119 protein-coding genes and 1 pseudogene (2 of these 120 only partly in view) are annotated in these 110,702 nt (G+C 67.5%); 59 read left to right on the top strand and 61 right to left on the bottom strand.

What is annotated here, in order from left to right; all coding sequences use genetic code 11:
- Positions 1–114 carry the beginning of a c-type cytochrome gene (locus OG817_RS08915; protein WP_406053226.1) on the bottom strand. Its footprint begins 720 nt before the window's first position, so only the first 114 of its 834 coding nucleotides appear in the window; the start codon lies at positions 112–114; its stop codon lies beyond the left edge, outside the window.
- A gap of 103 nt (positions 115–217) precedes the next feature.
- Positions 218–727: a hypothetical protein gene (locus OG817_RS08910; protein ID WP_396393082.1), complete on the bottom strand. Its 510-nt coding sequence runs from the start codon at positions 725–727 to the stop codon at positions 218–220.
- Positions 728–837: 110 nt separating this feature from the next.
- Here OG817_RS08910 and OG817_RS08905 point away from each other — a divergent pair, with 110 nt between their 5' ends.
- Positions 838–1,521 carry a GAP family protein gene (locus OG817_RS08905; RefSeq protein WP_406053225.1) on the top strand — a complete coding sequence of 228 codons (684 nt, stop codon included), beginning with the start codon at positions 838–840 and terminating at the stop codon, positions 1,519–1,521.
- On the opposite strand, the gene OG817_RS08900 is transcribed toward OG817_RS08905, so the two are convergent.
- A complete protein-coding gene (locus OG817_RS08900) occupies positions 1,510–1,956 on the bottom strand; it encodes an ester cyclase (protein WP_406053224.1) in 447 nt (148 codons plus the stop codon). The two genes, OG817_RS08905 and OG817_RS08900, sit on opposite strands and share 12 nt — an antisense overlap.
- Positions 1,957–2,052: 96 nt before the next feature.
- Between OG817_RS08900 and OG817_RS08895 the strand changes: the two genes are divergently transcribed.
- Both OG817_RS08895 and OG817_RS08890 read left to right on the top strand, forming a co-directional pair.
- Positions 2,053–2,268: a hypothetical protein gene (locus OG817_RS08895; RefSeq protein ID WP_406053223.1), complete on the top strand. Its 216-nt coding sequence runs from the start codon at positions 2,053–2,055 to the stop codon at positions 2,266–2,268.
- A 66-nt stretch (positions 2,269–2,334) separates the two neighbouring features.
- Positions 2,335–3,240, top strand: coding sequence for a zinc-binding dehydrogenase (locus tag OG817_RS08890; protein WP_406053222.1), 906 nt, complete (start codon positions 2,335–2,337; stop codon positions 3,238–3,240).
- A 264-nt stretch (positions 3,241–3,504) separates the two neighbouring features.
- On the opposite strand, the gene OG817_RS08885 is transcribed toward OG817_RS08890, so the two are convergent.
- The gene (locus OG817_RS08885) at positions 3,505–3,969 is read right to left on the bottom strand and encodes a hypothetical protein (protein WP_406053221.1); all 465 of its coding nucleotides are present in this window, start codon (positions 3,967–3,969) and stop codon (positions 3,505–3,507) included.
- Positions 3,970–4,150: 181 nt separating this feature from the next.
- Here OG817_RS08885 and OG817_RS08880 point away from each other — a divergent pair, with 181 nt between their 5' ends.
- The 10 genes from OG817_RS08880 to OG817_RS08835 all read left to right on the top strand — a co-directional run bounded on the left by OG817_RS08880 (position 4,151) and on the right by OG817_RS08835 (position 15,200).
- Entirely contained in the window at positions 4,151–5,395 is a 1,245-nt protein-coding gene (locus tag OG817_RS08880) for an MFS transporter (protein ID WP_406053220.1), read from the top strand.
- Between the two features lie 179 nt (positions 5,396–5,574).
- Positions 5,575–6,915 carry a diguanylate cyclase gene (locus OG817_RS08875; protein ID WP_406053219.1) on the top strand — a complete coding sequence of 447 codons (1,341 nt, stop codon included), beginning with the start codon at positions 5,575–5,577 and terminating at the stop codon, positions 6,913–6,915.
- A 72-nt stretch (positions 6,916–6,987) separates the two neighbouring features.
- Entirely contained in the window at positions 6,988–7,137 is a 150-nt protein-coding gene (locus tag OG817_RS08870) for a hypothetical protein (protein WP_406053218.1), read from the top strand.
- A 78-nt stretch (positions 7,138–7,215) separates the two neighbouring features.
- Positions 7,216–8,442, top strand: coding sequence for an ROK family transcriptional regulator (locus tag OG817_RS08865; protein ID WP_406053217.1), 1,227 nt, complete (start codon positions 7,216–7,218; stop codon positions 8,440–8,442).
- Positions 8,439–9,737 carry an extracellular solute-binding protein gene (locus OG817_RS08860; protein WP_406053216.1) on the top strand — a complete coding sequence of 433 codons (1,299 nt, stop codon included), beginning with the start codon at positions 8,439–8,441 and terminating at the stop codon, positions 9,735–9,737. The genes OG817_RS08865 and OG817_RS08860 overlap by 4 nt, the downstream gene beginning before the upstream one ends.
- 12 nt (positions 9,738–9,749) lie before the next feature.
- Positions 9,750–10,724 carry a carbohydrate ABC transporter permease gene (locus OG817_RS08855; protein WP_406053215.1) on the top strand — a complete coding sequence of 325 codons (975 nt, stop codon included), beginning with the start codon at positions 9,750–9,752 and terminating at the stop codon, positions 10,722–10,724.
- Positions 10,721–11,560 carry a carbohydrate ABC transporter permease gene (locus tag OG817_RS08850; RefSeq protein WP_406053214.1) on the top strand — a complete coding sequence of 280 codons (840 nt, stop codon included), beginning with the start codon at positions 10,721–10,723 and terminating at the stop codon, positions 11,558–11,560. The genes OG817_RS08855 and OG817_RS08850 overlap by 4 nt, the downstream gene beginning before the upstream one ends.
- Before the next feature lie 19 nt (positions 11,561–11,579).
- Positions 11,580–13,049: a glycoside hydrolase family 3 protein gene (locus tag OG817_RS08845; protein WP_406053213.1), complete on the top strand. Its 1,470-nt coding sequence runs from the start codon at positions 11,580–11,582 to the stop codon at positions 13,047–13,049.
- The gene (gene nagA, locus OG817_RS08840) at positions 13,046–14,254 is read left to right on the top strand and encodes an N-acetylglucosamine-6-phosphate deacetylase (protein WP_406053212.1); all 1,209 of its coding nucleotides are present in this window, start codon (positions 13,046–13,048) and stop codon (positions 14,252–14,254) included. Before OG817_RS08845 ends, nagA begins: the two co-directional genes overlap by 4 nt.
- 97 nt (positions 14,255–14,351) lie before the next feature.
- Positions 14,352–15,200: a DeoR/GlpR family DNA-binding transcription regulator gene (locus tag OG817_RS08835; protein WP_406053211.1), complete on the top strand. Its 849-nt coding sequence runs from the start codon at positions 14,352–14,354 to the stop codon at positions 15,198–15,200.
- 6 nt (positions 15,201–15,206) lie between these two features.
- Here the strand turns inward: OG817_RS08835 and OG817_RS08830 are convergent, their stop codons facing one another.
- From OG817_RS08830 to OG817_RS08810, 5 genes are read right to left on the bottom strand one after another with little or no spacing between them, the layout of a single operon-like run.
- The gene (locus tag OG817_RS08830; RefSeq protein ID WP_360448247.1) at positions 15,207–16,067 is read right to left on the bottom strand and encodes a carbohydrate ABC transporter permease; all 861 of its coding nucleotides are present in this window, start codon (positions 16,065–16,067) and stop codon (positions 15,207–15,209) included.
- Entirely contained in the window at positions 16,060–17,034 is a 975-nt protein-coding gene (locus OG817_RS08825; RefSeq protein ID WP_360448248.1) for a sugar ABC transporter permease, read from the bottom strand. Before OG817_RS08825 ends, OG817_RS08830 begins: the two co-directional genes overlap by 8 nt.
- Complete coding sequence (locus tag OG817_RS08820) at positions 17,031–18,302, bottom strand: ABC transporter substrate-binding protein (RefSeq protein WP_406053210.1); 1,272 nt, start codon at positions 18,300–18,302, stop codon at positions 17,031–17,033. The genes OG817_RS08825 and OG817_RS08820 overlap by 4 nt, the downstream gene beginning before the upstream one ends.
- On the bottom strand, positions 18,299–19,474 hold the full coding sequence (locus OG817_RS08815; protein ID WP_406053209.1) for an NAD(P)/FAD-dependent oxidoreductase: 1,176 nt from the start codon (positions 19,472–19,474) through the stop codon (positions 18,299–18,301). Before OG817_RS08815 ends, OG817_RS08820 begins: the two co-directional genes overlap by 4 nt.
- Positions 19,461–20,546 (bottom strand): amidohydrolase family protein, encoded by a 1,086-nt coding sequence (locus tag OG817_RS08810; protein WP_406053208.1) that lies wholly within the window; start codon positions 20,544–20,546, stop codon positions 19,461–19,463. Before OG817_RS08810 ends, OG817_RS08815 begins: the two co-directional genes overlap by 14 nt.
- 194 nt (positions 20,547–20,740) lie before the next feature.
- Here OG817_RS08810 and OG817_RS08805 point away from each other — a divergent pair, with 194 nt between their 5' ends.
- On the top strand, positions 20,741–23,038 hold the full coding sequence (locus tag OG817_RS08805) for a CehA/McbA family metallohydrolase (RefSeq protein ID WP_406053207.1): 2,298 nt from the start codon (positions 20,741–20,743) through the stop codon (positions 23,036–23,038).
- Positions 23,038–23,466: a hypothetical protein gene (locus tag OG817_RS08800; protein ID WP_396393061.1), complete on the top strand. Its 429-nt coding sequence runs from the start codon at positions 23,038–23,040 to the stop codon at positions 23,464–23,466. The genes OG817_RS08805 and OG817_RS08800 overlap by 1 nt, the downstream gene beginning before the upstream one ends.
- On the opposite strand, the gene OG817_RS08795 is transcribed toward OG817_RS08800, so the two are convergent.
- A complete protein-coding gene (locus tag OG817_RS08795) occupies positions 23,447–23,602 on the bottom strand; it encodes a hypothetical protein (RefSeq protein WP_406053206.1) in 156 nt (51 codons plus the stop codon). The two genes, OG817_RS08800 and OG817_RS08795, sit on opposite strands and share 20 nt — an antisense overlap.
- A gap of 44 nt (positions 23,603–23,646) precedes the next feature.
- Between OG817_RS08795 and OG817_RS08790 the strand changes: the two genes are divergently transcribed.
- Positions 23,647–24,624: a GlxA family transcriptional regulator gene (locus OG817_RS08790; RefSeq protein WP_406053205.1), complete on the top strand. Its 978-nt coding sequence runs from the start codon at positions 23,647–23,649 to the stop codon at positions 24,622–24,624.
- Here OG817_RS08790 and OG817_RS08785 read toward each other — a convergent pair.
- The gene (locus OG817_RS08785) at positions 24,597–25,559 is read right to left on the bottom strand and encodes an AraC family transcriptional regulator N-terminal domain-containing protein (RefSeq protein ID WP_406053204.1); all 963 of its coding nucleotides are present in this window, start codon (positions 25,557–25,559) and stop codon (positions 24,597–24,599) included. The two genes, OG817_RS08790 and OG817_RS08785, sit on opposite strands and share 28 nt — an antisense overlap.
- Before the next feature lie 128 nt (positions 25,560–25,687).
- On the opposite strand from OG817_RS08785, the gene OG817_RS08780 reads away from it, so the two are divergent.
- Genes OG817_RS08780 through OG817_RS08765 form a run of 4 tightly spaced genes read left to right on the top strand, consistent with a single transcriptional unit; the run spans position 25,688 to position 29,552 of the window.
- Complete coding sequence (locus OG817_RS08780; RefSeq protein WP_406053203.1) at positions 25,688–26,692, top strand: zinc-binding dehydrogenase; 1,005 nt, start codon at positions 25,688–25,690, stop codon at positions 26,690–26,692.
- 31 nt (positions 26,693–26,723) lie between these two features.
- Positions 26,724–27,719: a sigma-70 family RNA polymerase sigma factor gene (locus OG817_RS08775; RefSeq protein WP_406053202.1), complete on the top strand. Its 996-nt coding sequence runs from the start codon at positions 26,724–26,726 to the stop codon at positions 27,717–27,719.
- A gap of 59 nt (positions 27,720–27,778) precedes the next feature.
- Positions 27,779–28,144, top strand: a complete 366-nt coding sequence (locus OG817_RS08770) for a hypothetical protein (RefSeq protein WP_396393055.1) — start codon at positions 27,779–27,781, stop codon at positions 28,142–28,144.
- Entirely contained in the window at positions 28,137–29,552 is a 1,416-nt protein-coding gene (locus OG817_RS08765) for a hypothetical protein (protein WP_406053201.1), read from the top strand. The genes OG817_RS08770 and OG817_RS08765 overlap by 8 nt, the downstream gene beginning before the upstream one ends.
- Positions 29,553–29,592: 40 nt before the next feature.
- Here the strand turns inward: OG817_RS08765 and OG817_RS08760 are convergent, their stop codons facing one another.
- Positions 29,593–31,068: an MFS transporter gene (locus OG817_RS08760; RefSeq protein WP_406053200.1), complete on the bottom strand. Its 1,476-nt coding sequence runs from the start codon at positions 31,066–31,068 to the stop codon at positions 29,593–29,595.
- Between the two features lie 84 nt (positions 31,069–31,152).
- Between OG817_RS08760 and OG817_RS08755 the strand changes: the two genes are divergently transcribed.
- The 3 genes from OG817_RS08755 to OG817_RS08745 are packed head-to-tail and all read left to right on the top strand — an operon-like array spanning position 31,153 to position 32,733.
- Positions 31,153–31,788 (top strand): TetR/AcrR family transcriptional regulator, encoded by a 636-nt coding sequence (locus OG817_RS08755; protein WP_406053199.1) that lies wholly within the window; start codon positions 31,153–31,155, stop codon positions 31,786–31,788.
- 29 nt (positions 31,789–31,817) lie between these two features.
- Positions 31,818–32,114: a DUF167 domain-containing protein gene (locus OG817_RS08750; RefSeq protein ID WP_406053198.1), complete on the top strand. Its 297-nt coding sequence runs from the start codon at positions 31,818–31,820 to the stop codon at positions 32,112–32,114.
- On the top strand, positions 32,107–32,733 hold the full coding sequence (locus tag OG817_RS08745; RefSeq protein WP_406053197.1) for a hypothetical protein: 627 nt from the start codon (positions 32,107–32,109) through the stop codon (positions 32,731–32,733). Before OG817_RS08750 ends, OG817_RS08745 begins: the two co-directional genes overlap by 8 nt.
- 9 nt (positions 32,734–32,742) lie before the next feature.
- Here OG817_RS08745 and OG817_RS08740 read toward each other — a convergent pair whose 3' ends face one another.
- From OG817_RS08740 to OG817_RS08715, 6 genes are all read right to left on the bottom strand, one after another.
- The gene (locus OG817_RS08740; protein ID WP_406053196.1) at positions 32,743–33,957 is read right to left on the bottom strand and encodes a nitrate/nitrite transporter; all 1,215 of its coding nucleotides are present in this window, start codon (positions 33,955–33,957) and stop codon (positions 32,743–32,745) included.
- A complete protein-coding gene (narI, locus tag OG817_RS08735) occupies positions 33,954–34,709 on the bottom strand; it encodes a respiratory nitrate reductase subunit gamma (RefSeq protein WP_406053195.1) in 756 nt (251 codons plus the stop codon). Before narI ends, OG817_RS08740 begins: the two co-directional genes overlap by 4 nt.
- Positions 34,706–35,326, bottom strand: a complete 621-nt coding sequence (gene narJ, locus OG817_RS08730; RefSeq protein ID WP_406053194.1) for a nitrate reductase molybdenum cofactor assembly chaperone — start codon at positions 35,324–35,326, stop codon at positions 34,706–34,708. The genes narI and narJ overlap by 4 nt, the downstream gene beginning before the upstream one ends.
- Positions 35,323–36,990, bottom strand: coding sequence for a nitrate reductase subunit beta (gene narH / locus OG817_RS08725; protein ID WP_406053193.1), 1,668 nt, complete (start codon positions 36,988–36,990; stop codon positions 35,323–35,325). Before narH ends, narJ begins: the two co-directional genes overlap by 4 nt.
- Complete coding sequence (locus OG817_RS08720; protein ID WP_406053192.1) at positions 36,990–40,694, bottom strand: nitrate reductase subunit alpha; 3,705 nt, start codon at positions 40,692–40,694, stop codon at positions 36,990–36,992. The genes narH and OG817_RS08720 overlap by 1 nt, the downstream gene beginning before the upstream one ends.
- 204 nt (positions 40,695–40,898) lie before the next feature.
- Positions 40,899–41,450, bottom strand: a complete 552-nt coding sequence (locus OG817_RS08715; protein ID WP_406053191.1) for a carboxymuconolactone decarboxylase family protein — start codon at positions 41,448–41,450, stop codon at positions 40,899–40,901.
- Positions 41,451–41,572: 122 nt separating this feature from the next.
- Here OG817_RS08715 and OG817_RS08710 point away from each other — a divergent pair, with 122 nt between their 5' ends.
- Both OG817_RS08710 and OG817_RS08705 read left to right on the top strand, forming a co-directional pair.
- Positions 41,573–42,388 (top strand): helix-turn-helix domain-containing protein, encoded by an 816-nt coding sequence (locus OG817_RS08710; protein ID WP_406053190.1) that lies wholly within the window; start codon positions 41,573–41,575, stop codon positions 42,386–42,388.
- A gap of 173 nt (positions 42,389–42,561) precedes the next feature.
- The gene (locus OG817_RS08705; protein WP_406053189.1) at positions 42,562–43,542 is read left to right on the top strand and encodes a serine hydrolase domain-containing protein; all 981 of its coding nucleotides are present in this window, start codon (positions 42,562–42,564) and stop codon (positions 43,540–43,542) included.
- 6 nt (positions 43,543–43,548) lie between these two features.
- On the opposite strand, the gene OG817_RS08700 is transcribed toward OG817_RS08705, so the two are convergent.
- The 4 genes from OG817_RS08700 to OG817_RS08685 form a co-directional block, all read right to left on the bottom strand.
- Entirely contained in the window at positions 43,549–44,763 is a 1,215-nt protein-coding gene (locus OG817_RS08700; RefSeq protein WP_406053188.1) for an RNA polymerase sigma factor, read from the bottom strand.
- The gene (locus tag OG817_RS08695) at positions 44,763–45,179 is read right to left on the bottom strand and encodes a YciI family protein (RefSeq protein ID WP_396393040.1); all 417 of its coding nucleotides are present in this window, start codon (positions 45,177–45,179) and stop codon (positions 44,763–44,765) included. The genes OG817_RS08700 and OG817_RS08695 overlap by 1 nt, the downstream gene beginning before the upstream one ends.
- Before the next feature lie 174 nt (positions 45,180–45,353).
- Positions 45,354–46,271 (bottom strand): NADP-dependent oxidoreductase, encoded by a 918-nt coding sequence (locus OG817_RS08690; protein WP_406053187.1) that lies wholly within the window; start codon positions 46,269–46,271, stop codon positions 45,354–45,356.
- A gap of 56 nt (positions 46,272–46,327) precedes the next feature.
- Positions 46,328–46,642 (bottom strand): DUF427 domain-containing protein, encoded by a 315-nt coding sequence (locus tag OG817_RS08685; RefSeq protein WP_406053186.1) that lies wholly within the window; start codon positions 46,640–46,642, stop codon positions 46,328–46,330.
- A gap of 207 nt (positions 46,643–46,849) precedes the next feature.
- Between OG817_RS08685 and OG817_RS08680 the strand changes: the two genes are divergently transcribed.
- Together OG817_RS08680 and OG817_RS08675 are read left to right on the top strand one after the other, a co-directional pair.
- Complete coding sequence (locus OG817_RS08680) at positions 46,850–47,134, top strand: Rid family hydrolase (protein ID WP_406053185.1); 285 nt, start codon at positions 46,850–46,852, stop codon at positions 47,132–47,134.
- Positions 47,135–47,157: 23 nt separating this feature from the next.
- Positions 47,158–47,775, top strand: coding sequence for a TetR/AcrR family transcriptional regulator (locus OG817_RS08675; RefSeq protein ID WP_406053184.1), 618 nt, complete (start codon positions 47,158–47,160; stop codon positions 47,773–47,775).
- A gap of 12 nt (positions 47,776–47,787) precedes the next feature.
- Here OG817_RS08675 and OG817_RS08670 read toward each other — a convergent pair whose 3' ends face one another.
- Positions 47,788–48,711, bottom strand: a complete 924-nt coding sequence (locus OG817_RS08670) for a GNAT family N-acetyltransferase (protein ID WP_406053183.1) — start codon at positions 48,709–48,711, stop codon at positions 47,788–47,790.
- 218 nt (positions 48,712–48,929) lie between these two features.
- On the opposite strand from OG817_RS08670, the gene OG817_RS08665 reads away from it, so the two are divergent.
- Positions 48,930–49,718, top strand: coding sequence for a GNAT family N-acetyltransferase (locus tag OG817_RS08665; protein ID WP_406053182.1), 789 nt, complete (start codon positions 48,930–48,932; stop codon positions 49,716–49,718).
- Here the strand turns inward: OG817_RS08665 and OG817_RS08660 are convergent.
- Positions 49,715–50,656 carry a DUF1905 domain-containing protein gene (locus OG817_RS08660; protein WP_406053181.1) on the bottom strand — a complete coding sequence of 314 codons (942 nt, stop codon included), beginning with the start codon at positions 50,654–50,656 and terminating at the stop codon, positions 49,715–49,717. The two genes, OG817_RS08665 and OG817_RS08660, sit on opposite strands and share 4 nt — an antisense overlap.
- Before the next feature lie 112 nt (positions 50,657–50,768).
- Here OG817_RS08660 and OG817_RS08655 point away from each other — a divergent pair, with 112 nt between their 5' ends.
- Positions 50,769–51,026, top strand: a complete 258-nt coding sequence (locus OG817_RS08655; RefSeq protein ID WP_406057407.1) for an ATP-binding protein — start codon at positions 50,769–50,771, stop codon at positions 51,024–51,026.
- Positions 51,027–51,070: 44 nt separating this feature from the next.
- Here OG817_RS08655 and OG817_RS08650 read toward each other — a convergent pair whose 3' ends face one another.
- Positions 51,071–51,652 (bottom strand): hypothetical protein, encoded by a 582-nt coding sequence (locus OG817_RS08650; protein ID WP_406053180.1) that lies wholly within the window; start codon positions 51,650–51,652, stop codon positions 51,071–51,073.
- Positions 51,653–51,819: 167 nt separating this feature from the next.
- Between OG817_RS08650 and OG817_RS08645 the strand changes: the two genes are divergently transcribed.
- A complete protein-coding gene (locus OG817_RS08645; protein ID WP_406053179.1) occupies positions 51,820–52,392 on the top strand; it encodes a TetR/AcrR family transcriptional regulator in 573 nt (190 codons plus the stop codon).
- Between the two features lie 132 nt (positions 52,393–52,524).
- On the opposite strand, the gene OG817_RS08640 is transcribed toward OG817_RS08645, so the two are convergent.
- Positions 52,525–52,827 carry a lipopolysaccharide assembly LapA domain-containing protein gene (locus OG817_RS08640; RefSeq protein WP_406053178.1) on the bottom strand — a complete coding sequence of 101 codons (303 nt, stop codon included), beginning with the start codon at positions 52,825–52,827 and terminating at the stop codon, positions 52,525–52,527.
- 392 nt (positions 52,828–53,219) lie between these two features.
- Here OG817_RS08640 and OG817_RS08635 point away from each other — a divergent pair, with 392 nt between their 5' ends.
- Positions 53,220–53,486, top strand: coding sequence for a DUF4118 domain-containing protein (locus tag OG817_RS08635; protein ID WP_406053177.1), 267 nt, complete (start codon positions 53,220–53,222; stop codon positions 53,484–53,486).
- Positions 53,487–53,634: 148 nt separating this feature from the next.
- Here the strand turns inward: OG817_RS08635 and OG817_RS08630 are convergent, their stop codons facing one another.
- Positions 53,635–53,841, bottom strand: coding sequence for a hypothetical protein (locus tag OG817_RS08630; RefSeq protein WP_406053176.1), 207 nt, complete (start codon positions 53,839–53,841; stop codon positions 53,635–53,637).
- 176 nt (positions 53,842–54,017) lie between these two features.
- Between OG817_RS08630 and OG817_RS08625 the strand changes: the two genes are divergently transcribed.
- The 4 genes from OG817_RS08625 (at position 54,018) to OG817_RS08610 (ending at position 55,852) form a co-directional block, all read left to right on the top strand.
- Complete coding sequence (locus OG817_RS08625; RefSeq protein WP_406053175.1) at positions 54,018–54,815, top strand: serine hydrolase domain-containing protein; 798 nt, start codon at positions 54,018–54,020, stop codon at positions 54,813–54,815.
- The gene (locus tag OG817_RS08620) at positions 54,755–55,222 is read left to right on the top strand and encodes a hypothetical protein (protein ID WP_406053174.1); all 468 of its coding nucleotides are present in this window, start codon (positions 54,755–54,757) and stop codon (positions 55,220–55,222) included. The genes OG817_RS08625 and OG817_RS08620 overlap by 61 nt, the downstream gene beginning before the upstream one ends.
- A gap of 127 nt (positions 55,223–55,349) precedes the next feature.
- A complete protein-coding gene (locus OG817_RS08615; protein WP_406053173.1) occupies positions 55,350–55,484 on the top strand; it encodes a hypothetical protein in 135 nt (44 codons plus the stop codon).
- 5 nt (positions 55,485–55,489) lie between these two features.
- Complete coding sequence (locus OG817_RS08610; RefSeq protein ID WP_406053172.1) at positions 55,490–55,852, top strand: hypothetical protein; 363 nt, start codon at positions 55,490–55,492, stop codon at positions 55,850–55,852.
- Between the two features lie 35 nt (positions 55,853–55,887).
- Here the strand turns inward: OG817_RS08610 and OG817_RS08605 are convergent, their stop codons facing one another.
- From OG817_RS08605 to OG817_RS08585, 5 genes are all read right to left on the bottom strand, one after another.
- On the bottom strand, positions 55,888–56,733 hold the full coding sequence (locus tag OG817_RS08605) for a universal stress protein (protein WP_406053171.1): 846 nt from the start codon (positions 56,731–56,733) through the stop codon (positions 55,888–55,890).
- Positions 56,734–56,780: 47 nt separating this feature from the next.
- Complete coding sequence (locus tag OG817_RS08600) at positions 56,781–57,392, bottom strand: hypothetical protein (RefSeq protein ID WP_396393023.1); 612 nt, start codon at positions 57,390–57,392, stop codon at positions 56,781–56,783.
- A gap of 312 nt (positions 57,393–57,704) precedes the next feature.
- Positions 57,705–58,337 (bottom strand): DUF3618 domain-containing protein, encoded by a 633-nt coding sequence (locus OG817_RS08595; protein WP_406053170.1) that lies wholly within the window; start codon positions 58,335–58,337, stop codon positions 57,705–57,707.
- A complete protein-coding gene (locus OG817_RS08590) occupies positions 58,313–58,738 on the bottom strand; it encodes a phage holin family protein (RefSeq protein WP_360448350.1) in 426 nt (141 codons plus the stop codon). The genes OG817_RS08595 and OG817_RS08590 overlap by 25 nt, the downstream gene beginning before the upstream one ends.
- A 1-nt stretch (position 58,739) precedes the next feature.
- On the bottom strand, positions 58,740–59,327 hold the full coding sequence (locus tag OG817_RS08585; RefSeq protein ID WP_406053169.1) for a hypothetical protein: 588 nt from the start codon (positions 59,325–59,327) through the stop codon (positions 58,740–58,742).
- A gap of 269 nt (positions 59,328–59,596) precedes the next feature.
- On the opposite strand from OG817_RS08585, the gene OG817_RS08580 reads away from it, so the two are divergent.
- Positions 59,597–61,066 carry an SDR family oxidoreductase gene (locus OG817_RS08580; RefSeq protein WP_406053168.1) on the top strand — a complete coding sequence of 490 codons (1,470 nt, stop codon included), beginning with the start codon at positions 59,597–59,599 and terminating at the stop codon, positions 61,064–61,066.
- A 14-nt stretch (positions 61,067–61,080) separates the two neighbouring features.
- Here OG817_RS08580 and OG817_RS08575 read toward each other — a convergent pair whose 3' ends face one another.
- The 8 genes and pseudogenes from OG817_RS08575 to OG817_RS08540 all read right to left on the bottom strand — a co-directional run bounded on the left by OG817_RS08575 (position 61,081) and on the right by OG817_RS08540 (position 68,143).
- The gene (locus OG817_RS08575; RefSeq protein ID WP_406053167.1) at positions 61,081–62,160 is read right to left on the bottom strand and encodes a questin oxidase family protein; all 1,080 of its coding nucleotides are present in this window, start codon (positions 62,158–62,160) and stop codon (positions 61,081–61,083) included.
- A gap of 113 nt (positions 62,161–62,273) precedes the next feature.
- Positions 62,274–62,651: a VOC family protein gene (locus OG817_RS08570; protein WP_406053166.1), complete on the bottom strand. Its 378-nt coding sequence runs from the start codon at positions 62,649–62,651 to the stop codon at positions 62,274–62,276.
- Positions 62,648–63,661: a questin oxidase family protein gene (locus OG817_RS08565; RefSeq protein ID WP_406053165.1), complete on the bottom strand. Its 1,014-nt coding sequence runs from the start codon at positions 63,659–63,661 to the stop codon at positions 62,648–62,650. The genes OG817_RS08570 and OG817_RS08565 overlap by 4 nt, the downstream gene beginning before the upstream one ends.
- Before the next feature lie 507 nt (positions 63,662–64,168).
- Complete coding sequence (locus OG817_RS08560; RefSeq protein WP_406057675.1) at positions 64,169–64,705, bottom strand: hypothetical protein; 537 nt, start codon at positions 64,703–64,705, stop codon at positions 64,169–64,171.
- 136 nt (positions 64,706–64,841) lie between these two features.
- Positions 64,842–65,144: pseudogene (locus OG817_RS08555) on the bottom strand (CopD family protein); the annotation flags it as partial.
- A 127-nt stretch (positions 65,145–65,271) separates the two neighbouring features.
- Complete coding sequence (locus tag OG817_RS08550; RefSeq protein ID WP_406053164.1) at positions 65,272–65,979, bottom strand: copper resistance protein CopC; 708 nt, start codon at positions 65,977–65,979, stop codon at positions 65,272–65,274.
- A 5-nt stretch (positions 65,980–65,984) separates the two neighbouring features.
- A complete protein-coding gene (locus OG817_RS08545; protein ID WP_406057405.1) occupies positions 65,985–66,686 on the bottom strand; it encodes an anti-sigma factor family protein in 702 nt (233 codons plus the stop codon).
- Positions 66,687–67,039: 353 nt separating this feature from the next.
- On the bottom strand, positions 67,040–68,143 hold the full coding sequence (locus OG817_RS08540; protein ID WP_406053163.1) for an epoxide hydrolase family protein: 1,104 nt from the start codon (positions 68,141–68,143) through the stop codon (positions 67,040–67,042).
- 113 nt (positions 68,144–68,256) lie between these two features.
- Here OG817_RS08540 and OG817_RS08535 point away from each other — a divergent pair, with 113 nt between their 5' ends.
- The 6 genes from OG817_RS08535 to OG817_RS08510 all read left to right on the top strand — a co-directional run bounded on the left by OG817_RS08535 (position 68,257) and on the right by OG817_RS08510 (position 75,947).
- Positions 68,257–68,739, top strand: a complete 483-nt coding sequence (locus OG817_RS08535) for a MarR family winged helix-turn-helix transcriptional regulator (RefSeq protein WP_406053162.1) — start codon at positions 68,257–68,259, stop codon at positions 68,737–68,739.
- A 102-nt stretch (positions 68,740–68,841) separates the two neighbouring features.
- Positions 68,842–69,600: a maleylpyruvate isomerase family mycothiol-dependent enzyme gene (locus tag OG817_RS08530; RefSeq protein ID WP_406053161.1), complete on the top strand. Its 759-nt coding sequence runs from the start codon at positions 68,842–68,844 to the stop codon at positions 69,598–69,600.
- 156 nt (positions 69,601–69,756) lie between these two features.
- Positions 69,757–71,106 carry a glycoside hydrolase family 27 protein gene (locus OG817_RS08525; protein WP_406053160.1) on the top strand — a complete coding sequence of 450 codons (1,350 nt, stop codon included), beginning with the start codon at positions 69,757–69,759 and terminating at the stop codon, positions 71,104–71,106.
- A gap of 1,100 nt (positions 71,107–72,206) precedes the next feature.
- Entirely contained in the window at positions 72,207–73,967 is a 1,761-nt protein-coding gene (locus OG817_RS08520) for a hypothetical protein (protein ID WP_406053159.1), read from the top strand.
- 448 nt (positions 73,968–74,415) lie between these two features.
- Positions 74,416–75,012 carry a hypothetical protein gene (locus tag OG817_RS08515; protein WP_406053158.1) on the top strand — a complete coding sequence of 199 codons (597 nt, stop codon included), beginning with the start codon at positions 74,416–74,418 and terminating at the stop codon, positions 75,010–75,012.
- Entirely contained in the window at positions 75,009–75,947 is a 939-nt protein-coding gene (locus tag OG817_RS08510; RefSeq protein WP_406053157.1) for an NAD-dependent epimerase/dehydratase family protein, read from the top strand. Before OG817_RS08515 ends, OG817_RS08510 begins: the two co-directional genes overlap by 4 nt.
- Positions 75,948–75,970: 23 nt before the next feature.
- Here OG817_RS08510 and OG817_RS08505 read toward each other — a convergent pair whose 3' ends face one another.
- From OG817_RS08505 to OG817_RS08495, 3 genes are all read right to left on the bottom strand, one after another.
- Entirely contained in the window at positions 75,971–76,369 is a 399-nt protein-coding gene (locus tag OG817_RS08505; RefSeq protein WP_406053156.1) for a DUF4440 domain-containing protein, read from the bottom strand.
- Between the two features lie 86 nt (positions 76,370–76,455).
- On the bottom strand, positions 76,456–77,265 hold the full coding sequence (locus OG817_RS08500) for a DUF4386 domain-containing protein (RefSeq protein ID WP_406053155.1): 810 nt from the start codon (positions 77,263–77,265) through the stop codon (positions 76,456–76,458).
- A 157-nt stretch (positions 77,266–77,422) separates the two neighbouring features.
- Complete coding sequence (locus OG817_RS08495) at positions 77,423–80,206, bottom strand: AAA family ATPase (RefSeq protein ID WP_406053154.1); 2,784 nt, start codon at positions 80,204–80,206, stop codon at positions 77,423–77,425.
- A 132-nt stretch (positions 80,207–80,338) separates the two neighbouring features.
- On the opposite strand from OG817_RS08495, the gene OG817_RS08490 reads away from it, so the two are divergent.
- Together OG817_RS08490 and OG817_RS08485 are read left to right on the top strand one after the other, a co-directional pair.
- Positions 80,339–81,034 carry an alpha/beta fold hydrolase gene (locus tag OG817_RS08490; RefSeq protein WP_406053153.1) on the top strand — a complete coding sequence of 232 codons (696 nt, stop codon included), beginning with the start codon at positions 80,339–80,341 and terminating at the stop codon, positions 81,032–81,034.
- A gap of 83 nt (positions 81,035–81,117) precedes the next feature.
- Positions 81,118–81,420: a hypothetical protein gene (locus tag OG817_RS08485; RefSeq protein WP_406053152.1), complete on the top strand. Its 303-nt coding sequence runs from the start codon at positions 81,118–81,120 to the stop codon at positions 81,418–81,420.
- A gap of 7 nt (positions 81,421–81,427) precedes the next feature.
- Here the strand turns inward: OG817_RS08485 and OG817_RS08480 are convergent, their stop codons facing one another.
- Both OG817_RS08480 and OG817_RS08475 read right to left on the bottom strand, forming a co-directional pair.
- On the bottom strand, positions 81,428–81,895 hold the full coding sequence (locus tag OG817_RS08480; protein ID WP_406053151.1) for a hypothetical protein: 468 nt from the start codon (positions 81,893–81,895) through the stop codon (positions 81,428–81,430).
- A 15-nt stretch (positions 81,896–81,910) separates the two neighbouring features.
- Positions 81,911–82,186 carry a hypothetical protein gene (locus tag OG817_RS08475; RefSeq protein WP_406053150.1) on the bottom strand — a complete coding sequence of 92 codons (276 nt, stop codon included), beginning with the start codon at positions 82,184–82,186 and terminating at the stop codon, positions 81,911–81,913.
- A gap of 159 nt (positions 82,187–82,345) precedes the next feature.
- Between OG817_RS08475 and OG817_RS08470 the strand changes: the two genes are divergently transcribed.
- From OG817_RS08470 to OG817_RS08450, 5 genes are all read left to right on the top strand, one after another.
- Entirely contained in the window at positions 82,346–82,852 is a 507-nt protein-coding gene (locus OG817_RS08470) for a helix-turn-helix domain-containing protein (RefSeq protein ID WP_406053149.1), read from the top strand.
- A 328-nt stretch (positions 82,853–83,180) separates the two neighbouring features.
- Positions 83,181–83,369 carry a hypothetical protein gene (locus tag OG817_RS08465; RefSeq protein ID WP_360448407.1) on the top strand — a complete coding sequence of 63 codons (189 nt, stop codon included), beginning with the start codon at positions 83,181–83,183 and terminating at the stop codon, positions 83,367–83,369.
- A gap of 26 nt (positions 83,370–83,395) precedes the next feature.
- On the top strand, positions 83,396–84,259 hold the full coding sequence (locus OG817_RS08460; RefSeq protein ID WP_406053148.1) for an aldo/keto reductase: 864 nt from the start codon (positions 83,396–83,398) through the stop codon (positions 84,257–84,259).
- Between the two features lie 17 nt (positions 84,260–84,276).
- Positions 84,277–84,612 (top strand): alpha/beta hydrolase, encoded by a 336-nt coding sequence (locus OG817_RS08455; RefSeq protein ID WP_406053147.1) that lies wholly within the window; start codon positions 84,277–84,279, stop codon positions 84,610–84,612.
- Positions 84,605–85,024, top strand: coding sequence for a nitroreductase family deazaflavin-dependent oxidoreductase (locus tag OG817_RS08450; protein WP_406053146.1), 420 nt, complete (start codon positions 84,605–84,607; stop codon positions 85,022–85,024). The genes OG817_RS08455 and OG817_RS08450 overlap by 8 nt, the downstream gene beginning before the upstream one ends.
- Positions 85,025–85,110: 86 nt before the next feature.
- Here OG817_RS08450 and OG817_RS08445 read toward each other — a convergent pair whose 3' ends face one another.
- On the bottom strand, positions 85,111–85,989 hold the full coding sequence (locus OG817_RS08445) for a helix-turn-helix transcriptional regulator (protein ID WP_406053145.1): 879 nt from the start codon (positions 85,987–85,989) through the stop codon (positions 85,111–85,113).
- 145 nt (positions 85,990–86,134) lie between these two features.
- On the opposite strand from OG817_RS08445, the gene OG817_RS08440 reads away from it, so the two are divergent.
- Positions 86,135–87,151, top strand: coding sequence for an aldo/keto reductase (locus tag OG817_RS08440; RefSeq protein ID WP_406053144.1), 1,017 nt, complete (start codon positions 86,135–86,137; stop codon positions 87,149–87,151).
- Between the two features lie 91 nt (positions 87,152–87,242).
- On the opposite strand, the gene OG817_RS08435 is transcribed toward OG817_RS08440, so the two are convergent.
- On the bottom strand, positions 87,243–88,016 hold the full coding sequence (locus OG817_RS08435) for an HD domain-containing protein (RefSeq protein WP_406053143.1): 774 nt from the start codon (positions 88,014–88,016) through the stop codon (positions 87,243–87,245).
- Between the two features lie 92 nt (positions 88,017–88,108).
- On the opposite strand from OG817_RS08435, the gene OG817_RS08430 reads away from it, so the two are divergent.
- Positions 88,109–89,296 (top strand): flavin-containing monooxygenase, encoded by a 1,188-nt coding sequence (locus OG817_RS08430; protein WP_406053142.1) that lies wholly within the window; start codon positions 88,109–88,111, stop codon positions 89,294–89,296.
- Between the two features lie 121 nt (positions 89,297–89,417).
- Positions 89,418–91,019 carry a multicopper oxidase domain-containing protein gene (locus OG817_RS08425; RefSeq protein WP_406053141.1) on the top strand — a complete coding sequence of 534 codons (1,602 nt, stop codon included), beginning with the start codon at positions 89,418–89,420 and terminating at the stop codon, positions 91,017–91,019.
- Positions 91,020–91,088: 69 nt separating this feature from the next.
- On the opposite strand, the gene OG817_RS08420 is transcribed toward OG817_RS08425, so the two are convergent.
- The 5 genes from OG817_RS08420 to OG817_RS08400 all read right to left on the bottom strand — a co-directional run bounded on the left by OG817_RS08420 (position 91,089) and on the right by OG817_RS08400 (position 94,527).
- Complete coding sequence (locus tag OG817_RS08420) at positions 91,089–91,370, bottom strand: alpha/beta fold hydrolase (RefSeq protein WP_406057403.1); 282 nt, start codon at positions 91,368–91,370, stop codon at positions 91,089–91,091.
- Positions 91,371–91,539: 169 nt separating this feature from the next.
- Positions 91,540–91,737, bottom strand: coding sequence for a three-helix bundle dimerization domain-containing protein (locus tag OG817_RS08415; RefSeq protein ID WP_406053140.1), 198 nt, complete (start codon positions 91,735–91,737; stop codon positions 91,540–91,542).
- Positions 91,738–91,818: 81 nt separating this feature from the next.
- The gene (locus OG817_RS08410; RefSeq protein ID WP_406053139.1) at positions 91,819–92,073 is read right to left on the bottom strand and encodes a glycoside hydrolase family 15 protein; all 255 of its coding nucleotides are present in this window, start codon (positions 92,071–92,073) and stop codon (positions 91,819–91,821) included.
- A gap of 47 nt (positions 92,074–92,120) precedes the next feature.
- On the bottom strand, positions 92,121–92,819 hold the full coding sequence (locus OG817_RS08405) for a hypothetical protein (RefSeq protein WP_406053138.1): 699 nt from the start codon (positions 92,817–92,819) through the stop codon (positions 92,121–92,123).
- A gap of 253 nt (positions 92,820–93,072) precedes the next feature.
- Positions 93,073–94,527, bottom strand: a complete 1,455-nt coding sequence (locus OG817_RS08400; protein ID WP_406053137.1) for an MGH1-like glycoside hydrolase domain-containing protein — start codon at positions 94,525–94,527, stop codon at positions 93,073–93,075.
- A 103-nt stretch (positions 94,528–94,630) separates the two neighbouring features.
- Between OG817_RS08400 and OG817_RS08395 the strand changes: the two genes are divergently transcribed.
- Positions 94,631–95,056 carry a DUF6458 family protein gene (locus OG817_RS08395; protein ID WP_406053136.1) on the top strand — a complete coding sequence of 142 codons (426 nt, stop codon included), beginning with the start codon at positions 94,631–94,633 and terminating at the stop codon, positions 95,054–95,056.
- On the opposite strand, the gene OG817_RS08390 is transcribed toward OG817_RS08395, so the two are convergent.
- The 3 genes from OG817_RS08390 to OG817_RS08380 all read right to left on the bottom strand — a co-directional run bounded on the left by OG817_RS08390 (position 95,030) and on the right by OG817_RS08380 (position 96,612).
- The gene (locus OG817_RS08390; protein ID WP_406053135.1) at positions 95,030–95,290 is read right to left on the bottom strand and encodes a hypothetical protein; all 261 of its coding nucleotides are present in this window, start codon (positions 95,288–95,290) and stop codon (positions 95,030–95,032) included. The genes OG817_RS08395 and OG817_RS08390 overlap by 27 nt on opposite strands.
- Positions 95,287–95,850, bottom strand: a complete 564-nt coding sequence (locus OG817_RS08385) for a hypothetical protein (RefSeq protein ID WP_406053134.1) — start codon at positions 95,848–95,850, stop codon at positions 95,287–95,289. Before OG817_RS08385 ends, OG817_RS08390 begins: the two co-directional genes overlap by 4 nt.
- Positions 95,851–95,976: 126 nt before the next feature.
- Entirely contained in the window at positions 95,977–96,612 is a 636-nt protein-coding gene (locus tag OG817_RS08380; RefSeq protein WP_406053133.1) for a DJ-1/PfpI family protein, read from the bottom strand.
- A 62-nt stretch (positions 96,613–96,674) separates the two neighbouring features.
- Between OG817_RS08380 and OG817_RS08375 the strand changes: the two genes are divergently transcribed.
- The gene (locus tag OG817_RS08375; protein ID WP_406053132.1) at positions 96,675–98,012 is read left to right on the top strand and encodes a PLP-dependent aminotransferase family protein; all 1,338 of its coding nucleotides are present in this window, start codon (positions 96,675–96,677) and stop codon (positions 98,010–98,012) included.
- Between the two features lie 45 nt (positions 98,013–98,057).
- On the opposite strand, the gene OG817_RS08370 is transcribed toward OG817_RS08375, so the two are convergent.
- The 3 genes from OG817_RS08370 to OG817_RS08360 all read right to left on the bottom strand — a co-directional run bounded on the left by OG817_RS08370 (position 98,058) and on the right by OG817_RS08360 (position 100,561).
- A complete protein-coding gene (locus tag OG817_RS08370; protein ID WP_406053131.1) occupies positions 98,058–98,951 on the bottom strand; it encodes an alpha/beta hydrolase in 894 nt (297 codons plus the stop codon).
- A gap of 459 nt (positions 98,952–99,410) precedes the next feature.
- Complete coding sequence (locus tag OG817_RS08365; protein ID WP_406053130.1) at positions 99,411–99,818, bottom strand: hypothetical protein; 408 nt, start codon at positions 99,816–99,818, stop codon at positions 99,411–99,413.
- A 101-nt stretch (positions 99,819–99,919) separates the two neighbouring features.
- Entirely contained in the window at positions 99,920–100,561 is a 642-nt protein-coding gene (locus OG817_RS08360; RefSeq protein ID WP_406053129.1) for an NUDIX hydrolase, read from the bottom strand.
- Between the two features lie 12 nt (positions 100,562–100,573).
- Between OG817_RS08360 and nadA the strand changes: the two genes are divergently transcribed.
- From nadA to OG817_RS08340, 4 genes are read left to right on the top strand one after another with little or no spacing between them, the layout of a single operon-like run.
- Complete coding sequence (gene nadA / locus OG817_RS08355; protein WP_406053128.1) at positions 100,574–101,674, top strand: quinolinate synthase NadA; 1,101 nt, start codon at positions 100,574–100,576, stop codon at positions 101,672–101,674.
- Entirely contained in the window at positions 101,671–103,182 is a 1,512-nt protein-coding gene (gene nadB / locus OG817_RS08350; protein ID WP_406053127.1) for an L-aspartate oxidase, read from the top strand. Before nadA ends, nadB begins: the two co-directional genes overlap by 4 nt.
- A 45-nt stretch (positions 103,183–103,227) precedes the next feature.
- Entirely contained in the window at positions 103,228–103,920 is a 693-nt protein-coding gene (locus OG817_RS08345) for an NADP-dependent oxidoreductase (RefSeq protein WP_406053126.1), read from the top strand.
- Between the two features lie 25 nt (positions 103,921–103,945).
- Positions 103,946–105,430, top strand: coding sequence for a glycosyl hydrolase 53 family protein (locus tag OG817_RS08340; protein WP_406053125.1), 1,485 nt, complete (start codon positions 103,946–103,948; stop codon positions 105,428–105,430).
- 78 nt (positions 105,431–105,508) lie between these two features.
- On the opposite strand, the gene OG817_RS08335 is transcribed toward OG817_RS08340, so the two are convergent.
- Positions 105,509–105,982 (bottom strand): pyridoxamine 5'-phosphate oxidase family protein, encoded by a 474-nt coding sequence (locus OG817_RS08335; protein ID WP_406053124.1) that lies wholly within the window; start codon positions 105,980–105,982, stop codon positions 105,509–105,511.
- Positions 105,983–106,049: 67 nt separating this feature from the next.
- Entirely contained in the window at positions 106,050–108,824 is a 2,775-nt protein-coding gene (locus tag OG817_RS08330; RefSeq protein ID WP_406053123.1) for an AAA family ATPase, read from the bottom strand.
- Between the two features lie 254 nt (positions 108,825–109,078).
- Between OG817_RS08330 and OG817_RS08325 the strand changes: the two genes are divergently transcribed.
- On the top strand, positions 109,079–109,759 hold the full coding sequence (locus OG817_RS08325) for a sigma factor-like helix-turn-helix DNA-binding protein (RefSeq protein WP_406053122.1): 681 nt from the start codon (positions 109,079–109,081) through the stop codon (positions 109,757–109,759).
- Between the two features lie 18 nt (positions 109,760–109,777).
- On the opposite strand, the gene OG817_RS08320 is transcribed toward OG817_RS08325, so the two are convergent.
- On the bottom strand, positions 109,778–110,702 hold the 3' portion of the coding sequence (locus OG817_RS08320; RefSeq protein WP_406053121.1) for a hypothetical protein. 11 nt of this gene lie beyond the right edge of the window; only the last 925 of its 936 coding nucleotides appear in the window; the start codon falls outside the window, past its right edge; it ends in the stop codon at positions 109,778–109,780.

Below are 110,702 nucleotides of genomic sequence, written 5' to 3'. Positions count from 1 at the left end.
CACCAGTACGGCGTACGCCAGGCCGACCGTCACCAGCGCGGCACCGATGAGCAGTGCCCTGGCAAGTCGGCCTCGGCGCAACGGCCGTGCGCCCGCGCTGTCCGCACTGCGCATCTCCGCTCCTCCCGGCTGCCGCCCGACCAGCAGACACGATGCCGCGTCTGCCGGGATCACCCGATTCGGGCGATTTCTCGTCGTAAGTCTCTGCCTTGAACCCTCAGCGTGCGTCTCGCTTGGCCTGGCGGCGAGCGCCGGCGGCACGGGTGGACGCGTCCTTCTTCAACCCTCCGGTGGTCTTGGTCGCCCGCCGGGACGCCACCGACCCGGACTGAGCGGCGGGGACAGGCTGGGCGGCAGCGCGTGCCGCCGGAGCGGCGGACTTGGCCGAGCGCGCCGCTTCGAGCCGTTCGCTGCGTAACTCCATCGACGATCGCCTCGCGGCCGCGGCGACCGCCCGGCTCACCTGCGCCAGCACTGTCTCGAACAGCTCCGCCTTGTCGCGGTCCCGCTGGTTCTTCGGGTAGGACAGGCCGCGTCCGCCCGCCTTCGCCACACTCGCGCTCGCACCACGGCGATAGTTCTTCACGTACTTCGTTCGAGCCCGCCGGATCCGCTGGTGCAGCTCGAGGAGCTCGTCCTCGTCCAGGCTCTTCAACGCGTCCCGCTCCGTCTCGGCCACAAGCAGCCGCTCGGCCTCGGTCAACGAGTTCAGCAGGCCTTGATTCATCGCCGCCTCCCTAGGGCACGACTTTGATAGTGGCGCGTCGTCGAGCGGTTGGTCAACGTTCGCGGTGGCGATCGGGCATGATGTGCGTGGGCCCAGCACTGTTGGGGGTGGTGACTTTGTGGCAGGTCTTCGGCGCGGTACTGCCGCAGGCGATGGGGATCGCCCTGAGCCCGGTGCCGATGATCTGCATCGTGCTGGTCCTGATGTCGAGTGGACCGATCCGGGCCGGCCTGAGCTTCTTCGCGGGCTGGGCTGTGGCTCTCGCGATCGCGACCGGGCTCTTGGTGATGCTGACGGACGCCGTCGCCGAGGACGGCAGCGAGGGCGCGCGCGACGGCGTGGACCTCGTCAAACTGGCGATCGGTGTGCTGTTCGCGGTCCTGGCGGTCCGCTACTGGCGCAAGCGTCCGCGGCCCGGTGAGCCACCGCCCCGCCCCGCCATCGTCGACAAGATCACGACCCTCTCCGGGCCGGCTCTCGCGCTGACCGGCGCCGGCGCGGCCCTCGCGAACGTCAAGAACCTCCCCCTGGTCATCGGCGCCGGCACCCAGATCGGCGGCTCCCCTCTCACCCTCGGCGAGCAACTCACCGCCGCCGCCCTCTTCGTCCTCGCCGCGTCCCTGACCGTCCTCCTCCCCCTCCTGGCAGTCGTGATCGCCGGCCCACGGAGATCCGCCCCGGCCCTGGCATCCCTGGAGCAATGGCTCCTGGCCAACCTGAACACGATCCTCGTCATCCTGCTGGCCGTCCTGTCCACGGTCCTGATCGGCCAGGGCCTCGACCTATTCCGCTGACGCTCCGAACCGAGGTACGGCTCCCAGTTGCTGCAGGAGATCCAGCAGCGTCGCCACGCCCCAGTGTTCGGTGATCTTGCCGTCGACGACGCGCATCACGTCGACGGTGTAGAAGCTGACCTTCCTGCCGGTCGGCGCGATGCCGAGGAACTCGCCCCGATGGGTGCCGTGGTACGTCTTGTACGTGGTGACAAGGTTGTCGGCGGCAACCTGCCAGTGAATCTCGGGAGAGAAGTCCGGGAACGCTTCCCGGATCCCCAGGTAGAGCCCCTTCACACCGGCCTTGTCGGCCCCGGCGCCCGGCTGTGGCGTGTGGTCGACGAAGTCGTCGGACCACAGTTTGTCGAAGAGGTCCCAGTCCCCTCCGCCCTGCACTTCGAGACTGTTCCGGCGTACGACGGCGATCGCCGCGTCGTCTTCCTGCCGGACATCCACCGGAGGCCACCACCCGGGCTCGCGACCTCGCCCGGGTGTTGGAGCCTGGTCTGGGGCGTCATACCGCTCGCGGCACAGGTCTGGCTGCTGCAAGCCGTGCCGGACGGCCAGGAGGCGGCCGCTTCGATCGCGGTCGCGACGATGCAGGTGTCGATCGCGGGCGGGTCAGCGCTCGGCGGCCTGCTGGTCGACTCGACCAGCCTGCGGACCGTGTTCGTCACCGCGGGCGCGGTACTGATCGCCGCCGCCGTGATCGCCGCGACCGAAGGCGTCCGGCAGAACAAGAACCCTGTTTCGACGAAAGGATTGTGATGAGTGCGGTCGTGCGGATGTACAAGCCTGGAGGACCTGAGGGTTCTGCAGTACGAGTCGGAGGAAGTGGCCGAGCCTGGCACCGGCCAGGTCCGGATCAGGCAGCAGGCCATCGGAGTGAACTTCGTCGACACCTACTTCCGGAGCGGTGCCTTTCCCCTGCCAACGTTGCCGGCGGTCCTCGGCGGCGAAGGTGCGGGAGTGGTCGACGCGGTCGGAGCCGGCGTGGACTCGATCTCGGTCGGGGACCGGGTCGGCTACTACTTCTCTCCGGGTGCGTACGCCGAGACGCGGTTGCTCTCGGCAACGGATGCGATCCCGCTCCCGCACGACCTCGGTTCCGAGGAGGCCGCATCCCTGCTCGCCAACGGACTGACCGCCTGGGGACGGTTGCATCGAGTCCATGCCGTCAAGCCCGGTGAGATCGTCGTGGTCACCGGCGCGACCGGTGGCGTCGGCTCACTCCTCGCACCGTGGGCTCAGCACCTTGGCGCCATCGTCATCACGCCCGTTGCCAGCGATGAGCGGGTCGGAGCCGCGCAGGCTCTCGGCGTGAAGCATGTTGTGGTGGCGGGCACCGGGCAACTCGCCAAGGAGGTCTCCGCAGCAGGTGCGGGCGCCGACGTTGTCTATGACCTCGTGGGTCGCGCGACCTTCTACGATGCGGTAGCGGCACTGCGAGTCGGCGGAACGCTCGACCTCATCGGCACCGCCTCCGGGGTGCCCGACATCGATGCCTCCGCGCTCGAGAGGCGGCGAATCCGAGTGACCAGATCAAGCACCGGCGACCATCTCCCGGACCGGGCCACTCTCCTCCAAGCCAGCGAAGACTTGTTCCGTGCCTGGCGCGAGGGCATCTTCGGCACCCGCCTCACCCGCACGTACCCACTGTCCAAGGTTGTCCAGGCGCACCAGGCGTTGGAAGCCGGCATCTCAGAGGCCGCAATCGTCCTCGTGCCGGACAAGGCCTAGGCGGAGTCCGGCTCCGACGATTCCATGGCCCTGGGATTGTCGCGTGGCGGTGGGTCCGTGGGCCTCTCGCGATGCCATCGGAGCGTCAGTCGCTGGATGAATGGATGACGTTTTGACCGTCGGTGCCGTGCAGTGTCAGCAGTCATTTCTGACCACCTTCCCCGTTAATTTCCAGGCACCATACCTCCGCTCGCAGCCCAGAAGCATCGCCTCGGAGCATCTAGTGACGTTGAGTGAAAGCTGTCACGGTATGGAACTGCCGCCTCAACCGCTGTCCGCCTCGAGGTCCGTGGCGAGGCGAAGGAGGTTCTCGGCGACTGCCGCGCAACGCTCCTCAGCGTGGGATCGGGCCGATCCGGCGTACCGAAGCCGTGCGGAAACCGTGAGCGGATCGGATCGGACTTCGACCAGGCATCCCCCTGGTCTCGGCTGGACTCTGACGGACAGCCGGATCCAGCCGCCCAGGCCGCTCCGCAGCCGCAGAACGAATTCGTGCGGCGGCTCCCACGCCTCGACGACCGCGATGGTCAGATGCCGATCGTAGGAATGTCTGCCATGCGGTTCGCGATCGGTGGCCTTCCGCACGACCGCGCCGACGTACGGCCATTTCGGGTCGATGTGTCCCACCGGCGGTACGGCGACGATCCACGCACCGAACAGACTCGCATCGCTCACGACGGCCATGACGGACTCGGCGCCGACCGCGCCGAACCGCCAAGCCATTACCACGTAAGCACTCTCTGTTCGCGAGACACACGGCGCTGAGTCGAAGTACGCGCCGAAGGCAACGAGTCGGCCGTCAGCACTCTAGCGGACCCAGTGACCACCTCGAGCTGCTTTGAAACCAGAGCGGCCCCCCGACTCGCCGCACCGGGTCTGTAGGCCTCGGGGGCGGGGTAACTTCGTCCTTATGACCCGCTCCGCCGAGTCCGCTCGTCCCGATCCGGCGGACAGACCCGCGACGTACGGCGAAGTGTTCGCCGTAGCGGAGTTCCGGTGGATGTGGGGCGCCCAGCTCGGGTCCGTGATCGGCGACCAGTTGGCTCGGGTCGCGCTCGCGGTGCTCGTGTTCGACCGGACGGGGTCGGCCGGTCTGTCGGCCGTCACGTACGCACTGACGTTCCTGCCGGACATCGCCGCCGGCCCCCTGCTGTCGTGGCTTGCGGACCGGTTCCCGCGGCGCCGGGTGATGGTGTGGTGCGACCTCGCCCGAGCCGCGCTGGTCGCGTTGATGGCGATTCCTGGAGCGCCGATCTGGCTGCTGTGCGTGCTGCTGGTGGCCGTTCAGTTGCTAGCGGCACCATTCCAGTCCGCTCGGGCGGCCCTGTTGCCGGACATCCTGAGCGGCGACACCTATGTGCTGGCGAGTTCGGTGTCGAATGTGACCGCACAGGCCGCACAGCTGGCCGGTTTCGTGACTGGTGGCACCTTGGTGGCTGCCTTCGGGACGAGCCAGGCTCTGGCCGTCGACGCGGCCACGTTCCTCCTGTCCGCGGTGCTGGTCCGGCTCGGTGTCCGGGACCGCCCATTGCCTACGGCCTCCAGTTCGGCGGACCGGGTCAGCTGGTGGGGTTCGTTGTCGGCTGGTGCTCGCTTGGTCTGGGGCGATCGACGATTGCGCTACCTGATCGCGCTCGCCTGTGTGGCGGGCTTCTACGTGAGTGTCGAAGGCCTTGCCGCGCCGTACGCCGCAGTCGTCGGCGGAGGGCCACTCGCGGTCGGCGTGCTGCTCGCCGCGAACCCAGCCGGCCAGATGGTCGGCATGCTGCTGCTCACCCGACTCGCCCCCGCACGTCGATTGGCCCTGATGGGACCCCTGGCTGTCGGGTCGTGTGTCCCACTGATCGTCTGTCTGATCCACCCCGGTCTCTGGGTGACGGTCGCCCTGTGGGTGGTCTCGGGACTGTGTTCGTCGTACCAACTCGCCGCGAACGCGTCGTTCGTCTTGAACGTGCCGGACGCGCAGCGGGGCCAGGCCTTCGGCTTGGCCCGCACTGCGCTCATCGTGTCGCAGGGGCTCGGCGTCCTGGCCGCCGGCGCCGCGGCAGACCGGTGGCACCCCGCGTCGGTGGTAGCGATCGCGGGTGCCCTCGGGACTGCCGTGGCGCTCGGCGCGGCCATCGGCTACCGGCGTACGACGACTTCGCCGCACTAGTTAGGGTTGTGGGGGCAGGACAGCGTGGCTGCTCAGTGCCAGTCGTTGTTGCGCATGGCGACACACCTCCTCCCGGCATCCGGATCGTCCGCCGGCCGGTCAGCCTGAGGCGGTGACGTTGGGTGATTTCGCGGCTACCCTGGTCCGTGGACGAGTGAGGCTTGTTGGGGGACCGATTCATGTCGAGTATCCGGCATTGGCGATTGCGGCGGCGGCATCGCCGCCGAACCGATACCGCACGCCTGGGCGCCTGGCGCCTGAGCCGCTGGGGGCTGTGGTCGGCACCGACCGTAGTCGTCGGCTATGTCCTGGCCGTCGACCTGAGCGCGTTCGTCCTGCTGATCGCTACTGTCGGTGCCATCGACATCCGGGTCCAGGACTGGATCTGGCTCGGCATGCTCGCGGTCGGCTCCGCCGTCCACGTCGAAGCGGCGCGCGGCATCGAGCGTCTCCGTGAGGTCGCCGCCGAGGGCGTCCCGTACGTGAACCTCAAAGGCATGTGGACGTTCGCCGGGGTCCTGGTCCTGCCACCGCCGCTGGCCTTCGCGTTGATCGCGCTGACGTACACCCACTCGTGGTTCCGGCTCCGCCGCGTCACCCCGTACCGCTGGTTCTTCTCCGCCGCCACCATCGTTCTGGCCGGCGCGGCCGCCGCGGTCTCCCTGGTCGCGCTCTCCCCCGACACCTACCCGGGCTATCCGCCCGGGCCGCTCGGCCTCGTCGCTGTCACCGTCGCCGGGCTCGCGTACTGGTTCGTGAACTACGCACTCGTCGTCGGCGCCGTCCTGCTGTCGAATCCGGACTCCGCGGCCCAGAAGGCGCTCGGCCGGCTGAGCGATCAGCTGATCGTCGCCGGATCACTTGGCCTGGGTGTTGCCACCGCCAGCCTGCTCAGGCATGAGCCCTGGACGGTCGTCGTCCTGCTCCTGACCATCCTGGGTCTGCACCGGGCGCTGCTCGTCGGCCAGTTCCAGACCGCGGCGCGCACCGACCCGCAGACCGGCCTGGCCAACAGCGTGTTCTGGCACGAGATGGCCGGGAAGGAACTCGCGCGAGCGGCGCGGACCCAGACGTCGCTCGGCATCGTGTTCCTCGACCTGGACCACTTCAAGACCGTCAACGACACGCACGGACATCCGGCCGGTGACCAGGTCCTGAAGGCGATCGCGGACGAACTCCGCCGTGAAGTGCGGACCGACGATCTGGTCGGCAGGTTCGGCGGCGAAGAGTTCGCCGTACTGCTGCCCACCACCGACCCGAAGGACACCACCGCGACCGGAGAACGCATCCGGCACCGCATCGAGGCGCTGACCGTCACCATCACCACGCCCCGCGGCCAGACCACTCTGGACGGCCTCACCTGCTCCGTCGGCACCGCGACGTACCCCACCTGCGGGACGACCCTCGAGGAACTCATCCTCGCCGCCGACACCGCCACCTACGTCGCCAAGCAAGCCGGCCGAAACCGCGTCGTCACGGCCCCCGCCACCGAACCAGCCGAAGACACTCCCGACAAGTAGCGACAGGCCCGTCAGGACAGGTGCGACGCGACGAGGTCGCGGACCCAGTCGGGACCGGTCGCCTCCCTGGCTTTGAGCATCCCCGCTGTCATCGCCGGGTTCGCCTCCGCCGAATTCGGCGTGCGCTCGACCGCGATCGTCTACAGCATCGGCCTGATCGCACTGTGCGCTCTGACCCTCCTGATCCAGCGACTTCGCCGCCACCGGACGGCGACCGACTGATTCGCAGAATGCCTGGACAGGGACCACATCCCGGGATTACTGTCTCAGCTCAACTAATTCTATTCATCGTGAGAATAAATGACGAAGCTGGTGCGAGGCAGTGCCGGGACCCGGACGGCGAACCGCGGGGCGATCATCGCCGCGCTGCTGTCGGGTGCCGGGATCGACCGACGGCAACTGGTCGAGCAGACCGGACTGAGCTGGGCGACCGTGGCCCGGATCGTGGACGACCTGCTCGCCGACGGGCTGGCCCTGGAGCAGCACAAGATCGTCCGGGAAGGGCCGGGCCGGCAGGCTGCCGCGCTCGGGTTCAACCCGCGGTCCGGGCTGGTCTGCGGCATCGATCTCGGTGGCACGTACTGCCGGATGGTGATCGCCGACGGGATCGGTTCGGCGATCATCCGCTGCCGGGACGAGACACCGCGGGACCTGGGCGCCGCCGAGCTGGCGTCCTGGATCGCGGCCCGGGTGCTCGGTCTGGTCGAGCGGTACGGCGACGGCGTACCGCTGACGTCGGTCGCGATCGGCCTGCCCGGTGTGGTTGCCTCGAGCAAGGAACGTGTGGTCGGCGCGTTCAACCTGCCGCAGATCCTCGGCACCACCTTCGTCGAGACCGTCAGCGCCGAGCTCGGCGTACCGACGATCATCGACAACGACTCCAACCTGGCCCTGCTGGGTGAGCTGCACTACGGCGACCTGCCCAGGGACGAGACCGTCGTCCTGTTCAGCCTGGGCACCGGTCTCGGCTCGGCGGTCGCCATCAACCGGCAGGTGCTGGCCGGACCCGAGGGTCTGCTCGGCGAGTTCGGCCGGCTGCGGTTGCCCGGCCGCAAGGAACGCCTGCGGGACCTGCTGTCCGGTGCGGGACTGCTCGCGTTCGCGCAGGCGGCCGGGCATCAGCTCGGCTCGGCCAACGATGTGTTCGCCGACCCGGACCGTTTCGGCGGCCTCGTCGACGAGATCCACGAGGCGCTGCTGCACCTGGTGTCCATCGTCGCTCTGGCCTACGAGCCGAGCACGGTGGTCTTCACCGGCGGCTTCTCCGGTGCGTTCAGCGACTCCGTGCTGGAGACGGTGAGCGCCGAGACGTACGAGACCGTCGGTGTGCACAGCGATCTGCACCGATCCGTGCTCGGCGAGTCCGGCGGCCTGCTGGGTGCGATGGCCGCAGCACTGAGCGGTTACTACACCGCGATCGGGGTGGCGAGCCATCAGGTCGCCTCGATCACCACGTCCGCCCCCGGTGTCGTGGCCCAGCTGGACGGCTGCGCTGTCGACCAATCAGCGAAAGAGGAACCGACATGAAGCGTTGGAAGACGTTGGGTGTCATCGCGTCGATCTCAGCCGCGTTCGTCAGCCTGGCCGCCTGCGGCGGGTCCGACCCGAACAAGGCAGCCCCGACGAACAAGCTCACGGTCTGGATGATGACCGGCGGCCCGGGTGACAACAAGATCATCGACGACGTGACCAAGCAGTTCCACCAGAAGCACCCCGACGTAGAGGTCAAGGTCGAGGTGCAGCAGTGGGACAACATCGTCACCAAGCTGACCACCGCTCTGGCCTCGGACAATCCGCCGGACATCGTCGAGATGGGCAACACGCAGACCCCGATGCTGACCGCCTCCGGCGCTCTGGCCGAGCTGACCGCGGACAAGGCCGGCTTCGAATCGTCCGACAAGTGGTTGGCCGGCCTCGCCGGACCGTCGACGTACCAGGACAAGCTATACGCGACTCCGTTGTACGGCGGGACGAAGGTGGTCATGTACAGCAAGAAGATGTTCGCCGCGGCGGGCATCGACAAGCCGCCGGCCACCCTTGACGAGTTGGTCGCGGACTGCGCGACGCTGACCAAGGCGCACACCTCGATCCCCAACTTCTCCGCGTTCTACATGCCCGGCCAGTACTGGTTCGCCGGGATGCCGTTCCTGTTCGGCAAGGGCGGCAAGATCGCCACCGACGACAACGGCAAGTGGACCGCGACGATGAGCAGCGCGGAGAACCAGGCCGGCCTGGCGGAGTGGAAGAAGTTCCAGAACGCCTGCTCGACGCCGTCCTCGATCGGCGCGAACACCGACAGCCCGGATCAGGACCAGATCTTCGCCGATCAGAAGGCGGCCATGATCTACGTCAAGGCGTGGGAACCGGGCGCGGTGAAGGAGATCAACGCCAAGGCCGCCGCGGACGCCGGCTACTTCATCATGCCGGGCTACCAGGCCGGCTCGCCGCTGCCGGTGATCGTTGCCGGCTCCACCATCGGCATCGCGCAGAACAGCCCGAACAAGGAGACCGCGGTCGACTGGCTGAAGATCATCACCGGTAAGACCTTCCAGCAGACGATGACGCAGACCATCCACCAACTTCCGGTCGTCACCGACTTCCTGCCGACCCAGAACGTGCCGGACGTGCTGAAGCTCGGCGCTCAGGCCGCGACCGTCAGCCAGGCCCTGCCGGCGACTCCGGGCGAGGCGACGTTGGAGACCGAGAGCTACAACGAGCAGTTCTTCTCCAAGATCGCCAAGGGCAGTGAGATCGGCAGCGCCGCCGCGGAGTACGACAAACACGCGACCGAAGCGTTCAACGCGCAATCCGGTCCGCGCTGACGGTTCCGGCTGATGACCTCGCTCACCCAAGCGCCGGAGGCGGGAACCGCCGCGCCGACGCCACCACGCAGCGACGAGACGGTCCGGACGAACCGCCTTGCCCGCTTCACGCCGTACGGGCTGGTCGGGCCGGCCGTGATCGCGTTCGCGGTCGTGCTCGGGTACCCGATGGTGCGGCTGATCTGGCTGTCGGTGCAGGACTTCGGTCCGCGGTCGCTGTTCACCGGGGAGGCGCCGTTCGTTGGCCTGGGCAACTTCACCCGGGTGCTCGGCGACAGCGACTTCTGGTCCGTCCTGCTCCGCACGCTGATCGTCAGCGTGGCCTGTGTCGCCGCGCTGATGGTGATCGGGTTCCTGCTCGCGTCGCTGCTGCGCCAGGTGTCGAGTTGGGCCCGGGTGATGCTGTCGGTCTGTCTGGTGCTGGTCTGGGCGATGCCGATGGTGTCCGCGTCGATGATCTGGCGGTGGCTGTTCGAGCCGCAGTACGGCGTTCTGAACTGGGTGATCACGCAGCTCAAGGTCTTCGGTGACTTCTCCGCGCACGACTGGTTCGGGTCGCCCGGCCAGGCGCTGTTCCTGATCATCGCGCTGATCGTCTGGAAGGGGCTGCCGTTCGTGGCGCTGACCCTGTACGCCGCGATGGGCCAGATTCCCGACGACCTGTACGAGGCGGCCGGCCTGGACGGTGCCGGGCGATGGTCGATGGCGCGCCATGTCACGCTGCCGATCCTCGGCCCGGTGCTCGCCGTACTCGTGCTGCTGGAGGTCATCTGGTCGGTCAACTCGTTCACGCCGTTCTGGGTGCTCACCCAGGGCGGCCCGGACGGCGGTACGACGACGCTCGGCGTCTACTCGTACCTCGAGGCCTTCACCCGCAACGACTACGGCGGCGGCGCGGCGATCGCGATCATCACCGTCATTCTGCTCGCCGCCCTGGCCGTGCTCTATGTACGACGGTTGTTCGCGCAAGGCGAGGTGACCGCATGAGGGCCGCGGGAGCGCCCGGCCGGAAGCGGACCGTGCCGAACGTGATCGCGGTCGTCGTCTCGCTGATCGTGATCTTCCCGGTCTACTGGATGTTCGCGACCGCGTTGAAGGAGCCGGGCAAGATCCTGTCGGCGACGCCGGAGTTCATCCCGTGGCCGATCAGTCTGGAGAACTTCCGTACGGCGCTCACCCACGGCTCGTTCCTGCACTACGTCCGCAACTCGTTGCTGGTCTCGGTGTCGACCGTACTGATCGCACTGGCCGTTGCCCTCGGCGCCTCGATCGCGCTGGCCCGGTTCCGGTTCGTCGGCCGCCGGGCCTTCCTGATCGGGCTCGTGCTGGTCCAGATGGTGCCGGGGTCGGCGATGGTGATCCCGCTCTACCTGATGCTGCGCTCGGTCGGGGCGATCGACTTCGTCCCCGGTCTGATCGTCACCTACATGACCTTCGTGCTGCCCTTCACGATCTGGACGCTGCGCGGCTTCGTGCACGGGATCCCGCTGGAGCTGGAGGAGGCCGCGATGGTCGACGGCTGCGGCCGGTTCGGTGCCTTCTGGCACATCCAGCTCCCGCTGCTCGCCCCGGGCATCGTGGCCACCTCGATCTTCGCCTTCATCAGCGCGTGGGACGACTACCTGTTCGCCTACGTGTTCCTGAAGTCGCAGAGCAACTACACGCTGCCGGTCTGGCTGGTGTCGTTCCAGACCTCCGACGGCATCGACAACGGCGCCACCATCGCGGCGTCGGCGATCTTCTCGCTCCCGGTGCTGGTCGTCTTCCTGCTGGTCCAGCGCCGGCTGGTCGGCGGGATGACCAGCGGCGCCGTCAAAGGATGAATCCCCTCAGGAGGATGTTGTGAGTTCAGAGCTCGACCGGCTCGCCCATGGTGTGCTGTTCCCCGCACTCGGCCGGCCCGAAGTCCCCAACTGGGTCGGGCCGAGGATCGAGGCCGGCCTCGGCGGTTTCGTGATCTTCGGCAGAGACATCATCGACGGCTCGCAGTTCCAGACGTTGGCCGCCGAGCTGCACGGTCTGCGTGACCACGTCCTGCTGTCGATCGACGAGGAAGGCGGTGATGTCAGCCGGCTGGCGAACCTCGGCGGCTTCTCGATGCCCGGCAACCGGGCGCTCGGTGAGCTGAACGACGTCGAGCTGACCCGGCAGGCCGCGTTCCAGATCGGCCTGTCGCTGGTCGAGGCCGGGGTCGACTGGGACCTGGCGCCGGCGGTGGACGCGGCCGTCAACCCGCTGAGCCCGAACGGGATCCGCTGCTTCGGAGCGGACCGCGACCTGGTCAGCCGGCACACGGCCGCCTGGGTGGAAGGCCTGCAGGCAGCCGGGGTCAGTGCATGTGCCAAGCACTACCCGGGCCACGGCATGAGCGGGACCGACGCGCATCTGGCGACGCCGCTTGTCGACGTCTCCCGGGAGGAGTTGCTGGCGAGCTACCTCGATCCGTTCCGCGCCGCGATCGAGGCCGGGGTCGACAGCATCATGGTGTCGCACGACCTGGTTCCGCAGCTGGACGACGTACCGGCGACGATCAGCAAGGTGCTGCTCACCGACATCCTGCGCGGAGAGCTCGGGTACGACGGGGTGGTGATCACCGATGCGTTGGAGATGTACGGGATCGCCGACGTGGCGCCGTTGCCAGAGGCCGCCGTACGGGCGATCGAGGCCGGAGCCGACGCGCTGTGCCTTGGATCGTGGGCGTTCCTCGACGACGTGGACGTGGCGGCTGCTGCGTTGGTCGAAGCCGTCGAGAGTGGAAGGCTGCCGTTGGAGCGGTTGCAGAGTGCCAACGATCGACTGGCTCGGCTCGGGACTCGGCCCAAGGCGGACGTCGGTTTGCGGGACGACGCACTCGGTGGGCGGCTTGCCGAGCAGGTGGTGGTAGCTCATGGGGATCCGGTACTGCGGAGTGACGCCGTACTGATCATCCGGCTGGAGCCGACGCACTCCCCCGCGGCCGGCTCGTCTGGCTGGGGCGTGGAGAAGCTGCTGCGGGACGCCGGGAAGGTTGTCGAGAGCATCGGGTTGTCGGGGCAGACGTACAACGGGCCTGGGATGGCTCGGGCGGGGGTCGGCGAGTTCCGGTCTGAGTACGGCGCGGACAGTCAGGTGGTGCTGATGGTTCGCGGCGCTCACCGGTTCGACTGGCAGGAGAAGCTGATCGGGGAGCTGCAGGGCCAGCACCCGGACATGATCGTCGTCGACATGGGCGTCCCGGGCACGGACTACTCGGGCTTCGCCGGCTGGATCCAAACCTTCGGCAGCGCCCGCGTCTGCGCCGAAGCGGCCACCCGGCGGCTACTCGGCTCATGATCACCGTGGCCAACGCCCGCATCTGCACGCCGACCCTCCTCGAGGGCTGGCTGCAGATCGAGCACGGCCACATCACCGCCCTCGGCCCCGGAGAACCACCGCACGACGCCGGCCGGCCGCTCGTAACACCCGCCCGTGACGCCGGCTCTGCCGGCGTCACGGGCGGGGAGGTTGAGCCGGGGCAGGGAGTGGTTGATGCCGGGGGACGGTGGGTGTTGCCCGGCTTTGTCGACACGCATTGCCACGGGGGTGGCGGAGCTGCCTTGTACTCCGGCAACACCGATGACGTCATCCAGGCCGCCAGTACTCACCTCGCGCAGGGCACCACCACGCTGATCGCCTCGGTCGCCACCATGCGGCTCGATCGGATGCTCGCCGCGGCCACCGCCATCGCTCGAGCCGTCGCCACCAACCAGGCACCGAACATTCGAGGCATCCACTTCGAAGGCCCGTTCCTTTCACCGAAGCGCCGCGGCGCACAGACCGAGTCCGCCCTCCTCACCCCCGACGAGCAGGTGTTCGCCGACCTGATCGACGCGGCCGACGGCCTGGCCGTCTCGATGACCATCGCCCCCGAACTCCCGGGCGCCATCGACCTCATCCACCGCCACCACGAGCAGATCACCTTCGCCGTAGGTCACACCGACGACGACGGATCCCACACCCGCCAGGCCTTCGACGCCGGCGCCCGTACGGCGACCCACCTCTTCAACGCGATGCCCACCATGACCCACCGCCACCCCGGCCCGGTCGGCGTCGCCCTCCTGGACGACCGTGTCGCCTGCGAATTGATTGCCGACGGCACCCACCTGTCCCCCGAAGCCCTGACCGTCGCGACCCGAACCGCAGGCCCGGACCGCTCGATCCTCGTCACCGACGCCATGGCCGCGACCGGCCTCGGAGACGGCGATTACTCGTACGCCGACCGCCACGTCACCGTCCACCACGGCATCGCCAAACTCCGCGGCACCGGCACCCTCGCCGGCTCGGTCCACTTCCTGTCCGACGCACTGGCCAACGTCGTACGCCTCCTCCACCTGACTCCCCCACAAGCCGCCCCGCTCGTCTCCACCAACGCCGCCCGCCAGTACGGCTGGCGCGACCGCGGCACCATCGCCATCGGCCGGTCCGCCGACCTCGTTCTCCTCTCGGAAGACCTCACCGTCCACACCGTCTACCTGGCAGGCAAGCCCTTTGATCGCTAGCGCTCACCCTGATTGAGCGAAACCGCGACGGCGCGTGCGCGGTCCCTCACACTGAGGCGATCCATCCCGCCGTCCAGGCCGGAACGAGGTGATCGTCATGAGTACGGCAGCCCTCCCCGCGCACCACTCCTGGCAACCGTCCGCCCCCTCTCCCCGCCGTACTCAACGGCTGGCCGAGATCCTCGACCTGCTGACCACGCGCGGCGCGATGTCCGTCGGCGCCCTGTGTGGCGAGCTCCACGTGTCACCGGCGACGCTGCGCCGGGACATGACCCATCTACAGGACCAGGGCCTTGTCTCCCGGACCCGCGGCGGTGCCCGGGCCAACACGGGGCCCGAACTGCCGGTCCGGCTGCGGGACACGAAGTCCCCGCTGGCCAAGCACGCGATCGCCGTGACGGCTGCTGCCCTGCTGCCGACCGACAGGCCGCTCGCCGTGGCGATCGGTGGCGGATCGACGACTGCCGAGGTCGCCCGGGAGCTCGGTCACCGGCAGCGACTGACCATCGTGACGAACGCGCTCACCACCGCGGCGGCGGTGGCGGCGCGGCCGAACCTGCAGGTGATCATGACCGGTGGAGTGATCCGGGCGAGCTCGTTCGAGCTGGTCGGCAGTCTGGCGGAGAACGCCTTCAACGGGATCAACGTCAACCTGGCCATTCTCGGCGCCGACGGCGTCAGCGCCGCCCACGGCGTCACCACCCACGACCACACCGAGGCGCGCACGAATCACGCCATGGTGACCCATGCGCACCGGCTGATGGTGGTGGCCGACGGTTCCAAGGTCGGTCAGACGACCGTGGCCAAGGTCGCCGACGCGTCGGAGATCGACATCCTGGTCACCGATCCGTCGGCGGATCCGGACGAACTCGCCCGGCTCACCGGACTGGGCGTCACGGTGCATATCGCCCGGATCTCCGCCGACATCTCGCTCACGCTCAGCTGACGCCGCTCAGCCCTTCACCCCGGAGAAGGCGATGCCGCTCATCAGGTGACGCTGGAAGACGATGAACACGATGATCACCGGCAGGCTCGCCAGCAGCGATCCGGCCATCAGCACCGGGAAGTTCGTCGTGTACTGCCCCTGCAGACTGGCCAGCCCCGCGGAGACCGGCATCTGCCGGGGATCCGAGTTGACCACCAGCGGCCAGAGCAGGTCGTTCCAGGACCAGATGATCACCAGTACGCCGAGCGCGATCATCCCGGGAGCACTCATCGGCAGCATGATCCGCCAGAAGATCTGCAGGATGTTCGCACCGTCGATCCGCGCGGCCTCCTCGATCTCCATCGGGATCTGCCGGAAGAACTGCCGCATGAGGAAGGTACCGAACGCACTGAACATGCCCGGCAGGAACAAGGCCGTCAGTGTGTTCAGCAGTCCCAGACCCTGCATGATCTGGTACTGCGGCAGCAGGAACACCTGGTACGGAACCATCGTCACCGACAGAAAGATCGCGAACAGTACGGCGTTGCCGCGGAACCGCATCCGGGCGAAGGCGAAGCCGGCCAGCGAACTGAACAGCACCTGGCCGACGGTCCGCGCGATGGTCATCAGCGTCGTGTTCATCAACTCCCGGCCGAACGGCAAGGCGCTGAAGACCGTCGTCACGTTCGACCACTGCGGTGAGTGCGGCAGGAACGTCGGCGGCACGCTCACCGACTCGCCGAAGGTCTGTAGCGAGGTCGAGAGCTGCCAGAGGAACGGCCCGACCATGAAGATCGCACCGAGGCACAGCACCAGATGCGCGATCGGGTGCCGCGGCCGAGAACGCCTGCGGCCTCGCCGGGCTGTCAGCTGAATCGAGTCAGCCATAGTGCACCCACCTCTTCTGCAGCCGGAACTGCGCCGCGGTCAGGATCAGGGTCGCGATGAGCAGCAGTACGCCGATCGCCGCCGCGTAACCTCCGTCGTGCTCGGCGAACCCGCGCTGGTAGAAGAGGTAGACCAGCGTCTCGGTCCTTTCGATCGCCGGAGACTGCTGGCCCACCATCAGATAGATCAGGTCGAACGCCTGCAGCGAGTTGATCACCGTGATCACCGTGACGAAGAAGATCGACGGCGTCAGCAGCGGAACCGTGACGTGGAAGAACTGCGCCAGCCGGCCGGCACCGTCCAGCTCGGCGGCCTCGTAGTAGTCGACCGGGATGCCGCGGATGCCGGACAGGAAGATCACCATGTTGTAGCCGATCGACCCCCAGACTCCGACGATGCTGATCGCGAAGATCGCGGTGGCGGGGTCGGAGAGCCAGTGCGGACCGTCGATGCCGATCTTGGACAGCAGCCAGTTGATCAGGCCGTAGTCCCCGTTGAAGAGCCACTTCCAGGTCAGGGCGACCGCGGCCGGCAACGTGACCACCGGCAGGAAGTACAGCGTGCGGTAGATGGTGACGCCGCGCATCCCGGGGAGACTGAGCAGTGCCGCCACGATCGCCGACAGCGGCACCGCGAGCAGCGTGATCGCGGTGATGATCGCCGTGTTGACGATGGCATGGAAGACGTCGGAGTCGGCGATCAGCGTGCGGTAGTTCTCCAGCCCCGACCAGGCGTGCCCGCCGAAGGCGCCCCAACTGGTGAAGGAGTAGTAGATCGTCTGGAACGTCGGCCAGATCTCGAAGACGGCGAGTCCCGCGGCGGCCGGCAGCAGCAACATCAACGCCCACCAGCCGCTGTCCCGGGTCGGCGGTCGCGGCCGCCGGCGGCGAGCCGGGCCGGCCCGCCGACCGGTCTCACCGCCGGTCAGCACATCGGGTGGCGCTGTCGCGGTGCCCTGACTGCTCACTTCTTCTCCTTCGACAGCGCGCTGTTCATCGTCTCCGCCACACGGCGGGAGACGTCACCGGCCGGGGTCTTGCCCGTCCAGGCCTCGGCGAACTGCTTGGTCACCTCGTCGCGCCAGACGGAGGTGTCGGTCGAGGCGGGGAACGGCTGGGCGTACTTCAGATGATCGACGAAGACCTGCAGGTCGAACTCCGGCATCGCCTTGGCGTACGCGTCGGCGTGCCCCTGGTACGCCGGGATGACGGTGCCGGTCTTCGCCTGGATCTCGGCGGCCCGTTCGGATCCGAGGAACTGCAGGAACTGCCACGCCTGCTCGGGATGCTTGGTCTTGGCCGAGATGCTGTTCGCCAGCCCGTTGCTGTAGTAGTCCCGCTTCCCGGTCGGACCGGCAGGCAACGGCGCGATGCCGATGTTGGCCTTGCCGTACGGGACGGCGGCGATCTCCTCGGGCTCCCAGGATCCGCAGTACCTCATCGCGACCTTCCCGGAGGTGAGCATCGCGAGCGGATCGGTGTCGGTGGTCTGCTGCAACGTCGGCGAGACGTGGTACTTCGTGATCATGTCGGTCCAGAACTGGATGCCCTGGATCGTCGCCTCCTGGTCGTACCCGGAGCTCTTGCCGTCGGGTGAGATCACCTGCCCGCCGACCTGCGGCACGGTCAGGTACCAGCTCAGCTCGTCGGCTTCCGGTGCGACGAACCCGTAGACGCCCTTCTTCTGGTTGGTCAGCTTCTGGGCCGCGGCGATCACGTCGGTCCACTTCCAGGACGCGTCCGGGTGCTTCACCCCGGCGGCGTCGAAGAGCTTCTTGTTGTAGCAGAGCCCGAAGCCGTTGACGTCCTTCGGGATGCCGTACAGCTTGCCGTCGACCGTGTAGGCCTTGGTGACGGCCGGCACGTACACGCTCGTGTCCAGCTTCGACTTCTTGACCTGATCGTCGAGCGGAGCGATGCCACCGCCGATGGCGTAGTACTGGGCGTACACCATGGTCATCCAGAAGACATCGGGGCCGCTGCCCGCGGTGACGCTGGTCTGCAGCTTCGTCCAGTAGCTCTCCCAGGGCGTCACCTGGATCTGTACGTCGATGTTCGGGTGCTGGGTGTGGAACTCCTGGATGATCTGCTTCATGGCAGCCGCCTGGGCCTGGTCCCAGACGGCGTAGGTAAGCGTGACCTGCTCGTCGCTGTCGCCGCCGGACTCGGAGGATCCCGAGCAGGCGGCCGCGGCGAACAACAGTGGGACGAGCAACAGACTCAGTAGACGCTTCATGCGGACTCCTTCATGAGTGGGCGGCCTGGGCTGAGGAAGTCGAGGCGGGCCGGCATCTGGTCGCCGAGTGCGTGCCGGGCCGCCAGGTCGCCGAGCAAGGGCCCGAGCGTCAGGCCCCACGCCCCCAGGCCGGTGGCGACGTGGATGGCCGGCGCTACCGCCCCGACCAAGGGCAGACCGTCGCTGGTGGCCGGCCGCAGGCCGACCCTGGTCTCCAGGACCGTGGCGTCGGAGAGACCGGGCGCCAGGTTCAGTGCGGCATTCAGGACGGACTGCTGTCCGCCGGCCGTGACGCGGGCGTCGAAGCCGACGTCTTCGTGGGTCGCGCCAACGACGATGCGGTCGTCGAAACCGAGCAGATAGCCGGCACCAGGTGTGTTGACCACCGGTCGCATGCCCGTCTGCTGGCCGTCGAGTCGCAGGTGCACGAGCTGCCCACGGATCGGCCGGATGTCGACCCGTACGCCGAACGCGGCCAGGTCTGCGCCCGCCCAGGCACCGGTGGCGAGCAGCACGGCCCGCCCCTCGATCACGCGGTGACCGACGCGGACCCGCGGTACCGGATGCTGCGAGTCCAGCATCCCGGTGCCGGGGATCACCTCGAGTCGGGCACCGTCGGACCGGACCTGAGCGCGCCGGCGCGCCGCCGTCATCAGCCGGTCGTGCAGTCGCGAACCGACGACCCGGCCGACCTCGGCGATGAAGATTCCGCGCAGATCGCCGCGCAGTTCCGGCCAGTACTTGCGAAGGTCTGCGCCGTCGACCGTCTCGACCGGCTTGGTGACGCCATGCGCTCGACGCCCCTCTGGACGAGACAGGCGTTCGGTCACCGCGTCGAGGGCCGCCTGCTCGTGCGGATTGTTGCCGGCCACCACCAATTCGCCGACCTGCTCGAACGTCGCAGAGCCGGCTCCGGCCGGATCGACCGCGTCCAGCTCGGCCAGGAGACTGCGGTAGTAGCCGACGCATTCGGTGATCACCGACGTCCAGTCGGGGCGCTGCTCGCCACGATCGAGCGCCACCGGCGACACGATGCCCGCGCCGGCATCGGTCGCACGACCGGCCAGGCCGGCGTCGACGAGCGCGACCCGCGCGCCCTTTCGTACGCCGGCCAACGCGGCGCTCGCTCCGACGATGCCGCCGCCGAGGATGATCAGGTCACAGTCCGCCATCGCTGTTCCCCGCCGGGGCTTGCGCGAGCGCCGGGATGAACGCGCGGGCGTTGTCGCCTTCGACCCGCGCGGCCAGCTCGTCCGGCAACCCGAGGCCCGAAATCGTCCAGCGCCCGTTCGGCGGCGGTTCGATCGACGAATACGCGAACCCCTCGTCCGCGCTGGCCAGGAAGCGCAGGTACATCCGGTAGTCGGCGACCTCGGGCGGCGCGCAGTCGGTGCCGAGCAGGACGCGGTCGGGATGGCGCTCGATCAGGGTCCTGGTACGTCGTGGTTGGCGACCGAGCTCGGCGATCCGCGCGGCGAGGTCGACGCGGTAGTTCGGGTAGCGGTCGAGCATTTGCTCGACCCAGTCGAGGTTCTCCGCGAGGCAGCCGACATGGGCACCGATGAAGCGCACCTGCGGGTGGGCGGCGATGACGGCCTCGAGCGCGTCCAGTAGCCGCTGCAGCGGCGGGAACTCAGGCCCGTGGAAGTGCCAGTCGGGATGGCGCAGCAGCTCCTCGAGCCGTTCGTTGTGACGATCGAGTGGCTGGAAGAAGGCCGCCGGGTCGGCGGTGTGGATCAGGGCCGGCACACCCGACTCGGCCAGCGCGTCCCAGAGCGGTTCGAGCCGTTGATCATCGAGGAAGATCAGCTCGGAGTTCTCGTCGCGAATCCGGAGGCCGATGTCCTTCCAGAGCTTGAGTCCTGCCGCGCCACGGCGTACCGAGTCGGTCAGCGAGGCACCCATCCGGTCGCCCCAGCCGGGTGCCGCCGTGTCGCTCCAGTCCAGGCGTGCGAAGGTCACGAAGCGGCCGGGGTACCGACGGTCGTACCGATCGAGATTCGCCTCGAGCTCATCGGTCCATTCACCGTCGAGGTTGACGATGGTTGCCACGCCCGCCTCGTCCATCGTCTTGATCAGGGCGTCCGGATCGGGCGCCCGCCAGACTCCGGTGTTACGGCGTCCGAGATGGTTGTGTACGTCGACGATCGGCGCGGCCGGATCGGTCACGGCGGTCGTTGCGGTGGTCATCATCGAGACCGGCGCGAAGTCGCGCAGCCGGACATCAGCGAGTGGCTCGGGCATTCATCCCTCGATTCACAGCACGGTTGGAGAACCAGCCAGATCCGGGCCGACGCTAGGACCGCCGTCGAGCGGCGACCAGAAAACGATCAGTCGAAGTGATCGGTCGGCCGCGGTTGCCCCCGGCCGAACAAAGGAGATGACGAGGCAGGCGTTCGACCATAGGGTCGAAGTCCGGTGCACCATGAGGAGGCCTCGTGTTCCAACCGTTGCATGCGTCCGCGACCCGAGCCGTCGAGAAACTGCGCGACATCGGTGAACCGCTCCCAGAAGACCTCGCCGGCCGGTTGGCCAAGCTGGCGGACGACTCGCAGACCGATACCGTGCGGTCCGCCGCGGTCGAGGAGCTGCTGCGGCCGTACGTCCTGGTCGACGTGGAGATCGACGAGCGGGGCTACACGGCGAGCACGCCGGGCGCGGCGCCACCGCGACTGGTCCAGCACGGGTGGCGCAGCTTCCTGGTCCGGGTCGTGAACCCGCATCGCCTGCTGGGCGACCTGGCCGGCGGTCCGGGCGGCGTACTCGGACTGGTCGACCATCACAGCCACGCCGCGCGGATCACGCTGCACGACACGTTGACCGTCGTGCCGCGGATCGAGAGCAGCTGGCTCCAGGCGAAGCTCGCCGGTCCGACCGACGTGTCGGGGCTGGACGTCGAGTACAAGGTCATGAGTCTGTACAGCCGCGATGGCGGGAGCCGTCGCGGCGAGCTTGCCTTCATCCTGGCCGTGGAGGAGGCGACGGAGAGCCTGACCCGGCCGCCGTTCGCGAAGGCCGGCCAGCGGATGGGGTTCGAGAGCCGCCAGTACGGCGCGGCGATCGAGTTCGACTGCCTGCCGGCCCGCGACGTCCGGTTCGACATTCGGGAGCCCGACGGCAGCAGTTGCGTGGCGGCGCTGACCGTCCGCGACTCGCAGCGGCGGGCGTACCCGTCGAAGGCGATGCGGCTGGCTCCCGACATGTTCTTCCACGAACACGTCTACCGGGCGACCGGCGAGGTGATCACGCTCCCTGCCGGTCAGTACGAGATCTCCGCACGCCGCGGACCGGAGTACCGCGAAGTCCGCGTCGAGGTCGACGTGGAGGCCGACACCGAGGCGGTCACGATCGAGCTGGATCGCTGGGCCGATCCGGCCACCCGCGGCTACTACTCCGGCGACCCGCACATCCACGCCGGCGGCTGCTCGCACTACAGCGTGCCGTCCGAGGGCGTCAACCCGGAGACGATGATCCGGCACGTGCGTGGCGAAGGGCTGTGGATGGGCAGCGTGCTCACCTGGGGACCGTGCTACTACCACCAGAAGCAGTTCTTCAGCGGCTCGTCGATCAGCCCGCGCGCCGAGCTCGAGTACCCCGACATGCAGCGGGCGCAAGGCATGACCTGGGATCCGCAGGACACCGACCACGACGGCCAGAGCCTGCTCCGGTACGACCTCGAGGTGTCGGGCTTCCCGTCCAGCCACTCCGGTCACGTCATCCTGCTCGGTCTCACCGACCAGGACTATCCCGGCACCAAGCTGATCGAGGACTGGCCGTCGTGGAACCTCCCGGTGATGCGCTGGGGTCACGCGCAGAACGCGATGGTCGGGTACGCGCACTGCGGGCTCGGCCTCGCGGTCGGCACGGAGGACCTGCCGAACTACATCATCCCGGAGTTCCAGTCGATCGGCTCCAACGAGATCATCGTCGACGTACCGCTCGGTGCCGCCGACTTCCAGTGCGGCGCCGAGTTCTCCCCCGCCGCTGAGATGAACGTCTGGTACCACCTGCTGAACGTCGGCTACCGCACTCTGATGCTCGGCGAGACCGACTACCCCTGCATCTATGACGACGGCCCGGGCGTCGGGCGTACGTACGTCCAGCTGCCCGAGCCGCCGCAGGGCGATCAGGCCCTGGAGGCGTGGCTCGGTGGTTTGAAGGAAGGCGCGTCGTACTTCGGCGACGGCCGCAGCCATGTGTACGACTTCGCCGTCGATGGCGACACGGCGCGGGAGCGTAGCGTCGATGCGTCAGGACCGGTCCGGGTCAGCGCGATGGTCGCGGCGTGGTTGCCCGAGCAGCCGCCCGCGGCTCCGGCGGCCGGCCAGCCGGCGTACAGCGCACCGGTCGGCTGGCACATCGAGCGCGCCCGGATCGGCCAGACTCGCACCGTGCTGGTCGAGGTGCTGGTGAACGGCGTACCGGTCGGGTCCCAGGAGGTGCTTGCCGACGGCAACGAGCAGGCGGTCGAGTTCGACGTACCGCTGGAACGTTCGTCCTGGGTGGCGCTACGGATCCTGCGCAGCGTGCACACCCAGCCGATCTTCGTCGAGATCGCGGGCCGGCCGATCCGGGCCTCGCGTCGCAGCGCGCAGTGGCTGCACGACTCGGTCGACGCCCTGTGGAAGGCGAAGTCCGGCTTCATCCGCGAGAGCGAGCGAGCCGAAGCGCGGCAGGCGTACGACGCCGCGCAGGCCGCCTACCTGACCCGTCGGGACGAATGCGAGGTGGACTGATGATTCACGGCGAGGCAGCCGGTTGTTGCGGCCCGGTCGACACCGCGGCGCCGATCTCGGTCGCGATCAACCCGGAGGCCCGGGTGAACGTCGCCCGGACCGCAACCCGGGTGGCGAGTCTGACCGCGGGCGACTGGCACACGATCGACGTCACCATCGTCAACCAGGGCTACGTGACGGGTCAGCTCGCGATCGAGAGCGACCCGGTGCCCGGTGTCGAACTGGACCTTCCCCTCCACGAACTCACGGGTGAACCACGCCAGGAGGGCGGCTTCCGGGTCCGCTTCAACGCTCCGACCGTCGTGGACATCACCCTGACGTTCCGAGCCCTCGGCGCCCTCGGCGGCCTGGCCAACCACAGCTCCCTGCACCTCCTCCTCCGCTCCACCGCACAGCACAGGAGGCCCCTCACCGTTCTGGGCGGCTGAACTGTCGGAGGTGGTCTGCCGGACGTGACAGCTGATCGGCAACCCAACCGAACAGGACCAACCACAGGACGGCGACGACGTACACGACGAGTTGGATGACGATGAGCACGCAGATCATCGTCGCGACGCTCGGCATAGCTCGACAGTGGCAAGAATGCCCACCTCCGATAGATTGTCGCCATGCATCGGATCGCGGTCGTTGCCGTCAACCACGTGAAGAGCCTCGAGCTTGCGATCCCCGGCCAGGTGTTCGGGACCGCCCACTCCCATGACAAACCGGCCGGGGCGGTGTTCGGCGATCCGCTGTACGACGTGATCGTGTGCGGGGAGCGACCTGACCTCGTGGTGTGCGGTCGCGGCGGGGTGGAGATGTTCCGGATGACCGCGCCGTACGACCTGTCCGCCGTACTGACCGCCGACACAGTGATCGTGCCGGGCGCACGCACGGACATGGAACCGTCCATCGAAGTACTCGATGTCCTTCGGCAGGCGCACGGCCGCGGTACCAGGATCGCCTCGATCTGCTGTGGCGCTTTCATCCTGGCGGCCGCAGGGCTGCTCGACGGACGGCGGGCGACGACGCACTGGACCTCGGCCGCGAGATTCGCCGAACGCTTCCCGCGGGTCGAGGTCGACCCGAACGTGTTGTTCGTCGACGACGGCGATGTGCTGACGTCGGCCGGGGCAGCGACCGGACTCGACCTGTGTATCCACATGGTGCGCAACGACTTCGGCGCGGCGGTCGCAGCCGACGCTGCCCGCCATGTGGTGATCGCACCTCAGCGCGACGGCGACCAATCACAGTTCATCGTCCATCGGGACCCCACCGGCGCCAGTGGTTCGCTGGAGCCGACCATGCGGTGGGTGCGGGACCGTCTCGGTGAGCCGCTGACGCTGTCCGACATCGCGCAGCAGGCGGCCATGAGTCCGCGTACGCTCAACCGCCACTTCCGCGAGGAGACCGGTACGACGCCACTGCAATGGCTACTCACCCAGCGCGTACGCCACGCCCAGGAACTCCTCGAAACCACAGCCCTGTCGATCGAGGACATCGCCAGACACTGTGGATTCGGCACCGCTATCAACCTGCGCCATCACTTCACCCGTCGAGTGAACATGTCGCCCCTCGCCTACCGCCGAGCCTTCCAACCCCGCTGAACCGGCGGCGCTGATGCTTCTGCCAACGCTCGGAGGCGGGCGGCGTCGCGTCCGGGCGGCAGGCCGAAATGGCGTCGGTACTCGCGGCTGAACTGCGATGCGCTGTCATATCCCACCCGGAATCCAGTGGTGGCGACGTCTCCCGCACCGGACAGCAAGAGCAACCGGGACTGCTGCAGCCGCACCTGCTTCTGGAACTGGAGCGGACTGAAGGCAGTGACGGCCAGGAAGTTTCGATGGAACGACGACACACTCATTCCACACATGCCGGCCAGTTCCTGCACCCGCAGCGGCTGAGCGTAGTTGTCGGTGATCCATCGAACCGCGCGGCTGATCTGCGTCAGTCCACTGTCGGTCATCGCGATCTGCCGCATCGCCGGTCCCATCGGGCCGTTGAGGAGATACCACAGGATCTCCCGCTCGATCATCGGCGCGAGGACATCACGATCAGCCGGACGCTCGATCAGCGTCAGCATGCGTACGGCGGCGTCGATCATGGCTTCACTGGCGTCGGCGACTCCGAGGGCCGCCACGGCCGGCCGCTGACTCGGCCTTCGAGAAGCCTCCAGCAAGAGCGTCGCAACGACCGAGGGACGGATGACGAGTCCGAAACCAAGGGCCGGTGTCGCCGCCGAAGCCTCGACGTAGTGGCCGGTGATCGGTAGGTCCACGGACGCGACGAGGTACTGCCCTTGGCGGTACTCGTACGTGCGGTCGCCTAACGCGATCCGCTTCGCGCCTTGGGCGATCAACGCCATCACGGTCCCGGATCGAGACGGGGTCGGCTCCCCGACTCGTGTCTCCGCGGACGCAAGGACGCCGTCGATCCGCGTGGTCTGGTCGGGACGAGCGTGCCTGGCGATGAGATCGACGAGCTCAGCCAGTCGGCGGGCGCGGCCGGCGCCTTGGGAGTCGAACGCAGCGCTCCGTTCCATGGGCAGAATCATACAATCCAAGGCACTCGTGGGCGCCGGAGCTGATGGCCAGACCAGTAGGATCAGGCACGATCGATTCCTTTGTGCGGTGACCGGGATCTACATGGTGGGAGGCGCAGGCCTCTCTCATGTACGCCGAACGAAAGGCTCCCGCGACCATGCACGCGCTGCAGCAGACATCCCTCAACGGCCCGCAGGACATGCGCCTGATCACCGACGCTCCAGTGCCGAGCCCAGGCCGGGGCGAGGTCCTGATCCGCGTCGCCGCCGCGGGCGTCAACTTCGCCGACATCTCGAGGGCCCACGGCACCTTCCTGGACGGTCCGCGGCCGCCATACCTGGCCGGTTTCGAGGCCGCCGGGGAGGTTGTTGCCGTGGGCAATGCTGTGACCGGCCCGACGCCGGGGACTCGCGTGGTCGGCGTCGGCAGCGGCGCTTTCGCCGAGTACATGGTGCTCCCCGCGGCGGCGGCGATGCCATTGCCCGCCGGCTGGACGGAGCAGCAGGCGCTGGGCCTCGTCGTGAACTGGCCGACCGCGCTGGCCGCACTCAAGCCCCTAGGCGGCATCACCGCAGGGCAGACCGTGCTGATCCACGCCGCCGCGGGCGCGACCGGCCAGGCCGCGGTCACGATGGCCAAGCACTATGGTGCGACGGTCATAGCGACCGCCTCGCCGAGCAAGCATGAGACGGTGCTGGCAGCCGGTGCCGACCACGTCCTGGATTCTCTCGGCACCGACCTCGCTGCCGAGGTGCTGCAGCTGACCGACGGTAATGGCGCCGATCTGGTGCTGGAGTCGGCGGGCGGCGCCACCTTCGAGGCCAGCTTGGCCGCAGCCAAGCGGGTCACCGGCCGGGTCATCGTGTCTGGTCTGCCGGGCGGCGAGGCGGCGATCACCAACTGGGAGCTGGTGTACAAACACCAAGTCCACATCATCGGCTTCAACCTCGGCGTACTGATCGAGGCCGCACCGCAAGTCTTCGGCGAGGTCATGGGCGAGCTGTCCGCGCTGATCGCCGCCGGCGTGTTACCGCCCGGCCGGCCCACGGCGTACGAACTGTCCGACGGCCCGAAAGCGCTCGCGGAACTGGAAGCCAGGGCAACCGTGGGCAAGCTGGCCCTGCTGCCCTGAGAGTGCGACATTCGATGGCTAGGCTCGCGGCGTGAGATCGCATCCGCACGCGACAGCGGATCACGACAGATTCACCGCCGAGACCGCACGGTTCCGCCGGGAGTTGCTGGCGCACTGCTATCGCATGGTCGGCTCCGCGCACGACGCCGAGGACCTGGTGCAGGAGACCTATCTGCGGGCGTGGCGGTCGTACGCCGGCTTCGAAGGCCGGGCGTCGATCCGGTCGTGGCTCTACAAGATCGCCACCAACGTCTGCCTGAGAGCGCTGAAGCCGCGCCCGATCCGGGTGCTGCCCTCGGGTCTGGCCGGCCCGTACGACGGACCGGATCGCGAACCGAGTCTCGTTGCGCCGGGTGAGGTCTCCTGGCTGGAACCGTTGCCGGACCAGTGGATCGCCCCGCCCGCCGACGATCCTGCCGACGTCGTCGTCGCGCGCGAGTCGGTGCGGCTCGCGCTCATCGCCAGTCTGCAGCACCTGCCCGCTCGTCAACGGGCGATCCTCATCCTGCGCGACGTACTGGCGTTCTCAGCCGCGGACACGGCGGAGGTTCTCGACACCACCGTCGCAGCGGTCAAGAGCGGTCTGCAGCGCGGCCGCGCCCGACTGGACGAGTTGCAGCCGGAGCCCGCGGAACTGCTCGAACCGACCGACCAACGCGCACGCGCACTGCTCGACGGCTACATCGCGGCCTTCGAGCGCTCCGATGCCGGCCTGCTGGAACAGGTACTGCGCGCGGACGCCACGCTGGAGGCGACGCCGTTCCGCGACTGGCAGTCGGGCCGGGCGACGTGCATCCACATACTCGACGCGTACGTGCTGGGCGCACCCGGCGACTGGCGGATGATCGCGACCACCGCCAACGGCCAGCCGGCCGCCGCCGTGTACCACCGGACCCCGGACGGCACACTCCGAGCCGACGGCGCCGTCGTACTGGCCCCCACCCCCACCGGCATCTCCGCAGTCATCAAGTTCCACGACCCTACGCTGGTCACGACCTTCGGCTTCCCCGACGTACTCCCGCACTGACTTGTACGGCGCGGAGCCGTGGGATTGTGCTCGCAGATCCTGGCGTGTTTGACTCCGACATGACCGCGCTTGAGGACGAGCTCGGCGAGTTGCTGCTGCTCGACGAGGACCAGCTCTACATCGCGCTGGCGCGGTCCGATCCCGCCAACGCCGACGTGATGTTCTCGCCGGTCGAGGCGCGCGAGACAGGTCGCCGTACCTTCGACCGCCTCGAGGAACCCCTCCGTCATCGGATCTGCGACGAGTGGAACTACTGCGCAAAGAAGAAGTCGTCCAACTTCGGCGACACGCTGACCCTCACCGCGGCCGTGGCGGACGTCATCGTCACGGTGCTGGGCGGTATCCCCGCCGGCACGGTGGCGACGCTGCTGGTCAAGAAGGGTCTGTCGAAGCTGTGCCGATGCCGTGCCGACGACGATGACTGACGAGGTCGACAAGGATCTGCGTGGTCGCTACTCCCCTCGGACCGACCACCTCTCCTTCACGCACCGCATCCCCGACGCCTTCCCGTACATCGAACTGTCCGTGACCTCGGCCGACATGGCTACGCCGATGGCCGGCTTGCTGGACGAGTTCGTGCATCGCGCGCAGTGGTCGCTGACCGCGGTCGGCATGGTGTACCGCGTCGGCTGCCATGTGCAGGTGCTCCACACCCTCGAACTACTGCGCCTGCTCGCAAGCGACGCGTCCCTGCGGGTCCCCACGCCATGGCTCACCGGAGACCTTCCCGCTGACGCGGAAGCGGCACGCCACCTCACGGCGATCCGTGCCGTCGAGTCGACCCAGCGATACCTCCTCGGGCAGCCCCTGGGCCACCCGATCGGCGAACTCTACGATGCACTGCGCGTCGCCCGCGCCGCACTCGACGACGCAAGCCCACTGCACTTCGGGACGTTCGGAACCTTCGGGTCGGAAGGTCTCTATGATGCGAGCGGCCGTCCGGAGAAGCTGACCAGCACGCAGAACATCCTCGAGAGTCATGCGAGCACCTTCGCCGTCGAGCTGCTTCGCGGCGTGTCCCGCAAACGCGCCCGAAGGTGGCTCGACGAGTACGTCGCGACGAATCACGTCGACGTCTACCGCACCCTCCAAGAGCTTGCCACCGTCGCGCGCAGCGACGCCGACAACGACTCGCTCCTGCGGCTCTCCGACTGGGCACTCGCCTGCCCGTTGACGCACGTGTACGGCGTACCGCCACCTCCTGACTACCTCGAGTCCGCCGTACCGTATGCGCGCTTCGCCCTCGGGCTGCAGCGATTTCCTCTGCTCGCCAAGGCGTTCCATCGCAACGGTGTCCCCGATCCGACCTCACGGCAACTCGTCGAGGCCGTCATCGCGGCGTACGGCGACATCCGGCCCGGTTTCGTCGATGTTCCGCCGGACCGCCGCAGAGAGATCGACGTCGCGCTGAACGAGGTCGACGAGTGGCAGCAGCGGCAGCTCTCGACACGCACCGACCCCGACATCATCACCAGCTTCACCAGGCTCATCACGATCGCGACGGCCCAGGCAGTTCAGCGCTATCTGGCCGGACTGCGAGAGATCCCCCGCGACGGCATGATGTTCGAGCCGACCCACGAACGGCTGGTCCGCATGTGCGCGATCTCCGATTCCCCCGTGATCGTCTATCCCGACGGCCTCGAGGTCTTCCTCTGCGAGCCGAACGACGACCCCGAACTGGAGTTGAGATTCCGTACGACGACCTTCGGGATCACCGCAGCGGCTCGCGCACTGCACGCGCCCGCCGCGGCCCAACCCGAGCACCTGCCCTTCGACCTCGCCGCTCTGCTCGAGTGGACCGGAGTAACCCCAGACCAAGTGAGCCCCCGGTGAGGCACCCCAAGATCCAACCTCGCACCACCTGAGCCGGGGATCAGTGCTCTATGCCGGGGCGGGCGGTCTTGGGGAGCAGGAAGCCGACGGCGAACGTGAGTGCGATCCCGCCGAGGGTTGCCAGCAGCGCCACCTGGGCGCCGTCGAGGGCGGCCAGGGAGCGGGTCGCGGGCTCGGCGTCGGCGACCTTGCCCATGAAGATGGTCCCGATCACCGCGATACCGAGCGCTATCCCCACCTGCTCCAGCGAACCCAGCATGCCCGTTGCCGAGCCGACCTCCTCGTCGCGGACGCCGCCCAGGATGATGTCGAACAGCGGGACGAAGACCATGCCCATCCCGGCCCCGCCGATCAGGTTGGGGACCACCAGGTCCCAGTGCCCGACGTTCAGCCCGGTCAGCGCGAGTACGCCGTACAGGCCGGTGAGCCCGATCGCCATCAGCGCGAGGCCGATGTGCAGCAGCTTCCGGCCGTACTTCTGCATCGCCATCCCGGAGACCGCAGAACCGATCAGCGCCCCGAACGCCCACGGCGCCATCGCCAGGCTGGCGTGGATCGGGGTGTAGCCGAGGCCGACCTGGAGGAACATGCCCAGGACGAACGTGCCGGCCATCGCACCGAAGAAGACCACCGCGAACAGTACGCCGGACAGGTACGAGCGGCTCCGCAGCAGCCCGGGCTCGATCAGCGGGGTCGCGCCGCTGCGCTGCCGGCGGGACTGGTACGCACCGAAGCCGGCGAGCACCGGCACCGAGGCGACCAGAAGCGCCTTCGACCACAGCGGCCAGCCGATCTCGTGCCCCTGCACCAGCGGGTAGACCAGGGCAACCAGGCCGGCCCCGGCGATCAGCAGCCCAGGAATGTCCAGCGAGATCCGGCGGCCGTCGGCGGCCCTGGTGTTCGGCAGGTACTTGGCCGCGACGACGAAGGTGAAGATGCCGACCGGGATGTTCACCAGGAAGATCGCTCGCCAGCCGGTCCCGAGCAGATCCGCGTCGAGCAGCGTGCCGCCGATGATCGGGCCGATCACCGCTGACAGACCCATCACCGGACCGAAGAACCCGAACGCCTTGGCTCGCTCACCCGGATCGAACAGGTCGCGGGCCAGTCCGAAGCCCTGCGGCAACATGATCGCGGCGAACGCACCTTGGGCGACGCGGGCGGCGATCAGCATGTCCGACGACACGGCGAGGCCGCAGAGGAACGAGATCACGGTGAACCCGCCGACGCCGATCAGCAGCGCCTGCTTCCGGCCGACCATGTCACCGAGGCGGCCGCCGACGAGGAGCAGGACAGCCAGAGCCATCGTGTACCCGGCGGCCATCCACTGAAGGCTCGCGTAGGAGCCGCCGAGGTCGGCGCGGATGCCGGGGGCGGCGACGTTCATCACGGTCGAGTCGAGCAGGTCCATCACCGACGCGGTGATGACCGCGGAGAAGGCGAGCCAGCGCCGGCGCTGCGGGGCGGCCTCGACTGCTGCTGTGCTGCTGGGGAGTACTGCGACTGCGGTCATCATCGGCTCCAGCTTCGAACGGAACGAACTGTTCTGTTCCAACTCTAGCGGAACGGAGCATTCCGTTCAAGTGGTAGTCTTGGTGACATGACGAAAGCTCTGAGTGGCCGGCAGGCGCAGGCGGCCCGCAACGACGAAGTGATCCTGGGCGCGGCCCGGGCGGTGTTCATCGCCGATCCCGGTGCCCCCATCTCCGCGGTCGCGGAGCGTGCCGGGGTCGGTATCAGCGCGCTCTACCGGCGCTACGCGAGCAAGGAGGAGCTGCTCCGCAAGCTCTGCAGCGACGGACTGGCCCGGTACATCGAGGAGTCGGAGAAGGCTCTGGCCGACGACCGCGAGCCGTGGGTTGCGTTCGGAGCGTTCCTGCACGCGCTGGTCGACGCCGACACCAATTCACTGACCCAGCGGCTGGCGGGGACGTTCACCCCGACGCCCGACCTCTGGCAGGACGCCGCCCGGGCGGCTGAGCTGAACCAAGCCATCTACACGCGGACGAAGGAACACCTCCGGCCGGGGATCGTCGTCGAGGACTTCGGGGTGATCCTCGAACAGATCACGTCGATCAAGTTCGGCGACGAGGCTCGGACGAACCAGCTCCGGCATCGGTACCTCACCCTGATGCTGGAGGCGATGCATCGGTCCGGAGAACAACCGGGCGGCGCGTCGGAACTCCCAGGACCGCCGCCCACCAACGACGAACTGACCAACCGCTGGCGTGCCTGACCAGGGATCCGTCGGGCGAGAATTCAGCCATGCGGATTCTGCTGCGGGTCAAACCGGGTGCCTCTCGGACCGCCGTCGGTGGCCGGTACGACGGTGCGGCCGGCCCGGCCCTGGTGGTCGCGGTGGCGGCCCGTGCGGTGGAAGGTCAGGCGACGAAGGCCGTCTTGGATGCGATCGCGGCGGCGTTCGGCGTACGACGTTCGGCCGTGACACTGGTGCGAGGCGCGACCAGCCGAGACAAGCTGGTCGAGATCCAGGGCGACGACACCGAGATTCGGCCCAGACTCGAGAGACTCCTCGGCCGGTTGGGGGATCGCGATGCCTGATGTGTTGAGCGTGCTGGCCGGCCAGCAGTACGAGTGGGACGAGCACGACTCGTTGCGGCTGGACGAGCGCTATCGGACGCGGCATCTCCCGTTACTCACCGACCGGCCTCGCGATCTGCTCGGGCCGGATCCTGGGCCCGGCGAGTTCTGGCCGCCCGCGCGCTCGTTGGTCGTCCCCCTACCGGATCCACGCCCAGAGCCGTTCCTTTCGGCGCTGGCTGCTTCCAGTCTGGCCGAGTTGGTGTGGTGGCGCGGACTCGAGCTGAGGGTCGACCGGGTCCACGCGACGCTGGTGCACGGCAGTGACGAACCACGAAACCTCGACGCACCGATCGACCTCGTCATCCGCGGGCCGTGGATCGGGCAGTTCAACACCGGCCGGATCTACCTTCCGGTCGAACCGGCCGACGAACAAGCCGCCCTCGCACTTGCCGTCGACCGGCCGCTGCTGGCCGGGTACCTCCAGCTGACCGCAGACGTCACCGGCAACGCCTACACCGAGCTCCGCCAGATCGTGGCAACCTTCCAACCCCTCCGAATCCCGGTCCGCGTCGCCCGCCTCCACGTCCTGGAGACAATGGACGACCTCGCCCTGAGATCCCGCATCCTGACCCGCTGAAGGGATCCGTCAGGGCTTGGCTGTCGCCTCTCGTCTGCGCACGCCGAAGATCGTGTACGGCAGGGCGATCAGGGCGGTGGCGCACAGCAGGAGCAGGCCGACGGTGTAGCTGTGGTCTGCCTCGTCGTACGTCACACCCATGACGAGCGGCGGGAAGAACCCACCGAGACCACCGGCCGCCCCGACAATGCCACTCACGCTGCCGACCCGCTCCTTCGGTGCCAGCGCGGCTACCCAGGCGAAGACGCCTCCGGTGCCGAGTCCGAGGAACGCGGCCAGGAGCACGAACGCGATACCGGCAGGGATCTCGGGTTGCGGCTGGAGCGCGACCACGACAGCGAGGATCGCCGCGCCGCCGAACGACGTCGCGGCGACGGCCCGAGGCCCGACCCGGTCGGACAGCACCCCGCCAAGTGGGCGTGCGACCACGGCTGCGATCGCGAATCCCGCCGCACGTGTCCCGGCGCCGGTCAGGTCGAAGCCGTAGACATCCTTGAGGTAGGTCGGTAGGTAGGTCGAGAACGCCACGAAGCCGCCGAAGGCGACGGCGTACAAGAACGCCATCTGCCAGGTCACGGGCAGCCTGGCGGCCGCGACCAGCTTGGGCACGACAGGATCGGCATTGGGCACCCAGATCGGCGAGTCACGCATCATCGTCCAGACGATGCCCGCGACGACCACGAGCGCCGCGGCGATGATGACATGGGTGGTTCCGTAGCCGAACCACTGGACGAAGCGGGGCGTGAAGAACGCGGACAGCGCGGTACCGCCCATGCCGGCGCCGAAGACGCCGGTCGCGAATCCGCGGCGGTCGGCCTCGAACCACGCGTTGGCGAACGGGATGCCGACCGCGAACGTTGTTCCGGCGATGCCGAGGAAGAAGCCGAAGAGCAGCAGCAGTCCATACGAGTCGAGGGCGCCGGCGACGCCGACCAGCAGCACGAACGGCGAGGTCGCCAGCAGCAACACCGTGAACATCGTTCGACCGCCGAACCGGTCGGTGAGGGCACCTGCCAGGATCCGGCCGACCGACCCGACGAGCACCGGAGTCGCGACCAGCAGCGACTTCTGACCGGACGTGAGCCCCATCTCGTCAGCATACCGGACCCCCAGCGGAGCGATCATGTTCCAGGCCCAGAAACTGATCGTGAAGGCCAGGGTCGCCAAGGCCAGGTTCCTGGCCTGCCCCTGCTCGAGCGAGAGCTCGACACCGGCCGAGCTCATCGGGACTTCCGGTCTCGATCGCGTGTCCCGACCGGATTCCAGCCGGCCCGGGCGCGACCAGTCGGTGCAGGCGTACGGGCGTCGCGGCTTCGGTAGACGATGTACGGCCGGAAAAGGTAGTGCACCGGCGCGGTGAATGCGTGGACGAGCCGGGTGAACGGCCACACGGCGAACAGCAGCATCCCGACCAGAGCGTGCACGTGGAACTGGATCGGGGCCTCGCCCATCGCGTCGACGTCGGGGTCCAGCCGGAAGATCGAGCGGAACCACGGGGAGACAGTCTCCCGGTAGTTGTGAGCCTCCGACCCTGCCCCTACTGATACCAGGGTGGTCCAGAGGCCGAGAGTGATCGCCCCGATCAGCAGTACGTACATCAGCTTGTCGTTGCGGGTGGTCGCCATGAAGACAGGACCCGTCGTACGACGACGTACGACGAGGATCACGATGCCGGCCAGCGTGCACACTCCCGCGATGCCACCGAAAAGCAGCGCGTTGAAGTGATACAGGCCCTCGGAGATCCCGACCGCCTCGGTCCAGTTCTCCGGGATGATCAGGCCGCCGACATGCCCGATGAAGACCACGAGGATGCCGAAGTGGAACAGCGGCGACCCGATCCGCAGCAGCCGTGACTCGTAGAGTTGTGACGAGCGCGTGGTCCAGCCGAACTTGTCGAAGCGGTAGCGCCAGACGGTTCCCAGCACGAGGGTCGCGATCACCAGGTAGGGCAGCACGCCCCACAGCAGCACGTTCATCGCTTGCCGGCCATTGGCAGCAGCCGCGGATCGAAGGGCTCCAGGCCGACCGTCTCGACAGGCGGCCCGCCGGCCATGGCCTGCACCGCCGCACGATCGACCGGTGAGGGTCCCGGAAGGGTGGCGCACACGGCCGCGACCACACCGGCGTACGGCGTACCATCCTCCTCCAGGCCGATCCGCAGCAGCTCGAGGCTCGGCCTGTACTCCCGCAACAACGCCTCTCCCGCGTCAGGATCGGCGATCGCCGCGAACTCCAGAACCAATGGCAAGTAGTCCGGCAGCTCGCCGCGGGTGTCGACGTGGAAGCCACTGTCGCGGTAGCGCTGTTTGAAAGCGGCAAGCACCTGGCCGCGTCGCCGGGTATCGCCGTCGGTCCAGTAGGACAAGTAGAGGGCGTGCCGACGGGAGAGATCGAAGACGTCGACGTAGCTGCGCTGGAGTTCGCCGAGAGGAAGCTGCTCCAGCTGTTCGAGTAGCGCGTCGAGGCTCGTCACGCCCTGCTCAGCGAGCGCAGTCCGCAGCAGCGGCACCCGCTCGATCAGCTGCGCATCGGGATAGCCCAAGCACCACGACGCGGATTGCCGGACGACGCGGGCACGAGCCTGCCGGTTCATTGCGAGTCCCCTCGGTCACGGGGTGGGAACAGCCCTTCCGGCGCACCGTTGCCGTCCCAGTTGAGCAGGTTGACTCTGCCGCGCAGTTCCTCGCTGCTGGTCGGTGTCTCGCTGGTCTGGCGCTGCTTGAGCGCGTGGAAAGTCTCGACGGCGACCGGCACTGGACGGCCGCTCGCCTCGCCGAACGCCGCGGAGCCGTACATGCCCGGCCCTTCGTCGTAATCGAGCGAACAGCCGATCTCCTCGAGGTCATGTGCTTGTTCGACATGGGCCTTCGGGATCACGTAGCGCTCGTCGTACTTGGCGATAGCCATCAGGCGGTACATCTCGTACATGGCTTCCTCGGTCATCCCGACCGATGCGGGAATGGAGTCGTCCGGATCCCGCCCGAGGTTGACCGCGCGCATATAGGAGCGCATCGCGGCGAGCTTGCGCAGCACGCCGTCGACAACGGCAGTCTCACCCGCCGTGAAGAGCTCGGCGAGATACTCGATCGGAATGCGCAGCGCCTCGATCGCCCCGAAGAGCACGTCGCGATCCTCGGCGTCATGGCCTTGCCCGGACAGCAGATCGACGACCGGCGAGAGCGGCGGGACGTACCAGACCATCGGCATCGTGCGGTACTCCGGGTGCAGAGGCAGCGCGACCCGGTACTTCTTCGCCAGCGCGTACACAGGTGAACGACGCGCCGCGTCCAACCAGTCCTCGGGGATCCCCTGGGCCCGCGCGCCGGCGATCACCGCGGGGTCCTCCGGATCGAGGAGCAGGTCCATCTGCGCCTCGTAGAGCTCGGCTTCCGGCACCGACGCGGCGGCTGTGACGGCGTCGGCGTCGTACAGGAAGAGGCCGAGGTAGCGCAGCCGGCCCACGCAGGTCTCCGCACAGACGGTCGGGATGCCGACCTCGACGCGGGGATAGCAGAACGTGCACTTCTCTGCCTTGCCCGACCTGTGATTGAAGTAGATCTTCTTGTACGGGCAGCCGGTGATGCACTGCCGCCACCCGCGGCAGCGATCCTGGTCGACGAGCACGATCCCGTCCTCGGTGCGCTTGTAGATCGCGCCCGACGGGCAGGAGGCCATGCAGGACGGATTGAGGCAGTGCTCGCAGATCCGCGGCAGGTAGAACATGAACGTCTGCTCGAACTCGAACTTGATCTTGTCCTCCGCCTCGCGGCGGATCTTCGCGACGATCGGGTCGAGGTGCCCCAGCTCCGGGGCGCCGCCGAGGTTGTCGTCCCAGTTCGCCGACCACGTGACCTTGGTGTCCTCGCCGGTGATCAGGGACTTCGGGCGTGCGACCGGAAAGTCGTCACCGAGGGGAGCATCGACGAGAGTCTTGTAGTCGTAGGTCCACGGCTCGTAGTAGTCGCTCAGCTCCGGCTGCACCGGGCTGGCGAAGATCGACAGCAGACGCTTGAGCCGGCCTCCTGTCTTCAACCGGAGCCGGCCACGGGAGTTGACCTCCCAGCCACCGCGCCACTGGTCCTGATCCTCGTAGCGGCGCGGGTACCCCTGGCCGGGCCGGGTCTCGACATTGTTGAACCAGACGTACTCCGTGCCCGCACGGTTCGTCCACGCCTGCTTGCAGGTGACCGAGCAGGTCTGGCACCCGATGCACTTGTCGAGGTTCATCACCATGCCCAGCTGGGCCATGACGCGCATCAGTACGTCACCTCCTGGGACCGCTTGCGGACCGTCGACACCATGTCGCGCTGATTGCCGGTCGGCCCGAGGTAGTTGAACGTGTAGGACAGCTGGGCGTAGCCACCGATCAAGTGCGTGGGCTTGACCAGCAAACGGGTGACAGAGTTGTGGATGCCGCCCCGGCGCCCGGTCGCCTCGGACTTCGGCACGTCGATGGTCCGCTCCTGCGCGTGATGCACGTAGACGACGCCGCGTGGCATCCGGTGGCTGACGACCGCCCGCGCGACGAGTACGCCGTTCGCGTTGGTGCACTCGACCCACTCGTTGTCGTGCACCTCGATCGATTCGGCGTCCTGCGGGCTCATCCAGACCGTGGGACCGCCGCGCGACAGCGACAGCATGAAGAGGTTGTCCTGGTACTCGGAGTGGATCGACCACTTCGAGTGCGGCGTCAGGTAGCGCACCACGATCTGCAGCCGTCCGTCCGGTCCGAGCGCCGGCTCGCCGAACAGCCGGTGCATGTCCAGGGGCGGCCGGTACGTCGGCAGTGCCTCACCGACGTCGGACATCCAGTCGTGATCGAGGTAGAAGTGCATCCGTCCGGTGAGCGTGTGAAACGGCTTGAGCCGCTCGATGTTGACCGTGAACGGCGCGTAGCGGCGTCCACCGGTCTCAGACCCCGACCACTCCGGCGAGGTGATCACCGGCACCGGCGCGGCCTGGGTGTCGGCGAAGCTGATCCGCTTCTCCTCCGATCCTTCGGCAAGGTCGTGCAACGTCTTGCCGACCCGCTCCTCGAGCGAGCGGAAACCCTGCACCGCCAGGGCACCGTTCGTGGTGCCGGAGAAGCGCAAGATCGCCTCTGCCAGGTGCTGGTCCGTGTCGATCGCGGGCCTCCCGGCCCCCGCGCCGGTCGGCATGACCCCGTTGCTGCGCGCCAGCGCCTGGACCTGCTCCCCGAGTTCGTAGGTGACGTTCTTGACCGTGAACCCCAGCATGTCCGCGAGCGGACCGACCGACGCGAGCTTGTCGGCGATCGCGGTGTAATCGCGCTCCACCACAGAGAAAACGGGAGTGTTGACGCCTGGGATCGCAGCGACGCCTGGTTCCTGCCAGTCCCGGACGACGCCGCCGGCCTGCCTGGTTTCACCCGGGGTGTCGTGCTGAAGAGGGACAGCGACCAGATCGCGCCGGGTGCCGAGGTGCTCGACCGCGAGCTCCGAGAGCCGCCGAGCGATGGCATGGAAGGCGTCGAAGTCGGTGCGCGCCTCCCACGGCGGGTCGATCGCAGGGCTGAACGCGTGCACGAACGGGTGCATGTCGGTCGAGGACAGGTCGTGCTTCTCGTACCAGGTCGCGGCCGGCAGCACGACATCGGACAGCAGCGTCGTCGACGTCATCCGGAAGTCGGCGGAGACCAGCAGGTCGAGCTTCCCCTCCGGCGGTTGCTGGTGCCAGGCGACGTCGGCCGGCCGCGGCACCTCGGGGTTCTCCGAGCCCAGCAGGTTCGAGTGAGTGCCGAGCAGGTTCTTCAGGAAGTACTCGTTGCCCTTCGCCGACGAGCCGAAGAGATTCGAGCGCCAGAGCACCAGCGTGCGCGGCCACGACTCCGGCGCGTCGATGTCGGCGATCGCCGGCCGCAGGCGCCCGTCCTGCAGCGCGTCCACGACGTACGACGCCGGGTCGCTCGCACGCCCCTCCTCGACGGCGGTGCTCGCCTCCTCCGCGACGTCGAGCGGATTCGCGGAGAACTGCGGATAGAACGGCATCCACCCGAGTCGTGCGGACTGCGCGATGGTGTCGGCAGTGTGCTTGTTCTTGAGATGGCCGCGCGCGAGCGGCGAACTCAGCGAATCGGCGGAGTAGCCGTCGTTGCGCCACTGACCCGTATGCATGTACCAGAACGACGTACCGGTCATGGTCCGTGGCGGCCGGCTCCAGTCCAGCGCGTTGGCCAGCGAGATCCAGCCGGTGATCGGACGGCACTTCTCCTGTCCGACGTAGTGCGCCCATCCGCCGCCGTTTCGACCCATCGACCCGGTGAGGATCAGCAGCGACAAGATCGCGCGATAGGTCGCGTCACCGTGGAACCACTGGCAGATTCCGGCGCCCATGATGATCATCGACCGGCCACCGGACTCCTCGGCGTTGCGCGCGAACTCGCGCGCGATCCGGACGCACTGCTCAGCCGGAACGCTGGTGCGCTCGGCCTGCCAAGCCGGCGTGTACGGCGTACTCGCATCGTCGTACCCGGTCGGCCACTCCCCCGGCAGCCCGTCGCGAGCCACGCCGTACTGTGCCAGCATCAGGTCGAAGACCGTGGTGACGAGGTGGCCGCCGACCCGGCGTGCCGGCACGCCACGGCGCAGGACCGAGCCGCTGCCGTCGGGATCGGTGAACGCGGGAAGCAGCACCTCGACGGGTTCACTCCCGTCGCCGGCCAGGGTCAGCGCCGGCGAGGCTTCCTCCAGGTCGAGGTTCCACCGTCCTATTCCGGAGTCTGCATAGCGAAATCCCATCGAGCCATTGGGAACCACCGGCTGTCCGGTCGCGCCGTCCAGGAACACGGTCTTCCACGCGTCCTCGGGTGCGGTGCCGCCGAGATCGGTGGAGGTCAGGAACTTGCCGGGAACCAGGCCCTCGCCGTTGTGCTCGTCGAGCCGCACCAGGAAGGGCAGATCCGTGTAGGTGCGGACGTAGTCGACGAAGAACGGCGTACGACGGTCGACGAAGAACTCCTTGAGGAGGACATGACCCATGCTCATCGCGAGCGCTGCGTCGGTGCCTGCCTGTGCGGGCATCCACTCGTCCGCGAACTTGGTGTTGTCGGCGTAGTCCGGGCTGACCGTGACCACCTTGGTCCCGCGATAGCGGACCTCGGCCATCCAGTGCGCGTCCGGCGTGCGGGTGACGGGGACGTTCGAGCCCCACATCATCAGGTACGTCGCGTCCCACCAATCACCCGACTCGGGAACGTCGGTCTGGTCACCGAAGACCTGCGGGCTCGCCACGGGCAGGTCGGCGTACCAGTCGTAGAACGACGTCATCACGCCGCCGATGAGCTGAATGAACCGGGTGCCGACGCAGTGCGACACCATCGACATCGCCGGAATCGGGGAGAAACCCGTGCAGCGGTCCGGGCCGTAGGTCTTGATCGTGTGCACGTGGGCGGCGGCGACCATGTCGACGGCCTCCTGCCAACTCACCCGTACCAGACCGCCCTTGCCGCGCGCCTGTTGATAGCGGCGGCGTTTCTCCGGATCGTTCACGACGTCCGCCCAGGCGAGCACCGGATCACCGAGCCGCTCGCGTGCCTCGCGGAACATCTCGACGAGCACCCCGCGGGCGTAGGGGTAGCGGACCCGCGTGGGTGAGTAGGTGTACCAGGAGAAGGCAGCGCCGCGCGGACATCCGCGAGGCTCATACTCGGGCCGGTCAGGTCCCACCGAGGGATAGTCGGTCTCCTGGCTCTCCCAGGTGATGATCCCGTCCTTGACGTACACCTTCCACGAGCACGAACCGGTGCAGTTCACGCCATGAGTCGAGCGCACGACTTTGTCGTGGCTCCAGCGATCCCGGTAGAACACGTCGCCCGCGCGGCCGCCCTGCCGGAACACCGCACGCCCGTCGCTGGTCTCCTCCCTCCGCGTGAAGAAGCGACCGAGCTTCAGAAGCGCGTCGCTGCCCGGACCGTCGAGACCTGCCGGACCAGCATTGCTCATGACGTCAAAGGTAAGGACAGTCCTCGCCACGGGTCCATACCTCGTCACAGCTGGGCGTGTCGATGCGAGTCTCGTGACGCCCGCTGCGTCGGTTCCTCGGGTGGGGCAGGCTTTGACGGCGTTGGCCAGACGTGGCTCACCGTAGCGGCGTACATCCGGGTCGTGGGCTCCGCCGAGTCCGCCGGCGCAAGCCTGGACAGACCCCTACGGCGCCGACCAAGTTGCCGGCCGAAGCGGTTCGTCGAGCTCGACTCGGCCGGCCAGGTTGTCCAGCGTGCCGACCAGTCCCGCGAAGGTGCACTCGGCAACGACCTCCAGCACGTCCGCCTCGGACAGTCCGGCTTCGGCCGTACGCCGAACGGTGCCCTCAGCAACCTTCCCTCGGGTGAGCACCAGCTCCCGCGCGAGTGCGTAGACCGCCGCCGCAGCGGAATCCGCGGGCTCGTCACCGGCGCGCATCCGCTCGAGGTCTGCGGCTGTGGCGCCGAGAGCTGCGAGCACAGTGCTGTGGAACGCAACGCCGTACCGGTTGTCGACCGCAACGCCGACGGCAAGGCCGGCCGTCTCCCGTAGCACCGGGTCGAGCGCACCGCCGGTGACCGCTCGCCGCAGTCCGTCGAAGGCCGCCAGCAGCGTGGATGACGTGGCCGTCGTCGCGGCCAGGTTCGGCACGAAACCGAGGTCCTCGGCGATGCCTTCCAGCAACGCCTTCGACTCAGCCGGTGCCGTACTCGTGGTGTGCACAGTCAGATCCATCATTCTCTCCCTGCGGCCGACGGTCGCGGCCATGCCAGGACAGCGTGCTGCGCGGCGGTGTGGTGGCGCGATTCCCTCGTGGGGAAGGGAATCGCCGCGGTGCGGCGCCTATCCTTGGCCCCATGCGGGCAGCACCGGCGGATCCGGAGTTCGGCGACCTGTTGCGGCACTGGCGATCGGTCCGTCGGTTCAGCCAACTGGACCTCGCATCGGCCGCCGGGTCGACACCGCGGTACGTGAGCTTCGTCGAGACCGGACGATCCCAGCCGAGCCGGGAGATGGTGGTGCGGCTGGCACGGGCGCTCGACGTACCGCTGCGGGAACGGAACGGGCTGCTGCTCGCCGCCGGGTTCGCACCGCTCTACCCGGTGGCGGCGCTCGGCAGCGCGCAGCTCGCCCGGGTGGAGGAGGCGCTGGCGTCGATGCTCGAGCAGCACGAGCCCTACCCGGCGGTGGTGATGGACCGCGGCTGGAACGTGCTGCGGGCGAACCGCGGCGCCTCGCAACTGTTCGGCACCCTGCTCGCCCCCGACCCGCTACCGGACCCGGCGAACGTGCTGCGGCTGATGATCGAGCCCGGACCGGTCCGCACGGCTGTACTGAACTGGTCCTCGGTCGCACCGGCGCTGCTCGAACGCGCCGCCCGTGAGGCCGTCGGCGGCGTCTTCGACCGGGAGACAGCGGAGCTGGTACGCCGCCTGCGCTCCCGCCCGGACGTCAGCGCCGTACTCACCGGGCCATCGGTCACGGCACCGCCGGTACCCGTGATCGACGTACGGTTCGCGCTCGGTGATCTGGTGGTCGAGCTGTTCTCGGTCGTGTCCACCATCGGGACCCCGGTCGACGTCACCGCCCAGGAACTCCGCGTCGAGGCGTTCTTCCCCGCAAACCAGGCCACCCGAGACACGTGGCACCGCCTGACCGCGGCCGGTGGATGACTAGTCTCGGCCTATGAGTTCACAGACCATCGAGGCCAGGTTCGAGATCCTCGACTGGACGGAGAAGCCGTACGACGAGCCCGCCGAAGGGCCGAAGCTGAGTTGCCAATCACGATGGCAACAGCGATCGGGAAGTTGCGCCGGTTGGCGCGGGGCTGGGTTAGTGTGCGGAAATGGCGCAGGGGGAAATTGACACAATCGCTGAGGAGACCGGGTTCTCCGGTGTGGTCTGGATTGACCGTGCCGGCCAGGTCGAGTTCGCGAAGGCCTACGGGCTGGCCAACCGCACCTATCAGGTTCCCAACTCCCTCGACACCAGGTTCGGCATCGCCAGCGGCAGCAAGGGGTTCACCGCCCTGTCCGTGCTTTCACTGGTGCAGGACGGTGTGCTGGAGCTGAGCACCACCGCCCGATCCCTGCTCGGCAAGGATCTACCGCTGATCGCGGATGACGTGACCGTCGAACATCTCCTCACGCACACCTCTGGCATCGGTGACTACCTGGACGAAGAGGCCGACACCGAGATCACCGATTACATTGTCGGCGCGGCGCACGAGCTGACTACGACCGAGGCTTTCCTGCCCCTGCTGGACGGGTATCCCACCAAGTTCCGGGCCGGTGAGCGGTTCGCCTACTGCAATGGTGGTTTCGTGGTCCTTGCCCTGCTGGCGGAGCGGGCGAGTGGCGTCGGGTACCACGACCTGGTCCGGGAGCGGGTGCTCCGGCCCGCCGGCATGACCAGAACCGACTTCCTCCGCTCCGACGAGCTACCTGCCGACGCGGCCGTGGGCTACCTGCCGTTGGATGGGGTCGACCGTTCCAACGTCTTCCACCTGCCGGTGCTGGCCACCGGCGACGGTGGCATCCACACCACCGCCGCCGACATGTCCACCTTCTGGCGCGCGCTTTTCGCCGGCGACATCGTGGATTCCGTCGAAGAGGTCGTCCGGCCACGTCGCGACGTACCCGAGAAATCCAGGCGCTACGGCCTCGGCTTCTGGCTGCACGAGAGCAACGACACGGCGATCCTGACCGGGTACGACGCCGGCGCGTCGTTCAAGTCAACGCACGACCCACACACCGGCACCACCTGCACCGTGCTTTCGAACACCTCCCCAGGCGCCTGGCCCATCGCCCGCGCTCTCACACCTTGAGGCAAGTCAGTCCAGCGCGGCTGCCTTGCGGAGCAGGACCGAGCGTTCGCGCTGGTTGGCGCACAGCCGGGCCGCCAGCTCCAGCTCGGCGCGCGCCTCCGGTCGCCGACCGAGGCGGGCCAGCAGCTCACCGCGTACGGTCGGAACCAGATGCGAACCGGAGAGCCGGTCCGAGGCGATCAGCTCGTCCACGATGGCCAGGGCTTGCGCCGGCCCCGAGGCCATGGCCACGGCGACCGCCCGGTTGAGCTCGACCACCGGCGAGGGCGCGACCCGGCCGAGCGCCTCGTAGAGCACCACGATCCGGTCCCAGTCAGTCGCCTCCACCGACGGAGCCGACGCGTGGACGGCGGCGATCGCAGCCTGCAGGCCGTACGGGCCGAGCCCGCGAACCGATGCCTTGGCCAGCGCGGCCAGCCCACGGTGGACCGCCGAGAAGTCCCAACGCTGCCGATCCTGGTCCGCCAGCAGGATCGGCGAACCGTCCCGGCCGGTCCGAGCCGGGAAGCGCGCGGCCGTCAGCTCGCACAGCGCGAGCAAGCCGTGGACCTCCGGCTCATCCGGCTGCAGCGCGGCGAGCGTTCGCGCCAGCCGGATCGCCTCGTACGCGGCGTCGGGGCGTAGCAGCCGGTCCCCCGACGTGGCCGTCGACCCCTCGGTGAAGATCACGTAGACGACGCTGAGTACACCGCCCAGCCGTTCCCGGCGCTCATCGGCCGGCGGCAGCTCGAACGGCACCCCGGCCGCCGCGATCGTCTTCTTCGCCCGGGTGATGCGGGCCTGCACGGTCGGCACAGGTACCAGGAACGCCCGGGCGATCTGTTCGGTGGACAGGCCGCCGACCACGCGCAGGGTCAGCGCCACCCGGGCCTCGCGGGAGAGCACCGGGTGGCAGCTGACGAACATCAGCGCCAGGATGTCGTCGTCGATCCGGTCGGGGTCGATGTCCTCGTGGACCACCGGGTCAGCCGCAAGGACGGCGTACCGGTCCTTCAGGGCGGTACGGCGGCGGATCGCGTCGATCGCCCGCCGCCGGGCCGTGGCCATCAGCCAGCCGGCCGGATCGGCCGGAGGGGAAAGCGGCCACGACACCAGCGCCGCGGCCACCGCCTCCTGGGCGGCATCCTCGGCCAGGCCGAAATCGGCGGTGAACCGGGTCAGCGCGGCGACGATCCGCGCCGACTCGATCCGCCAGACGGCCTCGACCTCGGCCGCACTCATCAGCTCTGGCCGTCGCTCTCGGCCAAGGCCCCTTCCTTGACGAACTCCCCGCTGTCCTGTGGGACCTCGTCCTCCCCCGGCACCCGCCGGACCTCGATCTTGGACCCGCGGGCCGCCGGAACCCGCTTGGCCCACTCGACCGCCTCCTCCTTCGAGGCGACGTCGAGCAAGAAGAATCCCCCGAACAGTTCCTTGGTCTCCCCGTACGGCCCGTCCGTGACCACCGGGGCCTCGCCGCTGAAGTCGACCACGACGCCCAGGCCCGGATCGTCCAGCCCTTCGGCGGCGACGTAGACGCCGGCCTTGAACATGTCCTCGATGAACTGGCGGGTCGTGGTCATCATCTCGTCGATGTTCGCCATCATCGCCGCGTTCGACTCGTCGGTGCCCCGCATGATCAGCATGTACTTCGGCATCGCGCTCTCCTCGTCCGGCGGGGCCGCCTCTCGGCCCTCGCATCCACTGGTCGAACGAGCGACCCGCGGATCGACACGGCCCCCAAAACCAGTAATCCCTTACAGATATCTACAGCACTCTGTGGCTGAAGCTGATCCACGACGAGGGTAGGACCGGTCGCTGTCCCCGAGTCCTTACGGACGAACGCGGATGATCGTCTTTCCCCTGACCCGCTCGGTCGGGTTGAAGGCGGCGACGGCGTCGTCGAGGGTCGCGACGGTGCCGATGACTGTCCGCAGTCGTCCGTCCCGCACGCGCCGGGCGATCTCGCCCAGCTGGGCACGGTCAGACACCACGACGAAGTCGATCGCCAGGCCGTCGACGGGACGCGCCTCGGGTGGGCCGGCGATGGTCACCAGCGTTCCCCCGGCTCGAACCAGACCCGCGGACCGCCGCCCGATGTCGCCGCCGAAGACATCGAACACCAGACCAACTCCGCCGACGTCCTCCAGAACGTCGTTCTCGAGATCGACGAACTCCTGCGCGCCGAAGTCGAGCGCGGTCTGCCGATCGACAGCGCGCCCGGTGCCAACGACGTAGGCGCCAGCCTCACGCGCGAGCTGCGTCACCATCGAACCGACACCACCGGCCGCTCCGTGCACGAGGACGCTCTGCCCCGCCTGAAGACGGCCGTGCTCGAACAGTCCCTGCCACGCGGTCAGGCCCGAGATCGGCAGACTCGCGCCCACCGTGAAGTCAACGTCGCCCGGCAGCGGCGCAAGGTTACGTGCCTCAACTGCGGCGTACTCCGCCAGCGTGCCGTCGCGAGTCCAGTCCGTGAGCCCGAACACCCGCTGGCCCACCGACAGCCCCGTCGTTCCATAGCCGAGAGCACTGACCACCCCGGCCAGCTCATGCCCGGGAATCGACGGCGTCCGGTCCCGGCCGAGGCGATCGGTCCACGTCGAGGGCCACGTCAGTTCACCCGGGGTGAATCCCGAGGCATGAACCTGAACGAGGACGTCGTTCCCCGCCGCCTCTGGATCCGGCCGCTCCGCCAACGTCATCCCGGCCGTTCCCGCGGCCTGATCCGTCACCACAATCGCCTTCATCCGGCACCTCCCTGCATCAGTCTCCCTCGCCGGCACTCTGCTGGCCGGTCCGTCGATCATCCGACGTGCACCTGGCGGGTGTCGAAGGCTACGTAGCCCGTGAAGTCGTGGCCGACCTGCTCGATGGCCGAATGCTTCGGGGCGGGGTACGTCCAGGCGGCGTCACGAAGCGTGTGTCTCGGCGTCGTCACATCGAAGTACTCCGCAGAGCCCTTCCACGGGCAGACGTACGGCGTCGCCGACGGCTGAAGGGTGCCGATGACCAGTGAGTCCGGCGGGAAGTAGCGGCTGCCTTCGATAACAACCACCGCGTCGGCGGATGCCTCGGCCAGCAGCGTTCCGTCGGCAGTTGCTTTGACGTCTGTCCGCATCGTCTCTTTCTCCTTTGACGGCTGGTGATCGACCTTCGATGAATAAGGACTATACAGACCAAAACAACGCTCGCAATCCTCGCTCCCGCCAGCCACGAAGCGTTGCCTACGAGACAGATCGCCCGTCGATCGCTTGATTCCAAATGGACAGCATGGTCCACTTTGAGACAAAGGCACGGACCCATCCGCAGGAGGGCTTTCGCCGACATGAGCGCTGCACCGCAGTTCGTCGCCGCCGTCGCGATCCCGGCCGGCGCAACCCAGGTTGTCCTGTCCGGCATCCCCGGTCTGCTGAGCGACATCGTTCAGGTCCGGTCCTGGCTCACCGACCCGGACGCCGTCGACACCTACGTGAAGGTTCGCAACGACGTCATCTCTCACCGGCCGGCTTATATGCTCTCAGTGGTGCCACAGCTGATCCGGCCCGATCTGCGCCTCGAGATCGAGGTCACCGCAGTCGTGACACACCAGGCGGCCAAACAGGACGAGTGAGCAACATGCCCGAGGGAGACACCGTGCCCGGAACCACCGCTACACGCCGCACGCCGCGTGGCCTGGAGACCCGTTCACGGATCGTCGAGTCGGCAGCCAACCTGTTCTACGTCAAAGGCGTCAACGCGACGACCCTCGACGACGTCCGACTGGCCAGCAGCACCAGCAAGTCCCAGCTGTACAACCACTTCGAGGACAAACTCGCGCTGATCCACGCCGTGATCGACGTGCAGTCGAAGTTCGTCCTCGCCCGCGAGGAACAGCGCCTGCGGAGTGTGAAGACTCTCAGTGGTCTGCGCCGCTGGCGTGACGCTCTGGTGCAGGCCAACTCACTACAGGACGGGTCGTACGGGTGCGCGCTGGGCGCGATGTCGATCGAGCTGTCCGACACCGACGAGCAGTCGCGAAGAGCGCTCAACGCATCGTTCGATGCCTGGCAGCGGATACTCGTCGAAACCCTGACCCGGCTCCGCGAACTCGGCGTCCTCACCGAGGACGCGGACCCGCAACGCCTCGGGACCGGCCTGCTGGCTGCCCTCCAAGGGGGCTACGTGCTTGCACAGAACGCCCACAACTCCGCGCCGATGGCCATCGGGCTGGACATGGCCCTCGACCACATCGAGTCCTTCGCTCGCAGCTGAGCTCACCTTCACTCACCAGCGCGGGAGGTCCAGGTCGCCGCGCCGCAGGCGATAGACGTCCAGCAGAACGCCGTAGTACTTGTCGGTCTCGCCGACCCATTCCATTCCCATCCGGCGGGCGGCGGCAGCGGCCCGCCGGTTTCGCGGCCGCGTGACGGCGAAGACCTCGTCGACGCCGGAGTCGAACGCGTAGTGCGCGAGCGCGTGCCCGGCCTCGGCGGCCACGCCGCGGCCCCAGTGCGCCGCCGCGACCTGGATACCGATCTCGTAGTCGACCTCGTACGGAGGGAGAAGGAGTAGCGCTACCGCGCCGATCGTCTTGCCGGTCTCGAGGTCGTCGACCTTCCAGCGACCGAGCGGCGCGGGGAGGGTCGCATCCTCGCTGACCCATTGCGAGAGCAGATCCCGCATCTCGGTCTCGGTGGTGATCCGGCCCATGGCCGGAGCGAGCCACCGAGCGACGTCCATGTCGCCGAAGATGCGCAGGGCCCCAGCGGCGTCGTCCGTGGTCCAGGGGGCCAGCTGCAGGCGCGACGTACGGATGCGCCGGCCGTCGATCTTCGGTACGTCCAGCACCGGGGTCGAGGCCTTCTCCTCGTTCACGCCCGCCCGCGATGCCCTGTCCGGAACCAGCGCCGCTCCCGGATGCTCGGTGTCGACAATCGGCCTGTACGACGGGTGGTCGGCGATGTAGTCCGCGACGAAGGGGCAGTAGTTCGTCAGCGTCAGCATCTTGGCGGTGGCGTCGTCGAGAGCGACTCGGACGAGCTCCGTCGCGATGCCGGTGCCCCTGTGATCCGGGTCGACAGTGGTGTGGGTGAAGATGATGCGCTTTCCGTGCGGCCGGTACTTCAAGTGCCCGACGACGTGTCCGTCGGCGATCGCCTCGAACTGCCGCGTCTCAGGGTTGTCCCGTATCTGCAGGTCGCTACCCACCGTTCGGCTCCTCCAGCGGTCTCGTTGCGATGCCACTCGCCCACGTATCGATGAGGACCATACAGTCCACTGCTACGGCTGTCAAAGGCACTCCAGAGCTGTCCACGTCAGCCGCAAGAGGCCCTCCCTCCGAGGATTTGACCCAACAGGTCGGCGGTGTAGCCTACGCAGAAATGGACTCTCTAGTCCACGAAGAGGATGAAGAAAGATACGAAACGGTGACTGAGAACTCCAGACACTTGCCGGGCAGCTACCGGCTCACCGGCGGTGAGGTCACCGTCGGAAACGTCATCGGGCAGACAACCCGGCAGCACAACGGACGAAGCGCCGTCAGCGTGACCGCCCGGATCCTCGATCTCGACGTGATGCTGGCCAACTGGGAAGGCCACGCCGCCGACGCGGACTCGGTCCTCCCACTGACGACGTTCCCCCTCCCCCTCGACTCCCTTCCAGCGAGCGTTCAGATCCGGATCGAGGCCACCCCGGCACCCGTGTCGTGCGTAGACGGTGACTGGCACATACGCCTGTGGTTCACCGACAGCGCCGGCCGGCAGCTGACCTGGCACTGCCTGGCCCGCCCCGGCCTGGACGGGTCCGACCGCTTCTCGGCACCTCTCGCAGCGTCACTCGTGGTCGACGACGTCCACCGAGTCGATCCGGCGGCGTCACCGCGAAACCTCCACAGGAGCCCACAATTGACGACCCCGACAGACCACAGCGATCACGTGATCGCGATCCTCGATCACCCCGAGGACGAGTACTACGAAGTCACCTGCGGCGACGATCGAGTCGGCATGCTCGTCTATCACGTGATCGGCACCAAGCTGACGATCACCCACACGTGGATTGCTGAATCCCACCGCGGACAAGGTCTCGCGTCGGTCCTGATACGTCACGCGCTCGACGACATCCGCACCAAGAACGTGACCGTTTCGAACTACTGCCCGATCGTGGGCAGCTACATCGAGAAGAACCCCGAGTACGGCGACCTGCTCCGCAACACCTAGAAGTCGATGCGCATGACGGCGCGACGGTTGCCAGGACGGCTCACCTCGGCGAACCCGGCATCGGCGAACATGGCGAGAGTGCCGACGGACCCGCCGTCCACGAAGTCCGGGTAGCCTTCCACGGCGCGGGCGCCGCGTTCACGGGCGATACCGGCGGCGGCGCGGGCGAGTGCGCGGCCGACTCCTCGGCGTCGGTAGCCGACCCGGATGACGAAGCAGGTCACGGCCCAGACGCTGATGTCGGTCTTGTCCTCGTTGCGACCCAGCCAGGGGATGCGGAAGTCACGTAGCAGCCTCGGGTGGTCGGCCCGCGGCGCGACGGCGCACCAGCCGACCGGCTCGCCGTCGAGATACGCGACCAGGCCGCTCGTCGCCCGCGCCTTCCGGTCTCCGCAGGCGGTCTGGTCGCGGAGCCGGGCCGACAGCTCCTCGGGACCCTCAGAGTCCCAGGATTCCTTGGGCAGCATCCGGAACCGCTGGCACCAGCACCGTGCGGGGTCGCCGGTCGTGCCGAAGACCGCCTGTAGGTCCTCCCAGGTCGCCTGGTTGGCCGGAACGATCGTGAGCTGCTCGGCGGTGACCGGTTCCCGCGAGCCCGTCGGGCGAGGAACGTGCACCCGCTCGGCCGGACGCCGCTTCTGCTGACGGGGTGGTGCGTCGAACGTGAGCCGAACATCCACCGCGTCGCCTGCATCCAGTCCTCCAGGCTTGCGCACGGCGTCCTTCAGCGGGAGCAGGTAGCCCCCGTCCTTCGGCCACAGCGACGTCTTCCACTCGGCGCTGCCGATCCGAGCGCGGATCGGCAGCATCCCCCAGCCGTAGCTGGCGGCCGAGCCCGCCGCCCGCAGTGCGACACATTCCTGCTCCGGTACGGGGACGAAGTAGTACGGCGCAGGACCACGCCACTCGATGACCGTGCCGCTGAACTCTTGCTCCATGGCCAGATGTTAGGCCCCATTCCGGACGTCCCACTTCCGGATCCACCACTCGTGCCAGCGCGACTCGCGGTCCCAAGCAGCCACTCGCGCGCCGGCCTTCTGAGCCCGCGAACTGCTCACGAACGCGGTGAAGCATGCCGCCGCCCGACAGGTCGTCGTCCAGCTGGCGCGTACCGACGCCGTTGCGCGGCTTCAGGTCATCGACGACGGCCGGGGGCTCGGCGGCGTGGATCTCGACGCCCGGTTGAGGAACGGGCACCTCGGCCTTGCGTCGCGGCGGATCAGGGTGGAGGCAGCCGGTGGATGGATGCGGCTGCGGGATGCCGAACCCCACGGCACAGTCGCCGAGGTCGAGGTCCCGCTGAACTGAACCGGACGAGCGGCTCAGATTGTTCCCGTGCGCCAGCGTGGAGCTCAGCCCTTCAGAGCAAGGCGGTGCAGGCGGATCGCGGAGATCAGGAAGAAGACCCCGCCCAGGATCGCGTAGCCGGCGACGGTGGTCAGTGAGGCCTTCGGCCCGCCTGCCATCAGGACGAAACCGCTGCCGGCGATGACGGAGATGCCGCCGCTGAGGATCATCGCCCACTGACCACCGAGCCGGTAGCGCAGGATCGCGACGATCAACTGGACGATGCCCGCAGTGATCGCCCACACGCCCCACACCCGCAACACACTCGGGATGCCGGAGGTGACCGCGACGGCCAATCCGACGGCGGCGAGCAGACTCAGGCCCATGTTCACGTAGAGCGGCGCCTTCGGCCGAGTGGCGCCCGAGGAGCGGAAGTCGATCACGGCCGCGGCGAGGTCGAACAGTGGGTAGATCACCAGCAGGGCGGCTGCTCCCGGGTTGATCGTCGTGGCGATCGCCAGCGTCAGCACCGCCCAGACGATGGCGAATCCGAAGCGGACGTAGTACAGGGTTCGCAGCGCCTTGGTGCCGGCGGCGGCACCAACCACTGAGCCGGTGGCGCCGATGGATTCGAATGAAGTGGACACCAGATTCCTCTCGAGATGGACGAACTGGGCGAATGCCCCCGACGCCACTCGTGTAGACAGAACGATCGGTACTGTCGAGCTTTGCAGCAAGCGTCGATCGTTGTCAAGACCGATCGTTCTGTCTGCTAATCTCGACAGAGCACTTCAAGAGATCGGATGGGAAACGGATGTCGGAAGCACGGTCTCGACTGCTCGGCACTGCCACTGAGCTCTTCTACGCCGAGGGCCTGCATGCCGTGGGAGTCGACCGCGTGATCGCGAAGGCACAGGTGACGCGCGCCACGCTGTACAGGCACTTCCCGAGCAAGGATGACCTCATCGTCACCTACCTGGTGCAAGCCGACGAGGCGATCCGTATGCAGGTAGATGCCGCGCGGACTCAAGGCGCCGACCCCGACGACATCATTCGCGCTGTCGGCCGGACCATCACCGATGACATCCAGAGAGCCGGCTTCCGAGGCTGCGCGTTCCTGAACGCCGCCGCCGAATACCCCGACCCGGCCCATCCGGTGCACCAGGCAGTTCTCAAGCACCGGCAGTGGTTTCTGGAAACCCTGACCGAACTCTTCTCCGGCACCGGGAAGATCGACCCGGAACCAGCGGCCCGGCACTTCGTCATGCTGCGAGACGGTGCCATGGCCGCCGGCTGCCTGACCGATCCGAAGCCCATCTGTGAGACATTCCTGCGCGGGATCGAAGGCCTGCTCACCTATCGCAGTCGCCAGGAACCGGCGACCTGATCTGGCCAGCCGCCTGCAGGCAGCCATCAGGGCCTTCTATTCGACCACCAGGTCGACACGGCGCCTGCTCTCCCGAACAGCGCGGTCAGCAGACCCACAGGCTGGCTGCTCTGCCGTCGCTGGCGCTGGGTGTCACGACGAGGCTTCAGCTCTGCGGCGGCGCATGAGGCGGCGCAGTTGGGTGATGCGGGCGGCACCGATCGTCGTGGCCACGATGGTCGTAGCGACTCCGGCGATGAACAGGGCCAGGGCGAGCGGCAGGGAGCCCTCCATCCAGAGGAAGTGGACGTCGACGCTGCCGGTGTTCTGCAGCATGAAGATGATCAGTACGACGAGTCCGACCACGGCGGCGCAGATCCCCAGCCACGCGGCACTGATCCGGGTGCGTGGCACCCGGGGCGGCAACGGTTTCGAGAGCTCGTCAACGGCCGACATCGGCGCGCCATCTGCCGGCGTGGCTGCTGCTGGGGGTTTGGGTGTGTTTCGGGTGCGGTGAAGTACCGACATGACGTCCCCTACGGGAGGGCCGGTGTGGCTGGCAGCCTCAAGTGGGATGTCGTCGATTCCGGAACTACTCCCACAGTACGCCTGTCTGGACCGGAAAAACCGCCGAGGCGGTCGCAGACCAGACGAAGCCCTCCCCCACCGCACGGAGGTCGGGGCCTGTTCCAATCACCAGTTCACCTGCAGGTATTTGAGGAGGGGGCCCTTCCTCGAGGCCACAGCAATAATCGCGGTCGGTGCCCTTGCGCGCGGCTTCGAACTCGGACCTGGGTCGGACCGGCCCCGAGCCCGGACGCTTCGCGACGACGAAGCATCATGGTGGGATGCGAGTCCATCTCTCCGAGCGATCCCGTACGGCGGTCGTCGCGGGAGCCGGCGCCGTTCCGGCGCTGGTGTGCGCGGCGATGGTGCCGTTCCGGGCACGGATCGAGAACACCAGTATCGCCCTACTGCTCGTCCTCGTCGTGGTCTCCGCTGCGGCCACCGGCGTCCGGTGGGCAGGAATCGTCGCCGCCCTGTCGGGCACGGCATGCTGGGCCTTCTTCCTCACTCAGCCGTACCAGCAGATCATCATCACCGAGCGGGGCTGACATCCAGACTGCAGCTCTACTCACACTTGTAGGCTTCGCGGCCGCGCTGATTCTCTGCGGACGGCGCAAGCGGCACACCCACGCCAACGAGCAGCAGGCTCAGCTCAGCGGCATTCTCCGAACCGCAGGCATCGTCGCGGCTGGAAGCTCACACACCGAGGGTGTGATCGAGCATGTCGCAGACCAACTCGTCGAGTTGCTGGGAATCGACGACTGCTACTTCGACAGTGACATCCGGAACGAAGCGCCTGCCGCGCTCGTCCGTGACGGCACAGTCGTGCGCCGCGGTCGAGATCTCGACGTCGAGCGATTCGGGTTGCCCACCGACTGCGAAATCGAGCTTCGAGTGCACCACAACGGCGTCACCCGCGGCCGCTTCCTTCTGGTCGCGTCGACCCGGCTAGCCCTTCCGTCGCTCGCACAACGACAGGTCGCAGTCGCTCTGGCAGACCAGGTCGGAGCAGCCTTGGCGACACACGACAGATCCTCGTGACCCAAGGGGTGCCCCCGGCGGGACGCGACAATCTGGCCATGGATCAGGAGGCTTTGCTGCCGCGGTCGGTGCCGTCGGAAGAGGGTGTCGACGCGACCGGTGTGTCGGGCTTGCTGGAGCGGCTCGAGGAGCAAGGGATCGAGTGCCACTCCCTGATGGTGGTGCGCCACGGCCGGGTGATCGCGGAAGGGTGGTGGGCGCCGTACTCGGCCGAACGCCCGCATCTGCTGTACTCGTTGACGAAGTCGATCGTCGGCGTCGCGGTGGGTCTGGCAGTTGACGACGGTCTCATCGCGCTTGATGACCGCGTAGTCGACATCCTCCCCGAGCACGTCCCCGACCCGGTGTCCGCCCGTGCCGCGGGAGCTGACCGCCCGATGGAAGTGAACATCGTCGACTGGGAACGCCTGCGCAGCGGGGTCACCTTCGGCTTCCACGGGGCCTACCTGACAACCGAGGCGATTGCCGCGTTCGGCCTCTTGCTGTTGCAGGGCGGACAATGGCGGGGCCACCAACTGGTGTCACAACGCTGGGTGGAGACGGCTACGCGGCGCCAGATCGAGACCGTCCAGTTCGAGGACGGCTCGCGGGAGCCTGACTGGCTGGAAGGGTACGGCTACCACTTCTGGCGATCGCGCTACGGATACCGAAGTGATGGTGCCATGGGGCAACTGTGCTTGGTCGTCCCCGAGCAGGACCTGGTGGTAGCCGTCACCGCGGCAACAACCAGCACGCAAGCTCTGCTCGCACGATCTGGGATCAGCTCCTGCCCAGCGTGGACAAGCCCGGCTCCGCAGCGGACGACCGCGCTCTCGCCGATCGTCTCCGGCAGCTGACCCTGCCCGTCGTCAGCGGCGACCACCGTCCGCGAACCTCAGCCGGCGGAGTCGTCGACGCCGCAACGGAAGCGTCGGCCCTGCCGTCGGGATCGGCAGTTTCGATCGAGCCACTCCCTGATGGCTGGTCGCTACGGATCGATGCCGATGGCAACACCTTCGACGTCCCCGTCGGCCACGGCCACTGGCAGGAAAGCTCACCGCTCGGCCGACCGGTCGTCGCAGCCGGCGGCTGGTACGGCGACGTGTTCGAGGCCGATCTGTTCGTCATCACCACCCCGGGCCGAGTCCGAGTCGTCATCGACTCAGACCGGGTCACCACCACCTGGAACATCGTGCCCCTGGTCGGCCCGAACCTCATTGACCAACTGCGATCACCCCTGATCACTCGCCCAGACCGATCCTGAAGTGGCGTTGCGGCCGAACTACATTCCCAGTGGGACCTTCGGTGCCCACCGAACGGGACCTTCCGCCCTCGCGGCGCCGGGCAAGCCCGCCTTGACTGGAAGTGGAGAATTCCTGAGGAGCCGCGCCGTGGACGTCGTCATCAGAACTCGGAGACTGACCAAGCGATTCGGACACGGCACTGCTCTGGACGCCCTCGATCTGGACGCACCGGCCAGCGCCATCCTGTGCGGCCGCGACGTCGCCACCGCACGCGGCGGCTGAGTCCCATGCCTGTGTTCCGCCGACGCGACCTGGCCGCATCCGCCGTGATCGTCGTACTGCTCGCGCTCTACCTGCCGTTCCTTGCCCTCGGCACCTTCCTCGGGATCGGCAGCACCGACGAGATGACCTGCGCCGTCCTGATCCTGACCGGAGCAACCGTGATCCTGCTCGCAGACGACGACCGCTCCGACGCTGCCTCGTGGCTCACCCCGATCCTCGCCACCGCCGCAGTCGCGTGCGCCGCACTGTCACTCCTTTCAGCCGCAGGCACCCTCCTACCTGTCTCTGTCGCCACGACGGTGACCCTCTGGTCCGTCCAGCTCGCCGAGCACGTCAGCTTCACTCCCAACCCGCTCGGGCGACCCTGATGACATAGACGCCCGCTGCCGGCGATGGAATCTGCTCAGCTCTGCCGTCGGCGGACGACCGCGACCGGAGAGTCGGCGTGGTGCAGGAGGCTCTGACTGACGGACCCGAGCACCAGGCCGGCGACCCCACCGCGCCCGCGCGAACCGACAACGACAAGCGACGCATCGTTCGACAGGTCGACCAGCTTCGCACTGGCTCGTCCCTCGAGCAGCGAGGTCTTGACGTGCACCCCGGGATGCTTCGCCTCGTACGGAGCGAGGCTCTCCGCGAGCTGGTTCTTCAGCGACTCGCTGGCACTCTCGGCCGACTCGACATGCCGCTCCTGCGGGTGCCAGAAGTGGACGACCGTCAGTGGCTGACCGGACGCAGAAGCCTGCTCGAACGCGAAAGCCACCGCCTCGTCCGAGTCCTCCGAGCCGTCCGTGCCGACGACCACCGGTCCGGTACGACGCTCGCCGCGGACAACAACCACCGGGCAGGGCGCCTGGGCCGAGACCGATGTCGCCACCGAGCCGAGCACCGCGGCGGACATCTTGTTCCGCGACCGCGTACCGACGACGACCATGTCGGCTTCCGCGGCCTCGGCCAGGATGGCGTCGGCCGGGGCCAGGTTCGCCAGCCACCCGGAACCGCGCTCGTAGCCGAGTCGGTCCTGCGCGAAGCGAACCGCCGCGTCCAACTCCTCCTGATACCTGTCGACCGGCGCCGGTATCGGGACATACCCTTCGACACCCAGTCCCGACCAACTGCCCGACTCCTGCAGATAGGCGCGAACGACCCGCACCGCCGACCCACGCTCCCGCGCGGCCTCAACCGCCCAGCGCAGCGCGATCTGGCTCTCCGGCGTCTCATCGACACCTACCATGATGAACTTGCCCATCGATCCTCTTTCCTTCACTGCTCGGGTGCTGGACGAGAGAGTGCCGACTAGGTGCTGCGGTACCGCCAGCGTGGTCCGACCCGGGCCCATTCACGGTCCCAGTCGCGCAGGCGGCGGCGGTCAAGGGGTACGACGGACAGCCTGGCCAGGCCCGCAATCAGCAGCCACGACAGCATCGCCGTACTCAGACCGACCCCGCCACCGACCGCCGCGCCGTCGCCGGGCCGTCGAGGTGGCGTGGTGATCTCACCGGCCGGATCGAGCCAGATGGTCACCTCGGAGTCCTTCGCCGTTCCGAGCGGCACATTGGCTCGTGCCTGGCGCGGCCATCCGGCCGGATCGGTCCAGGACACCGGCACCCTCGCTGTCGCCTGCGCGCCGGCCTCCGGGATCATGGGCGGCGTGTCCTCCAACGCTCGCGCCTGAACCTGCGTCATCGTCGATCGGCGTTCGGCCTCAGATCGTTCGATGGAGCGCGTGACGGAACTACTCACCGCCACCGCGACCGGAATCATCACAACAGCGACCAGGACCGCGGTCAGCACGACCAGCGACTGGATTCGATCGAGCCCGCGGCGCAGGGGGTTGCGGCCGAGCCCCAGCCGACGCGCGAGCATCAGCCCCCACGAAGGCACGTTCCGGTTGCCCGCCCTGCCCATCGCGCACTCCTCGACGGCGTCGGTAGCAAACGCCTTCGGCTCCCCCTGCACTCCTCACAATGGCCCGCGCACAGCGATTCGACCAGAGTCCAAAGTCCTCGGATCGTCGCACGAGTGATCGCCCCGACCCCTCCGGAGTTCAGACGAAGGAAGACCTCGTCTCGTCCCCCTCCTGCGCGTAATCGAGCTGCAACGGACGGCGACCGCGCCGCCGTCGCTCGGCCTCTCCGTTGATCTCGGCTCCGAGCAGTACGGCGTACGCGGTCGGCTTCGCGGCATCCAGCCCGGGAACGTGCCGCCGTTCGTCGTTCGTCAGCTCGAGGAACCGGCCTGCCGGACGTTGTCCGCCGAGTCCTTCGCCCCGTCCGCGACCTGCTGAGCCGCCGAGCGACCCTCGTCCGCCACGTCGCTCGCAGCCTCGGATGCGGACTGCTTGACCTTGTCAACAGCCTGCTGCGCCGGCTCCTGCAGGTTCTCCTTGACCTCTTGAGCCACCTGTGCGGCCTGCTCCTTCACGGGACCCGCGGCCTCCATCGCTTTGTCCTTGGTGTCTTGGGCCAGCTCGCGTTCCCGCGTCGACGCAGGGAGCGCTGCGGCCGCGACCCATCCCGCTGCGAAGGCGATCAGGCCGGCGGCCAGCGGCGTACCGCGAGTCCGCGCCCGAGCCAGGTCCGGTGCCGAACCGACCGCGTCACCGACCTTGCTGCCTGCGTCCTGCACTGTCGACACAGCCGAACCAGCGGTATCGCTCACGGATCCGCCCACCGACTCCGCCGAGCCCATCACGTGCTCCTTCAGCCGGTGGACACCGCCACGGGCGCGATCGACCCGGCGGCCGACGACGCGACTGGGGCTGACCTTCTCGGTCAGGGCGTCGACGTCGCGACCCAGGTTGCGCCGGGTCTGCTCGATGTCCCGCTTCAGCTCTTCCGGGTCTTCAGCCATTTCGCGTCCTCCTTGAGTGATTCGACCGTCTGGTCGGGTTTCGGGTTGACCTCCTGGAGCTCCTTGCGTCCGGTCATCGCCAGTACGGCGGCGACGACCGCCCAGACGACGGCGACGATGAGCGCTGCCCAGATCAGATCCATTGCCTCGTCCAGCGCCCACATCACCGTGAGCGAGACGAAGAGGGCGACCATCCAGCCGGCGAAGGCCGCGCCGCCGAGCATGCCCGCGCCCTTGCCCGCCTTCTTCGCCTCCGCCTGGAGTTCGGCCTTGGCCAGCGTCAGCTCCTGGCGCGTCAGCCGGCCCAGATCGGTGGTCAGCTGGGAGACCAGCTCACCGACCGTCTCGTCCGTCGACAGCCGGGTTGGGCCGCCGTCGGGTGGTGATCCGCCGAAAGTCATGTCACAGCCCCTGCCCCGGCGTGAACCTGGGCGTGACCGGCGCGCCGGTGTTGATCGGCGTAACAGTGCTGTTCGGCGTACTGGTGCCGCCTGATGCCAGGGCCCGGGTAAGACGGCCGGCGACAACCCCAGCAGCCGCCGCTATCAGCAGGAACGTGCCCGGCTTGCGTCGCGCGAACCCGCGGACCTCTTCCAGCAAGTCGCCAGGCTCGCGCTGCTGCAGGAAGTCCGCAGCCTGATCCGTGAAGTCGGCACCGTGCCGTGCCAACTGAGCCCCGAGGCCGGACTGACCGTGCTCGGCCATACCGCGCAGCTCGTCACTCACCGAACGCAGTCCGTTGGCAGCCCGTTCCTTCTGCTGGCCGGCCTGCCCGACCAGCTCGTCCCGGGTCTGACTCGCCAGCCGCCGGGCCTGATCACGGGCATCCGACGTCACGTCCGATGCCTTGTCCTTGACCGTTCCCGCGACCTGGCGAGCGGCCTCCGCCGATGTCTCCTTCAGCTGCCCGGCTTCGTCCCGGGCTGTCTCGGCCATACCTTCTGTGGGTGGACGGTCGGCGTCCATCCGATGATTCGTCGTCTGCGACATGTGACGGCTCCTTCCAGGAGCATTGATTGACCTCGTGCCCGCGTCTGATCCCCGCCGTACGACGACGACGGCAACACAGGTCTGAGAGAGTGGCCTGCCTAGGCCGAAGGGCGCAGCATCTCTGCCTCGCAACAAGGACTTACTGACATGGCACTCTGTCGTACCACCCCGAAACTGGCCGCCCGGTACCCCCCACCAAACCCGCAAACCAACCAACTCCCTCGGCCGGCGGCTGTGCTGGATTCTCGCCATTCGGGCACCGGGAAGGCATGAATCAGCGCCTCGCCCTCGTCACCGGAGTCACCGGCTACATCGGCGGCCGCCTCGTACCGGAGCTGCTCGAGGCCGGCTTCCGGGTCCGCGCGATGGCACGGAACCCACGCCGGCTCCGCGATCGGACCTGGTACGACGAGGTCGAGGTCGTGGAGGCGGACGCCGGGGACGCGCGGCAGCTGCGGGCGGCGATGGACGGCGTGGACATCGCCTACTACCTGATCCACTCCCTCGGCACCGGCCGGCGGTTCGAGGCACGCGACCGGCATCACGCCTTGACGTTCGCGACGTCTGCCAGGGAGGCCGGCGTATCCCGCATCGTTTACCTCGGCGGCCTCTACCCTGAAGGCGAGGAACTCTCGCCGCACCTGGATTCCCGGCGCGAGGTCGGCGAGATTCTGCTGGCATCCGGCGTACCGGTCACCGTGTTGCGCGCGGCCGTGATTCTCGGGTCCGGCTCGGCGTCGTTCGAGATGCTGCGGCACCTGACCGACCGCCTGCCGGTGATGGTCACCCCACGCTGGCTCAGCAGCCGGATCCAGCCGATCGCCGTCCGCGATGTCCTGCACTACCTGGTCGGTAGCGCGTCGATGCCGGCGGACGTGAGCCGTGGGTTCGACATCGGCGGACCCGACGTACTCACCTACCGCGACATGATGCAGCGCTACGCGGCGGTGGCCCACCTCAACCAACGGCGCATCCTCCTCCTGCCGCTGCTCACGCCGTCGCTGTCAAGCCACTGGGTCGGTCTGGTCACCCCGGTGCCGAGCAGCATCGCCAGACCGCTGGTCGACAGCCTGGTTCACGAAGTCATCTGCAAGGAGCACGACATCGCGACGTACGTCCCCGACCCAGGGACGGGACTGACCGGCTTCGATCAGGCGGTGTCGCTCGCGCTCAAGCGGGTCCGCGACCTGGACGTGACAACCACCTGGGCATCCGCGTCAACGCCCGGCGCGCCGAGCGATCCGTTGCCGAGCGACCCGGACTGGTCCGGCGGCTCCTTGTACGTCGACGAGCGCGAAAGCGTCGTACCTGCGAGCCCCGAACGACTGTGGACGGTCATCGAAGGTATCGGCGGCGGCAACGGCTGGTACTCCTGGCGCCTCGGTTGGTGGGCGCGCGGCCTGCTGGACCGGCTGTTCGGTGGTCCAGGTCTGCGCCGCGGCCGGCGCAATCCACGGGACCTGTCGGTGGGCGATCCGCTCGACTGGTGGCGCGTCGAAGAGATCGAGGACCACAAGCTCCTTCGTCTCCGCGCCGAGATGCGACTCCCCGGCCTGGCCTGGCTCGAACTCGTCGTCGATCACGACGACGCAGGCAGCACCGTCTTCCGCCAACGCGCGCTGTTCCATCCCCACGGCCTGCCCGGCCACTTGTACTGGTGGGCGATCAAACCCTTCCACGGCCTCGTCTTCGGCGGGATGCAGCGCAACATCGCGTCGGCCGCAACAGCTACGACCTAGGAGCCCGGCCGGGGTCAGTGGCCGACGAGCTGCTCCGCCCGCAACGCCGCTCTGAGCGTGTCGGGATTCCCCGTGCGCTCGTAGGCCTCGACCGCGGTGTCGGCGAACTTCAGCACATGTTCATCGCTGTTCTCGGCCGCGCGCTGCAGTACCTCGGCGACCGGGTCGGCATCCGTGGCAGAGTCGGCTGGTGCGGCGGGGAGGGCAGCGTCATCCGCCGCTGTCGCCGGCGCGTACATTGCGACGATGGCAGCGCTTGCTCCCCATACCGCGGCGAAGCTGGGTTGCCACAATTCGCGCGGGAGCACAGGAAGCGTGTGCAGCACGGCGTTGGGTGCGGTTGCCGTGTGCAACAGGAGGACCGGGCTGCCGTGCGCAGAGTTCAGGTAGCGGATCGAGGCGGCGTCCACCAGTTCTGCCAGTCTGGCGGGCACATCGTGGTCATCGACAGGGCGGCGGATGGCGGCTACCGACTCGGACCAGCCGGGCACGGTGGCCAGTCGCGGGATCCGGGAGGCGAGCACGCCGCTTTGATCTGCCAGATGCGGCACCGCGTCCAACGCACTGGTGGCATCGAATTCGCCCGTGGGCGTACTCAGCCCAGGGACGAGCCTGGATCGGCCTGCCCAGAAGGCCAGACCATGCGCCAGTTCGATCTGCGCAGCCTGGCTCTCGTTACCTGCCAGCAGGGTCCGAACTGCGTGCCCGACGCGGATCACGCCGTGGGTCGCGCCGGCCACGATGCCAGGCAGCAGCCGTGGCCACCACGTCGTCAGCACGTCCCGCCAGGGCAGTTCGGTGACCTGCCTGGTGAAGTACTCGGTCCAGTCGGCAATCCGTTTGGCGTTGCCGAGCGCAACTTTCCAGTCGTCGTCGGTGATCGGGGCGCTCGGCGACGGGAGCTCGACCAGGCGAGGCAGGTAAGCATCGATCCAGCTGTGCACGTCGAGGTCCAGGTTCCGGCGCACGATCACCTCGGCCGCCATCGGGCCGTGGTTGGTCAGACCGTTGTTGCCCTCCTCGTCACCACCGAACTCCGGTCCGGTACGACGCAGCCGCTCATAGGTCTCGTCGAGAATCTCGCTACCGCTCATCGCCGCACTACCTCCGTCAGTCAGTGGCCGAGCCGACGGTAATCGCCGGGCCGCGTTGACCCACAGGTCCAATTCGTGCCATAAGTTCCATGCCACTTCCGCACGTCGCGGCTTCAGGGGTTGGCCACTCCGGGGTCTTGGGTGAATTCGTAGAGATTGCCGTCCGGGGCGCGGAAATGCACCCAGGCGTTGCCGCCGCATTCGCTGCCCGTCGGGCCGGAGACGATCTCGACCCCGGCCGCGCGCAGCTCCTCGGCCGCGGCGAACACATTCTCGACAAGGAACCCGACGACCGGACCGGTCGTGAAGTGCCGATTGTGTGGATGCTCAGGGCCGAACACCTCGACCTTGGCACCATCGGCCATCGTGAGGACCCAGAAGTCCGGCATCGGGTTCTCGCCGTGCAGGCCGAGCACCTCCTGAACGAACTGAACGGTCGCCTCGGCCTCGGTGGTGCGGGTACCGACCCAAGCCAGCTTCTTGATCATCATGCGATCAGACGAATCGCGTGCAGGCCGGCGTCCAGCACTCCTGGGACCTCGGCGAAGTCGATGGCGGTATCGACGAACTTGATCGCGTGTTCATCGCCACCGGCGACCGCCTGGGACATGACATCTTCCGGATCCAGTACGTGAGGTTCCGAGGCTGGACCCGGTTCCGAAGGTGAATACGCCGCAGTCACAGCGGCTGCGGCCGCCCAGGCCGCTTCCAGACTTGGTTGCCAAAGCCTCTGCGGCAGCTCCGGGAGAGTTCTCAGAACCGCATTGGGTGCGGTGGACGCGTGTACGAGCATGACCGGGCTGCCATGCCCGTACGTCCCATAGCGCAGAACCGATGCTTGCACGATCGAGGCGAGCCGATCCCGGATCTCTCCCGTGCCCGGCACAGCACCCGAGGCCTCGCTCCAGCGATCGGTTACGGCGAGCTGCGCGAGTCGGTGGCGAATGCCGAAGCGTTGATCCGCCACGCGCGGCACCGAATCAAGGGCAGACCGCGGATCGTTCGCGCGGTACGGCCCCTCGCCGGCGGGCGCCAGCGGCTGCCAGCGTGCGGCCCAGTACGCCAGGCCGTGAGCCAGCTCGACGACCCTCGGCTGTGTCTCTTCAGCTGCCAAGGCACGCACAGCGTGGCCGACCCGAATCACCCCGTGGGTAGCGCCGGCGGCGATCCCTGGCAGCAACCGTGGCCACCATCTGGCCAACACTTCACGCCAGTCCCCCTCCCTGACTTCCTCCTCGAAGAAGTTCAACCAGTCGCCGGTTCTCAACGGGTCGCCGAGTGGATCCCGCCATGAGTCCTGCTGGATCCGATCCAGTCCGCGCGGCCGCGATTCGAGCTTGTCGTGATACCCGTCGAGCCATCGATGCACCACGGCTCCACGCCCCCGTCGTGTCAACGCTTCAACAGCCATCGGCGCATGGTTCGACAGCCATCCGTCACGCTCGGGGCCGGTGTCATGCAACCTCTCGTACGCTCCGTCCAAGTAGTCGTCTGTATCCACGTCGACCACCCTCGTACTTAAAGTCAACTTCAAGTCAACCGTCATCTTGCGGCACGCCAGCCTCCATCGGGCGTCGGCGGCGTACGCCGAAGCGGGCACTTCTCGCGGCGGCCGCCGCCGTGGTCCTGCTGGTCAGCGGCGGCCTGATCGGTCGCCAGATCTCCGACGCTCCGGCATCTCCGCCACAGGTCGGAGGCCGTATCACCTGGTCTGCGACAGACGGCGTCGGCGGGATCGACACGCGGGTGCAGCTCAGCAGTCGTAGCTGGGGAACAGACATTCAGGTCCACATGGACGACCTTGCTCCTGGCCGGCGATGCATGCTGGTAGTTCACACCAGCACTGGGAAGTCGGAGGTCACCGGCTGGTGGACGACAACCGACATCTCCGAGGCAGATGTCCCTGCCAGCTCGTCGTTCGCCCTCTCGGACATCACTCGCGTTGACGTCGTCACAGCTGACAACGCGGTGCTTGCGTCTCTGACCGCAACGACACGATGAGAATGCCCTAGCGGCGGTAGGTGAAGGTCCGATTCGCTAGATGGTTCGGGTCCACCAGGGTCTCTCGGACGATCCGGTACGACGCGTCCACCTCGAGCTCGACATGGATACCTTCAGCAGGCAGGCCGAAGGTGAGCAGGCGGTGCCCACCCGGCCGGGGCTCGACGACCACGTCGGGATCTGGCGGACCGGCGTACGGATCGCTGTCGACGAACTCGGGTCCGTCGATGAGGACATCCCGAGAGATGTGCGGCGCCCGCCGAATCGGGAAGCTGACCATGCCACCGTGCCATCCAGTCGCACCGACGCGCAGTTCGATGTGCTCGAGCCCCGCGGTCCACGCCACCGGGCCGACGAAGCATCCACGACCACACGGCCGGAGTACGACGGTCTCGTCCCGGCCGATGAGCTTCGCGGTCAGGTCGAACGCAGGCGGGCTGGTGTCGTTCGTAGCGGTATCGCCATCCGGCGTATGCAGCCGCACCTCCCGTTGGTTCTCGCTGGCTGCTACGCCGACGGCGATCTGCCCAGCCAGGCCGCCCAAACCGGATCACCGGCCCGACGGCCGGCGTCGGATAGCCCAGGTCCGCCGCAACCGGAGCCGGGGAAGGCAATGACACGAGTACGGCGCTCGTGGCCAAGACCACCAGCAGAACCACGGCCTCGGCTCTTACCGGCCGCGTGAACGACGAGCCAGTTGCCGAAAGCAACCGTCGCCGGGCGACCCACGCCAGGACCGCGACAACCGCCACCAGGACAACCTTTGCGAGCAGCGTCGGACCGTACGCCGTACCGCTGATCACCCCAGGACTCGGCACAAGCATGAGCGCGCCGATCCCGCCGGAGACTGCGACAAGAAGGAAGAGGACGACGGCGAGCCGCGAGTACAGCGCGAAGGCTCGCCGGATCGGGACACCACCTCTATTGGCTCTGGCTACCCGGAGGAGATGGAACAGCGCCCCCAGCCAGACGCTGAGAGCCACCAGATGGACAGCGATGACCACGGCACCAGAGACGCCGCGTTGACTCCCCAAGTGATTGCGCAAGGCCTCGACCGAGAGATCACCACCACAGCCGTCGTCGCAACCATCCACCAACGCATGCGATGAGCTAACGCTGCCAGCAAGGCGAGACCAGCGGCCCCGACAGCAAGGAGGAACCGGCCCGGCCGAACCCAGCGGTCGCGATCACGACGTACAAGAGCTGCGAGGCTGTCGCCAGAGAACCGACGGCCGCCGAGGGCCGCACAAGCGATCGCGGGCGGGTCGCCGCCGGTACGGCGCGGCGGACGATCCGTTCACCGACAGCGCCACCCAGCAGGCCGACCAGACCGAGGAAGAACAGCCAACGCAGCAAGGCGATCACCGGGAATCCCGCCGAACTGCTGCTCTCCGCACCGCTCAGCTCGACCGCTGCGGCAGCGACAGCGAAGTCGAAGTCGGCCGTAACCACATCGCCGTCCTGCGCGGTGACCTCCCAATGGACCACATACCTTCCCGCAGGCATTGCCTCGAGAGTGTTGACGGCAACTCTGCGTCCGCCCTGTTCGATGGCCACCTCGGACGTGTCGACCGCGTGCCCGCTGCTGTCCTCGACCCGTACGCCGTGCGGAGCAACACTGACAGGTTCATCGAACACCATCGTGATCGCGGAAGGCCTGGACGCGACCGAGTAGCCCGCTGCAGGCGTCGTACTCAGCAGCCTGGGGTGCGCACTCGCCTGCGGCGCAGTGACGAACAGCAGCACCGGCACCAGGCACGCGACCAGACCCCACCGCCGCCCGCTCAACGGCCAGATCCGACGATTGACATAGAGCATCCTGTCTATCGGGTGGTGCTGGTCAGAGTGGCCAGGACGGTCTCGTCGGACCGGATGACGTCGAGACGGTCGATCTGCGCGAGCGGAATCGACGTACTGCCCGGAATCATCAGGCGCGACTGGTAGTTGGTCGACCACCAGCCCGCTGTCTCAGCAGCACCAGTCCGCCGGTGCACAACCAAGCGACAGGTCAGCTCTGGTGGGAGATCGTCCATCCACAACCGGATGTCTGTGCCCCATGCCTGATCGGCGAGACGTGCGACCGTGTCGATTCCGCCGGCCGCATCCGTTGACGTCCAGGTCACAACCCCCGGTGCCGGCTGGTGAGTCAGAAGTTCTGCGCTCGCCAAGCCGCCGGTCGCCAGAACCAGCACCATGATCATCGCCAACAGCAGCGTTCGAGACCGGCTCAAGCGATGCACAACCGCGGACCAGACCGAAGCAGTAGTGGCCTCGGACAACGGTCTTGCCGCGTCGATTTCCGGGACGAGGTCAGGTCGAGGCTCAGCTTGGACATCACGTGCAGATGCCCTCGGCGCGACGTCATCCAGCGTGAGTCTGTGCATGAGCCCGGGCAGGTGAGCCACCTCGATCAGTTCCTGGCGACAGGCCTCGCAACCGATCAGGTGCCGCTCCATCTCGACCTGCTCCTGGGGGTCCAGCGCACCGAACAGATACGCCCCGACCGACCGCGTCTCCGGACACATCACGGGCCAGCCACCCCGTGTTCTCCCACCGCGACCCGGAAGGCGTCCAGCGCAGACAACGCCCACACAGCTCGCTCCGCCTCTGGCCCTTCCGTCACATGCGGCTAATACGCCGCCGACGGTCGCTCGGTTCACCTCAACGAATCGACTGGACGGCTGCAGCGTGTGCACGCCGGGCACGGCATCCTGACCCAGGTCTGGTGGGTTTCCCCGGCCACGGTCCGGCCGGTTGCCTCACAGTCGGAACATCCCCTTGACGGCCGGGGAACCCGCCGACCACTTCATCACGAGCTGACGCGGCAACACCAACGCCCAGCCACCATCCGGACAGGTGCGCGGCCAGCAGCCGGCCTTCACTCAGCGTCCGATCGGTTGTCGTCCTTGATGCGGGTACGGAAGAACGCCCGTACGTCCTCGGCGAGCAGCTCGGGCACCTCCATCGCGGCGAAATGGCCTCCGCGGTCGAACTCCGACCAGTGCCTGATGTCGTACAGCCGCTCGGCCAGCGGTCGTACCGACTGTGTGATGTCGTGGGCGAACACCGCCACGCCGAGCGGCACCCGGCACGGCAGTTGGCTCCCCCGAGGGGTGTCGTGGTGGAACCGGCCCGATGAGGCCGCAGTAGCGGTCAGCCAGTACAGCGAGATGTCGGTCAGCATCTGATCGTCGCTGACCGGCGTGGCGGGGTCGGTCCACTGCGCGAAGCGTTCGGCGATCCAGACCAGCTGACCGACCGGCGAGTCGGTCAGCGCGTAGCCGATGGTCTGGGGGGTGAGCGCCAGCAAAGCCTGGTAGGGCGGACGATTCGCCATCAGCTGTCTGACTTTGTCCAGTCGAACCTCATCCGCTGCGGACACCTCGACGTCGGGGTCCGGCCGGGTCGGCAGGTAGTTGACGTGCACCCCGACGACCTGGTCGGGCGCCACCGCGCCGAGCGCGATGGAGATGCCCGCGCCGAAGTCGCCGCCGTGCGCGCCATAGCGCTCGTACCCCAGGCGGCGCATCAACTCGGCCCACGCCCGGGCGACCCGGACTGCGTCCCAGCCGCGCTCGTGGGTCGGCCCGGAGAATCCGAAGCCGGGGATGGACGGAATCACCAGGTGGAAGTCGCGCGACAGCGGCTCGATCACCTCGAGGAACTCCAGGAACGAACCTGGCCAGCCGTGGGTGAGGATCAGCGCGAGCGCGTCGGGTTTCGGCGACCGGACGTGGACGAAGTGGATGTTCTGACCATCGATCTCGGTGGTGAAGTGCGGAAGCTCGTTGAGCCTGGCCTCGTGCTCACGCCAGTCGTAACCGGTGCGCCAGTATTCGGCCAGCTCCTTGAGACGCGCCAGCGGGAACCCGTAGTCCCATCCGGCATCGGCGACCTCGTTGGGCCACCGCGTGCGGGAGAGCCGGTCGGCCAGGTCGTCGAGGTCGGCCTGAGGGATCGTGATGTGGAACGGCTTGATCATCGTGTCAACTCCAGGGAGATTCATTCGGTGCCCAAACGTTAGCTCGACTAACGTTAGGAGTCCAAACGATATCACGGTCATTGGTCGCCCTAACGATTCGCTAGACTTGCCACGTGGAGAAGCCATCAGACGAAACGCCCGCCCGGTGGGAGGGCCTGCCCAGCTGGCAGTTCGGCCTGGCCGCCCAGCACGCGCACCGCCTGGTGGGCGACGGGTTCTCGTCCGTCGGCGCCCGCGGCTACCACTACCGCCTGCTGGCGACGCTGGAGGATTTCGGGCCGGCCAGCCAGGCCGCGCTGGGCCGCCGTAGTGGCATCCACCTCAGCGACATGGTCGCGACGATCAACGAACTCGCCGATCGCGGACTGGTCGAGCGCGCCCCGGATCCCTCTGACGGGCGGCGCAACATCATCTCGCTGACCGCCGCCGGCAAGCGGCAGCTACGGCGGCTGGAAAAGCGGCTGGCCGAGTCCCAGGACGAACTGCTGGCTCCGCTGTCACCCGACGAGCGCCAGCGACTGGCCGAGCTGCTGTCCAAACTGTCGGACCACCACAATCGACGTACCGGCACCCCCGAAGAGCCCCCGATGCGCTGACCGGGTCTGGATAATGAAGGTCGCGTCTGCGCAGTGCGATCGTCCTGGAGGATTGCCATCACCGACATCCGCGCAGGTGGAACAGATCGAGAGGGCCATGCCATGAGTACGGCGTTCTTGCCCGTCAGGCGGTCGATCAGCGATCTGATCGAGCAATTGGACCAATCTGCGATCCGCCTCGTTACGACGGCGGTCACGCTGAGCGATGCCGACATTCGCGGCCCGTCGATGCTTCCAGGCTGGTCGCGCGGACAGGTGCTCCTGCATGTGGCACGGAGCGCGGATGCCTACACCTGGCTGCTGCGTTCGGCCCGGCGCAGCACGCAGCTGGGCAGTCGGCCGAGCACGACTGCTCCGCCCGATGGTGCTGCCACAGCCGTGGAGGTCACGGGCGATTTGCAAGTCAGCCTGGAACAGTTCGCCGCGGAGATCGGCGAGATGCCCGCCGGCGCCTGGAGTCACGTGGTCACAGCCCTTGCGGGGTGGCCACACCCGGCCTGGTTCACCCTGCGGCGATGCCTGCGAGAACTGGAAACCCACCACTTCGATCTGGGCCGTGGGTACGGGACGCGGGACTGGCCCACCTCCTACGTGGCCTGGGCTCTCGACGACACACTGGCGACGATGAGGGCGCAACGCTTCCCGCTCGGATCTGCCGAGGCGGTCGATCTCGGCCGCATCTGGACGATCACGCCGGGCGGACCGTCGGTCGCCGCTGCCGGGCATGAACTGCTCGCGTGGCTCGCAGGCCGCAGCGATGATCCGGGGACCAACTCGGTCACCACGTTGCCGGTCCCGCCGCCGTGGCCGCAGCCGCCCGCGACCCTCCCGGTGCTGCCCGGAGAACGGGCGCAGTCCTGAGACCGTTGCTGCAGGCAACTCTCAGGTCGGGACGGTACGTCGGACGCATCGCCTTCCTGGCTGTCACGAAGAATCAACCTCGGGCTAGATTCTTGACGCGGTCAATTAATCGCCCGTACGGTACCGGGACGCCCCGCAACGAAAGGTGCCCACGCCATGTCCACCGTTCGTCCCCTCCGCCGTGCCCTCGCGCTGGCGACCGTCGTACCCCTCGTCCTCACCGCGACCATGGTGTCCACGAGCGCACCGGCGCTCGCCAAGAGCGACTTCAGCGTCAAGCCGTTCATGGGCTGGAGCAGCTGGAGCGTCCAGTCCTCCACTCACCCCGACTACGGGACGAAGTGGCTCACCGAGGAACACATCAAGGACACCGCCGACTCGATGGCCGCGAACCTGAAGCGGGCCGGATACACGAACGTGAACCTCGACGCGGGCTGGAACGCCAACTGGGACTGGCAGTTCCGCACCGACGCCAACGGCATCCCCGAGGCCGACCCGGAGCGCTTCCCCCACGGCATCGCCAGCCTGGCCCGCTACCTCCACGGCAAGGGGCTCAAGATCGGCCTGTACGGCGGCGCCGGTCTGCAGAAGGCGATCTACGACAAGAACGCCCCGATCATCGGCACCAACTGCACGACCCAGGACATCACCGTGATGCCGCTGACGCCGACCAACATGTGGGGCGGCGACTGGAAGATCGACTTCACCAAGCCGTGCGCGCAGGCGTACTTCGACTCGATCGCGGACCGATTCGCCTCCTGGGGCGTCGATTTCGTCAAGGTCGACGGCGTCACCACCGACAACATCCCGGACATCGAGGCCTGGTCGAAGGCGATCGACCAGAGCGGCCGCAAGATGTGGCTGACCGCGAGCGCCTGGCCCGTACCGCGGGACGCCGGCGAAGGCCTGCGGCCATGGGCGAACAGCGTCCGCGTCGACACCGACGTCGAGTGCTACTGCAACACCGTGTCGACCTGGACCAGCTCGGTCGACAATCGGTGGGAAGACCTGCCGAACTGGCTCGACGTGGTCGAGCCGAACTACTGGCCGGACCTCGACTCGATGCCGATCTCCAACAACACCGGCCTCGGAATCCAGGACGGCATCACCGACACCGAACGGCAGAGCGTGATGACGTTCTGGTCAATGGCGTCCTCACCGCTGTACGTCGGCGGCGACATCTCCACCATCGACGACAAGGCCGTGTCGATCCTCACCAATCGCGAAGTCATCGCGGTCGACCAGGCCGGCGTGATCCCGACCCAGGTCACCGGCGGCACGCTGCAGGTATGGAAGAAGCGGCTACCCGACGGCCGCCTGGCAGTCGCGGTCTACAACCTCGGAGACGAATCTTCGGACATCACCGTCCAGTGGAACCAACTCGGCGTCAGAGGCAATCGGAATATCCGCGACCTGGTCGGCCGGCAGAACCTCGGCAAGTTCAACAAGTCCTGGACCGCCAAGGCCGTTCCAGCCCACGGCTCCCGCCTGATCACCCTCTCCTGACCGTCGCGGACTGGTCGCGCCTGACGGTGCCCACCATGAGATCGAGTTCCACAGCAGGGATTCGCAGGTGGTCGAGGCTGCGCCACGCCTGGTAGGAGTCGGCTGTAACAGACAGAGCGGCGGTGATCGCGGTCTTGATCGCAGCGCAGTCTCCTTGGCCTGCCGAGTTGATCGCTGTGAAATTGCGCAGAACACTCCGGCAGAACACAGGAGCCAAATCGAACGATTGTGTTCTCGCTGGGCCGACGCAAGCATGGCGAGGAATGCCGAGACGGTTCTGCGCCCCCGCCCCATTCGCTGAAACGCTCGTCACGGCGCGGCGAACGGCGATCCCACGTCTACAACAACTCGCCCAACGCGATTACCAACCGAACTCCGGGTCAGGATTCCGCAAACCCAGACGACTACAAAGCTGTCTCCTGCTCGCCACCGCAGCCAAGGACGACGTTCGCATCCCGAGCAGATCGACTTCGACGGTCAGACCGGGTAGGACCGTGTGCCGCAACACCCGTCGCGCCTCTGCGACGCGGCATCCACGAAGCGCTTGTTTCTGATAGACCCTGCTCTTATCTTCCGATGGACGCCAATTCTGACTGCTTGAAGACGAGCCCCTTGACTCCTAGCAGTCAGCGGAGGAACGTGACAAGAGCACCGACGATTTTCCTGGGTGGTTTGCGTCCTTCGAGGTGAATCGGTCGGCGCACATTCTTAGGACGACTCGGGGGCCGATTCTGATGCTCGGAACACAACTCTAGCGCTCCGCGAACTCGCAATCGAGTATCGCTTGGAGCGCTCGCACGCGAAGCCACAACAATGCGTCGGCCGAAGGCAAGATACATCACAGGAATGCGCGACCCAAGTTCGCGGGAACGGTATCTTGAGTCAGATCGGCAGTGCCGCGGCCGACGGCGTGCACCTTTCTGATCCAGACCGAGTTCAGGTCCCCGCCTCGTCGTCATCGACGGCAACGGCGTGGCTCGTCTCGATCACGCGACACGAGGCGGCATGTCACGGACGCCCAGGATCCGCCACGCAGCTCGAGACATTCCCGGAGGTCTCGAGTCACTCTGAACAAGCTGAGATCAGATGCTGAGGATTCAATGACTTCTAGAGCAGAAACCGATGGATTGACACCGTCGCTGGACAATCTCGGCTGGCCCTTCGACCCCACCGATCTCGCCCTGGAAGCGAGCGCATGGCGTAAAGAGCTTCCGGACGCGTTCTGCGCCGAGATCGGTCGGCGACTGCTGCTAGCCGAGCTCGAGTTCAGCGAGTGGGTGCTGCGCCGGGTTGAGAAGGTGAAGTTCGAGAGCGACCGCAACATTTCCCGCCGGTCTAGCATCGAACTGAACGTCCGCCAGGACGCGCCGGTCTTCGTCGACCGTGAAGGCGACCAACACTGGCTGGTGCCGCTCTCGATGATGCGCCGCCGGACCCTGGTCAACCTTGATCTGCAAGACGAGCAAGGCAACCCGATCATGATGCCAGGTATCCGACTCGCCCAGCAGTTCGACCAGTCGATCCTGCTGGCCGCCACCGCGACGCGCTCGCCGACTCTGACCGGTGCCGGGAGCGAGTTGCGAAGGTTCGTCCGCATGGTGATCGCGGGTGAGAAGCACCAGATCCTCAACAGCATGTGGAGTTTTGAGGATCGCGACGGCCACCCGCGGCCGGCGTACCTGACCGAGCTCGCTGCCGACCCGATCTTCACCACAGCCCTCTACCGACTCTCTGGAAACTTCACACTCTACGTATTCCTGCCTGTGTCCGCCGGACGCCATCGTCTGCTGCGAATGGCGTTCGACGAGCCGACCGATTGGGAGTACCAGACCGCCTCGTTGACGGAGGAGGACGACGGCGGCTTTACCTATCGGCCCGGAAGAGCTGTCTCTTGGTACGAGCGTAGCCACACTGCGGCGGCATTCGGGCTGCGTCCGACGCGTGTTCGCTTCCAAGTCCCCGCAGCGGAAAACGCGGCCAGCTATCACTTCGAGGTGGCAGCACCAGGCGGCGTGCAAATCATCGAGGCGAGTCTGCTTGCGGGGCGGCCCAACGATCCGATGCGGCACGTTTCTGCCGATCACGTCGTCGGCCATTCGCCGACTGCTGGACTGCATGCGGTCGAGATCCCGAACGGATCGCTATGCCGCGCCCAGGTCGAGCTGGGAATCCCCACCCGTGGTTGGCTGACGACGATGCTGGTGTCCTGTTGGCTGACCTTCGCTGTCCTCCTGTCGGTAGCGGTGCACCAACTCCCGGCGACCTCCGGCTGGACGTCGGACCAAGTGACCAACGTCATCGTGCTGCTGGTGAGCATCTCGGCCGGAGCGGCGACGCTGGTCGCCCAACGGGACTTCGGCGGCGTCGGCGCAAGGCTCGTTGCGAGGTTGCGCGCCATCGGCGTGATCGCGACTGCGCTGCCAATCCTCGGCGCCGGCCTCCTGACCTACAGGAATCTCGAGACCACGTCCGACGCGCGGGTAACTGCTGCCCGGTGGCCGATCTTCCTCATCGCAGGCTGCTCGTTGCTTGCGGCCATGCTCATTTCAGCTGCATGGGCGCAGAGCTGGGCTGCCGAACGACGAAAGAAGCAGCGATCGCCTTGGGACATGGCCGACGAGGAAGTTCAGCCGGTCATCGATGACTACCTCAAGGCACTGCAGCAGTACCACTTCAACACTCCCGCCGTCGGAATCCGATCGGCCGAAGGATGGCACGAACGGTACACGTGGGACGACGACAAGCAGCGGAAGGCAGTCGCCGCACTCCAAGCGTCGGTTTCACCTACCTGCGCGGACCTTGGCACCGCCTGCGCACTCCGCGACGGCTGCGCCACACGACGCACAGGCATCGGCCGCTGACGCCCCAGAGCCAGTCTCCCGCCGCCTGCCGAACCAGTTCGCCCGGCTCGGAGATGCCACGACCGACGACACGAGCGTCGGCATCGGCCGTCGGCGGAGGCGAGGTTCCTCCGAAGACGCGAGGCGCAGCATCAGTCTCTGACGCCCGGACCGCCTGAGCTGGTCTGTATAGACAGTGGGTCGGGAAGGGCACATGCTGGGGGCAGCGCGGTCAGATCTTGCGCTCAGTAGCTCATCGGGGTTGCCACAGTTTCGTGTCCGTGCTGGGGGCCGTTCGCATGGACACAATCAGCAGTCACGGCCTGGAACCGCCGTGGCAACCGCCTGGCTTCCGAATCCGTCCTTGATCGAGATCCCTCGACCAGGACTACCCGGGCCCGTGCCTTCTGGCACCGCGCACAAGCACCACAATCCAGCCGGCCGTTGCCGCGCTCAGGAGTTGAACACCATGACCCACTTCGCAACATCACAGCCAGTCTTCCTGCGAACCTGGTTGCTCTGGACAGCGGGCTTCCTCGCCTTTCCCGTCGCCGGCATTGCCGGCGACCTGGCCGCGGGCCGCGTGGACGACGCCCCCGCTGCGTTGCTCGGTGGGTTGGTCACCGGTGCCGTCCTCGGTACTGGACAAGTGCTGGTCAGCCGCCGGAGGCTCGACCCGCGCCGATGGATTCCGGCCACCGCGATCGGTATGGGCCTAGGGCTCCTCCTCGGCGCCGCGATCGTCGGGTACGGCACGTCATTGGGCGAACTCGCCGTGATGGGGGCTCTCACCGGCATCGTCCTCGGCCCGGCGCAGGCACTCGCGCTACCAGCCCGGACCCACCGGCGGTGGCTATGGGCCGCCGCCCTGCCGATCCTGTGGGCGCTGGGCTGGACTGTCACCACCCTCGGCGGGATCAGCGTCGAGAACCAGTTCACCATCTACGGCGCCTACGGAGCGGTGACCTTCTCCGCCCTGTCCGGCCTGCTGCTGCACTACCTGCTGCCGTACCGCGCCGCGGCCGGCCCGGCTTCGACGCAGACACCGATCGAAACCCAGGCATGAGCACCCCGCAGCACGTCATCTTCGGGACCGGCGCGACCGGACTCGCACTGCTCGCCGCGCTCCGCAAGCGCGGCGAGACCGCCCGGCTCGTCAACCGTTCCGGCCATGCGCGCGTGCCCGATGAGGTCGAGGTCATCGGCGGCGACGCCCGCGACCCCGACTTCACCACTGCCGTGGCCAAGGGCGCCCGCGTCGTCTACCAGACGCTCAACCCGCCGTACACCGAATGGACGGCGCAGTTCCCTGCCCTGCAGGCGGGTGTGCTCGCCGCGGCCGAAGCCTCCGGCGCTCGGCTGGTCAGTGTGGAAAACGTCTACATGTACGGGCGTCCTGCCGGCCGCACGTTCACCGAAGACCGCACCTACGACGCTCACACCAAGAAGGGGCAACTCCGAGGACGAATGGCACGCCAACTCCTCGCCGTCCACACCGCCGGCCGCGTCGAGGTCGCGATCGGCCGCGCGTCCGACTACTTCGGCCCCCGCGGCGGCGCGCAATCCAATCTCGGCGACCGCGTCTTCCCCGCCGCCCTGGCCGGAAAGACCGCAACCGTGCTCGGCGATCCCGACCAGCCACACACTTACACCTACATCCCCGACATCGGCGAAGCACTCGCAGTACTTGGCGAACACCCCGATGCCCCCGGCCAGGTGTGGCACGTCCCGAACGACCCGGACACACGCAGTACGCGAGAGCTGGTCGACCTCGTCTACCACGACGCCGGGCAACCCCGCACGAAGCTCCGCGCCATGCCACCGCTGATGCTCCGCGCTCTCGGCCTCTTCAACCCAGCGGTCCGAGAACTCACCGAAATGCAGTACCTGTTCGAAGAACCGTTCATCGTCGACAGCACCAAGATCGCGAACAAGCTCCACGTCCACGCGACACCCATCGCGCAAGCCCTGACCGACACCCTGACCACCTACCGAGGCTGACACACACTGTGCGTCGGCGCACGTCACTGCTGGGTTGGTGTGCCTTGATGGTGGAAGATCTGCCAATGGCCCCGGCCGACCCGACGCCAGAGCGAGGTTCTGTTGGACCGCCGCACACCGTTGTCAGACGTGTACTTGACCATCACCAGCCCCTCGGCCAACCGGTAGCCGCGCATGTCGTGGAACCGGATCGGCTCACCGCCCGGGTCGGTGCTGGCCGCAACGAGCTCGGCCGTGCCCTCGAACTCGATCTCACCCCCTGATGCCCCGAACTCATGAAAGTCCGGGGCCATCAACCGCCGCAGGCGTGCTGGGTCGACACGGCACGCCAGACTCAGCGACTCCTGCTCCGCAGCGATGGCTTCCGCCACCTGCGCATCGTCGGACCCGTCTGCACCGTCGCGGAAGTCGTTGGCTGCCATGGAACCCGACGGTGACACGGCTGTCATCGTCACGCATCTCGATTCCACTCGGTCTGCGTCGCACACGCGGACGGCAGGGGTGGTGACTACTGGCTTCGGATCAGTCGGTCGCCGTCCGTGTCGTCGACAGGGCGGGCGGTGGCGGCCGGCTGTTTCCCACCTCGAGCCAGGAGCCAGACCAGGAACCACAGTTCACCGGCGAACGACGGCACAGCGACGATCAAGAAGAACACAGTCTCGTTGGCTGCGTAGTCGGCCAGCAGCGAGTGCGCGAGGGTGTCGAACAGGTATGCCGCACCAGCGACCATCAGCAGCGCGCCCAGGACTCTGCTGGCAAATCCTGACTTGACCACCAGATAGCCGAGCAGCATCAGATGTACGCCGAAGAGCGCCAGCCCGATCAGCCACGTGTAGTCGAAGACCTCCAGCGTCAGCTTCACCTGTGCGTCGACCTGACGTTGCTCGAATGCCGCCGAGTACTCCGCACCGCTGACCAACTGCAGCGCGATGAAAAGGAAGACCACCGCGACGCCGAGGAACGCCGCGTGAATGAGCCGGAACCATGCTGCCAGCAGGGAGACCTGCTGGTTGACGGTTTCGAACAGGACGTACAGCGCCCAGGTGACGACCACTTCGATGATGACCACCACCAGGAAGCTGACGAGGCCGAAACGGAACAAGAGCTCGGACTCGGCGATGTTGGTGAAGGTGGCGTGGGCGTTGTCAGGGTCGATGAGCCCCGCGAGGACGAAGAAGTTGGCGAAGATCGCCAGGAGGAAGATCGTCAGATAGCCGACACCGGCGATGAGCGCGGCCCGACGCGAAGACGACAGACTCGAGATTCGATTGGTCACGTGGCCGAACTCCTCGCGGGGAGCCAGGCCATCGGCGCCCATCGCTACCCTCCGACGCACACCTGAAAGCAGCCCCCCGGCCTACGCCCTGGTTGCTTACCATCCTCGGACGGTCAGACCCTGTCAACGGTGCGCTTCGGCTGGAGCACGCCGACGCCCCGCTGGAGCGACGCGTCAGTCGGCTGTGAACTGCTGCATCTCAAAGGCCATCGGCGTCGAGCTGGTGCAGTCGGTTGGCGAGCTCGGTGCGCGACCGGACCGACAACTTGCGGTAGATGCGAGTCAGGTTGGCTTCCACAGTCTTGACTGACACGAACAGTTGAGCAGCGGCCTCCTGATTGGAGTGGCCCGAGCCGACCAGGTCGGCGACCCGGCGTTCGGTTGCCGTGAGCATCATTGTGGTCGAGGGAGACCCGATCCGGTCGGCTTCGTCACGGGCACGTTCTGCCCACCGCGGAACGCCCAACTCCTCGAAAGCCGCCGCTGCGCCGAGCAGCATCTCCTCGCCCGAGCGTCGGTGTCCGGCGCGGCGATAGACCTGCCCAAGCGCCAGCAGGGATCGCGCCGCCTCGAACGGACACTCCGCTCCCGTGTTGCCGACGACTTTGCGAAGCACTATCAACGCTCCGTCGACATCCCCGCGGGCAGCGGCCAACAGAGCCTGGCAACGGTCCGCGGCGACTGCCGCTTCCGGCCGGCCGGCCGCGCCCTGGCGTCGCAGGAGGTCGATCGCCACCTCGACCTCGTCCAGTACGCCGACCTGCAATGCGGCGTCTGCGTAGTCGACGGGCCACAACAGCTGCTCCAGGTCGACCATCTTGGTGATCGCGAAGATCTCCGCGAGCTCACGCAACGACTCCAGCGCCGCAGGCCAGTTCCGGCCGGAGACCTCGATGAAGCCCAGTTGAGCCAGGAAGCCGCCCAGCCAGTACATCAGCCCACTGGACCTCGAGCGTTCCGCAGCGTGCCGGGCCAACTCGCGGGCCCCGTCCAGGTCGCCGGAGTACTCCTTGATCAGGATGCGGGCCATGCTCTCCTGCAAGCCGACCGTGCCCCACGCACCCGAGCGGTCCGCTTCCTCCAGAGCAGCCTGCGCCTGGGGAACCTTCGACGCGCGGATCAGGACGAGAACCAGCCAGATGTACAGGCTGGACAGGTCGGCGTACCGGCCGGCATCGACCGCTTTCACGATGGCATCGCGGACCACCGACTCGGCGGTGCCGTCGTTCCAGGCCGCATAGAAGCTGCGTGCTCCGGCCCATTCCGCCGGCGACAGTTCAAGGGATGACCGAGCGACCAGCCGCTCCATCTCGCGCAGCGTCCGTTCGGGCCGATCGATCCCCCAGATCTGCTCGATCGACTGCCGCTGATACAGCGCGACCAGCTGAATGTCCGGCCGATCCGCCGCGACCGCCTCCGCAATCGCCATCCGGGCCAGCCGCAGGGCGAGCCTGCCGTGCCCCTCCATGCGGTGGCGCTCACTCAGGGTCTGCAGGATCTCGGCACGGACCTCCCCCGCCGGCGCGATCCGGAATGCCTGCTCGGCCAGAGATCGAGACTCCCGCAGATCCTCGGCCAGCCGGGCCCGACGTACCAAGACCTGGGCTCGATCCTGCGAACTCCCTGCCAATGCCGCTCCCTTGCCCAAGGCTGCACGCGCCGACAGGCCATCGCCGGCATCGACGTAGCTGTCCACGGCCCGAAGCCAGCGACGGAAGCCATCAGCGGTGTCCATCGCTGACGGCGTGGCCAACGCGGCGCCCTCCAGCAGCTCCCCGGCGAGCTGCTGGGCACCGCGCGCCCGAGAGATCTCCGCGGCGCCCTCCAGTTCACCGGCGACGGCCTTGTCGGGGGCGACGATCGACTTCGACCGATGCCTGGCACGCTCGACCGGGTCGTCCAGCAGTTCCGCGAGAGCGCGATGGGCGCGGCGACGGTCAGCAGGTAGGGCGGCCTCGTAGATCGCCGAAGCCAGCATCGGATGGGTGAACGCAACGACCGACCCAGCACCCACTGTCGCCACATCCCAGTCCGCGGCAGCCTCCAGGGCGGACTCGACCTCGGCGTCATCCACGATTGCTCGCAGTGTGTCGACCGTAAGCCGTCCAGCAGCAGAAACGAGCAGCAGGACGTCGCGTGCGTTCTGCGGGAGCAACATGACCTTCTCGCCGAGAAGCCCAGCCAGACTCGGCGGTACCGGGAAGACCGGCTCGTGGCCGTCCTGGGCGCTCCAGCGCCACTTCGACACATCTGACTGCATCGCCTGCGCGATCATCAACGCAAGGTACGGATTCCCGCCGCTGGCCCGCGCCACCCCAGCGCTCATCGGCGGAGTCCACCGCGCACCCAGGCGAGTGCGCAGCAACTGGCCGATCGCCCAGTCCTCCAAGGCCGGCAGCGACAGCTCGCGGTGCGGCCCGGGCAGCTCGCCGATGAAATCGGCGCCGGCGTCCCGATCCGGCCGTGTCCCGACCAGGATGCTCAACCGCTGCGGCTCGACCGAGATCCGGCGGAGCGCGAAGCCGAGGCTGCCGACAGTCGCCTGGTCCAGCCACTGCAGGTCGTCGATGATCAGGGTCACCGGCTCGGCCGCGCAGAGCTGCTTCAGCAGGCCCTGGACCGCCAGCGGAACCGCCAGGGCATCGGCGTCGCGATCGCCTGGTTCGTCACGGTGCAGAGCCACCGCGAGTGCGCGCCGCTGCGGCGCCGGAAGGGTCAGCTCCGATCCCGGCGGACATTGGCCGATGAGCTCGGCGAGGCCGGCGAACGGCAGGCCCCGGTCGAACTGTGTCGGCGCGAGCGAAAGCACCCTTCGCCCTCGGCGCTGGGCCAGCTGATCCGCGACCTTCAGCAAGCTGCTCTTGCCGACCCCGGGATCACCGATCGCCACCGCGCTCCCGCCCCGGTCCAGCACGTCGCTCACCGCATGCACCGCGTCCTCACGGCCGAACAGCCCGTACGCGGCCGCCGAAACCTCATCCACCAGGACATCATCCTGCACCGCACACGCCCGGATCGAGGGTCCTGACCACCGCGGTCGAGGGGTATCCCCGATGCCCCGAACGCCGACCCCCGCCTAGCGTCACCGCATCGGTCCACAATCAAGGAGGACGTCATGAGCACAAGCACCCGGCCGGCCGTCGTACTCATCCACGGAGGATTCGTCGACGGTTCCGGATGGCGAGGTGTCTACGACCGGCTCCGCGCCCAGGGGCACCGGGTCGCCGTCGTACAGAACCCGACCGTCTCCCTCGAAGGCGACGTAGCCGCGACCAAGCAGGTCCTCGACGAGCTCGACGGGCCCGTGGTCCTCGTCGGTCACTCGTACGGCGGCGTGGTCGTCACCGAGACCGGCAGCGACCCGCGCGTCGTCGGACTCGTCTACATCGCGGCATTCGCCCCCGACAAGGGCGAGTCCGTCAACACCCTCATCGCCGACCCGCCACCGGGTGCGCCCGTGCCGCCGATTCTGCCGCCGCGGGACGGCTACCTGTTCCTCGACCGGGACAAGTTCCACGACTCGTTCGCCGGTGACCTGCCGACCGACGAGGCCGCCTTCATGGCCGACTCCCAGGTCCCATGGGGAGTCGACGCCCTCGGCGGCACCGTCACCGAACCCGGCTGGCGAAGCAAGCCGAGCTGGTACCTCGTCGCCGCCGACGACCGCATGATCCCGCCACCGGCCCAGCGCGCGATGGCCGAACGAGCCGGCGCCTCGGTCCGGGAAGTCCCCGGTAGCCACTCGGTCTACGTGTCCCAGCCCCAGGCCGTCGCCGACCTCGTCCACACGGCCCTCGAGTCCCTCACCTGATCAACAACGGGCCGGCGGCAGCGGTCGACGACCCCGCCGCCGGCCTCACTAGACCGCCGGCTCCGGGGTGTAGCGGCTAGCTCGTGTCTGCGGAGAGGGTCTGCGGCCTCTCGACCGGCAGCCTCACACCGGGCAACGCCGCCGATGTGGTCCTGCTCCGCACCGATGACCCAACCGTCTTCCCCTTCAACAACCCTGTCGGCACCATCGTCACCGCCGCCCACCCCGGTCTCGTCGAGACAGTCCTGGTCGCAGGACAAGTCGTCAAACGTGATGGCCGACTGCTCGGAGCCGACCTGCCCGCGCTCAAGGCACGCCTCCTGGAGTCCCGCGACCACGTCGCGGCCGCGGCCCGCTTCCCCCTCGACGGCACCTGGCGCCCCTGATCGACGGTCAGCGCCAGGTATCGCCAGGGGTCCGGGCATAGCGCCGCCAGGTGTAGCGCCAAGGGATGACGGCCAGGATCACGACGACGAAGGAGCAGTTGAACAGCACGTCGCGCGCTGCGGCGTTCAGGTCGTTGGCGATCAGGTGGGGAATCGCGACCGCACCGATCCAGATGACCTTCCAGCACACCTCGAACAGCAGGATCGGCAGCATCCGCACGGGGTATCTGAGCCCTAGGAACGCCAGCAACGACATGGCCGTCAGCAGGCAGGCGACAACCCCTTCCATCACCGGCAGCGATCGAACGTCCTGGAGCAGAACCGGCCACTTGACGACCGCGATCCCCACCCCCATGAACGCGTACCCGAACCGCATGGCGTTCATCCGCCGGGTAGTCAGCTCCTGATGGCGTCGTGGGACCGGTGTTCGTACACGTGGTTCGACGGGAACGGCGGCGTTGATCTGTGCACTCATGGTTTGCAGCCCTTTCTAGTGGATGTGGCGGGTGAGAAGGCGTCGGCGCAGCCGGTGCAGCTGCGGCATCAGTCCGTAGATCACGATCGGTACGGCGATGGTCGCGAGGACGAACGTCCGCACCACCGGCGTGAGCGTGCCGAGCCAGTGACCTAAGACGAGGTTGAGAGCGGTGAGGGTCGGGAACACGGCCAGCCAGATCATCAGGGCCAGCTGGTGCTTGGTCGGCGGTCCCGGTACAGCGGGCTTGGACGTCGGGTTGAGCTTGGGACTGAGAGATGGTGTGGTCATGCTCCAAGGCTGGGGCCGGGTGGTGAGTTCGGCGACGAAGGTTGCTGTTTGTGGGAATCGGGGGTCAGATGTGTTCGTGGAGGACACCTCAGCGGCCGAGATCGCCGCGGTGCTCGAGGGAGTCGGGGACGGCTCAAGCGACTACGTGCGCGCCGCCGGATGACCCTCACCGAGGTTGCGACAGCGACGGGGATCTCGAAGAGCACGATGTCTCGGCTCGAGACCGGGCAGCGCCGGCCGACCCTGGAACTGCTGCTCGCGTTGTCGCAGGTGTATCGGGTGCCGCTGGACGACCTCGTCGCCGCACCGGTGCAGGGCGATCCACGGATCCGCCTCAAGCCCGGTCGCGTCAAGGGCCGGACGGTGATCCCGCTGACGCAACAGCCCGATGGCACGCAGGCGTGGAAGATCGTCATCCCGACCAGCAACGTCACCCCGGAGCTCAGGGCGCACGACGGCCACGAGTGGATCTACGTGCTGTCCGGCCATATGCGCCTCGTCTTCGGCGACGAGGACTGGGTGCTCGGCCCCGGCGACGTCGCCGAGTTCAGCACCGAAAAGCCGCACTGGTTCGGTAGCACCGGCAACGAGCCCACAGAAATCCTCAGCATCTTCAGCCGCCCCGGTGAACGGATGAACGTCCGGGAAACAACTCCGCACGCGTAGGACTGCCGCGCGCAGCTGGCTACCGGCTAGCTGGGGTTGAAGATCCATGCCAGCAGCAGGCACCTTCGGGCGCCACCGGCCATGCCAGCTGACGTCATGGCGGGGAGCATGGTGACATCCCGGCCCGATGAGGTGAGGAGGCGGCGGTGAGTCTCGTCGATCTGTCCCGATGGCATCGCCGGCGGCGCGACCGCCAATCTGTGATCCGGCATCGTCATGGCGCTGTTAGCCGCCGTTCTTCTGGTGCGGTCGGTGCGCGATGACGCCTGAGGTCACGACACGGCCGGTGTGGCTGAGGATCTGGCAGTCCCAGCGTCAGGGGTCCGTGATGCCGTCCGCCATCGCGATCCACCGGTCGGTCGAGATGCACGTGGCCCGCACGGCAGGCGTCGCGCTGACCATCCAGCAGCTCCGTCAGGCCGCCGTCTACACGGTGCGGTACGACGAAGAGAGCGACCGCATGCTGCACGAGGTGTTCGCGCCGTACGGCATCCCGTACCAGCGGGCCACCGGATGAGCACAGATCAGAAGGAGTGATGACCCATGTCAGAGTCCAATCCCGGAAACGCCGGAGCGGCCGGCACCATCGATGTCGGCGGTGACCTGACCGTCAACCGTCTCGGCTTCGGCGCCATGCGGATCACCGGGGCCGGGATCTGGGGCCCACCCAGCGACCGCGACGAGGCGAAGGCGGTACTGCGCCGAGCGGTCGAGCTCGGCGTCAACTTCATCGACACCGCCGACTCCTACGGTCCCCACGTCAGCGAGGAGCTCATCGGCGAGGCCCTCTACCCGTACCCGGACGACCTGGTGATCGCGACCAAAGGCGGCCTCGTACGCCCCGGCCCGGGACAGTGGCTCGCCGACGGCCGGCCGGAACACCTGATCGAGGCCTGCGAGGGAAGCCTGCGCCGGCTCAAGCTCGAGCAGATCCCGCTCTACCAGTTCCACCGGCCCGACCCGGACGTGCCGCTCGAGGACTCGATCGGCGCTCTCGTCACCCTCAAGGAACAGGGCAAGATCCGGCACATCGGGCTGTCCAACGTCACCGAGGACCAACTGCGGCGCGCACAGCGACTGACCCCGATCGCCTCGATCCAGAACCGCTACAACATCGACGACCGCCAGTCGGAATCGCTGGCCGACCTCTGCGAGCAGGAGCGGCTCGTGTTCCTGCCGTGGGCTCCGATCCAGGACCTCGACGACAACCTGGCTGTGCAGGAACTGGCCCAGCGCTACAACGCTCAGCCCCGGCAGATCGTGCTGGCGTGGCTGCTGGCCCGATCATCCGCCATCCTGCCGATCCCGGGCACTGGATCGGTGTCGCACTTGGAGGACAACATCGCCGCCACGTCGATCAAGCTGACCCCGACCGAGATCGCCTCCTTGACCCGCGCCTCCGATTGAGCCGAAAACGACGTCGGATGACTCAAGCACCGGGTGCTGTCGCGCCAGCGGTCTCAAGGGTTGGTACGACGGCGACCGCGCTCGCCCTCATCAGCCTGATCTTCGCCGACCTGTCCGGCCTGTGTCCCCTGATCGTCCAGGCCGGATCACACGAGGTCCTCCTCGACGACGCCGTACGCCTCGCCCGTGAAGCCGCGGTCGTCGATGTCGAGGTCACGCTCGACATCACCCCCGGAGTACCGCACGTCTTCCAGGCCTACCATGCGATCCTCGACGAAGGCGCCGCCGCACTCGACCGAGCGGGCCAGCGGCTCTCCACCTACCTTGACCTCGACGGGAAACCCCATGAGTGACTGGAACACCCAGACCATCACCGAGTTCCGAGCGAACGAAGGCCGGGTCAGCGGTCCCTTCGAGGGCGCGCCGATCGTCCTGCTGCACCACCTCGGCCGCAAGAGCGGGCGGGAGTACGTCAACCCCACGATGTACCTCGCGCATGAAACCGACCCGGACATCATCTACGTCTTCGCCACCAAGAGTGGCGCCCCCACCAACCCGGACTGGTACATCAACCTCACCACCGCCGGCCACGCCACCATCGAACGCGGCACCGAAACCTACGACGTCACCGTCCACGAGGTCACCGGCCCGGACCGCGACCGCATCTACGCCGAACAAGCCCGCCGCTATCCCGGCTTCGCCGAGTACGAACGCCAAACCTCAGGCGTCCGCATCATCCCCGTCCTCGAACTCAAGCGCACCTGACCGGTAGCCGTCAGGTGCGCAAGAGAGAGCCCGGCGCCTAGGGCGATCGGCGCACGGTGGCGTCGGCCCAGTCGGCGTGATCGGAGTCAGCCACCATGGGGAAGCTGGGAATGGTCAGGTTGCTGCGCAGGAACGCTCCAATTGGCGAGGAGCCTCAGGCGGTCTGCTGATGGGGAGCCGGGTTCGGCGGTGTAGATGCCGAGCGTCTGGTAGGGGTCGTCGGTGGCGGTGAAGGTTTCGTAGCCCAGGACGAGGTCGCCGGCGAGGGCGTGGTGGAGGCGCTTGGTGCCGTGGGTGCGTTGGAAGACGTCGTGGTCGGCCCACCAGCGACGGAAGTCGGGGTCGTGGAGGGAGAGTTCGCCGACGAGTTCTGGCAGGGCAGGATCGTGGGGCTGGCGTCCGGCGTACAGGCGTAGGGAGGCGACCGCTCCGCGGGCGGCGTTTTCCCAGTTCGTGTGCAGCGCGCGTACCTGCTCGTCGAGGAAGATGAGCCAGGCCATGTTGCGGCGGCGTGTGGGCAGCGCTTCGAAGTCGGTGTAGAGGGCCCGGGCGAGATGGTTGCCGGCCAATACGTCCAGGCGGCGCCCCAGGACCACGACCGGGACGTCGGTGAGAGTGTCCAGCAGCAGCCGCAGACCTGGGCGGAGGCGTTGCGGCGGCAGCGGGCGCGGCCGGGCACGGGACGGGCGCGCGATCCGGAACAGGTGCGCGCGCTCCAGGTCGCTCAGCCGCAGAGCCCGTGCGATGGCGTCGAGGACCGCCTCCGAGACATGGGCCGGCCGCCCGCGCTCGAGCCGGACGTAATAGTCCACGCTGACGCCGGCGAGCTGGGCGACCTCCTCGCGCCGCAGGCCCGGCACCCGCCGGGTGCCGGTCTGTGGCAGCAGGCCCGCTTCCTCGGGGGTGATCTTCGCGCGGCGCGAGCGCAGGAATTCCCGTAGCTCCGTATTCGGTTCCTGGCTCATGGCACCACGGTAGAACCGGCGGACCCCGGTACGGAGCCGCGAGGGGGGTTCTGCTGGACCCCCGGTCGAACCAGGTCTCTCACCTCGGCAATCGGCGGTGCTTCGCTGGCGGTACAACCACCCGACACCCAGGAGGCGATCTGCGATGAAGCGCAGGATTCTCAGCGGCACCGGCATCTCGGTGAGTGAGTACGCACTCGGCACGATGATGTTCGGAACGATGGGCAACACTGACCACGACGAGTGCGTTCGCATGATCCACGCCGCGCTCGATGCCGGTATCAACCTCCTCGACACCGCGGATGTCTACTCCGGTGGCGAGTCGGAGGTGATCGTGGGCAAGGCCCTCCAGGGCCGGCGCGACGGGGTCGTGCTGGCGACCAAGTTCGGGCTGGCAATGGGAGATGACGCCAACCGGCGTGGCGGCTCGGCCCGCTGGATCAGGCGCGCTGTCGAGGACAGCCTGCGCCGCCTCGACACCGACCACATTGACCTCTACCAGATGCATCGGCCGGACCCGACCACTGACATCGACGAAACCCTCGCCGCCTTGTCGGACCTGATCCGCGCCGGAAAGGTCCGCGCCATCGGCGGCTCCTTCTTCGCGCCCGAGGAGACTGTCGAGGCTCAGTGGACGGCCGAGCGCCGCGGCCACCACCGTCTGCGCACCGAGCAGTCGCCGTACTCCATCCTCACGCGCGGCATCGAGAACCGGGTGCTGCCCACCGCCCAGCGGTACGGCATGGGCGTGCTGACCTTCGGCCCGCTGAACTCCGGCTGGCTCTCCGGCCGGGCCGACCCCAGTACGGGGCACCGCAACGCCGGCGCCGGTGCGAAGATGTTCGACCTCTCGCAGCCGGGTGTCAGGGCCAAGGCCGACGCCGTCCAGAAGCTCACCGCATTGGCCGCCGAAGCCGGGATGCCGATCGCCCATCTGGCCGTCGCCTTCGTCCGCTCCCACCCCGCGGTCTCTTCCGTGCTCATCGGCCCCCGCCGCCCCGAGCACCTCACCGATCTCCTCGCCGGCGCCGATGTGGAACTCGGCGACGACATGCTCGACCAGATCGACGACATCGTTCCGCCCGGCGTCGACCTGAACCCCGGCGACCTCTACATCGACCCCACCCCGGCCATCACCGACAAGCATCTGCGCCGCCGCTGACGCAAGACCCGCGACCACAGACGACTCGACCGAGAGCTCGGCGCTCGAGGCCGCACCTCATGGCATCCGCATCAACGCCGTATGCCCCGGCTTATCCGCGGAAAGGGGCGAGCCTGATTGTCACGTCGCTGAGCGCGAAGCGGTGTAGGTACCAGGCGCGACCATGCGGGACCTGCTTGGCTTCGGCTCGTAACAGCCCCGAGAACTCCCGCTTGAAGCCGACGCGTGGGTAGTCCTGGACGACTGTCTTGCGGACTGCGTCGGGTACGTGATCGCTGCGCAGCCCGAACACATCAACCGCTGCACCGGCGGAAAGCAGGAAGGCTTCGGCACCGGATTCAACACCGACGCCTGGCGTGTGGTGCATCGCAATCGCATTCGTCACGAGCTCGCGTTGCACCTCTGGTACGTCGTGGCGGTTAGTGAAGTCGCGCGCCAGTGCCGCGCTGCGAACCGTGAAGTCGACGTCGGGGACCCGGCTCGGCAGGCCTGTGTCGTGAAACAGCGCGGCGACGTACAGCAATTCGTGATCGAACTCGACTTCGTCGAGTGCAGCGATAGCTGCACCCCAGGCGTAGGCACGGCGCGAGTGGTTGAGCAACGCCGGTGTCAGGAGGTCCCGAGCAGCAGCCTCGGCCTCTCGTGCCAGCAACGAATCCGGCGGGACCAGCGCGTCTGGTTCAACCGAGCTCCGGCGCCCCGAATGTGTTCGAGTGGCCATTGCGAGGCTGCCGACGATGATGCGGAGGTGGCCGCGTAGTAGTGGCCGAGCGAGCGAGATGCGTTCGCGGACCGTCAGTAAACCACCGGTGCGCTCGGTCCAACCGATGGATCCGATGGGGTCGTGGGTCGCTGGCTGGTTCATCCGAATCTCACCGTCTTCCTCGATGGTGTCAGAGTAGGGCGCCGTACGCCGACGTCTCGACACCACCGACCCGTAGAGCGGAAACTGCCAGCATGGCCGAGACACCGCTCATCCCGGAGGACGCGGAAACTGCCTGGCGGGGGGTTGGTGATGATGACCGCCTAGAGGTCGTCGTGGTGGGTGCGGGCCAGGCCGGGCTGGCGATCGGGTTCTTTCTGGCACGTCAGGGTCGCCGGTTCATCATCCTCGAGGCCGCCGACGCGGTGGGGGCAGCGTGGCGGGACCGGTGGGATTCGCTCGCCCTGTTCACGCCGCGCCGGTACGACGCACTCCCCGGAGTGGGCTTCCCGGGGGATCCCGACGGTTACCCGACGCGTGACGAGGTGGTCTCCTATCTGACGGCGTACGCGGAGACCTACAAGCTCCCGGTGGTTTTGAACAGTGCCGTCAGGTCACTGACCCAGATCGACGATGGGTTTCAGCTCGAGTGCAGCGACAGGAGAGTGCGGGCCGACCAGGTCGTGGTGGCGACCGGTCCGTTCCAGCTGCCGTTCACGCCGGCGCTGGCCGGTCAGCTCGGTCCTGAGGTCTTCCAGATGCACAGCACGGGGTACCGGCAACCGCGGGACGTCCCGGCGGGGACCGTGCTGGTTGTCGGTGGGGGCAACACCGGTTTCCAGATCGCGACGGAGCTCGCCGGCACACACACGGTCCACCTCTCGGTCGGCTCACGGCAGACGCCGCTGCCTCAGAAGGTTTGGCACCGCGACTTGTTCTGGTGGCTCACCAAGACGCGGTTACTCAACAGGACTGTCGATTCACGTCTCGGGCGTCGGCTGAGCGAGCGGGAGACACTCATCGGCTCAAGCCCGAGGCAGCTCAGGCGTCTCGGTGTCGACCTGCATCCGCGAGCGGTCAGCGCGTCGAACAACACCGTGAACTTTGCTGACGGCACCCAACTCCGCGTCGACGCAGTCGTCTGGGCAACCGGATACCGGCCCGACTACTCCTGGATAAAGGCCCCGGTACTCGATGCCGGAGGACGCGTCCGCCACCACAGAGGGGTGACCAACCTGCCGGGACTCTACTTTCTCGGCCTGTACTGGCAACACACCCGTGGCTCAGCGTTGCTCGGCTGGGTGAAGGACGACGCCGAGTACATCGCCACACAGGTCCAGACCCTGGTCGGCAGCCGCAAACTGCCCCCAGATACAGCCAATCGTGAACACGCCGACGCAGGAGAGAGCCAGGGGGAGCCCGATCATGTCGAGCCACAGTGACCACACCGACAGTCAGAATCACGGAGACTTCCCCACCGACATACGTGACCTCCCAGAATCCCGACCATCCGAGATCGTCTCTCTCGCGAACGGGGAAGAGTTCGACCTGGGTATCGCTGCGATGGTCAAGCAGCTGGGCGATGCGACTGTGCGCATGCTTGCCTACAACGGATCGGTGCCCGGGCCAACCATGCGGGTCCAGCAGGGTTCGGAAGTGGTCATCAACGTGACCAACGAGGCCGACACCGAGGCCACCGTGCACTGGCACGGGCTCCGGTTGCAGAACGCCTATGACGGGACCCACGAAACCCAGACACCGATGCAGGTGGGTCAGAGCTTCAGCTATCGACTGCAGTTCCACGATCCCGGCCTGTACTGGTACCACCCGCACATCCGCGAGGACTACGGCCAGGAGATGGGCCTGTACGGCAACATCGTGGTCGTCCCGTCCGACCCCGACTATTGGCCCCCGGTGAATCGGGAGGAGCTGATCACCCTCGACGATGTGTTGCTCGAGAACGGTCAGATCGCGTCGTTCAGCCGCACCGAGACGACGTACGTGGCGATGGGGCGGTTCGGCAACACCATGCTGATCGGCGGTGACGTCACCGCCGAACTGTCGGCCGACCTCGGAGAGGTTGTCCGCTTCTACTTCACCAACACGGCCAACACGCGGGTCTTCAATGTCGGCTTCGACAGGGCCCGGATGAAGCTGGTGGGTGGTGACAGCGGCAGGGTCGAGCAGGAAGCCTTCGTGACTGAGGTGATGCTTGCGCCGTCGGAGCGGATCGTCGTCGACGTACTGTTCGACCAGCCTGGGATGGTCACACTCGAGCACCGGCATCCAGAGCGCACCTATCCCCTGGCGTCGGTCACCGTTCGCGAGACGCCGGCCGCGCCGGAGCTGAGTAAGCAGTTCGAGGTACTTCGCACCAACGCCGACATGACAGCCGAACGGGATCGGCTGGAACGGTACCGCGATGTGGCACCGGACAAGACGCTCGCGTTCGTGGCTGAAATGGACATGGGTGTACCCGACGGCCCCATCGTCTACTCCTGCCCCATGCACTCCGAAGTCATCACCGCCGACCAAGGCCGATGCCCGCACTGCGGCATGAAGCTGGTTGCCGTTGCCGCCACCTACACCTGCCCGATGCATCCCGACGTCGTGAGCGGCTCACCCGACCGCTGCCCCCAGTGCGGGATGAAGCTCATGCCGTCGCAACTCGTCGGCCAGACCCAGGAAGACCACGGCGACGAACCCACCCAGTCCCAGCACCATGCGACCGACCAGCACGGCCACGACCATGAGGCGAGTGGTGGCATCGAGTGGGAAGACGACATGGTCGACGTCAACCGGATCACCACACCGGCCAACATGCGCTGGAAGCTCGTCGACCGCAGCACCGGTGGCGAGAACCATGCGATCGACTGGCACTTCAAGGTCGGCGATCAGGTGAAGATCAGGCTGGTCAACGAAATGGACTCCGACCACCCGATGCACCACCCCTTCCACATTCACGGCGCCGGCCGCTTCCTTGTCATGAGCCGCGACGACACCGTCGAGCCCAATCTCGTGTGGAAGGACACCGTTCTCGTACGCACAGGCGAAACCGTCGACATCCTCCTCGACGTGACCAACCCCGGTCTCTGGATGGCGCACTGCCATATCGCCGAACACCACGAGAGCGGAATGATGTTCAGCTTCACCGTCGACCCCTAGCCCCTACCGACCGAATCACAGGAACCGGCCGGAGCGGGGATGCTCCGGCCGGTTCCGTGTCTGGGTTGATCAACGGGCGGCTCGCTCGATCACCTGGGTCACTGCTGAGGGCTGGGACACCGCGACCAGGTGCGACGCACCGGGAACCTCGATCTTCGTGGCTCCCGCCCGGGTGGCCATGAACCGCTCGGCCGCGGGAGCGATCGCCTTGTCACCGGTCGGGATGACGGCGTACTTCGGGAGTGCCGCCGGGGCGGTCTCCTGCACCGGCTCGGAGAAGGCCGAGGCAGCGACCGGACGCTGGGCGGCCAGGAACACCGCTCCCTGTCGCGCCGGAATGTCTGCGGCCAGGACCGGGCCGGCCGTCTCCGGCTTCAGCGCCAGGTCGACGCCACCGGTTAGCTGATCACGTTGGTCGTGTCCGGACCGAGTTCACTGCCCGGGAACTGCGAGCCAGCACGCCTGACCGCAACGAACCGTCGACCCCGTGGAGGGCCTGTCGGCGTCCTTCGAACCCCTACTACGCGTGGGTTCGGAGGCGGTGTTTGGCCTCTCGCTCGACGAAGAGCGGTACGAAGTCCCGGATCGGGGCCTGGTCGAACTCGGGACGGCTGGCGCTCACGGCGACCGCCACGTCGTCTACCGGTCGCTCGGGGAACTGCTTGGCGAGTCGCTCCACGACCTCGTCGATCGCGCGGTTCTCTTCTGACCTGTCCATCCACCCACGGTTGCGCACGAGACCACGCGGGACAAGAGACCGCGTCCACTCGTCCAGACTCGACCGACAGTCAGTGCTCCGTCAGAGTCGCTGGTGTGCCGGGGCGTAGGTGTTCGTGCCGGCCGCTTCCTCGGCGCGAATGATGTGGGTGATCGCGTTGATCATGGCCAGATGGGTGAAGGCCTGCGGGAAGTTGCCGAGATGGCGTCCGCTGCGCGGGTCGACCTCCTCGGCATAGAGACCCAATGGGCTCGCGTTGGACAGGAGCTTCTCGCAGAGCGCAGTGGCCGGCTCCATGAGGCGTGGACGACAGACGAAGACGTTCGAGAACCTCACCGACAACATCCTCTACTCCCGACCTGGACGCGACGAGCTGCAGCGCCCTACCGGGGAACGATCCCGCTCCGCCCCTGCCACGAGCCGTGCTCCGACAGCGGCCGGAACCGCAGGGTCGCGAACTCGTGGTGGAAGTCCTTGCGCCGGCGTTCGGCCATTGCGGCCGCATGACGGTCGGGTTCCGGGACAGTGCCGTGGCCGTGCACCATCTCTTCCATCTGCCGCACGGACCGCCAGACCGAGAACGTCGAGATCGTCCGAGGCGGGCGCACCGCGGCCAGCGCCAACGTGACCCCCGGATGGTCGCGAACCAGCCGCTCCACGGGCTTGCCCCACTTAAGGAACCTCGGCACCTCCAGGAGTCGCATCCGGGCCAGCGTGACCGCCACGACGGGCTCGGCAGGGTCCCACTCGCCCGCTCTCGCCGGCAGGTCGGGCAACGCCGCAAGCCGCGACCAGCGACGAAGGAACTGCATGCGCACGTGCCAGCCCGCAGCCAACTCCCTGCCCAGGGGGTGATCCGCCAGGAACGTCATGACCGCCGCCTCGTCTTCCCACCGCGCGAACATCGCCATCCGACGCAGCTGCATCCGGGCCCGCGAGACGGTCGGTGCACCAAGGCGCATCAGCGCTAGGCACTCGGCGTACCGCAACCCGGGCGTGGAAGGCACAGTCGGCGCCTTCCACAGTGCCCCCGCCGTCGTCGTCGGACGGAGCGCCGCGAGGTGGAACGTGAAGATCGTCATCGTTGGGCAACTGTCCCATGGGTGAGGCGCATAGCGCCGAGTACGCAGTCAAGCCAACAACTTGTAGATGTCATCGCTCGCGTTACTCAAGCACCGAGCTGCAGCCGTGTGGTTAGGGTGCGTGTAGCTCCTCGGACACAGCAGTTATCTACACGGGCGGCTCATCCCGGCTTCTCGCCGCGCCGTCTCGAACGCGGCTTCTGCCGACCTCTTTCCACAGCTACACACGGTGGTCCATCGGGTTGACCTTCGGTTACGGGGCAAGGGTTATTTCGATTGTGTGGGCTCCATGGAGCGAGGCTGGTACGCCGTACTCGGTGCGTGGGATGGCGTCGACGGTGAATGAGCGGATGGCCTTGCCTGTGCCGCGGAGGGTCACCGTCAGGGTGGCGTCGCGGTAGCGCAGGCCGGTCAGGGTGACGCTGCCCCAGCTGGGTGGGAGAGTTGGCGCGAAGGTGAGGCCGTGGTCGTCGAAGGTCATCCCGAACAGGCCGGTGTGCATCATGTCGATGAACGCCGTCGCCGACCAGGTCTGGTCGGGCTCGGAGTCCCAGCGGCGTTTCAGTACGTCGGTTGCGCCCTGGTAGCCGCCCTCGACGGCACCGGTGTTCCCGTGGTAGACCTCCCAGAAGCCGCCGCTGTCCCTGACCAGCGCCGCGAGCAGCCCGGTCTCCGTCGCGTACCCCTTCAGGTCGCCGTGCTTGGCCAGGGCCTTCGCCCAGAGTCCTTGCACGAGCGGCCACACGATCGCGTTGTGGCGTCCTGGCTCCGCGCTGGAATATCTGTCCCAGTGTGGATAGGTGTCGGGCATTCCCCAGGTCATCCGCTGCGCGTTCGAGATCAGGGCACTGGCCTGTGCGCCGTCGGCGATCCCGAAGAGCAGGGTGAACGCCAGCCCCGCGCCTTCCTGGTAGGCGCCCGGCGTCCCGTCGGCAGTGATCTCGTAGTTGTAGCTTCCGGTCCGCGGGTTCCAGAAGTGTTGGTTGATCGACTGCTTGATGGCCGCTGCCTTGGCGCGGTAGCCGCCGGCCGGCCGGCCGAGCGTGTCCGCCATGTCGGCGGCGCGCGTGTAGGCCGCGTGGTACAGCGCGTTGGTGCTCAGGTACATGGCCGAGACGACATCGGGGTACGACGTACTCTCGCTCCCCCGCGACTCGCCGCCGTCCGCCGTCGGCGCCGGGAAACCGGAGACGCCGTCGTTGAAGAACGACGGACCGGTGAACAGGCCGTAGCGCGGGTCGGGGCCGAAGACCGCGGCTTGCTCGCGGAGGACGAGGGTGTTCGTGACCACGTCGTAGGCGCTCCGCAGGAAGTCCCGGTCGCCGGTCACCAGATAGTGGTGCCAGGCGCCGACGGTCCACACCACCTGATCCCACTGCTGGCTGTCCTGCTGCACCCTGAGCTTGCCCACGGCATCCTTCTCGACCACCGCCCACAGCGTGTTCGCGGCGAGCGCCGGCGCCAGCAGGCTCGTCGCGTTCCAGCTGTTGATCGTCGCGTCCCGGGTCCACGGCTGCTCGTAGCCGCCACCGGCCCGGACCATGCCGACCGCCGGATCCATCAGCCCGCTCCTCGCGTGGATGTCGCCGAACGCAACGGTGTTGGTCCCCAGCAGGTTCTCGAGCGCCGCCGCGTAGATCGCGCCGTACAGTGCCTGGCTCTCCGGATCCTCGAACCGCAGCGTCGGACGGGAGGCTGTCGTGGTCATCCGCCCATTCCATCAGACCGGCCGACCACGGCAGTACGTCGCCTGTCCGGGGTTGGAGGTGGGTACCGGGTGCTCCTCAGGGCCCGGTCAAGGGAGGCGCGTGATGAGTATTGGGTTCGGGATCTTTCTGATGGCCACGGGCGCGATTCTCGCCTTCGGTCTACGCGACCGCAGTGACGTCGTCGACCTGCCCGCCGTCGGAGTGATCCTGATGCTGGCCGGGGCGGCCGGCATCTGGCTGTCGTTCCTGATCACCAACAAGCGTCGCCGCGTCGCGACTCAAGCACTGGACGGGTCGGTGGAGGAGCACCGCACGGTCCGGTCGGCGGGACGCATCCGGGCGTACGTCACCCGCAAGCCTCAGTCTGCACCGGCGAGGATCGACACCCCCACTGCCCGCAGGATCGATCTCGACCCAGCCGCCAGCGGCCTCCCCACCACGCCCGCGGAACCTACAGACATCGTCGAGACCCCAGCGCCTGTCGTCCCACGCCGCCGACGCCTACTGAACGCAACCCGAAGGCGCTGACCCGGTCAACCAGTCCTTGAAGGATGATCGAAGGCCGACCGATTGCCAGCGCGTCTTCTCCTTCTTCCAGGGCCCGACGCCGAGCTTGCCCGAGGTGCCCAGGTCGAGCTCTGGTGTCAGCATGACCAGGGAGGCGCCGGGCTCGGCCACACCCTCGGCACCGGACGGCCCGACGGTGATGGCGCTGCTGTCGTGCAGGATCTTTACACCGATGCCCGGCGCGTCTCCAGTCATCGCCGTGGCCTCCGCACGTAGTCGAGAGTGCGGAACACGGCGGCGGTGCTCAGTCCGTAGACCAGGTGCGCGCTGAGGTCCTTGGCGAGGACACGGCGGTCGTACTTCCAGATCGGTTCGTAGAGTCCGGCTGCGGGCAGCGTCACGTAGCCGCTCCCCCAGACGCCCGCGCCGAAGGGAGCGCCGTACCGGCTCTTGGGCACTGGTACCGATCCCGCGAGGACGCCGTACACGGCACCGTTGAGGATCCCGAACCCCCAATGCATCACGTTGTTGACCAAGGCGGCCGTGCGGTCCGGCAACTCACGACGGAACAGCCCTTCGTAGAGCCGCTTCCCCACTTGGGCAGGTGCAGGCGCCTGGTCCCAGCTCTGGACGTCGGCTGAGAACTCCCAGCGCGGAAATCCGCTCTTACCGGCATCCTTGCGGTAGCGGCGGTACAGCAGCAGGTCCATGGCCAACGTGCCGAGGGCGCCCGCCGCCGATCCGCGGAGCACGGCTCCCAATGGCGTCTGCGGCCGACCTCCGGCCGACCTCATCTGCCGGATACCTCTCATCATGATTCCTCCCTCATTCACACAGCCGGAGGGCTGTGGATCTGGTCTGAATCACAACGATGCTCTTGCACAGCCCGCGTCGCGCCCGCGAAAATCCCTGGTCCTCTCCCGGGGGCCGGCGCGGGCGCATCACGCCTTGAGCGTCTCGAGGTCAGTCGGGGACGACTCCAGGTATGGAGTGACGTTGCCCAGTGCCCGGGCGACGTAGTCGTCCTTCTCGCCGACAGGGGCGACGTAATGCATAGCGTCTCTGGCAGCGTCGAGGCTGTGGAGGCGGGCGATCGTCCAAGTGGCGAGGTACGTCGACGCCAGGCAGCCGCCCGCAGTTGCGACGGTGCCGCGGGCGAAGAACGGCTGATCGAGGACCTCAACGCCGGCGGCCACAACCCACGGTTTGGAGACGAGATCAGTGCAGGCGGGCACGTCGCGCAGATGTCCGAGCTTGGCCAGGACCAGCGCGCCGGAACACTGCGCGGCCAGCAATTGCCGGGAAGGATCGAGCCGGCGCAGCGAACTCATGATGGCAGCGTTCTCCACTACTTCGCGGGTCTGCCGGCCACTGCCGACGATGACGGCATCCGCGGTGCAGGCCTCATCGAGATCGATCGTGGCATCGATCGTGACGCCGTTCATCGAACGCACCCGCGGCGTCGGGCCGGCGATCGAAACTCGCCAGCCGGGTGCGCTGACGCGGTTCAGAATGCCGAGGGCGATGAGGCTGTCGAGCTCGTTGTAGCCGTCGAAGGTCAGGATCGCGATGTGCATGATCCACAGGCTAGGGCTCTGATCCATGACGATCGAGAAATTGTCATGCATACACTGCGGTGGTGAGAGTTCCGAAGTACAAGGGCGTGGTCGATTCGCTGGCCGCGCAGATCCGCGACGGGCGGTGGCCGGCGGGCCACCGTCTACCCACTCATCGCAAGCTCGCCACCGACCACGGAATAGCAGTCGTGACGGCATCCCGGGTGTACGCCGAACTGGAAGCGATGGGACTGGTCAGCTCCGAGCAGGGCCGAGGCACGTTCGTCCGTGACCTCTCTGCCGCGTCCGGCGATGAGATCGATCAACGGTCGGTGGCCGTCGACGCCATCGATCTGAGCTTCAACTCGCCCTCGGTTCCCGGCCAGGCCGAGCTGCTGCGCCAGGCACTACGGGACCTCGCTGGAGCCGGCGACCTCGACGCGCTCCTGCGCTACCAGCCCCACCGCGGACGCGTTCAGGACCGGACCGCGGTCGCCAGTCACTTGCGCCGACGGGGACTCGACGTCGGCCGCGAAAGAATCCTGATCGTCAATGGTGCCCAGCACGGACTCGCCGTGACAGCAATGGCCCTGTTTCAGCCCGGCGACGTGGTTGCTGTGGACGCTGTCACGTACCCCGGGCTCATCGTGCTCGCGCGCACACTGGGGCTGGAGTTGTCGCCCCTGCCGGTGACCGAGGCCGGGCCTGATCTCAATGCACTCGAGCAGTTGTGCCGACGACGGCGGGTCCGCGCCATCTACACGATGCCGACCCTGCACAACCCGCTCGGCTGGGTGCTCGACGACGCGCAACGCACGCAACTCGTCTCGATCGCCGACCGGTACGGCGTTTCGATCATCGAGGACGCTTCGTACGCCTTTCTCATCGTGGACGCACCAGCGCCCCTGGCGATGTCTGCGCCTGACCTCACGATCTACGTTTCGAGCCTGTCCAAGAGCGTGGCCACCGGTTTGCGATTCGGCTTCATCGCCGCACCCGCTGAGTTGGTGCCGGCACTCGAACGCACCATCCGGGCAACGACCTGGCACACCCCTGGCCTGACAGCAGCGATCGCCTCCCGGTGGCTGGACGACGGCACCGTCGACCACCTGGAGGCACAGAAGCGGACCGACGCCCGCCTACGCCAGTCCATCGCCGCGGAGGTCTTGGCCGGGACGCCCTATCTCGGCCACCCGTCGTCGTACCTCCTGTGGTTGCCCTTGGCACCGGACGCACGCCCGGACCGCATCGCGGCAGCTCTGGCCACCAAACAGGTCGCGGTCTCGACTGCTGAACCATTCGCAACAACGCCCACGGTGCCGCAAGCCCTCAGACTCGCACTCGGCTCAGTCCCTGTCCCCGACCTCCGTCTCGCCCTCCAGGCAGTCCGCCAAGAAGCCGAGCGCGATCCCTACCGCTGACAACCACACTTCGAGTTGCCAAGGCGGACGTGCCGCGGAGGTCCTTCAGGCGCCGGCTGGGGCCGGCCAGCCAGCCTGTTCTGCTGCCCAGGCCAGGGCGTAGTCGGCGACCTCCTCCCAGCCCTCGTGCGCGGGCAGCAGGTGCGGCATGCCTTCGTATTCCTTGATCTCGGTGATGGTCTTCGACGACTTGTAGTGCTTGGCGTTCGACCGCTGGATGCTGGGCGGCATCAGATGGTCCTCGCTGCCGGAGATGAACAGCAGCGGCGGTCGGTTGTCGTTGTGGTAGTCGACGTGGACATCCTGCGGGCCGGCCTCGAAGTTCGCCAGCAGACTGTTCCAGAAGATCCGCCCCGAGGCCGCGACGTGGTACCGGTGGTAGAGCTCGAGGGACTCCTCCTCGGTGAAGGTGTTGGCGAACGTGTACTTCCACTCCTCGGGCGTCAACGCGACCGCCTTGTGCCGGTTCGCCGGGTTCTTCAGCACCGGGAACGACGCCTTGACCTGGGACAGCGGGGTGACGCGCACACCCTCGGTCGGCGCGGAGTTGACCGCCACGCCCGCGGCACCGAATCCGTGGTCCAGCAGGACCTGCGTGAATGCTCCGCCGGCGGAGTGGCCGATGATGATCGGCGGCTCGTCGAGGGCGCCGACCACCGACTCCAGGTGCGAGATGATCTCCGGGGCGGTCACCGCCTCGATCGGCGTCGGGTCGGCATTGAGTGCCTCGACCTCCACCTCGAACCCAGGGTAAGCGGGCGCGATGACGGTGTAGCCGGCCTTCTGGTAGCGGTCGATCCAGTGTTCCCAGCTGCGCGGGGTCACCCAGAACCCGTGGACGAGAACATGGTCTTCATGATGTGCCGCCCTTTCCGGCGAGGTAGTCGATCTACTGAGTACACCTCTAGGTCCGGACAGCTCGCCGAAATGTGACAGCACCGAACCACGCGAGCATTCCCGTGGTCATCCGGACCACGGGATCGCCTATGGGTCTGCCAGGGTGCGACAACGGCACCGACGACGGAACGTGAAGGGAGGAAACATTTCCAGAGTGCAGGAAGGCCGGAAGCGTGAGACAAGAACTGTCGGATCTCGACGAGGCATTGGCGACATTCGTCGGGATGCGGCCGCGGCTGATGGCCATCGCGTACCGGATGCTCGGCAACACGCCTCACCCCGCACGGACCTTCTGGTTCTATCGGCATTCCCGATCAACGCCTGCTTGGCAGGCGCCTCGGAGGGCTGCGGGTGGTTGCCGTTGGCTGCTACGCAGCGGTGGTCATCACGCACAGTCTGCTCCGGAGTCAGCCGAGCTCGACTCCACCGCCCGCCGGCCAGCGGTAGCTGTGGTTTGCCGCATTCGGTGGATGACCCTGCCGGCTCCTGAGACTGTTGTCTCTATCGATCTTTGGTTGGCCCGAAGACTCCGGCACCCCGCCTCATCAGTTCGTCAAACACGTCCCGTAGGCGGTCAATGATCACCCGTTGCTGCTCATCAACCGGGAGACCCGCTGCTGAATCCCACGGCAGGACGGTCTCAACGTGCGGCTGGCCGGCATCCATCCGGCCCGGCGCCCGAAGGAGCCTGCCCTTTCGCGGGTGCAGGACCAGGACGATCCAGAGCTCACCACCACCAGGCGCCGCGTACCACTTCATCGCCGATTCCAGACGCTGTGCCTCAGGTACCAAACCCTCGGCCAGCGCTGTCACGCGCTCCTCTTCAGCGATGCTGAAGTATCTCTCCCAGTACTTGTTGTACTCACTGCCCGCGCCCAACTTCAGCCATTGCCGCTCAACGCTTGTCATGAACTGCCTGCCCTCCTGCCGCGACTATCCCAGCGAGCAGCTGCACAGGTCCTAGCCAGAGGCGATCGCGAGGTCGGCGTACCGGTCGGAGACTGCGCGGATCAGCGCGGTGGGCGGAGTACCGCGAAAGGGTCTGTGACGGTCAGCTCGTGGGCTACGAACTTGTAGACAGTGGCGGGGCGTCCTCCGGACTGCCCGGGGCGAGCCGTGCGATCGGTGGGGTCGATCACGTGCCGCCGGGTCAGAACGCGCGTCAGATTGGTGGCGCCGAGCTCGTAGCCCAACGCCGCGCGGAACAAGTCGCGCAGCTCCGCGATGGTGAACTCGGGCGGAGCGAGGGCGAATCCGATGTTCGTGTACGACAGCTTCGCCCGGAGCCGGGCGACCGCTGCGTCGATGAAGTAGTGGTGGTCGAACGCCGTACGCGGTAGGTCGTCCACCGGATGCCAGAGCGTGTCGGTCGGCAGATTGGGCCGCACGTCGGACGGAACCAGGCCGAGATAGGCCGTCGCCAGCACCCGCGCCCGCGGATCGCGGTCGATCGCACTGTGGGTGGCCAACTGCTCCAGATGCGCGACATCGCGGACGTCGACTTTCGCCGCGAGATGACCGGTGATGGCCTCCCGGAGCCTTTCGGTGGGCTCGACGCCACCCCCAGGCAAGGCCCAGCGATCCCGGTGCGGACTCCGCCCGCGTCTCCACAGCAGGACACACAACCTGCCGTCGCGGACGGACAGAACCACGGCCAGCACCTCATGGGGATAGCTGGGGAAGTTAACCGGATCACCTTTCTTGGCTGCGGGCACGTCGCAGATGGTACCGTCACTCTAGTTATCGCCTATCGAGCGAAAACCTGTCGATGGAAGGACCTCGTCGTGACCGTTGCTCAGAGCACGGCAATCAGCTGGCAGGAAGAGGTACGCCGCCTGGCCCGGGAGCGAGATGCGGTGGTGCTCGCCCACAACTACCAGGAACCGGCGATCCAGGATGTCGCCGATCACGTCGGCGACTCGCTCGCACTGTCGCGCATCGCGGCCAGTACCGACGCGTCCACGATCGTGTTCTGCGGTGTCCACTTCATGGCGGAGACCGCCAAACTGCTCAGCCCTGACAAGACCGTGCTGATCCCCACTGCTCAGGCCGGCTGCTCCCTGGCGGACACCATTGACGCCGACCAGCTGCGGGCCTGGAAGGCCCAGCACCCCGACGCCGCGGTTGTTGCCTACGTCAACACCAGTGCGGCGGTGAAGGCCGAGGCCGACATCTGCTGTACGTCGTCCAACGCGGTGGAGGTGGTGAACTCGATCCCGGCGGATCAGCCGGTTCTGTTTCTGCCCGACCAGTTCCTCGGGGCCCATGTCAGGAGGCAGACCGGTCGGGACAACATCGAGGTGTGGATGGGCGAGTGCCACGTGCATGCCGGCATCAGCGCGGCCGACCTGCGCGCTCAGGTGGCGGCCGATCCCGCGGCCGAGGTTCTGGTCCATCCCGAGTGCGGCTGCGCGTCGTCGGCGGTCTGGCTCGCCGGCGTGGGTGATCTGCCGGCAGATCGGACCCACATCCTGTCCACCGCCGGCATGCTGGACACCGCTCGTGACATGACCGCGAAGACCGCCCTGGTCGCGACGGAGATCGGCATGCTCCATCAGCTTCGCAAGGTGAACCAGAAGACGACCTTCCTGCCGGTGAACCCCAAGGCTTCGTGCCGATTCATGAAGATGATCACCCCGGAACTCCTCGTGCGGTGCCTGCGTGAGGGACGCGACGAGATCCACCTGGCGCCCGAAGTCGTCGAGCGTGCCCGGCGTTCGGTCGAACGGATGGTTGCCATCGGCAAACCTGCAGGTGCTCGATGACGTACGCCGTCGACGTCGTCGTCATCGGCGCCGGCGTAGCAGGTCTCTCGACCGCGCTCGGCCTGGCAGCCACCCGCGAGGTGCTCGTCCTCAGCGCCGGCGACGGCAGCACGCCGTCGGCGCAGGGCGGTGTCGCCGCCGCGTACGGCGAGGACGATCCGCTCGACCACGCGCGCGACACCGACGTCGCCGGTGCAGGATTCTGCGATCCCCGCAACGTTCGGGCGCTGGTCGAGGAGGGACCCCAGCGACTTGCCGAGCTGATCGCTCAGGGGGCGCGCTTCGACCGGAACGACGACGGATCCCTGTCGAGGACTCTCGAGGGCGGCCACGGTCATCCCCGGATCGTGCACGCGGGCGGTGACGCCACCGGCGCGGAGGTTCATCGCGCGCTCCGCAGCGCGCTGGAGCTCACCGGCGTTCAGACGATGGACGGACGGACCATCGGCCTGATCAAGTCGGACTCCGGCCGCATCGTCGGCGTGCTCGTCGAGACCGGCACGGAGATCGCCCGGATCCACGCGCGCGCCGTAGTACTGGCCACCGGCGGAATCGGCAACGCCTACCTGGCGAGCACCAATCCGCCGACGGTGCGCGGTGACGGCATCGCTCTGGCGCTGCGGGCCGGTGCATCCCTGGTAGACATGGAGTTCGTCCAGTTCCACCCGACCGCGCTCTTCACCGGCGAGACCAGCGGTCAACTGCCGTTGGTCACCGAAGCCGTCCGCGGTGAAGGCGCAGTGCTACGTGACGTCCATGGGCGCAGGATCATGGCCGGCCGGCACCCGCGAGCCGATCTGGCCCCTCGGGACGTCGTCGCCCGGGAGGTCGAGGCAACGATGCGCCGCGACGGATCCGACCACGTCTGGCTCGACGCCACCTCCATCGCACCCGACGTACTTCGTCACCGGTTCCCGACCGTACTGGCCTCCTGCGCTCGGATCGGGGTCGACCTGCTCTCCGAGCAGATCCCGGTCGCGCCCGCCGAACACTTCCTATGCGGCGGTATCCGGACCGACCGCGACGGCGCAACCGACGTACCAGGTCTGTACGCCGTCGGCGAGGTCGCCGCAACCGGCGTACACGGGGCCAACCGGCTCGCCTCCAACAGTCTCCTGGAGGGCCTGGTCTTCGGTCGGCGCGTTGCCACGGCCCTCACCCTCGACCTCCCAGCAACCGTCCACGATCGCTCACACGAACTGGCGCTGAACCATGATCGCGAACCCGAACGGATCCGCGCGATCCTGACCAAGTACGCCGGCATCCGTCGCGATGGTGCAGGTCTGAACGCCGCTGCGGACGAACTCGAGCCCCTGGGCAACGGACCGCTGGCAACGGTGGCGCGATCTGTCATCGCGGCAGCGACCACACGACAAGACAGCCGCGGCTGCCACTGGCGCTCGGACTACCCCCGCACCGACGAACGGTGGAACGAGCATGTCGTCGTACGCCTCGACGAAGAAGGCCGCCCGACTACCCGACAGCTCCTACGCTCGGGCGCACGCTGACCCCGCTCAGGTTGCGGGGGTACGTCGTCGAGGTGGTTCTCCGGGATGCCGTGGTTCCCGCGGCAGGCCGGTGCGTACGCGGAGTACGTGACCGCGCCCGCTCGCCAGTTCACCCGCAAACCAGCGACGCTGAGCCACGATAAGGCCGCGGGCGTGCCGCTCGCAGCACTGACTGCTTGGCAGACGTTGACCGCCGTGGCCAACGTGACGCCCGGGCAGCGGGTGCTCGTCCACGCGGCGGCCGGCGGCGTCGGCCACCTCGCTGTTCAGTTCGCCAAGCACCTTGGCGCTTATGTCATCGGTACTGCGAGCGCAGGCAAGCACGATTGGTTGTCCAAGCTCGGCGCCGATGAACTCGTCGACTACACCGCCGTACGGTTCGAGGATGCGGTGCGCGACGTGGATGTGGTCATCGACCTGATCGGCGACAATCACGACAACACCAGCACCCGCTCGCTCGAAGTCGTCCGGCCCGGTGGCCTGGTCGTCGCCGTACCTTCCGGGGTCTCGCCGGAGTTGCTCGAGCGGGCCCAGGCACACGGCCGCCGGGCTCGCGCATTCCTGGTCGAACCCGACGGCCCGGCGTTGACCACGATCGCCGAGCTCATCGACGCCGGCGACGTAGCGGTCGAAGTAGAGGAGATCTTCACCTTCGACCAGGCTCCCGAGGCGCATCGCCGCGGCGAAGGCGGACACACCCGAGGCAAGCTCGTCCTCCGCGTGGCCTCCAGCTCTTGACACCGGTCGTGCTGGGACGGATTCTGTGACCGCTCACAGCTCCGTAGACCTGGTCCATCGCGAGGGAATCCGCTATCTGCGGGTGCGGATCATCGGCACCAGTCCCGGTGCGACCGTGGGCATCAGCGAGATCAGAGCGTTCAACTATCTTCGCGACGACCTGGCGAACGGCGCGGACATGTCGTACGCCGACCAGCACCAAGGTCAGAACTTCTACGTGAATCCGAACCCGTCGATGGAGAACATGGGCGCTGGGCCGGGTCTGCTGGACGTCGCGGCCGACCGCGGCATGCAGTACACGCGGTTGCGCGTCTGGAACGAGCCCCGCGACGAAAGTTCGGGCCTTCCGACCTCACCGGCGTACCAGGGCCCGGACCGCACCGCGGTGGTCGCCAAGGCTGTCGTCGCGCAGGGCATGAAGCTCGGTATCGACTTCCACTACGCCGACTCGTGGGCCGACCCCGGAAAGCAGCCCGAGCCGCGTGCGTGGGCACAGCTGACGTTCCCCGAACTGCAGCAAGCCATGTACAGGTTCACCCACGACTATGTACGCCGTCTGGCCGGGCAGGGAACGCGACCGGATAAAGTTGCTGTCGGCAATGAAGTGATCAACGGCTTCTTGTACGGCAGCGAGGCCGCCGACATCGGCACGACCAGCCCGCCGTACTTCGACCGGGACAAGGACATCTACCAGTCCCAGCCAGGTGGCGGCCTGCTGTGGAAGTACTGGAAGTCGACAGTGCCGGAGGAGCAGGTCAAGTACAACCAGGCGTGGGATCGTTTCGCATCACTGATGGCCACCGGCATCAGCGCCGTTCGCAAGGCCTCGCCGTCCACCAAGGTCGAGGTCCACGCCATCGTGGACAAGGACCGGTTGGACAAGACCATGGAGTTCTGGCAGCAACTCCTCCCCCGGCTCAAGGCCCGAGGCGTGAATCCGGATGTCTTGGCAATGTCCTACTATCCCGAGTGGCATGGCTCGCCGGACGAGCTCGATCTCTACCTGCACACCATGGCGACGACACTGGGGAACTACCGGCTCGAGATCTCTGAAACGTCCTACCCGGCATCCGGCGACGGCGGCGCTCCGATGCCGAACTCCACGTTCCCGCGCACGGTACAAGGTCAGGCCGACGCGCTCCAGCGCGTGATCCAGGCGGCGAACGACATCGTCGACAACAAGGGCGTCGGGATGCTGGTCTGGGAGCCGGCGGACTGGCAGTCGATGTTCCGCGCGGTCCCGGGGATGCCCGGGTACTTCGAGCCGTACGCCTCGATCGACATCTTCGCCAAGAGTGCCGCGAAGAACATCCTGCAGGACAAGGTCTACCTCACCGCCAAGGGAGGAAGTGCTCCGCGACTCCCCCGCAACGTCACAGTCATGCGGGTGAAGGACAAGGTCTTCCGAGCCACGCCGGTCAACTGGAGTCAACCCGACCCACAGGGCACCAGATACTCGATCACCGGCCAGACGCCTACGGACCTGTCACCGCGATCGTCGACGTGCTGAACTGAAGGCCCGGGCGGTGTCTTTGGGTCTGTTGGATCGGCCGAGCGCCGACCTGGTCCGCGCATTCCCCAGCGGCATCTAGCCGAGGTCCACCGTCATCCGCCGGTCAGTGCCCGTGCCGTACTCCGGGTGCCGCCCGGGGATGTGGATGGAGTGCTCACTGATCCGCGCCCGATACAGCCGCCGCACCTCTGGATCACGCAGTTCCGCCGCGGCAAACTGTCTGAGTCCCGGGAACCGTGTCCAGATCACGGTGTCGAGACATCCTTCCAACTCGTCGTCCGGGACCACCTCTGCCCGGGCGATCAAGTAGACCGCCTCCCCACTGCCGATCTCCGCCGCGGAGTCGAACACCACCATGCTGACCTCGGGCCGCTCGGCAATGTTCCGCGAGTGATGTGATTCGAGAGACGACACCCAATAGACGACTGAGTAGCCATCCGGCGAGAAGTACACCGGCGACACTCGCGGGCGACCGTCCGGGTCCACGGTTCCGAGAACCATGTATCGATTGCTGTCGATCAAATGCTTGGCCAGCGCGACAGGTACCATCCCGGAAAGCTAGCCGACAACCGGGTCGGTCTTCAGGTCGCCGACGCTCTGAGGATCGTCTGCTGGATCAGATTGTTGCTGTGGCTGACGTTGCTGTGCTCTGGGCGAGCCTGGTGGAGATCTCTCTGCGAGAACTGATGCCGAGCTTGGAGAAGACCTTGCGCAGGTGCCAGTCGATCGTGTGTGGGCTGAGGAACAGCCTCGCGCCGATCTCGTGATTGGTGAGCCCGTCGCCGGCAAGCCGGGCAATCTGCGCCTCCTGAGCCGTGAGTGCGGTCTGTGGAGCGACGGCGCGTTCGCGTACTCTCCCTCCCGTCGCCCGCAGCTCACGACGCGCGCGCTCGGCGAAGGCGTCAGCGCCGAACTGGCTCAACATCTCGTCGGCGATCGTGAGCTGCGCGCGAGCGTCGACACGGCGGTTCTCCCGTCGCAGCCACTCCCCGTACAAGAGATGCGCCCGGGCCAAGTTCACGCGGACCCGGGTCCTGGCGAGCCGCGCGATCGCCTCACGGTAGAGGTCCTCGGCAGCGACGCCGTCGCTCAGCAGAGCGCGTGAGCAGGCCTCGGCGCCGAGCGCCCAGTCCGTGCCGCTGGCCCGTGCTGCCTCCGAGAGCTGCTCCAACGCGTCGTGCGCGGCCTCAGGCGAGCCATTGCGCACAGCTGCCTCGATCAGCTCGGCAAGAGCCCATCGCGGCGCGCCGAATTCCTCCTGGTACCTCGCGGCCGCGCGCGCAGCACTCAATGCCTCCTCGTACTGCGCGAGGCCGTTGCACAGTACTGCGTGATGGCAGTTCGCAACCGTGACCCCGAGCCCCTGGCCATGGACGGCCCCCTCACTGACAGTCGCGTCGATCAACGCGCGCGCCTCCCGTTCATGACCACGAGCTGCGGCCAACGCCAGAGCCCCGAAGGGCGGTTGGACGGTCCCGGTGGCAGCACTCACCGTTCTCACTTCCTCGACCACTGCCGCCGCCGCCATCAGGTCACCGGCGAAGGCGAGCACCACGGCCGACGAGTCCAGAGCCAGCGGAAGTCCGCTGAGCGCGCCTGTCCGACGGGTGAGTTCTACATGGCGAGTCGTCACCGCCTGCCAGCGCTCGAGGTCCCAGAGATCCGCCGCAATGACCCCCGCCAGCAAGAGCCAGCGCAGCGACTCCTGCACAGGAAGGTCGTCGGCAGAGAAAGCCGTGAGGGCGCTCTCGATCGCCGGTACCGAGGCCTTGAAGCCATCCGTCAAACGCATCGCCAACGCATCCAGCAGTTCATCGGTGGCACGCGGCAACGGCGACGGTGGCGCACCACTCGCCGCTGTTCCCACCTCCGGCCACCCCGGGCTCCGCGCCAGATGGCCGGCGAAGACAACCGCCGAGACTGCTTCCAGGTAGGTGTCACGAGCAAGTGCTACGTCGAGCTGCTCTAGCCGGCGAGCGGCGGCAAGCAGCGGAGCAGGAGCGTCCATGCCGCGGCCCTGCGCAAACGCAAGACCGGCGTGCAGCACATCGATCCGGGCACGAGTCAGCTCGTCGGGCGCATCGATGCCGGCTGTCGACAGAAGACTCGTCGCCGATCCGAACGACCCGGCCTGGAACTTCGCTTGGGCAGCTTCCAGCGCGCGCGTCGAGCGGCGGCCAGGATCGCGCGTCAGCTCAGACGCGCGCTCCAGGAACGCAGCCATCGCCGCCATCCCACCGCGCGCCTGGGCGCGGACGGCCGAACGCTCGAGCTCCATGGCGACGTCCTCGTCAGGACCTGACGCAGCCTGTGCACGATGCCAGGCCCGGCGATCCGGATCCGCATCGGGATCGGTCGACTCCGCCAGCGCACGATGTGCCGCCCGGCGCTCTGTCAAAGATGCGACCCGGTACGTCGCGGAGCGCACCAGCGGATGCCGGAACCGGACGCGGGCGTTGAGGGTGATCAGCTCCGACGCGTTCATGACCGCGGCGTCGACGTCGACGCCCAGAAGCTCGGCCGCCCGTCGCAACAGCCTGACGTCACCGACCGGCTCGGCGGCCGCGACGACCATGAACGATCGAGTCTCGACCGAGAGCGACTCGATCCGGCGGACGAACTCCCGCTCGATCTGGCTCGACAGCGGCCGCGCGTCCGGTGGCGCGAGGCCGGCGGCCACTTCCGCCACCGTCCATCTGCGCGGCAGTTCGAGAATGGCCAGCGGGTTGCCGCCGGCCTCGGCGAGGATCCGATCGCGCACCCGCAGGTCAAGCGGACCGGTGATGACGGAGTCCAGGAGTCTTCGGGAGTCGCGCTCGAGCAACCCTCTGACCGGCACTTCGGGCAGCCCGGCCAGTGTTTCGTGCGACACGGGCTCGCGGACGGCGAAGACGAGTACGACGGACTCCGCGAGCAGCCGGCGGCCAACGAAGCCCAAGGTCAGTGCCGATGCCTGGTCCAGCCACTGCGCGTCGTCGACGAGACAGAGCAGTGGCTGGTCGGCTGCTGCATTCGCGAGCAGGCTCAGAGCGGCGAGGCCAACCAGGAACCGGTCGGGCGTACTGCCCGACCGGAGGCCGAACGCAGCACCGAGCGCATCTCTTTGAGGCTCCGGAAGGTGGTCCAGACCGGCAAGCAGCGGAGAACACAGCTGGTGCAGCCCGGCGTACGACAGTTCCATCTCCGACTGAATGCCGGCCGCCCGCACGATCCGGTATCCGTCCGACCGCTCGATGGCGTACTTGAGGAGTGCGGTCTTGCCGATTCCCGCCTCGCCCCGCAGGACCAAGGCCGCACTGCGCCCCGCCTTGGCGCCTCGCAGGAGGTCGTCAAGGACTCGACACTCGTCTAGTCGCCCGATCAGCCTGGCGCCCGACTGGCCAGGTGCCACCGATCGAGAGTACCTGCAATCGCATCCGGGTCGGTACGCCTACGGACCGGCCGATGACATGTCAGGGCCGCAAGCAACACAAGGCAAGACCGTACCGGAGGCCACGAACCTCGTAGTCGCACAGCGCCACGTGGCAGAAAGGCCCACGTGGCAGGCCACGGGCGCCCGGGGGCGCGCAGACACCGGTGACAGACGGACTGTGATGACTGACGCATTGCTGCAGCACCTGCCGGACCGGGAGAAGGGCCAGGAGGATGAGCGTTGGTGCCGCGACAGCGAGTTGGGAGCGCGAGAGACCCGGCGCAGTCCTCGATGGTGCGGCTGAGTCTGCCGACGGTGACCTCGACGAGGCCCTCGCTGTCTTCCTCGGCGAGCGAAGACGACTGACAGCGATCGCGTCGATGATCCTGCGCAGCGTCACCGAGGCCGAGGACGTCGTACAGGAGGTCTGGGTTCGCTGGCAGAAGACGGACCGGGCAACCGTCGGCAACGCACGAGCACTTCTGGTGACGATGACGACTCACTGTGCCATCAATGTCAGACGGTCGGCCAGGCGTCGTCACGAGGTGTACGGGTCGTCAGTCCCGGATGCGGCAGACCCGGACGCCAGTCCCATGACGGACATCGAGCAGAGCGAAGCTCTCGGGGAGGCGGTGATGCTCATCCTGGCAAGGCTCACCGCCAACGAACGCGCGGCGTACGTTCTCCGGGAGGCATTCGACTATCCCTATGACCAGATCGCGGAAGTCCTCCAACTCGGCCCGGTCTACACCCGCCAGCTGGTCTGCCGTGCTCGGCGGCACCTCGCCATCGACCGGTCCGCGACCGTCAGTCCGGACCGGCACCGACGCCTCCATCAGACGTTGATCGACGCGACCCGGGGCGGCAGCCTGACCAGGCTCGAGGAGCTGCTGACCGCGGACCTCGCAGGCTGAAACGGCGGTTGTCCGCACTCACGCCGCCGTCGTCCGATCAGCGCTCGCGGCGCAATAGTCGCGAATGAGGTCGATCACGGTGCCGGTGGTGCGATCGAGGTGACTGCGGCCGTCGGGCAATGTCGCCGTTGGGCTGATGTAACTGCGCGGCCCGACGTGAGTCGCCGGATCGAGCGTTCGCACCGTGACCTTTCCGGCACGTACCGCGCGATTCCAGCCACTACGGCGCAGCAGCCGCCACCGCTGGGGAAAGATCCACGTCCCGACCCGTTCGATGCGATCCTTCGAACTCGTCAGCTGGTACACGTGCTCGACCAACGACAAGTCGTTGGCGCCGTTGTGAAAACCGCCCAGCATGATCGCCAGGACGGGAGCGCCCAACTGGCGGTGGACTTCGTCAACCGCGCCGGTGGAGACCTGAGCGCCCCCGCTGTAGCTGAGAAGTACTACCGGGATGTTGCTGCCGGCCCGATACCCGGCCAGTCGAAGCTGAACGACGATCTGCTGACCGACCGCCCGGTTGTACAGGGGCCGGTACCGGCGGTCGGCCGCCACAAAGGTCTGCACGACGTTGTGCAGGAAGAGCAACAGACCTGCTCGACGACGCAGCCACGCCCACACCGGCCGATCAGCGAGCGGCGCGGCCAGCGGCGAGTAGGGCTGCACCTGACCCAGCACCCGCAGCTCCGGCGCCCCGGCGATCACGGCCTGGACGAGTTGGCCGCCGTCCCGGGTGTCACGGAACTGACGTTTCCCAATGCCGTCGAGATAGACCAGGTACGCCGCCGGCGGACGATCGGGTGGCGCTCCACGGGCATACGGCAGACCCTCCGGCAGCTCCGAGGTCGGAACCCTCCAGCCGACGCTGTACGCGAGTACCTCGTACCGGGCCAGCACGCCCTCGACGATCAGAGCCAGACCGATCCCACCGAGCAAGAGCACC

This window comes from Kribbella sp. NBC_00889 (assembly GCF_045207705.1).
Classification (GTDB): Bacteria; Actinomycetota; Actinomycetes; order Propionibacteriales; family Kribbellaceae; genus Kribbella.
The sequence above is the reverse complement of the archived record's forward strand: the minus strand, read 5'-3'. Positions and strand labels throughout refer to the sequence as shown.

Bases quoted from the DNA above. Each gene is read 5' to 3' on its own strand.
- OG817_RS08910 (WP_396393082.1), bottom strand. From the start codon at position 727: ATGAATCAAGGCCTGCTGAACTCGTTGACCGAGGCCGAGCGGCTGCTT.
- OG817_RS08880 (WP_406053220.1), top strand. From the start codon at position 4,151: ATGACCCGCTCCGCCGAGTCCGCTCGTCCCGATCCGGCGGACAGACCC.
- OG817_RS08875 (WP_406053219.1), top strand. From the start codon at position 5,575: ATGTCGAGTATCCGGCATTGGCGATTGCGGCGGCGGCATCGCCGCCGA.
- OG817_RS08865 (WP_406053217.1), top strand. From the start codon at position 7,216: ATGACGAAGCTGGTGCGAGGCAGTGCCGGGACCCGGACGGCGAACCGC.
- OG817_RS08860 (WP_406053216.1), top strand. From the start codon at position 8,439: ATGAAGCGTTGGAAGACGTTGGGTGTCATCGCGTCGATCTCAGCCGCG.
- OG817_RS08855 (WP_406053215.1), top strand. From the start codon at position 9,750: ATGACCTCGCTCACCCAAGCGCCGGAGGCGGGAACCGCCGCGCCGACG.
- OG817_RS08850 (WP_406053214.1), top strand. From the start codon at position 10,721: ATGAGGGCCGCGGGAGCGCCCGGCCGGAAGCGGACCGTGCCGAACGTG.
- nagA (WP_406053212.1), top strand. From the start codon at position 13,046: ATGATCACCGTGGCCAACGCCCGCATCTGCACGCCGACCCTCCTCGAG.
- OG817_RS08835 (WP_406053211.1), top strand. From the start codon at position 14,352: ATGAGTACGGCAGCCCTCCCCGCGCACCACTCCTGGCAACCGTCCGCC.
- OG817_RS08830 (WP_360448247.1), bottom strand. From the start codon at position 16,067: ATGGCTGACTCGATTCAGCTGACAGCCCGGCGAGGCCGCAGGCGTTCT.
- OG817_RS08820 (WP_406053210.1), bottom strand. From the start codon at position 18,302: ATGAAGCGTCTACTGAGTCTGTTGCTCGTCCCACTGTTGTTCGCCGCG.
- OG817_RS08815 (WP_406053209.1), bottom strand. From the start codon at position 19,474: ATGGCGGACTGTGACCTGATCATCCTCGGCGGCGGCATCGTCGGAGCG.
- OG817_RS08810 (WP_406053208.1), bottom strand. From the start codon at position 20,546: ATGCCCGAGCCACTCGCTGATGTCCGGCTGCGCGACTTCGCGCCGGTC.
- OG817_RS08800 (WP_396393061.1), top strand. From the start codon at position 23,038: ATGATTCACGGCGAGGCAGCCGGTTGTTGCGGCCCGGTCGACACCGCG.
- OG817_RS08795 (WP_406053206.1), bottom strand. From the start codon at position 23,602: ATGCCGAGCGTCGCGACGATGATCTGCGTGCTCATCGTCATCCAACTC.
- OG817_RS08790 (WP_406053205.1), top strand. From the start codon at position 23,647: ATGCATCGGATCGCGGTCGTTGCCGTCAACCACGTGAAGAGCCTCGAG.
- OG817_RS08785 (WP_406053204.1), bottom strand. From the start codon at position 25,559: ATGGAACGGAGCGCTGCGTTCGACTCCCAAGGCGCCGGCCGCGCCCGC.
- OG817_RS08780 (WP_406053203.1), top strand. From the start codon at position 25,688: ATGTACGCCGAACGAAAGGCTCCCGCGACCATGCACGCGCTGCAGCAG.
- OG817_RS08770 (WP_396393055.1), top strand. From the start codon at position 27,779: ATGACCGCGCTTGAGGACGAGCTCGGCGAGTTGCTGCTGCTCGACGAG.
- OG817_RS08765 (WP_406053201.1), top strand. From the start codon at position 28,137: ATGACTGACGAGGTCGACAAGGATCTGCGTGGTCGCTACTCCCCTCGG.
- OG817_RS08760 (WP_406053200.1), bottom strand. From the start codon at position 31,068: ATGATGACCGCAGTCGCAGTACTCCCCAGCAGCACAGCAGCAGTCGAG.
- OG817_RS08755 (WP_406053199.1), top strand. From the start codon at position 31,153: ATGACGAAAGCTCTGAGTGGCCGGCAGGCGCAGGCGGCCCGCAACGAC.
- OG817_RS08750 (WP_406053198.1), top strand. From the start codon at position 31,818: ATGCGGATTCTGCTGCGGGTCAAACCGGGTGCCTCTCGGACCGCCGTC.
- OG817_RS08745 (WP_406053197.1), top strand. From the start codon at position 32,107: ATGCCTGATGTGTTGAGCGTGCTGGCCGGCCAGCAGTACGAGTGGGAC.
- OG817_RS08740 (WP_406053196.1), bottom strand. From the start codon at position 33,957: ATGAGCTCGGCCGGTGTCGAGCTCTCGCTCGAGCAGGGGCAGGCCAGG.
- narI (WP_406053195.1), bottom strand. From the start codon at position 34,709: ATGAACGTGCTGCTGTGGGGCGTGCTGCCCTACCTGGTGATCGCGACC.
- narJ (WP_406053194.1), bottom strand. From the start codon at position 35,326: ATGAACCGGCAGGCTCGTGCCCGCGTCGTCCGGCAATCCGCGTCGTGG.
- narH (WP_406053193.1), bottom strand. From the start codon at position 36,990: ATGCGCGTCATGGCCCAGCTGGGCATGGTGATGAACCTCGACAAGTGC.
- OG817_RS08720 (WP_406053192.1), bottom strand. From the start codon at position 40,694: ATGAGCAATGCTGGTCCGGCAGGTCTCGACGGTCCGGGCAGCGACGCG.
- OG817_RS08715 (WP_406053191.1), bottom strand. From the start codon at position 41,450: ATGGATCTGACTGTGCACACCACGAGTACGGCACCGGCTGAGTCGAAG.
- OG817_RS08710 (WP_406053190.1), top strand. From the start codon at position 41,573: ATGCGGGCAGCACCGGCGGATCCGGAGTTCGGCGACCTGTTGCGGCAC.
- OG817_RS08705 (WP_406053189.1), top strand. From the start codon at position 42,562: ATGGCGCAGGGGGAAATTGACACAATCGCTGAGGAGACCGGGTTCTCC.
- OG817_RS08700 (WP_406053188.1), bottom strand. From the start codon at position 44,763: ATGAGTGCGGCCGAGGTCGAGGCCGTCTGGCGGATCGAGTCGGCGCGG.
- OG817_RS08695 (WP_396393040.1), bottom strand. From the start codon at position 45,179: ATGCCGAAGTACATGCTGATCATGCGGGGCACCGACGAGTCGAACGCG.
- OG817_RS08690 (WP_406053187.1), bottom strand. From the start codon at position 46,271: ATGAAGGCGATTGTGGTGACGGATCAGGCCGCGGGAACGGCCGGGATG.
- OG817_RS08685 (WP_406053186.1), bottom strand. From the start codon at position 46,642: ATGCGGACAGACGTCAAAGCAACTGCCGACGGAACGCTGCTGGCCGAG.
- OG817_RS08680 (WP_406053185.1), top strand. From the start codon at position 46,850: ATGAGCGCTGCACCGCAGTTCGTCGCCGCCGTCGCGATCCCGGCCGGC.
- OG817_RS08660 (WP_406053181.1), bottom strand. From the start codon at position 50,656: ATGGAGCAAGAGTTCAGCGGCACGGTCATCGAGTGGCGTGGTCCTGCG.
- OG817_RS08645 (WP_406053179.1), top strand. From the start codon at position 51,820: ATGTCGGAAGCACGGTCTCGACTGCTCGGCACTGCCACTGAGCTCTTC.
- OG817_RS08640 (WP_406053178.1), bottom strand. From the start codon at position 52,827: ATGTCGGCCGTTGACGAGCTCTCGAAACCGTTGCCGCCCCGGGTGCCA.
- OG817_RS08635 (WP_406053177.1), top strand. From the start codon at position 53,220: ATGCGAGTCCATCTCTCCGAGCGATCCCGTACGGCGGTCGTCGCGGGA.
- OG817_RS08625 (WP_406053175.1), top strand. From the start codon at position 54,018: ATGGATCAGGAGGCTTTGCTGCCGCGGTCGGTGCCGTCGGAAGAGGGT.
- OG817_RS08610 (WP_406053172.1), top strand. From the start codon at position 55,490: ATGCCTGTGTTCCGCCGACGCGACCTGGCCGCATCCGCCGTGATCGTC.
- OG817_RS08605 (WP_406053171.1), bottom strand. From the start codon at position 56,733: ATGGGCAAGTTCATCATGGTAGGTGTCGATGAGACGCCGGAGAGCCAG.
- OG817_RS08600 (WP_396393023.1), bottom strand. From the start codon at position 57,392: ATGGGCAGGGCGGGCAACCGGAACGTGCCTTCGTGGGGGCTGATGCTC.
- OG817_RS08595 (WP_406053170.1), bottom strand. From the start codon at position 58,337: ATGGCTGAAGACCCGGAAGAGCTGAAGCGGGACATCGAGCAGACCCGG.
- OG817_RS08590 (WP_360448350.1), bottom strand. From the start codon at position 58,738: ATGACTTTCGGCGGATCACCACCCGACGGCGGCCCAACCCGGCTGTCG.
- OG817_RS08585 (WP_406053169.1), bottom strand. From the start codon at position 59,327: ATGTCGCAGACGACGAATCATCGGATGGACGCCGACCGTCCACCCACA.
- OG817_RS08580 (WP_406053168.1), top strand. From the start codon at position 59,597: ATGAATCAGCGCCTCGCCCTCGTCACCGGAGTCACCGGCTACATCGGC.
- OG817_RS08575 (WP_406053167.1), bottom strand. From the start codon at position 62,160: ATGAGCGGTAGCGAGATTCTCGACGAGACCTATGAGCGGCTGCGTCGT.
- OG817_RS08570 (WP_406053166.1), bottom strand. From the start codon at position 62,651: ATGATGATCAAGAAGCTGGCTTGGGTCGGTACCCGCACCACCGAGGCC.
- OG817_RS08550 (WP_406053164.1), bottom strand. From the start codon at position 65,979: ATGCTCTATGTCAATCGTCGGATCTGGCCGTTGAGCGGGCGGCGGTGG.
- OG817_RS08545 (WP_406057405.1), bottom strand. From the start codon at position 66,686: ATGTGTCCGGAGACGCGGTCGGTCGGGGCGTATCTGTTCGGTGCGCTG.
- OG817_RS08540 (WP_406053163.1), bottom strand. From the start codon at position 68,143: ATGATCAAGCCGTTCCACATCACGATCCCTCAGGCCGACCTCGACGAC.
- OG817_RS08530 (WP_406053161.1), top strand. From the start codon at position 68,842: ATGAGTACGGCGTTCTTGCCCGTCAGGCGGTCGATCAGCGATCTGATC.
- OG817_RS08525 (WP_406053160.1), top strand. From the start codon at position 69,757: ATGTCCACCGTTCGTCCCCTCCGCCGTGCCCTCGCGCTGGCGACCGTC.
- OG817_RS08520 (WP_406053159.1), top strand. From the start codon at position 72,207: ATGACTTCTAGAGCAGAAACCGATGGATTGACACCGTCGCTGGACAAT.
- OG817_RS08515 (WP_406053158.1), top strand. From the start codon at position 74,416: ATGACCCACTTCGCAACATCACAGCCAGTCTTCCTGCGAACCTGGTTG.
- OG817_RS08510 (WP_406053157.1), top strand. From the start codon at position 75,009: ATGAGCACCCCGCAGCACGTCATCTTCGGGACCGGCGCGACCGGACTC.
- OG817_RS08505 (WP_406053156.1), bottom strand. From the start codon at position 76,369: ATGGCAGCCAACGACTTCCGCGACGGTGCAGACGGGTCCGACGATGCG.
- OG817_RS08500 (WP_406053155.1), bottom strand. From the start codon at position 77,265: ATGGGCGCCGATGGCCTGGCTCCCCGCGAGGAGTTCGGCCACGTGACC.
- OG817_RS08490 (WP_406053153.1), top strand. From the start codon at position 80,339: ATGAGCACAAGCACCCGGCCGGCCGTCGTACTCATCCACGGAGGATTC.
- OG817_RS08480 (WP_406053151.1), bottom strand. From the start codon at position 81,895: ATGAGTGCACAGATCAACGCCGCCGTTCCCGTCGAACCACGTGTACGA.
- OG817_RS08475 (WP_406053150.1), bottom strand. From the start codon at position 82,186: ATGACCACACCATCTCTCAGTCCCAAGCTCAACCCGACGTCCAAGCCC.
- OG817_RS08470 (WP_406053149.1), top strand. From the start codon at position 82,346: ATGACCCTCACCGAGGTTGCGACAGCGACGGGGATCTCGAAGAGCACG.
- OG817_RS08465 (WP_360448407.1), top strand. From the start codon at position 83,181: ATGCCGTCCGCCATCGCGATCCACCGGTCGGTCGAGATGCACGTGGCC.
- OG817_RS08460 (WP_406053148.1), top strand. From the start codon at position 83,396: ATGTCAGAGTCCAATCCCGGAAACGCCGGAGCGGCCGGCACCATCGAT.
- OG817_RS08455 (WP_406053147.1), top strand. From the start codon at position 84,277: ATGACTCAAGCACCGGGTGCTGTCGCGCCAGCGGTCTCAAGGGTTGGT.
- OG817_RS08450 (WP_406053146.1), top strand. From the start codon at position 84,605: ATGAGTGACTGGAACACCCAGACCATCACCGAGTTCCGAGCGAACGAA.
- OG817_RS08445 (WP_406053145.1), bottom strand. From the start codon at position 85,989: ATGAGCCAGGAACCGAATACGGAGCTACGGGAATTCCTGCGCTCGCGC.
- OG817_RS08440 (WP_406053144.1), top strand. From the start codon at position 86,135: ATGAAGCGCAGGATTCTCAGCGGCACCGGCATCTCGGTGAGTGAGTAC.
- OG817_RS08435 (WP_406053143.1), bottom strand. From the start codon at position 88,016: ATGAACCAGCCAGCGACCCACGACCCCATCGGATCCATCGGTTGGACC.
- OG817_RS08430 (WP_406053142.1), top strand. From the start codon at position 88,109: ATGGCCGAGACACCGCTCATCCCGGAGGACGCGGAAACTGCCTGGCGG.
- OG817_RS08425 (WP_406053141.1), top strand. From the start codon at position 89,418: ATGGTCAAGCAGCTGGGCGATGCGACTGTGCGCATGCTTGCCTACAAC.
- OG817_RS08415 (WP_406053140.1), bottom strand. From the start codon at position 91,737: ATGGACAGGTCAGAAGAGAACCGCGCGATCGACGAGGTCGTGGAGCGA.
- OG817_RS08405 (WP_406053138.1), bottom strand. From the start codon at position 92,819: ATGACGATCTTCACGTTCCACCTCGCGGCGCTCCGTCCGACGACGACG.
- OG817_RS08400 (WP_406053137.1), bottom strand. From the start codon at position 94,527: ATGACCACGACAGCCTCCCGTCCGACGCTGCGGTTCGAGGATCCGGAG.
- OG817_RS08395 (WP_406053136.1), top strand. From the start codon at position 94,631: ATGAGTATTGGGTTCGGGATCTTTCTGATGGCCACGGGCGCGATTCTC.
- OG817_RS08390 (WP_406053135.1), bottom strand. From the start codon at position 95,290: ATGACTGGAGACGCGCCGGGCATCGGTGTAAAGATCCTGCACGACAGC.
- OG817_RS08385 (WP_406053134.1), bottom strand. From the start codon at position 95,850: ATGATGAGAGGTATCCGGCAGATGAGGTCGGCCGGAGGTCGGCCGCAG.
- OG817_RS08380 (WP_406053133.1), bottom strand. From the start codon at position 96,612: ATGCACATCGCGATCCTGACCTTCGACGGCTACAACGAGCTCGACAGC.
- OG817_RS08365 (WP_406053130.1), bottom strand. From the start codon at position 99,818: ATGACAAGCGTTGAGCGGCAATGGCTGAAGTTGGGCGCGGGCAGTGAG.
- nadA (WP_406053128.1), top strand. From the start codon at position 100,574: ATGGGGATAGCTGGGGAAGTTAACCGGATCACCTTTCTTGGCTGCGGG.
- nadB (WP_406053127.1), top strand. From the start codon at position 101,671: ATGACGTACGCCGTCGACGTCGTCGTCATCGGCGCCGGCGTAGCAGGT.
- OG817_RS08345 (WP_406053126.1), top strand. From the start codon at position 103,228: ATGCCGTGGTTCCCGCGGCAGGCCGGTGCGTACGCGGAGTACGTGACC.
- OG817_RS08335 (WP_406053124.1), bottom strand. From the start codon at position 105,982: ATGGTACCTGTCGCGCTGGCCAAGCATTTGATCGACAGCAATCGATAC.
- OG817_RS08325 (WP_406053122.1), top strand. From the start codon at position 109,079: ATGAGCGTTGGTGCCGCGACAGCGAGTTGGGAGCGCGAGAGACCCGGC.